79 protein-coding genes (1 of these 79 running past the window's edge) are annotated in these 97167 nt (G+C 43.4%); 67 read left to right on the forward strand and 12 right to left on the reverse strand.

Translation table 11 applies throughout. From position 1 onward, the window contains the following. The 10 genes from flgK to C1T21_RS04940 all read left to right on the forward strand — a co-directional run. Positions 1–1433, forward strand: partial view of a flagellar hook-associated protein FlgK gene (flgK, locus tag C1T21_RS04895; RefSeq protein ID WP_103047431.1) — the 3' portion only. The gene continues 148 nt to the left of window position 1, outside the view; the window shows 1433 of its 1581 coding nt (coding positions 149–1581); its start codon lies off the left edge, out of view; the stop codon is at positions 1431–1433. A 23-nt stretch (positions 1434–1456) separates the two neighbouring features. Then, complete coding sequence (gene flgL / locus C1T21_RS04900) at positions 1457–2365, forward strand: flagellar hook-associated protein FlgL (protein ID WP_103047432.1); 909 nt, start codon at positions 1457–1459, stop codon at positions 2363–2365. An 83-nt stretch (positions 2366–2448) separates the two neighbouring features. After that, a complete protein-coding gene (locus C1T21_RS04905; protein ID WP_103047433.1) occupies positions 2449–2898 on the forward strand; it encodes a flagellar assembly protein FliW in 450 nt (149 codons plus the stop codon). Next, complete coding sequence (csrA, locus tag C1T21_RS04910) at positions 2898–3134, forward strand: carbon storage regulator CsrA (protein WP_023990670.1); 237 nt, start codon at positions 2898–2900, stop codon at positions 3132–3134. The genes C1T21_RS04905 and csrA overlap by 1 nt, the downstream gene beginning before the upstream one ends. Positions 3135–3321: 187 nt before the next feature. After that, the gene (locus C1T21_RS04915; protein ID WP_023990669.1) at positions 3322–4092 is read left to right on the forward strand and encodes a flagellin N-terminal helical domain-containing protein; all 771 of its coding nucleotides are present in this window, start codon (positions 3322–3324) and stop codon (positions 4090–4092) included. Between the two features lie 148 nt (positions 4093–4240). After that, the gene (locus C1T21_RS04920; RefSeq protein ID WP_023990668.1) at positions 4241–4603 is read left to right on the forward strand and encodes a flagellar protein FlaG; all 363 of its coding nucleotides are present in this window, start codon (positions 4241–4243) and stop codon (positions 4601–4603) included. A gap of 18 nt (positions 4604–4621) precedes the next feature. Beyond that, positions 4622–6100, forward strand: a complete 1479-nt coding sequence (fliD, locus tag C1T21_RS04925; protein ID WP_103047435.1) for a flagellar filament capping protein FliD — start codon at positions 4622–4624, stop codon at positions 6098–6100. A gap of 34 nt (positions 6101–6134) precedes the next feature. Next, the gene (gene fliS / locus C1T21_RS04930) at positions 6135–6521 is read left to right on the forward strand and encodes a flagellar export chaperone FliS (RefSeq protein ID WP_023990666.1); all 387 of its coding nucleotides are present in this window, start codon (positions 6135–6137) and stop codon (positions 6519–6521) included. Continuing rightward, positions 6521–6859, forward strand: a complete 339-nt coding sequence (locus C1T21_RS04935; protein WP_103047436.1) for a hypothetical protein — start codon at positions 6521–6523, stop codon at positions 6857–6859. Before fliS ends, C1T21_RS04935 begins: the two co-directional genes overlap by 1 nt. A 20-nt stretch (positions 6860–6879) precedes the next feature. After that, the gene (locus C1T21_RS04940) at positions 6880–8832 is read left to right on the forward strand and encodes a glycosyltransferase (protein ID WP_103047437.1); all 1953 of its coding nucleotides are present in this window, start codon (positions 6880–6882) and stop codon (positions 8830–8832) included. Between the two features lie 69 nt (positions 8833–8901). On the opposite strand, the gene tagD is transcribed toward C1T21_RS04940, so the two are convergent. Both tagD and C1T21_RS04950 read right to left on the reverse strand, forming a co-directional pair. Beyond that, positions 8902–9294, reverse strand: coding sequence for a glycerol-3-phosphate cytidylyltransferase (gene tagD / locus C1T21_RS04945; protein ID WP_023990663.1), 393 nt, complete (start codon positions 9292–9294; stop codon positions 8902–8904). Between the two features lie 13 nt (positions 9295–9307). Beyond that, positions 9308–10801: a CDP-glycerol glycerophosphotransferase family protein gene (locus tag C1T21_RS04950; RefSeq protein ID WP_258012361.1), complete on the reverse strand. Its 1494-nt coding sequence runs from the start codon at positions 10799–10801 to the stop codon at positions 9308–9310. A 250-nt stretch (positions 10802–11051) separates the two neighbouring features. Here C1T21_RS04950 and C1T21_RS04955 point away from each other — a divergent pair, with 250 nt between their 5' ends. The 13 genes from C1T21_RS04955 to C1T21_RS05015 all read left to right on the forward strand — a co-directional run bounded on the left by C1T21_RS04955 (position 11052) and on the right by C1T21_RS05015 (position 24667). Continuing rightward, complete coding sequence (locus C1T21_RS04955) at positions 11052–13118, forward strand: glycosyltransferase (RefSeq protein ID WP_103047439.1); 2067 nt, start codon at positions 11052–11054, stop codon at positions 13116–13118. Next, a complete protein-coding gene (locus C1T21_RS04960) occupies positions 13105–14682 on the forward strand; it encodes a glycosyltransferase (protein WP_180984548.1) in 1578 nt (525 codons plus the stop codon). The genes C1T21_RS04955 and C1T21_RS04960 overlap by 14 nt, the downstream gene beginning before the upstream one ends. Before the next feature lie 16 nt (positions 14683–14698). Continuing rightward, a complete protein-coding gene (locus C1T21_RS04965; RefSeq protein WP_103047441.1) occupies positions 14699–15850 on the forward strand; it encodes a DegT/DnrJ/EryC1/StrS family aminotransferase in 1152 nt (383 codons plus the stop codon). After that, positions 15840–16886, forward strand: coding sequence for a glycosyltransferase (locus tag C1T21_RS04970; protein ID WP_103047442.1), 1047 nt, complete (start codon positions 15840–15842; stop codon positions 16884–16886). Before C1T21_RS04965 ends, C1T21_RS04970 begins: the two co-directional genes overlap by 11 nt. A gap of 19 nt (positions 16887–16905) precedes the next feature. Beyond that, entirely contained in the window at positions 16906–17928 is a 1023-nt protein-coding gene (locus tag C1T21_RS04975; protein WP_103047443.1) for a 3-oxoacyl-ACP synthase III family protein, read from the forward strand. Beyond that, a complete protein-coding gene (locus tag C1T21_RS04980; protein WP_103047444.1) occupies positions 17921–18160 on the forward strand; it encodes a hypothetical protein in 240 nt (79 codons plus the stop codon). Before C1T21_RS04975 ends, C1T21_RS04980 begins: the two co-directional genes overlap by 8 nt. 256 nt (positions 18161–18416) lie before the next feature. Beyond that, the gene (locus C1T21_RS28405; protein ID WP_374703715.1) at positions 18417–18542 is read left to right on the forward strand and encodes a hypothetical protein; all 126 of its coding nucleotides are present in this window, start codon (positions 18417–18419) and stop codon (positions 18540–18542) included. A gap of 165 nt (positions 18543–18707) precedes the next feature. After that, on the forward strand, positions 18708–19019 hold the full coding sequence (locus tag C1T21_RS04990) for a 3-oxoacyl-[acyl-carrier-protein] synthase III C-terminal domain-containing protein (protein ID WP_103047446.1): 312 nt from the start codon (positions 18708–18710) through the stop codon (positions 19017–19019). A gap of 50 nt (positions 19020–19069) precedes the next feature. Beyond that, positions 19070–19837 carry an SDR family NAD(P)-dependent oxidoreductase gene (locus C1T21_RS04995; protein WP_180984550.1) on the forward strand — a complete coding sequence of 256 codons (768 nt, stop codon included), beginning with the start codon at positions 19070–19072 and terminating at the stop codon, positions 19835–19837. Then, complete coding sequence (locus C1T21_RS05000; RefSeq protein WP_103047448.1) at positions 19828–20481, forward strand: LbetaH domain-containing protein; 654 nt, start codon at positions 19828–19830, stop codon at positions 20479–20481. Before C1T21_RS04995 ends, C1T21_RS05000 begins: the two co-directional genes overlap by 10 nt. A 629-nt stretch (positions 20482–21110) precedes the next feature. Next, entirely contained in the window at positions 21111–22898 is a 1788-nt protein-coding gene (locus C1T21_RS05005) for a glycosyltransferase (RefSeq protein WP_103047449.1), read from the forward strand. 9 nt (positions 22899–22907) lie between these two features. Next, complete coding sequence (locus C1T21_RS05010; protein WP_258012362.1) at positions 22908–23972, forward strand: tetratricopeptide repeat-containing glycosyltransferase family 2 protein; 1065 nt, start codon at positions 22908–22910, stop codon at positions 23970–23972. A 497-nt stretch (positions 23973–24469) separates the two neighbouring features. Beyond that, positions 24470–24667 carry a cold shock domain-containing protein gene (locus tag C1T21_RS05015; RefSeq protein WP_013312263.1) on the forward strand — a complete coding sequence of 66 codons (198 nt, stop codon included), beginning with the start codon at positions 24470–24472 and terminating at the stop codon, positions 24665–24667. Positions 24668–24826: 159 nt separating this feature from the next. On the opposite strand, the gene C1T21_RS05020 is transcribed toward C1T21_RS05015, so the two are convergent. Further along, a complete protein-coding gene (locus tag C1T21_RS05020) occupies positions 24827–26341 on the reverse strand; it encodes a COG1361 S-layer family protein (protein WP_258012363.1) in 1515 nt (504 codons plus the stop codon). A 77-nt stretch (positions 26342–26418) separates the two neighbouring features. After that, on the reverse strand, positions 26419–27258 hold the full coding sequence (locus C1T21_RS27745) for a hypothetical protein (protein WP_258012364.1): 840 nt from the start codon (positions 27256–27258) through the stop codon (positions 26419–26421). Between the two features lie 433 nt (positions 27259–27691). Here C1T21_RS27745 and hpf point away from each other — a divergent pair, with 433 nt between their 5' ends. The 5 genes from hpf (at position 27692) to C1T21_RS05040 (ending at position 33738) form a co-directional block, all read left to right on the forward strand. After that, a complete protein-coding gene (gene hpf, locus C1T21_RS05025) occupies positions 27692–28252 on the forward strand; it encodes a ribosome hibernation-promoting factor, HPF/YfiA family (RefSeq protein ID WP_013312261.1) in 561 nt (186 codons plus the stop codon). 412 nt (positions 28253–28664) lie between these two features. Next, entirely contained in the window at positions 28665–31115 is a 2451-nt protein-coding gene (gene secA / locus C1T21_RS05030; protein WP_069290528.1) for a preprotein translocase subunit SecA, read from the forward strand. 226 nt (positions 31116–31341) lie between these two features. Then, a complete protein-coding gene (locus C1T21_RS27750; protein ID WP_258012365.1) occupies positions 31342–31476 on the forward strand; it encodes a hypothetical protein in 135 nt (44 codons plus the stop codon). 151 nt (positions 31477–31627) lie between these two features. Then, positions 31628–32741, forward strand: a protein-coding gene (gene prfB, locus C1T21_RS05035) for a peptide chain release factor 2 (RefSeq protein ID WP_103047450.1) whose coding sequence is annotated in 2 segments (ribosomal slippage) — positions 31628–31699 and positions 31701–32741 — 1113 coding nt in all. Because the reading frame shifts where the segments join, the coding sequence is not laid out codon by codon here. A gap of 97 nt (positions 32742–32838) precedes the next feature. Next, a complete protein-coding gene (locus tag C1T21_RS05040) occupies positions 32839–33738 on the forward strand; it encodes a YitT family protein (protein ID WP_023990638.1) in 900 nt (299 codons plus the stop codon). 108 nt (positions 33739–33846) lie between these two features. Here the strand turns inward: C1T21_RS05040 and C1T21_RS05045 are convergent, their stop codons facing one another. Next, positions 33847–34752, reverse strand: coding sequence for an SMP-30/gluconolactonase/LRE family protein (locus C1T21_RS05045; RefSeq protein WP_103047451.1), 906 nt, complete (start codon positions 34750–34752; stop codon positions 33847–33849). Positions 34753–35169: 417 nt separating this feature from the next. Here C1T21_RS05045 and argC point away from each other — a divergent pair, with 417 nt between their 5' ends. The 13 genes from argC (at position 35170) to C1T21_RS05110 (ending at position 51530) form a co-directional block, all read left to right on the forward strand. Further along, complete coding sequence (gene argC / locus C1T21_RS05050; RefSeq protein WP_069290524.1) at positions 35170–36219, forward strand: N-acetyl-gamma-glutamyl-phosphate reductase; 1050 nt, start codon at positions 35170–35172, stop codon at positions 36217–36219. A 103-nt stretch (positions 36220–36322) separates the two neighbouring features. Next, positions 36323–37549, forward strand: coding sequence for a bifunctional glutamate N-acetyltransferase/amino-acid acetyltransferase ArgJ (gene argJ, locus C1T21_RS05055; RefSeq protein ID WP_103047452.1), 1227 nt, complete (start codon positions 36323–36325; stop codon positions 37547–37549). A 118-nt stretch (positions 37550–37667) separates the two neighbouring features. Beyond that, positions 37668–38507, forward strand: coding sequence for an acetylglutamate kinase (argB, locus tag C1T21_RS05060; protein ID WP_103047453.1), 840 nt, complete (start codon positions 37668–37670; stop codon positions 38505–38507). A 53-nt stretch (positions 38508–38560) separates the two neighbouring features. Then, the gene (locus tag C1T21_RS05065; protein ID WP_023990633.1) at positions 38561–39823 is read left to right on the forward strand and encodes an acetylornithine transaminase; all 1263 of its coding nucleotides are present in this window, start codon (positions 38561–38563) and stop codon (positions 39821–39823) included. Between the two features lie 52 nt (positions 39824–39875). Beyond that, entirely contained in the window at positions 39876–40832 is a 957-nt protein-coding gene (gene argF / locus C1T21_RS05070; protein WP_103047454.1) for an ornithine carbamoyltransferase, read from the forward strand. A gap of 63 nt (positions 40833–40895) precedes the next feature. Next, positions 40896–42131, forward strand: a complete 1236-nt coding sequence (locus C1T21_RS05075) for an argininosuccinate synthase (protein ID WP_103047455.1) — start codon at positions 40896–40898, stop codon at positions 42129–42131. Positions 42132–42217: 86 nt separating this feature from the next. Continuing rightward, on the forward strand, positions 42218–43630 hold the full coding sequence (argH, locus tag C1T21_RS05080) for an argininosuccinate lyase (protein ID WP_103047456.1): 1413 nt from the start codon (positions 42218–42220) through the stop codon (positions 43628–43630). 447 nt (positions 43631–44077) lie between these two features. Then, entirely contained in the window at positions 44078–44329 is a 252-nt protein-coding gene (locus C1T21_RS05085) for a hypothetical protein (protein ID WP_069292030.1), read from the forward strand. Beyond that, on the forward strand, positions 44322–46781 hold the full coding sequence (locus tag C1T21_RS05090) for a cyclic di-GMP-binding domain-containing protein, MshE-related (protein ID WP_103047457.1): 2460 nt from the start codon (positions 44322–44324) through the stop codon (positions 46779–46781). Before C1T21_RS05085 ends, C1T21_RS05090 begins: the two co-directional genes overlap by 8 nt. Before the next feature lie 23 nt (positions 46782–46804). Next, complete coding sequence (locus C1T21_RS05095) at positions 46805–47812, forward strand: glycosyltransferase family 2 protein (RefSeq protein ID WP_025721702.1); 1008 nt, start codon at positions 46805–46807, stop codon at positions 47810–47812. Next, positions 47775–48194, forward strand: coding sequence for a GtrA family protein (locus tag C1T21_RS05100; protein WP_025721701.1), 420 nt, complete (start codon positions 47775–47777; stop codon positions 48192–48194). Before C1T21_RS05095 ends, C1T21_RS05100 begins: the two co-directional genes overlap by 38 nt. Continuing rightward, a complete protein-coding gene (locus C1T21_RS05105) occupies positions 48191–49792 on the forward strand; it encodes an ArnT family glycosyltransferase (RefSeq protein ID WP_103047458.1) in 1602 nt (533 codons plus the stop codon). Before C1T21_RS05100 ends, C1T21_RS05105 begins: the two co-directional genes overlap by 4 nt. Before the next feature lie 103 nt (positions 49793–49895). Next, positions 49896–51530, forward strand: coding sequence for a glycosyltransferase family protein (locus tag C1T21_RS05110; RefSeq protein WP_103047459.1), 1635 nt, complete (start codon positions 49896–49898; stop codon positions 51528–51530). Positions 51531–51606: 76 nt separating this feature from the next. Here C1T21_RS05110 and C1T21_RS05115 read toward each other — a convergent pair whose 3' ends face one another. Further along, positions 51607–52395: an alpha/beta hydrolase gene (locus tag C1T21_RS05115; RefSeq protein WP_103047460.1), complete on the reverse strand. Its 789-nt coding sequence runs from the start codon at positions 52393–52395 to the stop codon at positions 51607–51609. Positions 52396–52661: 266 nt separating this feature from the next. On the opposite strand from C1T21_RS05115, the gene C1T21_RS05120 reads away from it, so the two are divergent. Beyond that, positions 52662–53828, forward strand: coding sequence for an S-layer homology domain-containing protein (locus tag C1T21_RS05120; protein ID WP_103047461.1), 1167 nt, complete (start codon positions 52662–52664; stop codon positions 53826–53828). A gap of 71 nt (positions 53829–53899) precedes the next feature. On the opposite strand, the gene C1T21_RS05125 is transcribed toward C1T21_RS05120, so the two are convergent. Beyond that, positions 53900–55318, reverse strand: coding sequence for a VanW family protein (locus tag C1T21_RS05125; protein WP_103047462.1), 1419 nt, complete (start codon positions 55316–55318; stop codon positions 53900–53902). A gap of 224 nt (positions 55319–55542) precedes the next feature. Here C1T21_RS05125 and ftsE point away from each other — a divergent pair, with 224 nt between their 5' ends. From ftsE to C1T21_RS05165, 8 genes are all read left to right on the forward strand, one after another. Beyond that, entirely contained in the window at positions 55543–56229 is a 687-nt protein-coding gene (gene ftsE, locus C1T21_RS05130; RefSeq protein WP_023990620.1) for a cell division ATP-binding protein FtsE, read from the forward strand. Continuing rightward, a complete protein-coding gene (ftsX, locus tag C1T21_RS05135; RefSeq protein WP_103047463.1) occupies positions 56219–57136 on the forward strand; it encodes a permease-like cell division protein FtsX in 918 nt (305 codons plus the stop codon). Before ftsE ends, ftsX begins: the two co-directional genes overlap by 11 nt. 86 nt (positions 57137–57222) lie before the next feature. After that, positions 57223–58506: a M23 family metallopeptidase gene (locus C1T21_RS05140; protein ID WP_023990619.1), complete on the forward strand. Its 1284-nt coding sequence runs from the start codon at positions 57223–57225 to the stop codon at positions 58504–58506. A 205-nt stretch (positions 58507–58711) separates the two neighbouring features. Beyond that, a complete protein-coding gene (locus C1T21_RS05145) occupies positions 58712–60178 on the forward strand; it encodes a S41 family peptidase (RefSeq protein WP_103047464.1) in 1467 nt (488 codons plus the stop codon). Between the two features lie 164 nt (positions 60179–60342). After that, positions 60343–61659, forward strand: a complete 1317-nt coding sequence (locus C1T21_RS05150) for a PDZ domain-containing protein (protein WP_103047465.1) — start codon at positions 60343–60345, stop codon at positions 61657–61659. A gap of 177 nt (positions 61660–61836) precedes the next feature. Next, positions 61837–62394 carry a class I SAM-dependent methyltransferase gene (locus C1T21_RS05155; protein ID WP_103047466.1) on the forward strand — a complete coding sequence of 186 codons (558 nt, stop codon included), beginning with the start codon at positions 61837–61839 and terminating at the stop codon, positions 62392–62394. Positions 62395–62666: 272 nt separating this feature from the next. After that, positions 62667–63050 carry a hypothetical protein gene (locus C1T21_RS05160; RefSeq protein WP_029514546.1) on the forward strand — a complete coding sequence of 128 codons (384 nt, stop codon included), beginning with the start codon at positions 62667–62669 and terminating at the stop codon, positions 63048–63050. Positions 63051–63353: 303 nt separating this feature from the next. After that, the gene (locus C1T21_RS05165) at positions 63354–67418 is read left to right on the forward strand and encodes a glycosyl hydrolase (protein ID WP_103047467.1); all 4065 of its coding nucleotides are present in this window, start codon (positions 63354–63356) and stop codon (positions 67416–67418) included. Between the two features lie 762 nt (positions 67419–68180). Here C1T21_RS05165 and C1T21_RS05175 read toward each other — a convergent pair. Further along, complete coding sequence (locus C1T21_RS05175; RefSeq protein ID WP_103047468.1) at positions 68181–68561, reverse strand: helix-turn-helix domain-containing protein; 381 nt, start codon at positions 68559–68561, stop codon at positions 68181–68183. Between the two features lie 258 nt (positions 68562–68819). Between C1T21_RS05175 and C1T21_RS05180 the strand changes: the two genes are divergently transcribed. Together C1T21_RS05180 and C1T21_RS05185 are read left to right on the forward strand one after the other, a co-directional pair. Continuing rightward, positions 68820–70202: a DNA-binding protein gene (locus tag C1T21_RS05180; RefSeq protein WP_103047469.1), complete on the forward strand. Its 1383-nt coding sequence runs from the start codon at positions 68820–68822 to the stop codon at positions 70200–70202. A 233-nt stretch (positions 70203–70435) separates the two neighbouring features. Continuing rightward, positions 70436–70663, forward strand: a complete 228-nt coding sequence (locus tag C1T21_RS05185; protein WP_103047470.1) for an aspartyl-phosphate phosphatase Spo0E family protein — start codon at positions 70436–70438, stop codon at positions 70661–70663. A gap of 234 nt (positions 70664–70897) precedes the next feature. Here C1T21_RS05185 and C1T21_RS05190 read toward each other — a convergent pair whose 3' ends face one another. Beyond that, entirely contained in the window at positions 70898–71713 is an 816-nt protein-coding gene (locus C1T21_RS05190) for a flagellar motor protein MotB (protein ID WP_013312222.1), read from the reverse strand. Next, complete coding sequence (locus tag C1T21_RS05195; protein ID WP_013312221.1) at positions 71697–72524, reverse strand: flagellar motor protein; 828 nt, start codon at positions 72522–72524, stop codon at positions 71697–71699. Before C1T21_RS05195 ends, C1T21_RS05190 begins: the two co-directional genes overlap by 17 nt. A 208-nt stretch (positions 72525–72732) precedes the next feature. Here C1T21_RS05195 and uvrB point away from each other — a divergent pair, with 208 nt between their 5' ends. The 3 genes from uvrB (at position 72733) to C1T21_RS05210 (ending at position 79380) form a co-directional block, all read left to right on the forward strand. Beyond that, the gene (gene uvrB, locus C1T21_RS05200; RefSeq protein WP_103047471.1) at positions 72733–74724 is read left to right on the forward strand and encodes an excinuclease ABC subunit UvrB; all 1992 of its coding nucleotides are present in this window, start codon (positions 72733–72735) and stop codon (positions 74722–74724) included. A gap of 172 nt (positions 74725–74896) precedes the next feature. Next, on the forward strand, positions 74897–77758 hold the full coding sequence (uvrA, locus tag C1T21_RS05205) for an excinuclease ABC subunit UvrA (RefSeq protein WP_103047472.1): 2862 nt from the start codon (positions 74897–74899) through the stop codon (positions 77756–77758). A 410-nt stretch (positions 77759–78168) separates the two neighbouring features. Beyond that, positions 78169–79380, forward strand: coding sequence for a hypothetical protein (locus tag C1T21_RS05210; RefSeq protein WP_103047473.1), 1212 nt, complete (start codon positions 78169–78171; stop codon positions 79378–79380). 112 nt (positions 79381–79492) lie between these two features. Here the strand turns inward: C1T21_RS05210 and C1T21_RS05215 are convergent, their stop codons facing one another. Next, on the reverse strand, positions 79493–81118 hold the full coding sequence (locus tag C1T21_RS05215) for a nitrite/sulfite reductase (RefSeq protein WP_103047474.1): 1626 nt from the start codon (positions 81116–81118) through the stop codon (positions 79493–79495). A gap of 359 nt (positions 81119–81477) precedes the next feature. On the opposite strand from C1T21_RS05215, the gene C1T21_RS05220 reads away from it, so the two are divergent. The 5 genes from C1T21_RS05220 (at position 81478) to galU (ending at position 89400) form a co-directional block, all read left to right on the forward strand. Further along, a complete protein-coding gene (locus C1T21_RS05220) occupies positions 81478–82722 on the forward strand; it encodes a S1C family serine protease (RefSeq protein ID WP_103047475.1) in 1245 nt (414 codons plus the stop codon). A gap of 49 nt (positions 82723–82771) precedes the next feature. Further along, positions 82772–84685 carry a stalk domain-containing protein gene (locus tag C1T21_RS05225; RefSeq protein ID WP_103047476.1) on the forward strand — a complete coding sequence of 638 codons (1914 nt, stop codon included), beginning with the start codon at positions 82772–82774 and terminating at the stop codon, positions 84683–84685. Between the two features lie 261 nt (positions 84686–84946). Further along, positions 84947–85387, forward strand: coding sequence for a GNAT family N-acetyltransferase (locus C1T21_RS05230; RefSeq protein WP_103047477.1), 441 nt, complete (start codon positions 84947–84949; stop codon positions 85385–85387). 423 nt (positions 85388–85810) lie between these two features. Beyond that, positions 85811–88321: a U32 family peptidase gene (locus tag C1T21_RS05235; protein WP_069290501.1), complete on the forward strand. Its 2511-nt coding sequence runs from the start codon at positions 85811–85813 to the stop codon at positions 88319–88321. Between the two features lie 197 nt (positions 88322–88518). Beyond that, positions 88519–89400, forward strand: a complete 882-nt coding sequence (gene galU, locus C1T21_RS05240; protein ID WP_103047478.1) for a UTP--glucose-1-phosphate uridylyltransferase GalU — start codon at positions 88519–88521, stop codon at positions 89398–89400. A gap of 83 nt (positions 89401–89483) precedes the next feature. Here the strand turns inward: galU and C1T21_RS05245 are convergent, their stop codons facing one another. Further along, a complete protein-coding gene (locus C1T21_RS05245) occupies positions 89484–91940 on the reverse strand; it encodes an O-antigen ligase family protein (RefSeq protein WP_103047479.1) in 2457 nt (818 codons plus the stop codon). Between the two features lie 335 nt (positions 91941–92275). On the opposite strand from C1T21_RS05245, the gene C1T21_RS05250 reads away from it, so the two are divergent. The 7 genes from C1T21_RS05250 to C1T21_RS05280 all read left to right on the forward strand — a co-directional run. Then, a complete protein-coding gene (locus C1T21_RS05250) occupies positions 92276–92701 on the forward strand; it encodes a hypothetical protein (protein WP_103047480.1) in 426 nt (141 codons plus the stop codon). 53 nt (positions 92702–92754) lie between these two features. Next, a complete protein-coding gene (locus tag C1T21_RS05255; RefSeq protein ID WP_103047481.1) occupies positions 92755–93234 on the forward strand; it encodes a hypothetical protein in 480 nt (159 codons plus the stop codon). Between the two features lie 354 nt (positions 93235–93588). Then, entirely contained in the window at positions 93589–94524 is a 936-nt protein-coding gene (locus C1T21_RS05260; RefSeq protein WP_103047482.1) for an NAD-dependent epimerase/dehydratase family protein, read from the forward strand. Between the two features lie 14 nt (positions 94525–94538). Then, positions 94539–95315 carry an ABC transporter permease gene (locus C1T21_RS05265; protein WP_103047483.1) on the forward strand — a complete coding sequence of 259 codons (777 nt, stop codon included), beginning with the start codon at positions 94539–94541 and terminating at the stop codon, positions 95313–95315. Positions 95316–95330: 15 nt separating this feature from the next. Then, entirely contained in the window at positions 95331–96062 is a 732-nt protein-coding gene (locus C1T21_RS05270) for an ABC transporter ATP-binding protein (RefSeq protein WP_103047484.1), read from the forward strand. A 33-nt stretch (positions 96063–96095) separates the two neighbouring features. Continuing rightward, positions 96096–96932, forward strand: coding sequence for a glycosyltransferase (locus C1T21_RS05275; RefSeq protein WP_103047485.1), 837 nt, complete (start codon positions 96096–96098; stop codon positions 96930–96932). Between the two features lie 34 nt (positions 96933–96966). Beyond that, positions 96967–97167 (forward strand): glycosyltransferase family 2 protein (locus C1T21_RS05280; protein ID WP_146032475.1); only part of this gene is annotated, 201 nt, incomplete at its 3' end.

Consider the following 97167-nt stretch of genomic DNA (forward strand, 5'->3'; position numbering starts at 1 on the left):
TGGAAGCCTACGGTTTAAATCGTTCCGTTGTACGAGGTCAAATGGGTACAGGGGTTGAATTCACTGCTATTGAGCGCGTCCGTCAGACGTTTCTAGATGACCAGTATCGTAATGAGAACTCCTCTTTAGGTGGATGGAGTATCCGCTACGACACTTTGAATAAGCTCGAAACGATTATGAATGAGCCTTCTGACACAGGTATGCGCAAAGTAATGGATAATTTCTGGAATGCTTGGTCGGATCTAAGTCAAGATCCTCAGGACGTAACTAACCGTAAAATTGTAAAAGAGACTACGTTGGCTCTGACGGATGCGTTGAATCAGACAAGCAAGCAGCTTGACGCGCTAGATTCCGATTTAACCAATAATATTACTTTGAAGACAACAGAGATGAATTCCCTATTACAATCTGTAGCTGATTTAAACGGGAACATTACCAAGTTGGAATCATTGGGAGATAATCCAAATGATTTGAGAGATCAGCGAGATTATGCGATTGATAAATTGTCTAAACTGGCTAATGTGCAGGTTACTCAACTAGATGAGGGATATCAGGTAACAGTAGCGGGACAAATAGCTGTAACTGGTACCGCGGTTACACCATTAACCGCAGATGGTCTTCAGGCTGCTTTCGCAGGAGGCACCTTGACTGGCGGTGAAGTTTACGGAATGGTATTATCACGTGACAGATATGTAACGGATTATAAAAATCAGATAAACCAATTGGCAAACACATTGGCCAACGGAAATATTGAAGTTACCCTTCCTAAAGGAACTGTGCTTCCAGAAGGAACGGTATTGAATACGGGACCGAATAATACAGCGGTTACCTACTCTAATGCTAATAATAACCGGACTTTAACAAACGATTTGAAAGTTACTGTCCAAGGTATCAATGGACTTCATCAGTTGGGCTATACAATTAGTGGGACAACTCCTACCAAAGGTGATACCTTTTTTACCTCTAAAGACGGTGCCGCGATTACAGCTGGAAATATTACATTAAATCCTGATATACAAAGTGATCCTAATAAAATTGCGACCTCATTACGGGTAGATGGGACAGGAACGACAGATGAGAAAGTAGTGCTCGGTAATAATGCGTTAGCTATGGCTATGGCTAACTTAAAAAATGTGAAATTCGATTTTGGGACTGCTCTATCAACTCCGACGTCGGTGGATGATTATTTTAGCTCTATTGTTGGACAACTTGGAGTACAGACTCAGGAGGCGGAACGTCAGTCACAGAACGCACAACTTTTGACAGAACAGGTGGATTTAAGTAGACAGTCTGTCAGCGGGGTGTCCCTGGATGAAGAGATGTCCAGCATGATCAAGTTTCAGCATGCTTATAGTGCGGCTTCTCGTTTTATGACGACATTCGATCAATTGCTGGACAAGCTGATTAATAGTACAGGCCGTGTAGGGCTCTAATTTAGATTAGTAGGAGGTAGTGTATGGCGATTCGAGTAACCTCGGGGATGATGAGTATGCAGACGCTCAGTAACCTGAATCGTAATTATAACAATATGAGTAAAATGGAAAATCAGATTACAACTGGTCGCAAACTCAATAAACCCTCAGATGATCCAGTGGGTGTGACTTATGCCCTTCGCTACAGAGCTGAGTTGGCTTCTAATGAGCAGTATTCCAGTAATGCTGATGCGGCCGTAAGCTGGTTAGATTTTACAGACTCTACTATGCAGCAGGCTGGAGATGTCATGAAGCGGTTAAAAGAGCTGACGGTTCAAGCTTCAAGTGAAACTGTCCCCCAATCCGGATTGGATGCAATTAAGTTGGAAGTGGATCAGCTTAAGGAACAAATGACCAATATCGGAAATAGCCAAATTCGTGGCAAATATATCTTTAACGGTCAAAAATATGACCAGGCCCCTTACGAGCTGTCCGGTACTGTGACAAGTTATGATCAAATTGATGCGGATCAAGGAGCTGTGAATTATGCAATTGGAGATCAATCTACATTTCGGGTGAATACTTCTGGAAGTGAGTTTTTTGGAGCGTCAACGGATACGGATAACGTTTTTAAAATTATGGATAACTTGAGTGCGGCCTTGGCTAGTGGTAGTTATAGTGCTATTGCAGCTCAGTCCACAAATGTTGAATCTCGTTTCATAAAAATGCAGGCTAGTCAGTCTGAAGTTGGGGCGCGCACAAACCGTGTAGAACTGGTTCAATCCCGTCTTGACGACCGGAATCTAAATTTGACGACCCTGCAATCCAAAACTGAGGATGCTGATATTGCAAGCTTGATGATTCAGGCTACCTCTGCCCAAACTATTTATGAGGCAGCCTTGAAATCATCTGCTCAGATCATGCAACCTTCTTTAATGGATTTTATGCGTTAATCTTTAGAATCTTTGACATTTGTATTGTAGAGCTATGGATGGAAATCCGTAGCTCTTTTGTTGATTTTTAAGGAGGATAAAAAATGACCCCGAAATCTGAATTAGATAAAAAAAGATGGCTTAATGAAGAATTAGTTTTTGCTTTTCCTAAGGGACTACCTGGTTTTGAGCATTTACGCGAATATAAGCTACAAGAGCATAATGAGTTATTCAGTATTTTGAGCGCTGTAGAAGAGGAGACGGTCACCTTTATTACGGTCAATCCATTTGATTTTGTACCTGATTATGAGTTTGAACTATCCAGTGATGCGCTTGCAGATATCGGTATAATAGATCGAGAGCAGATTGCAGTTCGCTGTATTGTGACTTGGCATAGTAATAAGGAGAAGATAACAGTCAATTTACTAGCACCTTTAATTTTCAATGTGGAGAAGTCTATTGGCAAACAGATTGTTTTACAAAATACCGATTATACTACAAGAAGTACATTGTGGCAGAAGTTAAGACATAAAGAGCAGGGTGGTGAATCCTGATGCTTGTTTTATCCCGAAAAAAAGGTGAGTCTGTTGTTATCCATAATGATATTGTAATAACCGTGCTTTCCGTTGAAGGTGATAACGTAAAAATAGGCATATCAGCACCCAAAGACATAGATATATATCGTAAAGAGATTTTTGATGCAATCCAGGATAACAATCAAAACGCAGTTATGGACCTTGAAGCTCTTAAGAATGCCATGTTAGAGATGGGAGAGGGAAGCAATACTTAGTAAAGAAATGAATATGGGCTGCTGATATTGGAAGAATACTAAAGAAAATTTTTAGAATGCTATAAACAATTTTGTGTGAAAGGTCGATATATAATATAGAACGGTAATTCTTCAGGGCGGCCGACCTGTGAAGACGTTCATACCACAAGGATGTGGGCATTAAACCATTTCAGGGAGGAAATTTACAATGATTATTAACCACAATATTCCGGCATTGAATACACACCGCAACATGGGTCTTAACACAAGTGCAACAAGTAAAAATATGGAGAAACTGTCTTCCGGTCTGCGCATTAACCGTGCTGCTGATGACGCTGCTGGCTTGTCCATCTCCGAATCCATGCGCGGTCAAATCCGTGGTCTGGAGCAAGCTCAACGTAACGCTCAAGATGGTATCTCCTTCGTACAAACTGCTGAGGGTGCAATGAACGAAGTATCCTCCATGCTGACTCGTATGAAAGAACTGAATGTTCAAAAATCGAGTGGTACTTACAGCTCCGCTGACAAAACAAACATCAACCAAGAGCTGGAGCAATTGGGTGACCAAATCGATGAAATTATGACTAAAACAACATTTAACGGTATTAGCATCACTAAAGGTGCAAATATTACTGTGAATGACAAAGCTACAAGTACAATTGCTATCGGAAGCATCAGTACTACTGGATTCAGTACGCTTGGTTCCAACACAACACTCGCTCAAGTTGAAACTGCTATTAAAAATGTTTCCTCCGAGCGCGCTAAATTGGGTGCTGTCCAAAACCGTCTGGAGTACACATCCAATAACATTGGTACTACTGTAGAAAACCTGACTGCTGCTGAATCCCGTATCCGTGATACAGATATGGCTAAAGAAATGGTTGCTTTGTCCAAAAACAACATCTTGCTGCAAGCTTCCCAATCGATGCTGGCACAAGCAAACTCTGCTCCACAAGGTATTTTGTCTGTACTTCGTTAATCTATACTTTTTCATTAGAAGAGACCTTGATTTCCAAGGTCTCTTTTTTGTTATTCCCTTCATAAATAACTCTTAATTTCCGATATAAACAGTATAAGAAACTATAAAATGCTCTTGATGATGTTTCAGCACGTAGGGAGGGTAAATTGTGGATAATAGTATTTCGGGTTTTGGTCCAGTTCCAGAACAAGCGAAATTTATTTCGCCCAAGGTTAGCTCTGATGAATCATCAATTACAGCCATAAATCAGCAAAACGTCAACCAATCAATTGAAAGACTGTCTGGAGAAGAGGAAAAAGCTCTCCAGCAGTTAGAAAAGGCGATTAGAGCTGTGCAGGGGCCGGAAAAGAAGTTTGAGATTTCCATTCACAAGGAGACTCACGCAATTATGATTAAAGTATTCGACAAACAGACAGGCGATCTAATTCGAGAAGTCCCACGTGAAAAGCTTCTTGATGTAGCAGCGAACTTCATGGAAATGAACGGACTTATTATTGATAAAAAAGCTTAATAACTTAGGAGGATTAGTATGACATTAAGAATTGGCGGCTTGGCTTCTGGTATGGATATTGATTCAATGGTCAAAAAGTTAATGACTACAGAAAATATTCCATTAAATAAGTTGAATCAGCAAAAGCAACAGACAGAGTGGAAGCGTGACGGATATCGTCAAGTAAGCACAAAGTTAGTGAGTTTTAATGAAAAATTAACAAATTTCAGCTTAAGCAGCGCTATTGATTCAAAGAAAGCTACTGTCACAGGTGCTTCTAATGTTCTAACTGCAACAGCTACAGGTGCATCTGCAAACTCTGTATTAAATGTTAAGGTAACAAATTTAGCATCTGCATCTAATGTTGTATCTTCTGGAGGGACGGTAAGTGCCACTCCAGGTTCAACAAAGTTATCAGATATATACACGGGTGCAGAGACCAGTATTATCGTTGGGTCTGATACCATAAGTTTTACATCTGATGACACTATTGATTCGTTGGTGTCCAAAATTAATAAAAGTACAAAAGCGGGAGTTACAGCTGTATATGATGCTTCCTCGGGGAAAATTTCCTTGACCAACAAAGAAACTGGAAATAAAGACATTATATTAGGAGGAGAACTGCTTGAACAAAGCTTTGGTTTGAAGTCGGCTAACGTAGTGAAAGGTAAAAATGCAGTTGTTGAAATTAATGGACTAGTAACAGAGCAGACATCAAACCGTTTCACAGTTAATGGTGTCGAGATCAGTTTGAATGGGACTACTCCGACAGGTCAGTCGACACAAATTGAAGTTTCACAGGATGTTGACACGCTTGTGAATACGATTAAGTCTTTTGTGGAGGCCTATAATGATACTTTGTCTACACTTAATCAAAAGACAAGTGAAGAGCGGTATCGTAAATTTTTACCTTTAACCACAGATCAAAAGAAAGATATGAGCGATGATGAAGTGAAGCTCTGGGAAAGCAAAGCCCAAAGTGGAATGTTAAAAAATGATTCCATTGTAGATAAAACAATTAGTGATATGAGATCGGCGATCATATCAGATGTGGTTCTTCCAAACGGAGAAAAGGTGAATTTAGCTCAGTTTGGTATTACAACTGGTGGATATAGTGAGAAAGGGAAGCTGTATGTGGATGAGAAAAAGCTACGCACAGCTCTTGAAACTACGCCAGAGAAAGTGACCGCATTATTTGGACAAGTTGATACGTCTTCTACCAAAAATTATACGTCAACAGACGGCATTTTCAGTCGGTTAAAGAAAACGGATCAAGTATCTCTGCAAAGCTTGGCAGATAAAGCGGGAACATCCAAAATTAGCAGCGATCTGTCTGCTGCGTTTCAACCAAAAAGTGAAATGGGCGATCAATTAACAGCTTATGAAAAGCGAATTGATGCCTTACAAGACAGATTGACGATGATTGAAAACCGCTATTATCAACAGTTCACAGCTATGGAGACGGCCATGAATAAATACAATAGTACCTCGTCAAGTCTTTCAAGTATGTTATCTTAATGAATTAATTCTTATTTAAAGGAGAGATCAAGCTTTGATTAATTCACCTTATCAAAAATATCAACAAACCCAATTGCAAACGGCTTCTCCGGCTCAATTACTATTGATGCTTTATGATGGTGCTATTCGTTTTGTTCGTATGGGGATATCTGGTATTGAGGAATCGAATTACGAAAAATCAAATATAAATTTGTGTAAAGCACAAGCTGTTATTAATGAACTGATTGCTGCTCTTAACTATGATTATCAAATTGCTAAGACACTTTTTCAGGTGTATGAATACATGCTACACCGATTGATTAACGCCAATTTAAAGAAGGATAAGGCGCCAGCCAACGAAGTTTTGTCCTATTTGTTAGAGTTAAGAGGGGCTTGGGAAGAAGCTGGTAAATCACTTAATCTTGGCATGGAGCAGGCTTAATGAACACTATTCATCGCGAAATACAAGAATTAGAATCTAGTGTTTTAGAAATAGTGGATAAAATTGATCAGTTACAATATGAAGAGTTGGTTGCTTTTACTGATAAAAGAGAAAGATTGGTTGAGAATATTATGAAGTTCAAAAATGTCCTTACCCAGGAAGAAAAAGAAAAGTTAAGGGAATTAGGCAAGTTTGATGCAGGTATTCTAAAGAAAATGAACCGACTGAAAGTAGAAGCAAGCCAATGGCTTCTTAAGCAAGGGACTATTCAAGAACAGAAATCAGCATACAATGCAAGTTATACGCCGGACAGCTTGTTTTTTGATCGTAAGAATTAACAAATAAGGTTGGTAGAGTAATGAAGAGACTTAGTGTATGTATGATTGTTAAGGATGAAGAGGTCTTGCTGGCACGTTGTTTAGATAGTATAAAGTCTATTGCTGATGAGATTGTCATCGTCGATACAGGCTCTACAGACAGAACAAAAAAGGTTGCACAAGAATATACTCATCTAATCTTTGATTATAAATGGTCCAATGATTTTGCTGCAGCACGGAATGAATCCATCCGGCATGCCACTGGGAAATGGATTTTAGTGATGGACGCGGATGAATATCTATCGTTAGATGACTATAATGAATGGAATCATTTTCTTGATAGAGAGATACCTGTGGAAAATTTGGCATATACGCTACCTATTATCAATTTTACGGGGGAAAAAGAGTTTCAGGATGAAATAACGACCTCCCCCGTAACACGGTTGTTTCCTAATTATAAAGGCATATTTTTTGAAAGGCCGATCCACGAGCAGTTGACTAGGGGCTCATCAAAAGAGTTATTTCATAAAAAGTTGGAATTAAATATATATCATACAGGCTATCAGGAACAACGAGTTGTTGAAAAGAATAAACATGAACGTAATATGTCCATTTTTAATGAAATGAAGAAGCACCAAAACATGAGTGAATATGACTGGTTTACATTGGGAAACCAATATCGTTACGCTAAAAATGAAGTTGAAGCTACGGATTGCTACGAGCGTGCTCTTAAAGGAACTAGTTCTAAAGTAGCTTGGTATCCGCATTGTTTAATTGGGCTTATAAGTTTGTATTATAAACAGGATAGGCTCCATTTATCGTGGAAATGGACTGAAGATAAGTTATCCTTATTCGAGGACTATTCGGAGTACTATGCAATTAAAGGAATCCATTATGAAACCTTGGGTTTTTTTGAACAAGCGATCTCCTGTTATTTAAAAGCGATAAGTATAGCTGAAGAAAGAGCTGCTAACCAAAAAGAGTTTTGGTTGGTGGATCCGATGTATAGTTTTGAAACCCCAGTTCAGCAATTGATATCTTTATATTTCCGTTTAAATGATAATCAGCAGGCAATCTACTGGCTTTCCATACTTTTGAATAAAAATAATAAACATCCTAGGGTTCTACTGCGTTTAATCGAATGGCTTTGTCAAAATGAAAGTGAGAACACAATCATTGAATTTCTTAATCAGCACTTCAATGTAGAAAAAAGATCAGATATTACACTAATCTACAAAGTTTCGCTGGCATTAGGACAGGACCAAATGGCATCCTACTATCTTAGTTTTTTGAAAGACGATGACTCCCTAACCAATTCAGATCACATACGAATCGCTGTGATGAAGCAGGATAAAAAAAGCTGGGAAGAAGCCTGCTCTGCTGTGAAAAAGGTAACTGAGGGAGATAAGCAACAATTATGGATACAGACTGTACTTGGTTCCTTAATATGGAGTGATATTAGATTCCTAAATAGTAACTATTTTGGTGAGGATGAAGATATCCAGAGTGTGAATGTATTGATTTCTCAGATTATTAAGGGAGAGCAAATTGATGATTCACAAATGCTAATAGAATATTCGGGCTCGTTATTTTTGGTAGCTAAACAGCTCTTTCTTATAAAGAATTATGAACTTTTTGATAACTTTGTACAGGCTGTAAAAAGCGCAGAGCTTATCAATATGTTGGCTAATTATTTTTATGGTTTAAATTTGATTGAAATGGCTATGAACTATTACTCAGTCCTATTAGTGGAACGACAATTAGATGCCACAAGCTTGGAAAATTTGGCTTTTTATCATCTCAATCATGGTCATTATGATGAAGCCAAAGAATTTCTTGAAGAGCTTGTAGAATTGCAACCTAAAGCTAGACATCTGTACTACTTCTTGATTCGTAGCGCAGGACAGCACGAGAAGAGGTTGTATATTGATAAATTTATCTCTGAATTTCCTGATTTTTCGAGTATTTCTTTTGTTAGAAAATTCATAAATTAAGAAATTAAACAGACAGCGCGTACCTATTCTTCATAGGTACGCGCTGTCTGTTTAAAGAGTGAACTGATACTAAATGGAGTTTTGCAGACTGTCTTTGATTGAAGTCGTAGAAATATCGGGTGTACGTGCTAAATAAATAACTTCGCAATAAGCTTTTAAATCATCAAATTTTCCCTTCCAATCATCGCCCATTACAAAAGTATGGATATGAAGGTTTGAAATATCAGATGCTTTTTGCTCCCAACAGTGTTCCGGGATAACAGCATCTACATACTTGATAGCTTCAAGCATCATTTTTCGTTTATGATAAGGAAAATAAGCTGCCTTTCCTTTAATTGTATTAAATTCATCTGTAGAAAGGGCTACGGTGAGGTGATCACCAAGGGCGCGGGCTCTTTGAAATAAAAGAATGTGACCATAGTGAAGTAGATCGAACGTTCCATATGTGATTACTTTTTTCAAGGTTACCCCCCCTTTATGAACCAGAAGATAGTGTCGAAAGTTTCTCAAGAAGTAATGAAGTCAACTTGGGTTGAGTACTTTGATCTAATGCCTTTTGATAATGAGTTAGAGCAGAAGTCTTATCTCCTATCCACTCATATACATATCCCATATTATAAATCAGATCCTCGTCCCATGGAAACGCCCGATGCCCTATCTCGAAAGTTTCTATTGCCTCTTGTGGGTTGTTATTTAACAAGTGGAGCATACCATTCATCGCATAGATTTCTGAGTCTGCAGCATTGTCTTCGAGATACTGCTGTATAGCTTGATTGGCTTGTGCAATTTGTCCAAGTTCAATCATTTCGTTAATTTTGGCTTTAATTTGACTCTGTAACTGTTTATGTTTATAAAAGATTTCTCTGTTTTGTTGAATGACATCACGATGCTCCTCAATATATTGATCAACGAGCTCCCATATACGTGATGCCGAATGATGATCTTGGTATTTGTGGCACAATGTCAAGATGGTGCTTCTTTCTTGCTTGTACCAGTCTGGTTCGACCAGGAAACGACTTATAGTATCCTGTAATTCATGCTGGGTAGTTGCTTTTGGTCCTGGAGTCCAAAAATCGTAAGGTTCAAATAGGAAACCTCGATTTCCTTTGTATTCCTCCAAATCGGTTGGTAAGAACAAAATCGGACGCTCCAGCAAGAGATAGTCAATATAGACAGAAGAATAATCAGTAATGAGTATATCGGCAGAGCCTAGAATATCATAGAGGTCCATACCATTTTTTGATAGCAGGTTGTCATTCAAAATAATGATATGCTCCGATGACAGAGCATTTAATTCTTCTGTAAAATATTTTTCCTCAAAAGGATGCAGCTTTACAACAAGTGTTATATCGTTTTCTTCTAAAAACTCTATAAAATTTTGTTGATGCATCTCAGAAAAACCAAAAATATTACTGAAATTTTTCCCCCCTTCGAGTTTATCAGGAGTCACAAAGGATTTGCGAAATGTCGGCATGAAAAATATGACAGAACCTGTGTCCATATTGATTTTAGGGAAAAGATTTTCTAAATTTTTTTTAGAGTGGGGGGAGAACAAGGCGTCATTTCTAGGTAGTCCCGTGATTCGATATTGGCTGATGTTCCCTCCATTACAAGCGTTCATGGCTGTATTATAGAGAGAAGAGTAGGACATAATCATATCCATTTTGGCCCAATGCTCATGAATATGTGTGTCTGAAATTTCTTCTTGTTTGTCCATTTTAGCCATACCCTTTAGTGGAAATCCATGCCACATGTCTATGTTGATCTTATCGTAATTTGAAGAATACTCACCATGTGTTGTAATATACACGTCACTATGGTCAATATATCGGTTATATAATGCCTGTCTATCTGTTAAAAGTTCAATTTCATATTTGGCAAGCAGTTCTTTTGTAGCGGCATGATAAAGATAATAGTTATTAGAACCTGAGGATGACAGGTGAAACATAGTAATTTTAATTTTATCCATATAAATATTGGGTCCCTTCTTATGGCGATTTTTAGACCTTTATATTATTTATCGGTTAGAAAGTGGTGTACATAAAGCTATTATATTGGAAAAACATTCATTTTACATATTTGTTAAGAAGCCTCTTGAAGTGAGAAGAAAAAACCGATAATAAGGATAGAAGATTAATAGTGGGATTCTAATAACTAATATTAATTGATCATATGGGAAATAGAGATTTATGATTTCCCTCAAGGATTAGGGAGGTCTCATGATTAATACAAGCATTATTATGTCGAGCGTTTCAGAACGTTTGGAATACCTACAAGACTCAATTCGAAGCATAGAGAAATTCACCAAAAGAGGAACATACGAAATAATTATTCTTGATGCCGGAAGTTGTTTGGAAATTAGGGAATGGTTGGCAGGTCAAACTAATTTGCGAGTGTTGTTTTTTAATAATGAACTTACTATGCCACAGGCATGGAACCAAGGGATACGTATGGCTGTGGGAGAATCATTTTTACTTTTAAAAAATGATGCATTAGTAACAGAAAATTGGTTGGAATTATTACATCAATCACTGGATTATGACAATAAAATTGGTGTAGTGGGACCAACTACTAACCTGGATGAAAATGGGCACTCAACCCCTATGGAATTTATCACCGATGAAAGAATGCACATTAATGCAAGTGGGATTAATCAAGAAATAAACATTGAAAGCAAACTGACAATATCAAGTTTTTGCTTACTAGCTAGAAACAGTTTAATTGATATTGTAGGTTATTTTGATGAGCAATTAGATGGGGAGATAGCAGTAATTGATTTTTGTTTGCGTGTAAATCAAGCTGGTTGGAAAACAGCTGTATGTAGGAATGTTTTTGTGTATCAGCATGGAATACATTTGGAGAAAAACGATAATAATTCAAAACGTAATTTTGGAATCAAGTGGGGATTTGATGTTGAGAAAACAAGGGTACAATCGAATATTCTTCAACTAATAAATCAATCTTGTGAAGATATATTTAAAATTTTAATAATAGGCTCGGGTTGTGGGGCTACTGTTCTAAAGCTGAAACAGATATTTCCCAATGCTGAGATATACGGTTATGACGCGAATTTTAACGAAGAGCAATTTAATACCTATGCTCACTTATATACGTCTTTAAAAACTTTGAGTATACAAAACAATAAATTCAATTATATTATTTTAGCTTCTTTAGAAAACTTTGAGGAGACACTTTCTAAATCAATAACCTTGCTTGAAAATCATGGTCAACTTATCGTGGAAATGTTAAATATAAACAGTTTTAGGATTGTTGAAAAATTGATTTTAGGAAAAGGCTTAGAGGCAGATAAAAGTTTTTGGAGTTTAACAGAAATAGGTACTATGTTTGAAAATGCAGGTTTTGAAGAATTAGATGTTAACTATGTCATCAGTAACGATAAAAAAGAGTATAATTCTTTTTCTGAAAAAATTACCCATGAAGTTCAGTTTCCTCAGGAATTTGAAGCATCAAGCTTTTTGGTTAAAGCATGGAAAAATAAAAAACATAAAATTTTACAGCTGCAATTCAGTGAATTAGAAAATAATTTAGATAAAGTTAATACATCTATTTTATTTCAATATTCTACAGAACAAATTTTAAGCTCGATTGAAAGTTATAAGGGATCTGTAATACCATTACTGAATCATTTAGGGATTTCCAACTTTGAAAGAAGAAAATTGGATGATGTTCTACCTTATTTAGTTAGAGCATACGAATTGGAGCCATCTAATTCGATGACATTGCTTAATTTAGCAACGGTTATGTACTCAATTGGTGATGATGAATCAACGCTGTGCTGGCTTAAAAAAATCCCGCATCATAATGAACAAATAAGTAAATGGATTGTTAAAATCCAACAGGATATTTATAGAAAAAGAATGGTTGATAGTAAGGCTAAGTTTCTACTTCGTCGAATTGAAAACGATGTGAAGCGTGAAGAGGCTAGTAATGAGTTAGCTCAGTTATTAGGAAATGGATTGATTTCTATTCAAGACATTTTTGACTCTGTTTCATTCGATATCATAGACAAAAATGGCACATTAAATAAAATTGCGGTCACATGCTTTAATATGGGGGAACAAGAGTTTGTAATTCCCTTGTTAGAAAGGTCATATGTTCTGAATTCAGCTGATGAGAACACTCTGTATAATTTGGGCTACATTTTGTATAAATACGGAGAACTTAATGAAGCTTTGGGATTTCTTGCGCAAATCATCGAACCGGATTCAGATGTTTTTAGCCTACAAGAAGAGATTGAGAGGCATATTAATTATGGAAGAGAATAAAGTTTGTTTTATTATTATTTATAATAATGAGTTTTTGTGTGAAGAGTGTATTTCGTACATTAATTCCCTTTCAAAACCAGATGGCTTTGAGGTGGAAATTATACCTATTTATAGTACTGAAAATGTTGCTTCAGTGTATAACAAAGCTATGAAACAATCTTCTGCTAAATATAAAGTATATTTAAAACAAGATTCATTTATTATTAATAAAACATTCATGGAAGAATGTCTCGGGATTTTTAAGAGAAATCATAAAATAGGTATGATTGGTGTCATTGGGGCAGAGTCTTTACCTCCTAGCTGCTTTTGGGAAGATGCAAATGACGAGAAGAAATATGGCTCTTTATATTGTTACAATCAAAATGGTGTAGACATCGCAACTGGAGCCAATAACAGGAATGTATCGGGAGAAATAAATCATGATTGCGTTCAGGTTATTGATGGGCGCATTATGATTACTCAGTATGATTTAATTTGGCGTGATGATTTATTTTCTAATAGCTATTATGATATAGCCCAGTGCTTTGAATTTAGCGATGCAGGATACAGCGTAGCTGTCCCTAGACAACACAAGCCTTGGATAATTTCTGACAGTGAGAGCGAGGATAGGAAATGCCCTGAAGGAAGGAAGGTGTTTTTAAAACATTATGGAACTAAATTTTTGCCAAAAGTAAGTGTATTAATTCCAGCATACAACAGGCCTTTTTATTTGGAACTAGCCTTGCAAAGTGCACTTTATCAGTCATATCAAAATATAGAGATTATTATTGGTGATGACAGTACTAATAATGAGGTTGAAAAAGCAATAGAACCTTATTTACTAGAATATAATAATGTTAGTTACTACAAAAATGAGACAAATTTAGGACTGGAGAACTGGTATAAAATATATGATATGGCGAATGGAGAGTATATTAACTTTTTAATGGATGATGATTTATTTCATTTTGAAAAAATAGAAAAAATGGTAAATAAATTACATTCGCATGATGATGTATCATTGGTCACCTCTTTCAGGGAATTAATTGACGAATCAGGGGAGGTATTATCTAGTAAGCCGTCTACTAGATTGTTTTTTCAAGAAAATACTATAATAAATGGAAAAACTTTTGGTTCCTTTATGTTGTCTCAAACTTGGAATATTATTGGAGAGCCGACCACAGCAATGTTTCGTAAGAAGGATGTAAAACGATTCGGGTTTTATCATGAACATAAATTTAATGTTATTAATGATTTTGCTACATGGCTTTCATTAATGGAGAAGGGAGATGTTGTCTATCTTACAGAACCATTAAGTTATTTTAGACAGCATAGTGGTCAAAATCAGGCAAATCCTAAATATAAAGTATTAGGCATAGATGAATGGTTATGTATTATTAATGAAGCGCGAAAAAATGGCTTTTTTGAGAATGATCTTACTTTTAAAGAAACTATAATAAATTATATAAAATCTTCATTAGATATTATATTTTTTTATCAAAAGCTTAAATTAGATGAAACACTAGAAGTACATTTAGTTAAAGAAAAGTTAGTCAGTGCGTTGGATGAACTATTAGTAAAGTGATCTGTGAGGTGAAAAAATGATGCGTATTCCTTTTATGAAACCAAATTTGGTTAAAAATAAAGAATATATTAGTTACTTAAATCAAATAGACGATTCTAGAATTTACAGTAATTATGGAAAACTGAACACAGTATTTGAAGAAAAAATATTATCCCAGTTTTATAATGGGGTTGGTTACGTAACAACAGTTAATAATGCAACAATAGGTTTAATGACTTCAATAATGCTCAGTAAAAAGGATTCGGGTCGCTATGCAATTATGCCTAGCTTTACTTTTTCAGCGACTGCTCAGGCCGCCTTATGGTGCGGTCTTGAACCATATTTTGTTGATATCAGGGAAGAAGATTGGTGTTTAAATGAGAAATTACTTGCAAAACATATTGAAAAACTAGGTGAGGAAGTAGCAATCATAGTTCCCTATGCTACTTTTGGTACTGTTGTTGATTTATCATATTACCAGAATCTCATTGATAATGGATTGCCTGTTGTAATTGATGCTGCAGCGAGTTTTGGGTCTTCTTATAAGGGAGAAGGAATTGAGAGCACATTTAGTGGACCAATAGTCTATAGTTTCCATGCTACTAAATCATTTGGCATTGGAGAAGGCGGATTAGTTTATAGCAAAAATAAATCTTTTATAAAAAAAGTTAGGCAAGCAGGGAATTTTGGGTTTGATACCACAAGGGAGACAGTCCAAATAGGATTAAATAGCAAAATGTCAGAGTATTCTGCAGCCATTGGCTTGGCTACTTTAAGCGTATTTCCAGAGAAAAAGATAATAAGGCAATATATAAAGGAAAAATATATTGTAAAGATGAAGAAATGTGGATTGTTAGATAATGGATGGAAGGTTCATCAAACGAGGGGAGAAGTAGCTCACCAAAATGTTTCCGTACTTTGTCCCAAAGGATGCAGCGGTGCTGTTATTGTTGATTTATTGAACCAATTAGGCGTTGAAGCGAGGACGTATTTTTCACCAGCTTGTCATCAGCAGAGTTTTTTCTCAAAGCATCCATCCTCAGACCTGTATGTTACTGAGGATGTAGCATCGCGAGTTGTTAACTTGCCGCTTTGGGAAGAGCTACAAGAAGAAGATATTGATTATGTTGTTCATGCACTAAGTAATGTTGACCGCAAGGTAAAGGAATTATCAATATATGGAGCGTAAACGACGTCTTGCTGTTATAGACACTAAATTTCCTTGGATGCTTAGTGGATTTCGTTACTGGGAAAATTTTTATATTGCCAAGGAAAGACCAGATACTGTGTTTTTTGCTGTGGAGCCTCATACTGACCCTTTTCCATCCAAAGTATACTCAATAGAAAATCTTGAGGATATTATTAAAAGTCATGGAATAACTGATATATATTGTGTCTTCCTAAACTTAACGCTAAGCCTTTTGGGGGAAAACGTTTCCCCTAAAGGGAGTGTAGCTGGCTCAAATTCATCTTGGTCAATTAAAGAGGCTATAAATAAGTACAATCTTGAATTGCATACAACTTTGTATCCAGGAGGGGGATTAGACCCAAATACACCAAAGGAATTTATAGAAGTTGCGGGAAAAAAATGCAAAACGATATTTACGAATATAAACGAGGTTAGCAATGTTCTTTCTGAGAGCGTGTATATACCGGGTATAATTAATACTCAGTTTTACAAGTTGGAAAAAAAACCAGTAAAACTTCCTTTACAAATTGTGTTTTGCGCCGACAGAGCCGTTAGGAAAGATTTCCCGACATTAGCACAGGCATTTAATATGTTAGATGAAAATTTTCATCTACATATAGTAGGAAACTGGGGTGAAGAATTGAACACCCTGAAAAATGACAACTATACCTTTCATGGTACTTTAAATCCACTCCAATTAAGACAACTCTATAAAAAATGCAATATTTTCGTTAGCTGTAGTACTCAAGACACTTTTGCATGGGATGGTTTCCCTACTACAGCAGCGGCAGAGGCTATTGCGACAGGATGTATTCTAGTGAGCACTAATTCAAGAAATGATGAAAGAATATTAGAGGCTGGAGAGGACTACTTCAAAATTGATGAAGCAAACCCAGACATGTTAGTCCAAACTTTAAATATGATTAGAAATGAGTTCCCCTTAATTCAGGAGAAGGGATATAAAACTGCTATTAAAACGAAAAATTTATTGGACGCTCAAGGAAACGTAAGGAAAAAGCTCAATATAATATTTTGAAATTTAATGGGGGGATACCATGAGACGTGCTTATATAGAGAAGATAGAGTATTATGTCCCAGAAAACTATGAGGCGAACGCTCCAGAGGATACTATAACTGCTAAGATCGGTATTGCTAAAAGGCATATAGCTAAAGCTAATGAGTATGCATCAGATTTAGGAGTAAAAGCTGCAAATAAACTTTTTAATGCTAATGATATTGAGAGAAATCAGATAGATATGCTTATTTACTGTACTCAATCACCAGATTATATACTTCCAACTACAGCTTGTTTATTGCATGAAAGTCTAAACTTACCTAAAGAATGTGCTGCGTTTGATATAAATTTAGGTTGCTCTGGTTATGTTTATGGGCTATCAATTGCGAAATCTTTTATTGAATCTGGTATTGTAAATAATGTTTTATTTATAACTTCTGACACGTATAGTAAATACATTAATAATAGAGATAGGAGCGTCAAAGTTCTTTTCGGTGATGGAGCTAGCGCTACACTTGTTTCTTGTATGGATTCAGACCAAGAGTTAATAGGGCCTTTTGTATTCGGCACTGATGGAACTGGTAAGGATAACTTAATTATTAAATCCGGGGGGCTGAGAGACCCAATAACAAGCAAATCCAATATTGAAGAAAGAGATTCGTTCGGTAACTATAGATCAGGCAGAAATCTATTTATGAATGGACCGGATGTATTCAATTTCTCTTTAAGAGAAGTACCGTCTACCATTAGAAGTCTTTTGGATAAATCAGGGAATACATTAGAAGATTACGATCATTTTGTTTTTCATCAAGCAAATAGATTTATGCTTGAGAAATTAAGAAAAGTAATAAAAATACCTTTAGAAAAATTTTCATATAACTTAGAAAACATAGGCAATACAGTCTCATCAAGCATTCCTATCTCTATATACGAAGATTTTTCTAACGGGAAAATAAAAGTTGGCGACCAATTAATGCTAGTCGGTTTTGGTGTTGGTTATTCTTGGGCGGCATGTAATATAATTATGGTTGATTATATAAGAGAGGATGTTGAAAATGACTAAAATAGAATTTTTAAAACAATTAGAAGAACAAGTTATAATGCCTGATGATGAGGGGAGTCTTTCTACGGAAACAACATTAGATCAACTTGATGAATGGGATTCGTTAGCGAAAGTTGCTTTTTTAGCATTTTCCGTTAGGGAACTTGCAATTAACTTGAATCCTGCTCAAGTAGATAATTGTGTTACTGTTCAAGATTTAATGAACCTAGTTGCAGAGAAGATAGAGGCATAGCAATTTGGCCATTCACGGGTTTGTACTGCTGTACCGACAATAAAGTTGATTTAACTGGAGGTTCTCAGTAATTCAGCCTCAAGGAAATACACAAAATACTGACTATGTACTTTTTGATTTACACAGACCCCAGATTATTTATTGCCTGTTATAGCTTGTGTTTTTCAAAATAAACTTGGTCTCTTAAGAAGATGTATTACTTTTGACGTTTCACTAGGTTATTCCGGTTATGTAAATGGTTTTTTTTAGTTTCATAATGATTCAATCTGGAAGTGTCAAGAGAGCACTACTTTTGGTTGGAGTTACTATATCCAAAGTGATTTCTCCCTACGACCATTCAGTCTCTCTTTTATTCGGAGATGCTGGATCGGCAACTGCTTAGAATTCAATGGTTATAAGGCAATACATCATGTTTTGTACTAGAAACAGATGGACGAGGAACCGCTGGAGGATCCAGAAATAAATCTGATAAAATCACTAGGCAACGTGTAGTTCAACAAGACGGTAATTTAAGATCACTTGAAGAATTATATATGAATGGTCAGAAATGTTTAATTTTACTGCAAAGGTAGTACCAGATTTGCTTAGTGAAGTACTTAATCGTCAAGGATGGCACGATGATGACGTTGATTTCTATTTAATGCACCAAGAAAATAGGTTTATGCTAGATTTTCTGAGAAATAAAATCGGTATCAAATCAGAAAAAATGCTAATGAATATTGAAAGATTCGGAAATACCTCTTCGGCATCTATTCCTTTACTCTTGAGTGAATTCGGTGATCTTTTTATTTTAAAACAGAGAAAAAACTTTTACTATGTGGTTTTGGTGTTGGATTTTCATGAGGAGCATCTGCTTTGACTGTGGCAAATATGAAAACGTCTATAATTTATGTGTGAGCGGTGATGAATTTGAGTTATAATCCATATTCTTTAAATGGGAAAATTATTTTAGTAACTGGGGCATCTTCTGGAATTGGTAGTAAAACTGCTGAGATACTTGACCAACTAGGAGCTAGGCTGATATTAGTTGGAAGAAACCAAGAGCTTTTGGAACAAAGAAAATTAAAACTAAGTTCTGATAAAAATCATATCATCGCACCATTTGATTTAAATTGCACCGACAAAATTAAAGATTGGTTAACCGATTTGGTATCTACAAATTCGATCAAGCTGGATGGTGCTGTTCATGCTGCTGGTATCCAAAAAGTTATACCTCTTCGGATGCATCAGTTAGATCATTATGAGGAAATCATGCGTATTAACTTTTATTCTGGAGTTGCTATTCTACAATCTATGGTAAGTAAAAAGGTATCCAATAGTTCTTTCTCCTATGTTTTTATTAGTTCAGTTATGGGTTCGGTTGGACAGTCTGGTGTATCAGGGTATTCTTCTTCAAAGGGGGCAGTAAACTCGTTTGTTAAATCAGCTGCTCTTGAAATGTCTAGGAATAATGCTCGAGTAAATGCGGTTGCTCCTGGATTTGTTGTGTCGGAAATGTCGGATAAGCTATTCTCCTTATTATCAGAAGAACAGCAAAAAAATATCATAAATTATCATCCTCTGGGTGTTGGGACCTCAAAGGATGTAGCATATGGCGTTGCTTATTTACTTTCTGATGCAGCAAAGTGGATAACAGGGACTGTACTTACTATTGATGGGGGCTATACATGTCATTGAAAAAAAGGCTTGTGATTGCAGGGGCAGGAAGTTTTGGGAGAGAAGTATGGCAATGGGCAAAGGATATACATCCAGAACAGAGGGACTGGGAATCTGTTGTATTCATTAATGATGAATTGACGGTATCATTGGAAAACATAATTAAGTGCGGAATCAGTTCTCCAATTATATCCACAATAGACGATTATATTCCTGAACATAATGATCTTTGCGTGTGTGCAGTTGCAGATCCTAAAGGGAAGCTTTCCGTAGTGGATCGCCTGATCAAGAAAAATGTGGTTTTTACCAATATAATTCATCCAACTTGTAAGGTTGGTATAGGATGTAAAGTTGGTACGGGGATCATATTATGTCCTTACTCTGTATTAACTGTGAACGTAAAAGTTGGTAACTACGTTATAATCAATATTGGATCTTCTATTGGTCATGATGCACAAATTGGAGATGGGGTTACCATTAGTGCACATTGTGATATTACTGGATTCTCTAAATTGGATAAAGGGTGTTTTATTGGATCCGGAGCAAGGACCCTTCCTAAAAGCAGGATAGGAGAATTTGCAACTGTAGGAGCAGGTAGCGTGGTTCTTAAGAAAGTACAAGCCAATCGAGCAGTATTTGGAAATCCAGCATATTATATTAAATGATCCTTGATTTGTTGGGGGAAAAGGAATTTAAGTTAACCTTTACTTTCCCTAAAGTATTTTAAACTTATAAATATATTATAAATATCAGTAAGAGAAAAGGTAGATACCACTTGCAAATGCAGGAGATCTGTTTTGGATGTCTCCTACAATTATTTAAGGGTTGAAGAACAGTTTCCTTTGCAAAAATTACATTTTATAGTTCTATGTTATGAAGATAGTTAGTGGGAACGGTGGATGAGGTGCGTAAATCTGAGCAGATAGAAAGTGCCAAAACTTTAGACAAGCTAATTTTTTGGAGTTCAAAAAAGCCTAGATGAAACCGCATATATTGCGGACGTTAATTTACAGGATGAGTGGGTGAGCTAGATCCTCTCAGTTGAATGTCATAGATGAGATTCTAGCCAGACCGTGAAACAAAACGAAGAGATATTCTTTATTTGTTTCATATCTTGATGACGAATGGCCTACTTAAGGCATGTAGGCCCTAAACTAGTTTCCACCCTGTCTTGTATACCATTTTGTAACTGAACTCGACGTTCTTATGGATCTGGTTTGATGCGATGATAACCACCCTTAGAGCAAAGGACTATTTTAAAAAATAAAGGATTACAAATGAAAGGTGTAAATCAATGCAGAGTTATAAAACAACTATTATTATTTTGACTTATAATAAACTTGAGTATACAAAAGCTTGTATAGATAGTATTCGTCAATACACCCCTAAAAAAAATTATCAACTTGTAGTTGTTGATAATCTATCAACGGATGGTACACGCGAATGGCTAGCTGAGCAAAAAGATATACTTACTATCTTTAATGAAGAAAATGTAGGATTTCCAAAAGGATGTAATCAAGGAATTGAACTTGCAACAGGAGATAGCATTCTTCTCCTAAACAATGATGTAATAGTTACGGAAAATTGGTTAACACTAATGATAAATTGTTTATACAGTTCAGAAGACGTGGGGGCTGTAGGTCCAGTTACGAATAGTGCATACGGTGATCAAGAAATACTAACCTCATACTCAACATTAGATGAGATGTGGGAATTCGGTAACTCTTACAATTACACAGCAAAACAGGATTGGGAACAGAAATTGAAGCTAATTGGCTTCTGCATGTTAATGAAGAGGGAAGTTGTTGATCAAGTTGGTCTTTTAGATGAAGCTTTTAGTCCGGGTATGTGTGAGGATAGTGATTATTCTTTTCGGATTATGAAGGCTGGTTATAAACTACTGGTGTGTCGTAATGTATTTGTTCATCATTTCGGCTCTACTTCCTTCGGTGATATGCCTGAACAAAGACAACAACTATGGAATTTAAATAGGGAGAAATTTGAGAGGAAATGGGGGTTTCATACAGCTTATCATACACAGTCGAGAGAAGACCTTGTACAACTTATCGATGATCCTAATTATCTTAATAATATAAAAATATTAGATGTAGGATGCGCCTGTGGGGCTACACTATTGAGAGCGAAATATAAATATCCAAACGCCTCATTATATGGAATAGAAAAAAATAAAGAAGCTGCGTCTATAGCTAAAGCTATAGCTAATGTAACTGTTGCTAACGTTGAGAATGAAATGTTTGAGCCAGATAGCTTCGATTATATAATTCTTGGAGATATTTTGCAAGAACTTGATAACCCCTGGAAACTTGTTTCTTCATTAAGAAATGCCCTGAAACCAACTGGTAAAATTCTGGTGAGTATCCCTAATGCAGCTCACTATAGTATTATTTATTCTTTACTGAATGGAAAACTTTTATATAGTGAAAATAATCTTCTGGATAAAGCGTATAAGAGATTTTTCACCTTGGTTGAGACTAAAGAACTTTTTATTAAAGCTAGGTTTGGACAAATCGAATACATGGCTGTTAATGATATTAATATTTCTGATGCGGGGCATGCTTTTATAAATGAATTAACTAATATATCTAATAATCATAGCTCAGAAGATCTTAAAACAATGAGATATTTATTCAGGGTCTCCAAGTATGACTTATTCCGCCAGAGATTGAATGACTTATTGAATAGGTTAAGTCAAGGAGATGATCATTCGGAAATTACCATGCAGATTGTAGTTGATCTTAAAAACAAAATAGTTGATACTGAGAGTATTGTAGAATCTGTAACTAGAATGGATACAAATAGACAGCATATTTTAAATGTACTGGCTAGGTGTTTTTTTGAAAATGAGCTTTATGATGATGTAATTCCTCTTTTAAATGCTTCATTAACGATCAATCCTAAACATCATGATACTTTATACAATTATTCTTTAATTCTCCATATGATTGGAGCTGATAAACAAGCGCTTGATTACCTAATGTTAATTGATGAGAAGGATTCTGAAGTTTCCCGATTGCAACAAAGTATTATTAAGAATCTTGGAGACAAAACAAGCAACAGTTGAGGTAAATATATGAAAAAAACCATTTCACTTGTAATGATTGTTAAAAACGAGTCTAAAACGCTGGGGCGTTGTTTGGATAGTGTCGCAAATTTAGTAGATGAGATTATTATTGTTGATACCGGATCAACTGATAGTACCAAACGAATAGCTTCGGAGTTTAATGCGAAAATTTTTGATTATGAATGGACAGATGATTTTGCAGCAGCTCGAAATTTCGCTTTAGAAAAGTCAACAGGTGATTGGAATTTAGTATTGGATGCGGATGAATATATATCTAACGAATGCGGGGAAGCGATACACAATTTTATTATGTCAAGTTCAGCAATTGGAAAAATAAAAAGAATTGATATGTTTTTAAATGATGAAGAACTTAATTTCGAACAAATTTATATTTCAAGGTTGTTTCCGTCTACTTGCAGATATACGGGCAGAATTCATGAACAAATTAGTTCTAACCTACCTCGTGTTATTATTGATGTTGAAATCAAACATGATGGTTACGTCGATCAGACTAAAAGTGATAGAAACATACCTATATTGCTGCAAATAATAGATGATAATCCAAATGATCCTTACTATCAATATCAAATTGCTAAGGAATATCGTGGCTTAAAGAATCATGAGCAGGCTTATATCTATTTAAGGCGTGCATATTCCTTAATGACTCGAAATGAAAACTACGCTCCAAGTATAGTAGTAAATTTTTTGTATGCAATTATTGCCTCTGGGCACTTAATGGAAGGCCTGCATATTATTGAAAAAGAACAGAATTTTCTTTGGGATTATCCCGATTTCCATTTTGTTTCTGCACTTTTTCTATTAGAGTTAATCTCTGAAGAACCCAGAGATTACATGCATTTGATTCCATTCATTGAAAAATTCTATTTAAGAGCCTTAGATATTGGAGAAACGGGTGCAGAAGGAAGTGTAATTGGGACTGGAAGTTTTGCTGCACACCATAATTTAGGTGTTTTTTATGAAACCACGGGAGATATTACAAGAGCAAGAAAGCACTATCTAGAGGCCGCGGAATATAACTACCCTCCTTCTTTATTTCGTCTAAAGAACATTTAATAGGGAAATTGTTCCTAAAACCAAAAATAGAGATTAAACTAGAATTAAAAAGATAAGGTAAGTTTATTGGTTTCCCTAGCATACAACAGTCCGCAAATCGGGTCTACGTTTCCGAACAAGAGGTTGCTCTAGTGGATCAATGCCATAGTTGAAGAACGCCTACTCGTATAAAAGTTTAGATTGAGTCATAATTTAAACTAAATTCTGGTTTTTGAAAAATGGTTGATCTAACTTGATTTGAAAAACATATGTTGAGAATTCGTATACAAAAAATATTTTCCTGCTTCATTATAAAAGAAACAGGTTAATTAAACAGTAACAAGTGAATTGTGTTTTGAATACAAGGAACTACTCAATGCTTATCCACTTTTACTATATGGAATAACTATACATGAAAACATTATCAATTCCAATTGACAATGGATAACTTTGGGTGGTATAGTCGGAAATGTGGGCGAGAGCTTCACTTCATTTGATGACGAAGGGAATGTTAGTGCATGCAAGGTAAAGTAAAATGGTTTAACGCAGAAAAAGGTTATGGTTTCATTGAAACATCTGACGGCGGCGACGTATTTGTACATTTTTCCGCAATTCAAACAGAAGGCTTCAAAACACTTGAAGAAGGACAAGACGTGGAGTTCGACATTGTCGAAGGCGCACGTGGACCACAAGCCGCTAACGTAACCAAATTATAATCATCCCCGGCATAGCCGACCTACATAATTGGTAAGATGGTTAGCAATGGATAACGCGCTAGCAACTGCCCTGGAATATATTCCAGGGCTTTTTTATGTTTTCTAATTACATAAAAAAGCCCCTTACCCAGTGGTAAGGAGCTTAACACAATAGAACATTTATTCTAGAGAACCGTCAAAGTCAGCCATTTCCACAAAAATGGTATTGGAGGAGGCAGATTGTTTCTCTACGCTTCCGTCTGGATAGCGGAATTGATAGCGCAGGATGACCTGGGCGATCAGATACGCGCGGAGCGCAGATTCGATGTCGAAAGAGAATACGATGACTGCCTTGTGGTTTGGATCAAGCCGACCTAACGGAATACCTTGGAGCAGGTTAGGATGCGGAAGTGGCACAGAATTCACGGTGACCGTTCGTAGCAAAATGAAATCTTCGGCTGCAAATGGTGCAGTGAGCAAGAGCTCTTCCAGTGGGGTGTTTCCGATGTTTTCCACATGGACGGTAAAGGACAGGGTATCTTCTTGGCCGACACGCAAAGCGCTGGAGCTAAGCGTAAGTTTAGGGATGGCTGCAATAACGGTCACGCCGACGGTGTTGGTCTGGGAGGTTTCCTGAATGGTCTCTCCTCCACTACGACGTGAGGTATATTCGATGGTGGCCTGGTTGCTGAATGTTCCATCTGCAGGTGCTTCACGGATTTGTGCCTGTAATGTAAGGGTGAGCGTCTCCCCTGGTGCAATATCCGGGAGCGTGATACCTGCAGCGAGATTAGCGCCTGGCTGTGCTTTTTCTTGAATAGTCAGGCTATTGGGTACATAAATGAGTCCATGCGGCAACGGGTCTGTGAACAGCGGATACTGCGCTGTGATCCCCCCTTTGTTAGTAATCTGTATGGTGAAGGTGAGTGTGTCGCCTACAGAGGCATCCGTGGTACTCACCTTTTTAACTAATTCGAGCAGTGGGAATACAACTGGGATCGTAACGGTATTGGTATTCAATGTCCCCGATACGACTCTTCCTCCAGGTAACGTAAACGAGTAGGCAAAGGCAGCTTGATTTACGATGTAGCCGGATGGAGGCGTCTCTAATACGGTCACTTGATAAGTCAGTGTCAATGACTGTCCGGGTTCCACAGACCCAAGGCTAACACCGACAGCAGAATCGACTCCCGACAGTGACTGACCATTCAACTGTATGCTGTCAGGAATCAATAGAGTCCCGGCAGGAATGAAATGTTGCAGTGTAACTTCGGATGTTACGTTGCCAAAGTTGTTGAGCAGTACCGTATAAGTAAGGCTTTTTCCTGCGATGGCCTCCGTATTTTCCGTAGAGATACTTGCGGCAAGCTGTGGATCAAAAACAGTTATAGTCACGGTGTTGCTGGTAACCTCGCTCGCACCGTCACTGCCAGCATATTGAAGCCGTACGCTATTGTTTAGACGTCCTCCGAGAGGCAGAGACTGAACGTTCACGCTGTAGGATACATCCATTGTCTGTCCCGCCTGTAAGCTGCCGATAAATAATGGTTCCCCCGGCTTGCTAGCAGCAGGTGGAGAACCGTTAATTCTCAAGCTATTCGGGTTTATGATGGTTCCATTCGGTACGTAATCGGCTAATACTACATCGGTAATGACCGAGCCTCCATCGTTAACAAGAGTCAGCTGATAAGGCACAGCATTCCCCTAATGCGACAGTAGACACTGTTGTGCGTAGCACGGCTGACAAGGCTCCTTTAGCAGTAGGGGCTACTTTAATCGAGACAGAAGGTGAAGCAGTTACCAGATTCGTGCTTCGTCCGTCGGGCAGCTGGTAGGAGTAAGCCAGCGAAGCTTGATTCACTAGTGTGCCAGACTCGGAGGCACGAACGACAAGCGCGGAGAAGACCAGTGATGTCCACGTCACCCTCTTGGGCGCTAATCAGTGCCCTGCCGCGCAAAGTCCCCTGTACGGGCGTGGCAAAGCCACTCACCACCACATTGACCGAGCCTGTAGCGGTACTGACCCCTTCACCACCAACGCGTAGCGACAGGTTACGGAAGGGCAGAGATGGGTTATTGTACACCACAGCCAGCGTCCAGCCGGCATGGTTGGTGTTGGTGGAATCGGGAGCCGTGATGGTGCCCGTCACATTTCCGACCGTGTATGCCCCTGCACCGCCTTGAATGACCAGATTTGTGACATTCGCTGTTCTCACATAGGTACTGAGACAGGTGACGTTGACTGATGTTGCAGATTCAGGACTTACCGTAGTAGATAAAGCAGGTGTCTGAAATGTGACCGGGTTGCTGGCGCTGGACAATACATTGGTACTGCCGTTGGCATAACTCCCTCCCCAAATAAGCTCAGCGTACAGCACCGTACTGCCCGCAGGAAGCACAAGGAATGCTGTCGATGAGTTACTGGTAAAGGCAGAAGTTGTGCCGAATGGATACGTGCCGAAGCGAGAGGCTGTATTGGTTGTAATGAACGCGCCAATGCTGGTTGCTGTTCCCGGCACTCCTACTGAATTAGAGCGTGCCAGCCCAAGTGTATTCCCTATAAAGGTGACAGCCCCCGTCTGGTTCGTTACGTAACGCTGAATAAAAGCCATGGATTAGCTTCCTACTTTCTATCTCTTCCAAATCCGTTATCTTGGGATCTCCGTGTAGGAAGAGCCAGCTAGGCTGGGTGTAATAATCCTTTCGTATAAATTGCCTGCGTTGTAACCAGGCCTTGCATACCGTACAAGTCCATGTACCTGTCCAGCGGGAAAGGGGCACCCCCTTTTTCGATAAAAATCGCTTAGCATGAAGCCCAAAATAGTTGTTTGTCATGACGTCAGCGGAGCAATATTCGTATATGCACTCATTATTCACATATGTATGCAAGTCGATTTTAAACAGACCTGTTTTCAAAGAATGACGTTATCGGAAGCGTTTTATCGAAAAAAGAAGAACTTTGTAAAATAGCTTCGAAATGTTGGGCTCTTTTTTACTTGGCGTTAACATATGTGCTATAATGAAGGGGCAAAGGAGGCGTGCCCTATGAACTTAACAGTACGAGGTCAACAGATCGAGGTTACCGACGCTTTGAAGGACTACGTTGATAAGAAATTCAGCAGACTTGAAAAGTATTTCGATGCACCCCCGACGTCTGATGGAAGTGTAACGTTAAGCACAACCAGAGATTTGCACACTGTAGAAGTAACCATTCCTTTGCCGGGGCTTGTACTCCGTGCCGAAGACGAGAGCGATGACATGTATGCATCCATTGATGCCGTGGTAGACAAGCTTGAACGGCAAATTCGCAAGCATAAAACCAAGCTAAACCGAAAATTCCGTCAGGAAGGCAGTTTGAAAACCCTTTTTGTGGAAGATCCGGCAGGTGGCGTGGCTGTTGCTGAAGATGAGGATGTAGAACTGGATGAGCTGGAAGTCGTCCGCACCAAGCGTTTCTTATTGAAACCTATGGATGTGGAAGAAGCTATTCTTCAAATGAACATGGTTGGACATAATTTCTTTGTATTTTCCAATATTGACAACGAAGAAGTTAACGTAGTTTACAAGCGCAATGATGGTAAATACGGTCTGATCGAACGGGAATAGCCTGTGAAGTAGGGACTTTTCACATTTTAAAATGAATAGAACGATTTCGATTGAAGCATGCTTCATGGATATTAGGAAAATGAAAACAACACGAGCCTTATCCTTGCGAACCTGGCGGGATAGGGCTCTTTTATATGTTTTTTTGTAAATGTAAGGAAAATTAAACTTGGATAAGTGTAACCAAGTTGTGTATTTCGTGCGTCAATTGTTTTGGTATCTTTAACCGGATGCAAATCTGGAGGCTGCTTGTGTTGCGGCATGTCCTACAAACTGTTACAATTTATGCAAAGAACATCGCACGATGGGCTGGTACAGCCGGGCCTGTCAAACATATCGGGAATCAATTTCATCATGGACCCTTTCTTATTGTGAAATTGATTCTATTAATTGTTTTGCGTGAAAGGGGTAAACCATGCTAGGAATTGTTAAGAAAATCTTCGGAGATACCAATGAACGTGATGTCAAGCGTTTAATGAAGACGGTTGAACTGATCAATAAGATAGAGCCGGATTTCGAAAAGCTCTCGGATGAGGAGTTGCAAGCGAAGACGGAGGAATTTAAAGCTCGGGTCGAACAAGGGACTACGGCTGAAGAAATTTTGCCGGAAGCTTTTGCAACTGTTCGTGAAGCGTCCAAACGGGTGCTGGGTAAACGTCATTATGACGTACAGTTGCTCGGCGGTATTGCGCTGCATGAAGGTAAAATTGCCGAAATGAAAACCGGTGAAGGTAAAACACTGGTAGGGACACTGCCGGTTTATTTGAATGCTCTGTTGGGCAAAGGCGTGCACGTGGTTACGGTCAATGACTATTTGGCGCAACGTGACAGCGGAGAAATGGGACAGATTTATAACTTCCTGGGAATGTCCGTAGGGCTGAATTTGGCCAATATGGATCATGCCGCCAAGCAGGAAGCGTATGCTTGTGACATCACGTACGGTACAAACAATGAGTTCGGGTTCGATTATCTGCGCGATAATATGGTGCTTTACAAAGAACAGATGGTACAACGTCCGTTGTACTTCTGTATCATTGATGAGGTCGATTCCATTCTCGTCGATGAAGCTCGTACACCATTGATTATTTCAGGACAAGCTCAGAAATCGACAGAGCTGTATTTCGCGGCCGACCGTTTTGTGAAGAGCCTGAATGTTGAAGAAGATTACACGCTGGATATTAAGGTGAAGTCGGTTGCTTTGACCGAAAACGGCGTATCCAAAGCTGAAAATTTCTTTGGTCTCGAAAACCTGTACGACCAGGAAAGTGTTACAATCAATCACCACATTGTACAGGCATTGAAGGCTAACGCTATTATGCGTTTGGATGTGGATTATGTCGTAGCTGACGGTGAGGTTCTGATTGTCGATGAGTTTACAGGTCGTCTGATGGCTGGACGCCGTTATAGTGATGGTTTGCATCAAGCCATTGAAGCGAAGGAAAACATCATTGTACAAAATGAAAGCATGACGCTAGCGACGATTACATTCCAAAACTATTTCCGTATGTACCGCAAATTGGCGGGTATGACGGGTACAGCGAAAACAGAAGAAGAAGAATTCAAAAAAATATATGGTCTGGAAGTGCTCCAAATTCCGACGAATCGCCCCAACCAGCGTGTGGATATGCCTGACGTAGTGTACAAGAGCGTGAAAGGTAAATTCCATGCAGTGGTAGATGAAATCCTGGAGCGTAACAAAAAGAACCAGCCGATATTAGTAGGTACGGTTTCTATTGAAAACTCGGAGCTTCTTTCTGAAATGCTGAAACGCAAAGGCGTTCGTCATAAAGTGCTTAACGCTAAGTATCATGCTGAGGAAGCTGAGATTATTTCCCGTGCAGGTGAAGCTGGCGCAGTAACCATCGCTACCAACATGGCTGGACGCGGTACTGACATCGTATTGGGCGAAGGCGTATCAGAACTTGGTGGTTTGCACATTATCGGTACAGAACGTCATGAATCCCGTCGTATTGATAATCAGCTTCGCGGACGTGCAGGACGTCAGGGTGATCCAGGCTCCACGCAGTTTTACTTATCGCTGGGCGATGAGTTAATGAAGCGTTTTGGTGCGGACAACGTACTGAATATGATGGAGCGCTTGGGCTTCGAGGAAGACCAACCCATCGAAAGTCGCATGATTACACGTGCTATCGAATCAGCTCAAAAACGCGTCGAAGGCAACAACTTTGATCAGCGTAAAGTTGTTCTCCAGTATGATGATGTAATGAACCAACAGCGTGCTATTATTTACAAACAACGCCGTGAGGTGCTGGAATCAGAGAACATCAAGGAAATTGTGTTTGACATGATCAAGCCTGTCATTGAGCGTGTGGTGGAAGCTCATTGCGGTGATGACATTCCTGAAAACTGGGAGCTTGAAGAAGTAGCAGAGTATGTGAATAACAACCTGCTTGAGGAAAATACACTTACGCGTGACGACCTGTGGGGCAAGGAAAAAGAGGAGATCGTGGATATGATCTTCGAAAAAGTTACCAACAGATACCACAGCCGTGAAGAAATGATTGGCGAAGATATGGTACGCGAGTTCGAGAAAGTTATCGTACTGCGTGCAGTCGATAGCAAATGGATGGACCATATTGATGCTATGGATCAATTGCGTCAAGGTATTCACTTGCGTGCTTACGGCGGTACCGATCCGCTGCGCGAATATCAATTTGAAGGCTTCGAAATGTTCCATGCTATGATTGCTAGCATCCAAGAGGAAGTAGCGACATACATCATGAAAGCACAAATTGAATCCAATCAAGAGCGTCAGGCTGTCATCGACGAAGACAAAATCTCGACGAGTGGCGAACCTGCGGCTCCTAAAAAGAAATCCGCTCCTTCGCGTCCGCGTAGAAAATAACGGATTAAAATTAAGGGAGAGATCTTGAGCTACACTATTCCCTGCAGTGCATATAATGGCAGGCGGCAGTTCAACCACTGACCGTCGGCCATTTTGTGCCATACAGGGGTGAGACTGATGTGTTCAACTTATAGTTCTTCTGTCTGAGGGTCAGTTTGAATATTTTTTTCTTGATAAGATTGTCCCTGTTTCTATAATTATGACAAACAAGCGGGTCTTAGCTTGCTTGTCAGTTAATTCAGCTCTTGACTCGGCTCACATACCTGAGCCGATTATCTATAAGTCGTTTGACTTTACGGCGGTTGGTAGCGAAGCGGAGGATTTGAATCTGGAGAAGCGTCAGCGTTCGCCTTTGCAGTGAGATGCCCACCTTTGAATGTGTTATTCCAATCAAGGGCATCTCGCTGCAACAGCGATCGTAAGATCAAATCATTCGCGCAGCGCCTACCCACCAGCCGTAACTCACAACGCTTTTACTCCCCCTAACCATATATTAAAAGGAGAATGACATCATGATTGATCCAAGTGTAAAGCATGATTTGCGAGAAATAGGCAAGAAACTAACAAACCTTAGGGGGTCTCTTTGACTTAGATCTCAAACAGGAAATGATCGCAAACTTTGAAGTAAAGATGGCTGCACCTGACTTTTGGGATGATAATGATAAGGCTCAAGGTGTAATTGCAGAAATGAACGCTGTTAAGTCATCAGTAGACAGCTATGAACAGCTTCGTCAGGAATATGAAGACGCTGGTATGATGGCTGAGCTGGCTGATGAGGAGGGCGATGAAACACTGGCTGGAGAGATCGAGAACAGTGTCACTTCTCTGCTGAGCAAGCTTCAGGAGTTTGAATTGCAATTGCTTTTGAATCAGCCGTATGACAAACTTAATGCCATTCTGGAGTTGCATCCGGGAGCAGGCGGAACGGAGTCCCAAGACTGGGGACAAATGTTGCTACGGATGTATACACGCTGGGCTGAAAAACGGGGCTTTAAGGTAGAGACCCTGGATTATCTAGCGGGTGATGAAGCAGGGATTAAGAGCGTAACCCTATTGATCAAAGGTTATAATGCGTACGGTTATCTGAAAGCGGAGAAAGGCGTGCATCGGCTTGTTCGTATCTCTCCATTTGATTCCTCCGGCCGTCGGCATACATCGTTCGTATCCTGTGATGTGGTGCCTGAAATTGCAGATGATGTGGACGTTGAGATCCGCACGGAAGATCTTAAAATTGATACGTACCGGGCCAGTGGTGCGGGCGGTCAGCATATTAATACGACCGATTCAGCCGTTCGGATTACGCATTTACCTTCCGGTATTGTCGTGACCTGTCAAAATGAACGTTCCCAGATCAAGAACCGAGAGCGTGCCATGACGATGCTCCGTTCCAAGCTCTATGAGCGTAAGATCGAAGAGCAGCGTCAGCATTTGGACGAAATCCGCGGAGAACAGTCTGATATTGCATGGGGCAGCCAAATTCGCTCCTACGTGTTCCATCCATACAGCATGGTTAAGGATCACCGTACTAGCGTGGAGACTGGCAACGTAGGAGCTGTCATGGATGGCGATCTCGATCCATTCATCGATGGTTACCTGCGCAGCCAAATTAAGCTGGACGCAGAATAATAGCCTGTACGTTTTCCTACAGTCCGCAGACCATGTGCCTGCGGACTGTAGGAATTTTTGTGTAACGGTATTTTTTAACTAAAGGAGAACACGAATGATGTCTCAATTGAATCCTCCCGCTGCCCGCCGAAGACGACGCAAGCCTCTGATTGCCGCCAGCGGACCCGCACGCAACGTGACCGATATTTTGCTGATTATACTCGGCTCTTTCATTACAGCGCTGACCTTTAACATGTTCTTGCTCCCAAACCGGATTGCATCCGGGGGGGTATCGGGCTTGTCAATCTTGGGCGAGGACCTGTTTGGTCTGGAACCCGCCTATACGCAGTGGGGAATGAATATTCCGTTATTTATCGCAGGGGTACTGCTGTTAGGGAAAAAATACGGTTTGCGTTCTCTGCTGGGAAGTATTATGCTTCCGCTGTTCGTTTATGTGACGAAGGACTGGGCAGTACCGACAACAAATCCGTTGCTGGCTTCGCTATATGGTGGAATCGGAGTAGGGTTGGGTTTGGGTACCGTGTTTCGGGGCAGGGGCTCGACGGGTGGACTGGCTATTTTGGCGCAGATTATTCAAAAGTATACGGGTTTTAGTCTTTCTCTCTGTGTCATGTTGATGGATGGCACGGTGATTACACTGGCTGGCTTCGCCCTCTCGCCGGAACGGGCGCTGTATGCATTGATCGGCTTGTTTGTAACAGGCAAGGTCATTGATGCCGTGGAAATGGGACTGAGCTACTCCAAAGTGGCTTACATCATATCCAATCAGAAAGAAACGATCACGCAGGCTATTTTGCAGGATTTGGACCGGGGATTGACAGAGCTGGCGGGACGGGGCGGTTACACGAACGAAGAACGTCCTGTGCTTATGGTTGTGGTCGGACAAAACGAGGTAACTCGCCTTAAAACGCTCGTCCGTTTGGTAGACCCAGAAGCCTTTGTGATTATTAGTAATACTCGTGAGGTATTGGGAGAAGGGTTTAAGAAGGAAAGCTGAAACAAAGAGGGCCTTCTGGAGGCATGCTCTTAACTGAATCCATGCAGGAGAGCCCACTAATATAGTGGGCTCCTCTCTCTTCAGAATGGCTTTACTAGATTCCTTTTACTAATCGTCAAGCCAATTTGCCGTTTGTCCTTGATTAAAATACGAGGTTGGCGTCCCTTTTACGCCTGTTTTCACCATGAATAGACCGCCTGCTAATGGTTGATCGGCACTATCATCATCTTGAGCAGTCGTAATATATAACTCATCCAGATGTTCACCGCCAAAAGCGCACGAAGTCACACAATTGACGGGGAGTGACACCTCAGCAATCACTTCTCCATGAGTAGGATGGATACGGGAGACACGTTTACCGCCCCATCTCGCGATCCACAACATGCCCTCTGCATCGATTGTCATGCCATCTGGATACCCTTCACTTTCATCCAATCTAGCCACCAGTTGCTTATTCCTAATCGTGCCTTGTGCCACATCGTAATCGAAGGAGACGACCTCCAATGTTGGAGTATCAATGTAATACATTGTACGATGATCTGCGCTCCAGGCTAATCCATTAGATATGGAAGCTTTATCAACCAGTAAGGAGACATGGCCTTTAGTGCTCAGACTATACAATGCTCCTTGCGCCTGTTCGCCATTTAGGCTCATTGTTCCTGCTAAAAAACGTCCTGCAGGATCGCATTTTCCATCATTAAAACGATTACCTAGTCTGCTCTCCTCAGGATCATGGATCAATACTTTGGCCCCTGTCTCAATATCCAAACAATATAGACCACTAATCAGCGCTACGATCACTTTATTTTTGAGATAAGGTACAACTGCACCAATATGTTCACCAACCTCTATTGTACGATCTGTGCACGTAGAAGGATCGTAGATATGCAATTGAAAGCCTTCAATATCGACCCAAAACAAACGTTGAAACCGCTGATCCCAGCTGGGACCCTCGCCTAACTTTGCTTTTGCATCTATAACGATATTCGCTGTATATGTTTCGATGTGTAGCACTCCTAACGTTTTGGTTTATTTTCGACCCCAATTATCCGCTTCAGCGGCTCCTCTGCGCAGATTCACTAGATGCAGCCCATGTGATTTGCTCTTGTGTGTAGTGCTACGTGTACTCCCTTCATGTTCAACAAGTTCATAAAGTGTAGCAAATGACCAATCGAGATGAATACCAATATGTGAAATAATTTAAAGGGAATATCACCCTTTTCTTTATGCAAAACGGCAGACTGTATTCAAGAGGCCCTCTGTCTATTTTTTTATTTCCTTTATTATAGCCTGTACAGCCTACCCGTCAAAAGAATAGGTAAGAGCGCATATTTTAAATTTGGAGGAATAACATGACATGAGGTGTTGTATTTATATGAATAGAGTCGTATAATAATACATATTTCATAGGAACGGAATGGAGGAAGGTCTGTGAGCAGCAAGTTAAAAGTGGCAATTGTCGGTTCCACCGGGTATGGCGGGGTGGAGCTGATTCGTTTTTTGGTTCATCATCCGCAAGTAGAGATTGTATCTGTTATTTCTTCATCCAGCGCGGGTGTCCCAATCAGTGACGGGTTTCCACATCTGACGGACATTGTGGTGCAGGATTTGGACGGTGTCGAAGTCCACGAAATTGCTGCCAAGGCCGATCTGGTTTTCACTGCTACGCCATCGGGCGTTAGTACCAAGTTAGTGCCGCAGCTTCTTGATGCCGGACTGAAGGTCATTGACCTTTCCGGGGACTTCAGGCTTCGAAGCGGGGAAACGTATGAAGCATGGTATAAAAAGCCTGCGGCTTCACCCGAGTATCTTAAGCAAGCGGTATACGGACTCAGTGAGGTGTATGCAGAAAAGCTGGCGGGCGTTTCTTTTATTTCTAATCCAGGCTGTTATCCGACCGCAACATTGCTGGGTATTATTCCTGCGCTGAAAGCGGATTGGATTGACCATCGGTCGCTGATTGTAGATGCCAAATCCGGGGTATCCGGCTCGGGTAGGGGAACAAGCCTCGTTTCGCATTATGCGGAAATGAACGAAAATTTTAAGGCTTATAAGGTGAATAAGCACCAGCATATCCCTGAGATCGAACAGGTACTGGGTGATATTGCGGGCGAGGACGTTACGATTACGTTTACGACACAACTTGTTCCCATGACCCGAGGAATTATGAGTACAATTTATGTCACGCTGAAGGGTGACCATACAGATCAGGATCTTATCGGGTTATACCGGGATTATTATAAAGGGCATCCCTTTGTCCGTGTACGTGGCGAAGGTATATGGCCAGCAACGAAGGAAGTATTGGGTTCGAATTACTGCGACATCGGTTTTGCAGCAGATGCTCGAACCGGGCGCCTTACGATTATTTCTGTCATTGATAATGTTGTGAAGGGTGCCGCTGGACAGGCGATTCAGAATTTAAATTTGATGATGGGATGGGAGGAGAACCTCGGGCTGGGCTTCATACCGGTATATCCGTAAGTAGCAAGTAACCGCAACAAGATGCAGGAAACGTCAGCGAGCGGAATTTCGAATACAGGCAGCTGTCATTTATCGGATATGTTGCGAACGAGGGCATATAATTATGGGCAAAGTAGAGTTTACAGTAGTAAACGGAGGCAACATCGTAACTCCGCGTGGCTTTACAGCCGGGGGATTACACTGCGGACTGAAAAATTCGAACCGCAACGATATGGGCGCGATTCGTTGCGAGGTAGAAGCGACAGCTGCTGCGGTGTACACCACCAATGTGTTTCAAGCTGCACCGCTGAAGGTGACCCGCGAGAGCTTGGCAGATGGTCGATTGCAGGCAGTAGTGGTGAACAGCGGGAACGCCAATGCCTGCACGGGACAACAAGGAGAGCAGGATGCCTACGCTATGCGTTCGGCTGCGGCTCGTGAGCTGGGTGTTGCTGAGAGCAATGTAGCCGTCGCCTCGACGGGCGTGATCGGCGAGCCTTTGAAAATGGATCGTGTGCTTGAAGGTATATCCTCCTTACCTGACCGTATGAACGGGGCAAACGATGGAGCGGAGCAATTTACGCAAGCCATTCTGACAACGGATTTAGTTAAAAAGGAAGCGTGTGTGGCGGTTGAAGTGGACGGTGTGACCGTACACATAGCCGGGGCGGCCAAGGGATCGGGCATGATACATCCGAATATGGCAACAATGCTCGCTTTTATGACCTGTGATGCAGCGATCGGACAGACGGCGCTTCATCAACTATTAAAGCAGGCAACGGATACCAGCTTTAATATGATTACGGTGGATGGGGATACGAGCACGAACGATATGCTAATCGCCATGGCGAGCGGACTGGCTGGCAACCGTGAACTGCACGTAGGGCATCCCGATTGGGACGCTTTTGCCGAGGCGTTCACCTATATCTGCCGAGAGCTGGCGAAGGCAATTGCTCGCGATGGAGAGGGTGCTACGAAGCTGGTAGAGGTGTCTGTAAGCGGAGCGGTAAGCGATGCGTCCGCTCAAGCGATAGCTAAGACGGTGGTTGGGTCCAGTCTGGTCAAGTCAGCCGTCTTCGGAGCAGATGCGAATTGGGGACGGATTATTGCGGCCGTAGGGCGTGCTGGAGAGCCAGTTAATCCAGATACGGTAGATATTCGCTTGGGTGATATTGTTGTGCTAAGCCAATCGAGTCCGGTCGCTTTTGACGAAGAAGAGGCGCTAGCCTATTTGCGGGGAGATACGGTGCAAATTATTGTTGATTTGCATCACGGGAACGGAACCGCTACAGCATGGGGCTGTGACCTAACCTATGATTATGTGCGGATTAACGCTGCTTATCGAACATAGATACCAGAATAAAATACGGATTGAATAAGGATAGTAGATAATAGAAGCAACGAACGGATGGAAGTCCAGCATCATTTGAAAATTGCACGGATATGCAGAGAAGAAAAGGAGAGATGATATGCAATCGGCAGTGGAACACGCGGATCAAGCGAATCATGCGGGAGTGGCACGTCGTAATTTTGTGATGAAATGCGGAGGAAGTACGCTGGCTGCGTTACCTGATTCCTTTTTTGAAGATTTGGCGCGTTTGCAGTCGGAAGGTCTTCAACCTGTCATTGTACATGGCGGTGGCCCTGCGATTTCCGACAACTTGGCGAAGCTGGGGATCGAAACAGAGTTTATTCATGGATTACGCAAAACGACCGAACCTGTGCTGGATGTCGTGGAAATGGTACTGGCAGGCAGCATTAACAAGCAGATTGTACGTAGAATAGGGATGCATGGGGGCCGAGCGTTGGGGTTGTCAGGCAGTGATGGCTATTTAATCGAAGCCAAGCCTGTGTCCAATGCCGCAGAGGTCGGTTGGGTCGGAGAGGTAACATCCGTTCAAGCCTCGATTATTACAGGTGTACTGGATATGGACTATATGCCTGTTATTGCACCCATCGGGATTGATCGATCTGGTCAGCGTTTCAACATTAATGCGGATACAGCGGCGGGTTCGGTAGCCTCTCATCTGGGGGTCAGTCGGATGATCGTCGTTACAGATGTACCAGGCATATTGAAGAAGTATGGCGGAGAAAAGAAAGTGTTGGACTCTATCACCGTACAGGAGATTGAGGATATGATCAGCACAGGTGAAATATACGGTGGTATGATCCCGAAAGTGAGAGCGGCTATTGCCTGTATCCATGGCAAAGTGAAGGAAGTCGTCATTGTGAACGGTAGCGAACCGCAGGTACTAAGCCGTGTGCTGGGCGGAGAATCGATTGGAACACGCATCGTGCGTATGCAGTAATTGCAATATATAGCTCGACCTATATAACCAAACGATAAAGGAGCGTGAACATAATGAGTAAGGAACCGAATACGCTGGTGAGCGAGGAAATGCCAAGCACGGATGGGAGCGGAGTGCAAACGGAAAAGGTGTCGGCAAAAGCGCAGACAGAAAGCTCCCTTTTTCCAACCTACGCAAGATACCCGCTTACACTGGTGAAAGGACAAGGAAGCTGGCTGTGGGACGATCAGGGCAAGCGTTATCTGGATTTCATGTCAGGCATTGCCGTTACCAATCTCGGCCATGCGCCTCAAGCAGTAGCTGAACGATTGAAAAAACAAATCGATGAATTGTGGCATGTATCCAATTTGTTTCATATTCCGGGGCAAGAACGGGCTGCTGCCTTGCTGACAGCCAATAGCAGCGCAGATGCCGTGTTTTTCTGCAACAGCGGGGCCGAAGCGAACGAAGCTGCAATTAAGCTGGCGCGTCGTTACCACCAGAAGGTAAAGCAGACCGGTCGCTATGAAATCATTACGTTCACGCAATCCTTTCACGGACGGACGCTGGCAACCTTGACCGCTACGGGTCAGGACAAAGTTAAAGAGGGATTTTTACCGCTTCCTGCCGGGTTCAAAAGTGTTCCGCTTCATGATCAGACGGCGCTTGAAGCAGCCATCAGTGAGCATACGGCGGCAATTATGCTGGAAATGGTGCAGGCCGAAGGTGGTATGTATCCGGTAGACCCTGCTTTCGTAGATGTGATTACAAAGCTGTGCCGCGAGCATGGTTTGCTGCTGATCATTGACGAGGTGCAAACAGGTATGGGACGGACGGGCAAGCTGTTTTCCTTTGAGCATTATGGTATAGAGCCGGATATCTTTACATTGGCGAAAGGACTGGGCAGTGGTTTCTCTGTGGGTGCGATGCTAGGCAAAGGATATTTGCGTGAAGCGTTCACAGCGGGCAGTCATGGTTCTACCTTTGGAGGTACGCCACTTGCTATGGCAGCGGTTCAAGCTACTATTGAAACGATTATTGATGACAAGCTGCCAGAACGTGCAGCTGAGATGGGAGATTACCTTTTCCATAGTCTGCAAAAGCAGCTTGGGGATAGTCCGTTTGTAAAGGATATCCGTGGAAAAGGTCTGATGGTCGGTATTGAGTGTGCGGAACCGGTAGCGGAGCTTGTTTTGGCAGGACAGAAGAAGGGCATTCTGTTCATTACAGCAGGACCGAACGTGATTCGTCTGTTGCCTAACTTGTATGTAACGAAAGACGAAATAGATCAGGCTGTAACATTGATTGCTGAATTGATTCGGGAGCATGTGGCTTAGTGTAAAGGCCAAATCATCCTTCCTAGACTAGAGTGTAAAAGGAGACGATAGCATGAGCCAGAGCGGCGCACTGCAGCAGATGAATTTGAAAGGACGGGACTTCCTGGAGCTGGACGATTACTCTCCAGAGGAAATCCAGTATTTAATTGATCTCGCCATTGAAATTAAGCGTAAGCACAAAAACGGGGAAACCTATCAGCCGCTAAAAGGGAAAACGCTCGGACTGATTTTCGAAAAATCCTCTACACGTACACGGGTATCTTTCGAAGTCGGTATGTATCAATTGGGCGGGCATGCCCTTTTCCTCAGCAAAAATGACATTCAACTGGGACGCGGCGAACCGATTAGCGACATGGCTCAAGTCATGTCACGTTATCTGGATGGCATTATGATTCGTACCTTTGGGCACGATAATGTGGTAGAGTTGGCACGTTATGCGTCCGTTCCTGTGATAAATGGATTGAGTGATTTGGCGCATCCATGCCAAGTACTAGCCGATTATCAAACCTTGTATGAGCAAAAGGGTAAGCTAAAAGGGCTCAAATTAGCTTACATCGGAGACGGTAACAATATGGCTCATTCCCTCTTGATTGGGGGAGCAAAGCTTGGAGTGCATGTGTCCATTGCAAGTCCAGTTGGATACGAGCCGGACCCGAGTGTGGTCGCAGCTTCCCGTGAAATTGCCAAACAGACAGGTAGTGAGATCGTTATAACCCAAAGTCCGCAGGAAGCAGTACAAGATGCGGATGCGATCTACACAGATGTGTGGGCGAGCATGGGGTTTGAGGAAGAGCAGAAGGAGCGGGAGCTTGCTTTTGCCGATTTCCAGGTGAATGAGGAGCTGGTCAAGCTGGCGAAGCCGGATTATTTATTCCTGCATTGTCTTCCTGCGCATCGTGGGGAAGAAGTGAGCGCAGGCGTAATCGATGGTCCGAATTCGGTCATCTTTGATGAAGCGGAGAATCGTCTGCATGCGCAAAAAGCGCTGTTAGTTGCTTTAATGGCATAAGGTTGATAGGTATTGATAGGTAAAAAAGATAAAGGCTAGAAGCATTCGGGGAGGACTTCAACAATGGCAAAAGAAAAAATCGTACTCGCATATTCCGGCGGTCTGGATACGTCGGTCATTCTGAAATGGCTCAAAGAAACTTATGATGCTGAAATCATCGCATTCACCGCAGATATCGGTCAAAAGGAAGAACTGGACGGTTTGGAGGAAAAGGCACTCGCTACGGGCGCTTCCAAAGTGTACATTGATGATCTGCGTGATGAATTCGCCAAGGATTTTATCTATCCGATGTTTCAGGCGGGTGCTTTATATGAAGGACAATATTTGCTCGGAACGAGTATTGCACGTCCATTGATCGCTAAGCGGATGGTCGATATTGCGATTGCCGAGGGAGCAACAGCAATCGCTCACGGCGCAACAGGCAAAGGTAACGATCAGGTGCGCTTCGAGCTGAACGCGGCGGCGTTAACGCCGGATATCAAGGTGATCGCACCTTGGCGGCTGGAAGAGTTCCGCAATCAGTTTCCGGGCCGGGCAGAAATGATTGCCTATGCGGAAAAACACGACATTCCGGTAACCGCTTCTGCAGCCAAGCCATACTCCATGGACCGTAATCTGCTGCATATCAGCTATGAAAGCGGCGTGCTGGAGGACCCTTGGTTTGATCCGAGCGCTCCTGAAAATAAAGAAATGTTCTTGCTCAGCAACGCGCCTGAGGACGCTCCTGATGAAGCAGAATATTTGGAGTTGGAGTTTGAAGCAGGTAACTGCGTTGCTTTGAACGGAGAACAGCTAACTCCGCTGCAAGTGATGGAAAAACTGAATGAACTGGGCGGCAAGCATGGTATCGGACGTGTAGATATGGTGGAAAACCGTTTTGTTGGCATGAAGAGTCGTGGAGTCTATGAGACGCCGGGCGGTACGATCCTGTTCACAGCTCACCGCAAAATGGAATCTATCACGATGGACCGCGAGGTTATGAATCTGCGCGATAGTCTGATTACCCGTTATGCTACCTTGGTTTACAACGGTTTCTGGTTCGCGCCAGAACGTGTTGCTTTGCAGGCTCTGGTTCATGAGAGTCAGAAAAATGTCAGTGGTACCGTACGCGTGAAGCTGTACAAAGGCAATATTATCGGCGCAGGCGTTAAAAGTCCGGTTAGCTTGTACAACCCGGACATTGCGACTATGGAAGCCGATCCGACACAAGCCTACGATCAAGGCGATGCAACAGGCTTTATCCGCTTGAATGCTCTGCGTTTGAAGGTCAATGCGGGCGTAACACAAAATCATAAATAATGATGTAACCTAAAAAATGTACGGGATGCGGGCCGTTCTTGTCCAAACGACGAGGGCGGCTTGTAATGCAGAGAGGGGATCATGCAATGAGTAAGCTATGGGGCGGACGGTTTACGAAGCAAACGAACAAGCTGGTAGAGGAATATACGGCTTCTATCGGGTTTGATCAGGCGTTGGCGGAAGAAGATATTCAAGGCAGTTTGGCTCATGTGGCCATGCTGGGGAAATGCGGAATTATTCCGCAGGAGGATGCACACACGATCAAGGAAGGGCTGCACACGGTCCTGGAGCGTATCCGCCGTGGGGAAATTGAATTTTCCGTTTCGGATGAGGATATTCATATGAATATCGAAAAAAATCTAATTGAGGCCATTGGTCCGGTCGGGGGTAAGCTGCACACTGGACGCAGCCGTAACGATCAGGTAGCAACGGATATGCACTTGTATTTGCGCGGACGTGTGGTATCGCTGGTGGGTATGCTGCATGATGTACAAGCTGCATTAATCGGCCAGGCAAAGGATAATCTGGACACGATTGTACCTGGATACACACATTTGCAGCGTGCGCAGCCTATTTTATTTGCACATCATCTGCTGGCGTATGTGTCTATGCTGGAGCGTGATATTGACCGACTCAAAGACAGCTACAAGCGGATTAACGTGTTGCCGCTCGGTGCTGGCGCTTTGGCCGGGACCACTTTTCCGATCGACCGTCACTTTGTAGCCGAGCAGCTGGGATTTGATGGTGTATATGAAAATAGCCTCGATGCCGTCAGCGACCGGGATTTTATCGTAGAGTTCCTGGCTGGCGCCTCGCTGATTATGACGCATTTGTCTCGTCTGAGCGAAGAATTGGTGCTATGGAGCAGCACGGAGTTTGGTTTTGTCGAGCTGGATGATGCTTTTTGCACAGGCAGCAGCATTATGCCGCAGAAGAAAAACCCGGACGTACCAGAGCTGGTACGTGGTAAAACCGGACGTGTCTATGGAAACCTCGTGGGCTTGTTGACCGTACTGAAATCCTTGCCGCTGGCGTACAACAAGGATATGCAGGAGGACAAGGAAGGGATGTTCGATACCGTTGCCACGCTGGAAGGAGCCTTGCAACTGTTCGCACCGATGATCGCCACGATGAAGGTGAACAAGGATCGTATGCGTCAAGCGGTCAACCAGGATTTTTCCAACGCAACGGATATTGCGGACTTCCTGGTCGGCAAAGGGCTTCCGTTCCGTCAGGCGCATGAGGTCATTGGCAAAACCGTACTGTATTGCATCCAGCATGGAAAATACTTGCTTGATCTGACACTGGACGAATTCCAGAAGTTTTCGGATCTGTTTGACGAGCGTATCTATGAGGTACTTCAACCAGAAGCGGTGGTTAATGCACGGAATGTATATGGCGGAACCGCTACCGGGCAGGTACAGGCAGCTATTGGGCGCAGTGAACAGCTCCTGGCGAATACATCAACATGGTTTGAAGGGCACAAGTCGAAAAATTAATCAGTAAAGAAAGATATTATTCTCTTGCATAGCAGCGGGATGCTGTGTAAAATCAAATTTTAAGGAATTAGCAATCTAAGTTTCAGAGGCACCGTTCGCGGTGTCTTTTGTGTTTTTGGGGGCATTAATTCATAGTTCCAAATACCTATTAATACACTGGTGTGAAAGTTTCTAGAATTTACATTTTTGTATACTACACCTATGATGATTATGGTAGAATAGCACTAAGTTTTTCATCGAATTACCAATTCAATAGGACAAGAACTATATTCAATAAATAAATGTCAAGTTACTAGGGGCTCTTTTGATCAGGGGAATTTCATAAATGTGTAAATGAAGGGCTTGAATGAGAACATAGGTATGTCCTGGTTTTGGGAGAACGGTAAGTAAAAGCTCTAAAGTAGCGACGTAGCTGAAGGCAGAGTCGGGATGATCCAGGGAGGTATTATGAGAACTAAAAGGACGGCGCGTCAGTTAAAGAGCGCTTGGATCGGTTATCGCGCTTCCGAAGCCGATCAACTGATATCTTCATTGCATGAGGAACGGGTGCAAGCGGAGGAGTTACTGCGTGAGGAGCGGGAACTTTTTCACGCGGCGCTGGAGCGGAAAAAGCAGCGGGATGCGGAGTTAAAGCAGCTGCTTGCAGATGCGCTTGCGGAAGAGCGGCGCTGGATTGAAAGGGCGGGAATTCATGGGTGACAAGCTTAGGTGGCAGGTTGGAGGAGTTTCAATTCGCCAAACCAAGAGAAGAATAAAAGAAGAGCGTCAGCGAATCGAACAACTGCAACAACAGCTAGAGGCTCAGCGGTCAGAGCAGGCCCCGGTGCTGTACAAGCTTGATTTTCATATCGAAGAGTTGGAACGGCGACTTCAGGATACAGAACTTCGTATCCAGGCGATACAGAACGCCAATGATACAGCAGCAGCTGTGGAACAATTGCTGGATGAAGGGTTACAGGATGGACAGGTGCAGGAGGCTCAAGTCCAATATGCATCTGGGCAGGAACAGGTAGCGGCAGGAACGGCTATGGGCGCTGCTTCCAGTATCCCTGGTACGGAAGGCGAAGAGGCAGCAAGAGGAACGCAGAGCGGACGAAACGGCAAGGCCCGTCTGGGGGATCAACTGGTGGAGAACGGGATGATCACCCGCGATCAGCTGACAGATGCCATCCGCAACCAGAAGCGCTACGGTGGCAGGCTGGGCGATATTCTTGTAGAGATGGGCTTCATTACAGCTGAGCAGCTCCAGGAACAGGTTGGCGGCGACGAGTCCAAAGAGCGCCTAGGCGATATGCTGGTTCGTTCCGGCTATATATTGCCGGAACAACTGGAGCGTGCACTGGAGTTCCAGGCGAAGAGCGGTGGGCTGCTTGGTGACATCCTGCTCTCATTGCAAATGCTGGAACCTGCGGATTTGTACCGCGCGATTGCTACACAGAACCGAATCGGGCGTATTGGTGAGGAGCTCGCGCTGGATGCGGCGTACAAACTACCCGAGCAAGTGGCAATGGCTTATGGCGTGGTCGTCATCCATCAATATATGAACCGTTATATTGTGGCGGTCAGCGATCCACTGCCAGAAGAGCGACGCTTGAAGCTGGAAGAAATTTTGGGTATGCCGGTAGAGCAGGTGCTTGCTACGAAGGAAGAGATGGAGCAGCTCTGGGGTAAAATCTACGGTGAAGAAATGATGCAGGAGAGCACGACCGGGCTGTTGGAAAAAGAGCCGCACAATTCGGCGCGGACGACTTTTACAAAGGGACAACTTTGGGTGTTCGCGGCCATGGGTATGATTACACTGCTCGGTCTCTTATGGAACAGTTGGAAAACGGTGTTGATCATCAATATGATGATTCAGCTGTTTTATTTTGCGATGACGCTATTTAAGTTTGGCATTATTTATCTCGGTTCCCGGCGTGGGGCGCAGCTTCGTTTTACGAAGGAAGAAGTTGACGCCATGGATGAAAAGAAACTGCCGATCTATACCATTCTGGTACCTATGTATAAGGAAGCGGGCGTACTTCCGATGTTGTTGCGGAATTTGGAGCAGCTGGATTATCCAAAGTCCAAGCTGGATGTGCGGCTGCTGATTGAAGAGGATGACATTGAGACGATCGAGCTACTTCGGGAAATGAAGCTGCCGGCCTATTACACGACACTGGTCGTTCCAGACGGTTTGCCGAAAACCAAGCCGAAGGCATGTAATTATGGACTGATTCGGGCACGTGGCGAATTTGTCGTGATTTACGATGCTGAAGATCGTCCCGACGCTGATCAGCTTAAAAAGGTCATTGCAGCGTTCGATTCACTCCCTGAGCATTATGCGTGTATTCAAGCGAAGCTTAACTACTTTAATAGTACACAAAATTTGCTGACCCGCTGGTTCACTCAAGAATACAGTATGTGGTTCGAGCTACTGCTACCAGGTATTATGCAGTTAGATACCCCAATTCCTTTAGGCGGCACATCCAATCATTTTCGGGTATCTGTATTAAAAGATATTAATGCGTGGGACCCCTATAATGTAACCGAGGATGCCGATCTGGGCATACGTCTGTATAAAGGCGGCTACAAAACTGCTATTGTTGATTCCCGCACATGGGAGGAAGCTAACAGCCGCGTGGGCAACTGGATTCGTCAGCGGTCACGCTGGATCAAGGGGTATATGCAGACATGGCTGGTTCATATGCGAAATCCGGTTAAGCTGGTGCGCGAAGTGGGCTGGAAAGGCTTTTTCGGCTTCCAGGTGATGATTCTGGCAACTCCGATGTTGCCATTGCTGAATCCGATTTTTTGGGGGTTGCTTATTTTATGGTTTGGCTGGGAGTTGTCCTTTATTCCCAAGCTATTCCCGGGTTATGTGTATTACCTGGCCAGCGCGGAGTTTTATATCGGTAACTTTCTGTTCGTATTCAGTAATGTGGCCGGAATGTATTGGGTCATCGGGGAACTGGAAGAGCGCGGTGAACGAACATTTTCATACGCGATGGTCAAATACGGGCTACTCTCGCCGTTATATTGGGTACTTATGAGTATAGCTGCGGTGAAAGCCGCTTGGCAGCTCATTACCAAGCCGTTCTATTGGGAGAAGACCACCCATGGTCTGACCGATATGCACGATTTGGATGATACTCCGGCACAGTCCTCCTGAATATGAAGAAAGAAGGAGCAAGAATGGAGACAAAAACACCTTTTTTATCCGTCGTCATTCCCATGTACAATGAAAGCTCGCATCTCGAGCGTTCACTTAAGGTAATTGATGGGGTACTGTCTGTTGTCACCTCACGCTATGAGCTCATCATTGTAGATGATGGTTCCAAAGACGATACGTGGCTCAAGCTGTCCGAGTTGTCCCGTCGTATGCCCTCTTTGCTCGCGCTCCGGCTGAGTCGGAATTTCGGCAAGGAGCTGGCGCTGTGTGCAGGTCTGGAAAATGCCTCTGGCGATGCAATCATTGTCATGGACGGTGATTTGCAGCATCCTCCTGAAATGATTGGAGAAATGGTACGTTTATGGCAAAATGAAGGTTATGATTTGGTCGAATGTGTGAAAGAATTTCGGGGAGAAGAGTCGGTGGGCAAAAAGCTCGGAGCTTCTTTGTTCTACGCGACCCTGAACCGCTTGACGGGCTTTAATCTCAAGGATGCCTCCGATTATAAGCTACTGGATCGACGAGTGGTGGATGCCTGGATGGCGATGCCAGAACGGATGCCATTTTTCCGTGGGATGACGGCCTGGCTAGGTTTCCGCAAAACCCAGATTTCATTCCGGGTGGCTCCACGCGAAGAGGGGCCAAGCCGCTGGAGTCCGTTAGGGCTGATTCGACTGGCAGCAGAAGCGATCGTTTCGTTTTCGACAGTACCGTTGCGGGTAGTAAGTCTGATGGGCCTCATTTTTATGCTGATTTCAGTCGTATTGGGGATTCAGACCTTAATGCGCAAATTAACGGGTGACGCTGTGACCGGTTTTACCACTGTCATTTTGCTGCTCTTGATTATTGGCAGTGTACTCATGCTGTCGATTGGAGTGGTAGGAGAATATATTGCCGCCATATATCACGAAGTCAAAGCTAGGCCTCGCTATCTGATAGCAGATAAACGGGCGAATGCTGACCGATTGTGGGTGGACAGGGAGTTTAATCAACATGATCAGACGTTCATATCTAAAGTATCCAATCATTAAATACGGTATTGTGGGGTTGCTGGGTACAGGTATCCATGTTGGTGTGCTTGTGCTGCTGGTGGAGTTGTTTACGGTACCAGCAGTAACGGCTACTACAATCGGATTCGTGGTTACATTGCTCGTTTCGTATGTGCTGAACCGAAACTGGACGTTCGAGCCTACCGGCGAGGGAAGCCGCACCCAGTTTCTTAAATATTTATTGGTCTGTACCTGTGGCTTGCTCTTAAATGCCGCTCTGATGTACGTGACCATTCACTGGATCGGTTGGTCGTATCTGATCGGTGAAGTACTAACCACCATCATCGTGCCTGTTCATAATTATTTCTGGAACCGCTACTGGATCTTCTCCGTTCCGCAACAGCGTCAGAAAGAGGTTTCATGATTTTAAGAAAACACGGAAAATTTCTATCGTTGTTTGCTTGTATTACTGCTCTTGAACTGGCCGTGGGTGTGTATTTTGCATTGTATCTTGGTTATATGCATACCGATGCGCTCAGTCGAGTGGCTAACGCATTTTATGTGCTATACAGTCGTGACCCACATTTGGGTGCTATCGGGTTTGTATGGAATCCGCTGCCCAGTTTGATGGAACTGATCGTGCTGTTGTTTTATCCTTTATTTCCAGTACTCGCTTCCCACGGGCTGGCGGCAGTGATTGTGAGCAGCCTGTTTGCAGGGGCGAGCGCGGCATTATTGTATGCGACGGGCAAACAGTTGGGGCTTCACGGTGCAACTAGCTTGCTGATTGCGCTGTTATTTTCACTGAATCCATTTATGTTTCTGTTTGGCTTCAACGGCTTAAGTGACTCGCCATATATCTTTTTCATCCTGTTGACAGTGAGTCGATTTTGTATGTGGTTGAAGGATCGCAAGGCGGCGAATTTGATCGTATCCGGTTTTGCGCTTGCACTAGCATTTTGGGTACGCTATGAAGCGGTCCCGCTTGGCGTTGCGATGGCTTTGGGTGTATTGCTGACGATCTTTTTTCTGCATCGGTGGCGTACAAACAGAGAGAGGGTTAGAACGGAATTGTCTTTAAAAGAGCGCCTCTACAAGGTGGAAGCGACATGGCTTCTATTGTTGTTGCCACTGGTCTTTTCCGGTCTGCTGTGGCTCTTTTTTAACTGGATTATCATGGGTGATCCGCTTTACTTTTTACGCTCGCAATATTCCAATTCCACACAATCAGCGGCTTTGTTGGAGGATCAACGCTTTGTGGCCATGTTTGCCCACCCTGTGCTGATGCTAAAGTTTATTGGGCAACGAACCTTATGGTATGCTGCTCCGCTGATTGCCATTTTGCTCATACGACTATTGGACAAACGTCTGTTGAGCTGGACTACGTTAACGCTACTGGCCATTTTTTTATCGGTGCCAGGACTTCAGCTTTTACTGATGCTCAAGCAGTCTTCTTTTGGCTGGTTCCGATATTTTATGTATGTATTCCCGATTACGGTTGCCTGGTTGCCGTATGAGCTAAGTTTATTGAAGGGAAAAATGAGGGGGATCGGAATCTCTCTGGTAACAGCAGGAATGTTGGTAACAGCAGGCTTGTTATCCTACGCACTGACGAACCCCGCGATTGCAGCAGATGAACATAGCTATTTGACGCATAGTGGTAATGAAAGCTACGAGCGTCAAATTATTGAGCGGAAAATAGCGCCGTGGCTGGATGAGCATTATGGTACATCTCTCATTTTGACAGATTCTTATGCCGCCTATCCGATCATTTTGAGCAGCAAAATTCCGAAGAAGTTTATGATTACGAGTGATTTTGATTTTGGAGAATCTTTGATGGATCTGCCTGCTTCCAAGGTGGATTATGTCTTGGTCACGCGCTTGGTGGATGGGGTACCGCTGGATCAGGTAAACCGGAGCTATCCTGATTTATTCGAAAAGGGAGCGTCGTGGGCCTCACTGGTACATGACTTTGACGGGCAGTGGCGATTGTACAAAATAGAGCATGAAGAATCGAAATAATTATTATATTTTAGTGCAGCGTAGCGGAGGGAAGAATACAGCTGTAGGGTGTGAGTGGGCTACAGCTGTATCACCGCAAGAAGTTTGAGGGGGAACGAGAGGAATGTCCTTTCGCAAATGGTCTGCAAGCAGATGGATGGCTATAGGTCTGTTTGTATTTATACTTGCATTGGAGCTGTCTGCGGGCATCTATTTCAGCTATGTTCTGGGATATATGCACACAGACGCGCTCAGTCGCGTAGCTAATGCATTTTATGTGTTGTACAGCCGTGACCCGCATCTGGGTGCAATCGGATTTATCTGGAATCCACTACCCAGTCTTCTGGAGATGGTGATTCTACTGCTGTATCCAATCTTTCCGGCATTAGCCACCTATGGATTGGCTGCTGTCATTCTTAGTGCTACCTTTGCCGCTTTGACCGCTATGTTGCTGTATCGGGCGGGGGTCAGAACAGGGCTTAGCTCAGGGATGAGTATCATGCTGGCACTGTTGTATGCACTGAATCCGTTTATTTTACTGTTTGGTGCCAATGGGCTGAGCGATTCGCTATACATATACTTCATTATGATGACGGTGATTGAGTTTGCATTGTGGCTCAAGGATCGCATGACGGCAAGTCTGATTGTTTCTGGATTAGCGCTTGCCATGGCGTTCTGGACTCGCTATGAAGCGGTTCCTTTGGGCGTGGCAATGGCGGGTGGCGTGGTATTGGCGATCATGTTTCTTCATCGAAACATGGGCAGACGTGAACTGGCCTTGCGAGAAAAACTGCACAAGGTCGAGGCAACTTGGTTACTGCTTCTGCTCCCTGTGGTCTTTTCCGGGCTGTTGTGGATTTTCTTTAACTATCTCATTATGGGGAATGCTTTTTACTTCCTGAATTCGGAGTATTCGAACACAGCCCAATCGGCAGAGCTGCTGAATGATGATAAGTTTGTAGAGATTTTCTCCAATCCGCTGGTGGCCTTGAAATTTATCGCTTCCAAAACACTCTGGTATTCGGTGCCGTTGTTTGCTATTCTGTTCATTCGTCTGTTGGGTGGACGCTTGTTCCGATGGGGAACACTGATTATTTTACTGCTGTTCCTGTCAGTGCCGGGGTTGCAGTTTTTACTCATGATGAAGCAATCTTCGTACGGGTGGTTTCGTTATTTTATGTACGTGTTCCCAATTACCGTAGCTTGGTTGCCCTATGAGCTGAGCCAGCTTCAGGGACGATGGCGGAGGGCAGCCTTTGGCCTGGTGTCCGTCAGTCTGCTGCTTACCGCTGGATTACTTTCCTATGCGTTGACTCGCCCGGATATTGCACCGGATGAGAACAGCTTTCTCACACGAACGGGTAATGTGAACTATGTGAGACAGGAGTCAGATCGTAAGATTGCCGTCTGGTTGGATGAGCATCTGCCGAAGTCTACCATTATGACCGATTCGGCTTCAGCCTACACGATGATTGTCTACAGCCAATATCCCAAACGCTTTCTGATTACCAGTGATTATTCGTTCAATAAGGCATTAAGTTATCCGCAGGATAACCATGTGGATTATATCCTGGTACCTAAGATCATGTCAGGTATGCCACTGAGTAAAATCAATATGGTATATCCGAATTTATATGAGAAAGGCGCTCCTTGGGTCCAGCTTGAACGTGAGTTTAACGGTGAGTGGCGCTTGTACAAGGTGCTACCCAAGTCACTAACTAAAGGATCTCCATTAACAGAGACCACGACAAATCCCTAATGGGCATAATAAATCCCCGAGCCTATCCCTTCGCCATGGTGCCATGAGGGAAGCTGCGGGGATTTTTTTAACCTGTTTAGTGCTCTTTGAGCGGTAGCCACGTCAGTACATCCTGAATTTTTGCGTCCCAGTATCCCCATTCATGAGCTCCAGGACCTTCTTCGTAGGTCAGCGGGACTCCGGCAGTATTACATGTTTCACGAAAAGCCTGATTTCCCTTATATAGGAAATCCTCCGTGCCGCAGCATTGGTAAAGCCGGGGAAGCGAGGTCCCCAAGGCCGCATGACGTTGTAACAGTTCCAGCAAGTCGTGATCCGTTCCACGTATTTCATCTGGACCAAAAATGTTAAGCCATTCCGCTGGACTCATCGCATTTTGCATAGGATCGGTGCGTGATGCGTGTAAATCCATGACTCCCGAAAGGCTGGCAGCGGCTGCAAAACGCTCTGGATGCTGTAGTGCCAGTTTGAAAGCACCATATCCACCCATAGAAAGCCCGGCTACAAAATTGTCTTCACGCTTGTCGGACAGAGGAAAGAATGAACGTGCCAAAGACGGCAATTCTTCACTGATAAAGGTCCAATAAGCCGCTCCTTGCTCCATATTCGTATAGAAACTTCGATGTACCTGGGGCATGACGACAGCTAGGCCCAATGAGGCGACATAGCGTTCAATGGAGGTTCGACGCAACCAGGTTGAATCATCGTCCGACAGGCCATGCAGCAAATATAGCGTCGGATGTGGCCCAGTTCCTTGCTTGCCCTCAAGTCCAATTTGCGAACGGGTTGCCTGAGGAAGAATAGCATGCATGGATGTGCTCAGGCCAAGAACTTCCGAATAAAACTGACATTGAATAAGAGCCATAAGAAGACCTCTTTTCCTAGGGTTTTGTGACCTCATTGCGGTGTTCCAGCATATGACCGAGTATTCATTCAGTATACCTTAGCCTGTCTAAATATACATATCCAAGTGGATGACTAGGCATTAAGTCCCGTATCTTGTTTATCCTACAATAGGAGGGCTTGTGGTTATATGGGACGATTTTTTTAATTTGGGGGTTATTTGGGTTTGATTTCTGGTAAAGTGTTTAAAAAAGAATGATGAATCCAATCAGAGGAGGAATTTATAGCATGGGGAAAAAGTTAAGAAACACAGTTACAGGTGTATTAAGTACAGGTCTTATTCTTAGCGCATTCAGCGCAGCGGCAGCGGCTCCGCAAACTACAAATGGCCATTGGGCAGGAGATCAGGTGGAACGCTGGACGGCTACAGGACAATTGAATGCAGCTGTGAAACCGGATGCGGCAATCACACGTGCAGAATTTATTGTTCTTCTGAACCGCAGCTTGGGTACGTTCACGCAGGATACTCCAGCTGTGACAGACGTAACGTATGCGGACAGTGTAAAAGTAAACGGTAATGGAGGCAGGAAGTTCACAGATGTACCAGCTTCTCACTGGGCATACAACGAGCTGACAAGTGCCGTGAATGCAGGTTACATAAGCGGCTATGCAGATAACAAGCTCAAACCAAATGGTAAGGTAACACGTCAAGAGGCTGCGGCTATCGTAGGCAAAGCTATTGGACTCACTGCGGGTAACGCAGCAGATGTTACTAAATTTATTGACTCCGACAAAATTGGATCTTGGGCAAAGAAAAGTGTAGCGGCAGCTGCGGAGCAAAAAATCATCAACGGTTATCCGGATGGTAAATTTCAGCCACTGAAGTCGCTGACTCGTGCAGAGGCAATTGCTATTCTGGACGCTGCTTCCGGCTACAACCTGAGCCCTGTTGATAATCTGACGACGACTCCTGGTGGAACGGTAACGGATTCCACATACAGCAACGTGACAGATTCCACTTATGGTAACACGTCGACTACTTCTGGCAGCGGAACAGAAGATAGCAGCACAAGTACAAGCACAGACAACACGACTACTACGGATAACTCTACAACAACAGAGACAAGCACAGAGACAACTACAAATACCGATACAACTACAGATAGCACTACAGACACAGCTACTGACGCAGTTGCAACTACGGAAGCACTGAAAGTCAACAATGTGTATGATGGAGAAGGTACAATTACGGGGACAGCTAAAGCAGGTTCCACAGTAACCGCCTATTCCAACGAACTGCCTATCGGCAGTGCAGTAGCCAAAGATGACGGCACATTTAGTATCAGTGTGCTTACTCAAAAAGCAACGGTTAAACTGGTAATCAAAGCTAAAGATGCAGACGGCAATGAAAGTGAGCCTGTAGAAATTTCTGTTTTGGGTAAACGCAGCGAGTAATTTATAGCTAAAATCCCCCTTTCACTCTGTCTGGAACAAGTCCAGCCGACAGTGGAAGGGGGATTTTTCGTTTATTCGCTTATACCGTCCTCGACAATAGACTTCTCGGGTTCACGTGTTTGTGGCTCAGACGATGTGCCACCGCCATAACTAGCTATAATGCGTTGCTGCGCTCGGTACGTATCGCGGCTGATTCGGGTGCGCTCGACGGCTTTCCCATCTACCTTTTTCACTCGAAATGTTTCTACCACATACCCTTCTTTGCCCTGCCGAAGTACTTGATAGAAGCCGGGGGAAAGTGAGTCATTACGGAGTCTTTTCTCCGGTATGGGAAGTACGCGAACCGTATGGGATTCCAGTTCATACGAAATATTGGACGGAAATGTACCGAAAAATTTAACAGTAAGCGTTCGGTTTTGGACAGCCGCACGAAGTAGTAAATGCTTGCCTGTATTGTTTCTAAAACGAAAATTAATGGACCCTGTAGCAAAAGTCGCATCCTGACCTTTGGGCAGGTAGCTGACTGGCAAAGAATGGTTGCGGCGCTCGACAATGTCCAAACCGACTCTCAGTGCTGCATTATACACCGTGCTGGATACCTGACAAATCCCGCCGCCTATGCCGGACTCCAACCGACCGTTCACGATCACTGGAGCTTCACGAAAGCCATGAGTGCGCTCAGCCTTGGTAATCAATTGGCCGTAGTCAAAAATGTCACCCGGCTTGAGAATTAAACCATCAACGGTGCTTGCCGCTGAATTAACGTTATAGACGCGTCCTTCCGAGCTGCTGCCGAGACTGGTGGAGAACTGGACAATTTTGCGCTCAATCCCTTCGTTACGTAGACTGTCCACCGAAATTTTCGGTTCCAGCTGACGGAACGGTAATTCCACTCGTACTGGCTCTTCCGAAGCGGTAAAATCCTTGGGCAGCGCCTTATCTAGTGCGGCGTCCAATCTGGGCCAATCTAGGCGTCGGGCAGAGCGCCCCGGAATATAACGAACCTGATCATTCCCGTCAATCTGTCGCACAGCATTGATAGGCATGCCGTATCGTTGCTCCTCCCAATCGGCTCCGAATTGGGCCCTTAATATCTCCTCCTGTCGGAAAGATGTGATAGACCATTCCTTCTCGAAGCTAAAACGTGTCTGTACACGAGTCCATAGATGCTCCGAGCTGAGCGCCTTCACGGCATTCCGAAATGCCTCCGCTTTATAATGAATCCCTGCTTCCCCGAGTGTAAGTTTTATATCCTGTGCACTGCTGTCACTGTCCGTCAGAAGCAGTGGACGTTGCTTCAATTCATCCAATTTTTTATCCACCAGCCGAAGAGCGGCTGTGTGATCCATGCTTCCTACGTTAATTCCTCCGACCCTCACTCCCTCCGGCAGCGTTTGTCTGTCTGCGTACAGATGAAGTCCTCCCCACAACATGGCCAGCGCCAGAACACCAGACCATATCCAAATGACAGATAAATGAATTTTTTTCATAATGCAGATGTCTCCTGTCTGATAAGCTTGATAGCGTACTCGTGTGCCATAATATTCATATATATGTGCCAAAAGCAGAAAACTTTCGGTACTATTTAGGTAACAAATTTGTTACAATGATAAACGGTATGATGAAATAGAGAAGTTTTTAAAGGAAATGCATGGAATATGTCGAATGGTTATTAGGTTATGCGTAATATGATTAAGCAGCGGGAAGTGATCGAGTGATTGAAATGCAGGATGTGTGGAAGACCTATACTAACGGAACCCACGCACTTCAAGGAGTATCGGTCAGAATTGACCGTAATGAATTTGTATACGTAGTCGGCCCGTCTGGAGCGGGGAAATCGACTTTTATGAAGCTTATTTATAGAGAAGAAGTACCTACCAAGGGGCAAATTTCAGTCAATGGTTTTAATATCGGGAAGCTCAAGCAGCGTAAAATTCCCTACGTTCGTCGTAACATCGGAGTCATTTTTCAGGATTTCCGGCTTTTGCCGCGTTTGACGGCTTATGAGAATGTGGCTTTTGCTATGGAAGTTATTGAAGCTCCCAAGAAGCTGATTCGCAAACGGGTACCAGAAGTGCTTGAACTGGTTGGCTTGAAAACAAAAATGAATCGTGAGCCTGCCCAGCTTTCCGGTGGGGAGCAACAGCGTGTAGCGATTGCACGGGCCATCGTAAACAATCCTTCCGTGATCATTGCCGATGAACCTACGGGAAATCTGGACCCCGAAACATCGTGGGAGATCATGCAGTTGCTGGACGAAATTAATTTTCGGGGTACGACCATTGTGATGGCGACCCACAATAAGGACATCGTGAACTCCATGCGTAAACGCGTAATTGCCATTGAGAATGGCAACATCGTAAGGGATCAGGTAAGAGGGGAGTACGGATATGACTTTTAACACCTTCTTACGTCATGTGCGGGAAGGTTTCAAAAACATATTCCGCAATGGCTGGATGTCCGTGGCATCCGTCACCTCGATTATTGTGTCATTACTTATATTGGGCGTATTTATCATGCTGGTGCTCAACGTCAATTCCCTGGCTGATCAGGCAGATAGTCAGGTGGAGGTTAACGTATTTCTGGAGCTAAATGTAGAGCAGAATATGCGTGAAACGCTGCAAAAGGAAATTGCGGGGATGCCGGAAATCAGCAAAACGACCTTTGTGACTAAAGCTCAGGGTTTGGAGGAGCTGCGCAAAGATTTGGGAGACAGCGGCAAGGAGCTGCTGGAGGGTTTTGACAAGGACAGCAATCCACTCCCAGACAAAATTGTGGTAGAGGTTATTGAACCAACAACGGTTCCATTTGTGGCCGAAAAGATTGAAAAGCTGAATACGTTGCATCCAGAGAAGCCGATTTTAAAGGTTCGTTATGGAAAAGGCACCGTAGAGACGCTCTTTACGATTACGAAGCTCATTCGTAATGTAGGCTTTATATTCGTCGCCGGACTCGCGATCATGTCCATGTTCCTCATCTCGAATACGATTCGCGTGACCATATTGGCACGACGCAGAGAGATTGGCATTATGAAGCTGGTCGGTGCGACCAACTTTTTTATACGCTGGCCGTTTTTTATCGAAGGCGCGCTTATTGGTCTTATTGGTTCCCTTATTACTGTAGGTATTTTATTTACTGGCTATCAGCGTTTGCTGACCGCCGTTCAGGGCGATATAGCTCTGAATATGTTGAAGCTTATGCCACTTGAAGGCATTTGGATTCAGTTGAGTGCATTGCTGATTATTTTGGGGATGCTGGTCGGAATTGTTGGCAGTACCCTGTCCATGCGCAAGTTCTTAAAAGTATAAAGAAGCGTTGGCTGGACGTCGTGGTCGATATCAATTAGAACGGGGAAGCCCGGTGTTATTTTGCGATAAAGGATGGGGAGTGCAAGTTGAAAAAAACAGGATCTGTGTTGGCCGCTACCTTGGTAGCCGCATTGCTAATCCAGCCTTCTGACGGATATGCCAAAAGCATGAGTGAAATCAATTCGCAGCTGAACCAATTGGAAAAGCAGGCCCAATCTGCCAAGCAACAACAGGAAAAGGCTGCTCAAGATAAACAGTATGCTCAACATTACAAAAATAAAACCGTGCAAAACCTGAAAATTGTGCTTGCTCAGATTAACAGCGTCAGTGATCAGCTGACTCGTGTTGCGGTACAGATTGATCAAACGGAAGATAATCTGCGTGCGACCAAAAAAGATTTAGCTGAGGCCATTGATCGTATCCAGTCACGGGAAAAAATGCTGGAAACTCGTGTGCGCTTGATGTATACGGATGGAACCGTCTCATATATGGACGTGCTTATGTCTTCGTCCAGTTTTAGTGACTTTCTCAGCCGGGTAGATTCCCTGAAAACGATCGTGGAGCAGGATCAAATCCTGTTGGACGAGCATAAAAAGGACAAGGCACTGGTCGTAAGCAAGAAGAAACAGCTGGACACGGAATATAAAAATGCCAAGAAGCTGTATGCGCTCAAGCAGGACGCCAAAGCAGAACTGAATTCGAAAGAGAAAGAGAAGCAAAGACTGATTTCCAATTATGATCATGATATAGCTGAGTCAGATGAAATCAGCGAAGAGCAAAATGACATGCTGGTAGCACTCGCTAACAAACGTGTGGGTCTGGTGCAGGAGAAGAACAAGCTCAGAGCGGAGCAGGCTGCCAAGGCCGCACGCGCTAGAGCGGCTGCACGTGCGGCTGAGGCCAAACGATATGCGTCTTCATCCTCAGGCGCCGCCTCGAATTCCAGCCATGCGGCAGCCAGTACGTATACAGGCGGAACGGGCACATTGGCTTCGCCTGTATCCCATTACCGACTTTCATCTACTTTTGGCATGCGGGTACATCCGATTACTGGCAAGCTTAAAGGCCACACAGGTGTTGATATGGCGGCTCCGCAGGGAACCGATATTCATGCAGCCGAAGATGGTGTTGTCATTGTTGCCGAATGGTGGAGTGGCTATGGAAACACAGTTGTGATTGACCATGGAGACGGGCTATGGACCCTATACGGACACATTCGCAATGGCGGTACGGTGGTTCATACCGGGCAGACTGTGAAACGGGGTCAAAAAATTGCAGAAGTTGGTTCGACGGGCAATTCCACAGGACCTCACTGTCATTTTGAGGTGCGCGAAAATAACAAACCTGTAAATCCGATGAACTATTTATAGTAGATAAGGTAGCCCTATTTATAGCCATTACGGTTGTAGATAGGGCTTTGCTGTAATGGTTAATATCCGATGAAGAACATGTGCATTGAGACACGGAGTAGGATACAATTAACATATTCCGTACAAGCTAGACGTATACTTCGTGGATGGACATGCGTTGTAAGGTAATAGGATACAAGATAATGAGAAGGCGGTGGACGATTAGATGTTGAAAAAAAGTACAGCGATACTCTTGATGGTGATCGGGCTGCTTGGCGGCAGTCTGCTCACTTTTGCCTATACTGGAACGACTACAGTAGGGAACAGCGCTCTGGGCGAAGGACTGCTGGCGAGTGTGACAGGTAGCAGTTCTACCTCCAGAAGTGATATCCGCAAAATCGAGACGGCGATGGACCTGATTCAGGGACAATATTATCAGGATGTGGATCGTACCAAGCTGGTGGATGGCGCCATCAATGGTATGATGGAGTCGCTTGGCGATCCGTACTCCTCTTATATGGGTAAAGAAACTGCACAACAGTTCGAGCAATCCATTGAAGGTTCTTTTACCGGGATCGGAGCCGAAGTAGCTGCCGAAAACGGGAAAGTAGTTGTAGTCACGCCAATTAAAGGCTCCCCGGCAGAGAAGGCAGGGTTGCGCTCTAAGGATATTATTTTGTCTGTTAATGGTGAAACACTGGACGGATTGGATCTAAACAAGGCCGTTTCCAAAATCCGTGGACCTAAAGGCAGTCAGGCGAAAGTCAAAATTCAGCGCAGTGGCTCTCCTGATCCGCTCGAATACACGATTACCCGTGACAACATTGATATGGAAACTGTAACGGCTCATATGGAAAGCGACGGTGTAGGCGTCATCACGATCACCCAGTTCTCCTTGAATACAGCAGAACGTTTCAAGGAAGAGTTAGCGAAGCTCGAAAAGCAAGGGCTTAAAGGGCTCGTCATTGACGTGCGTAATAACCCGGGCGGCGTGCTTTCCGTCGTCATTGATATTGCACAGCAATTTGTACCTTCCGGCAAAACGATTGTACAGGTGGAAGACAAGAATCAGAAGCGTGAAGAAGAGAAATCCAAAGGTTCACGCAAAAATTACCCTGTGACTTTGCTAATGAATAAAGGTAGCGCAAGTGCGTCCGAAATTCTGGCAGGTGCTCTCCAGCAATCAGCGGGTGCCGTGTTGATTGGGGAAAATTCCTTTGGTAAAGGTACTGTACAAACCAGCTATGACAAGCAAATGGGTGACGGTAGCCTGCTCAAAATCACGATTGCCAAATGGTTAACGCCAAATGGAACGTGGATTCATAAAAAAGGGATTAAGCCGAATATCGCGGTGGAACAGCCTGAATACTTCACAGCAGCACCGTTGAACAAGGAAAAGTCCCTGAAATACAATATGAATAGCAGTGATGTGAAAAATGCACAAATCATTCTGCAAGGCTTGGGTTACAACCCAGGTCGCGAGGATGGCTATTTTGACAAAGTAACTGAAAGCTCTGTTATTGCTTTTCAAAAACAAGCGAAGCTGACGGCTAGCGGCATCATTGATGCGAAGACAGCAGCAGCGATGGAAGCCAAGCTGATTGAGAAAATTCGTGATCCGAAAAATGATAATCAACTCAAGCAGGGGATTGAAGAGATTCGGAAGGAAATGAAGACAAGCGCAGCGAAATAATAGTGAGGCTACAACAAGGGGGCTGGAAACAGCCTCCTTTTATATTGGAATTTATTTGAAGACTGTCGGTTTGTCTTCCCTACGTTGGCAATTTCATATAGAATGAATGGATATGAAATGTACGTGATCCGCTATACAGCGGGCCAGGGGCATAAGGAGTGTGAATGGACTTGGAATGGGCATTACAATGGGGATGGAGCGTCTTAAATGCTTGCTTGTACCTGCTTTTGCAGCCGTTTTATTATATCTCGATACTCATTGTCGCACTTGGTTATCGTCGGCAAATGCTGCTGGAGCGCAAGCTATTTCATACCAAAATGCATAGCTGGGCTGCAGAGACTTGGCGTGTCGTATGGAGTGGTTTGCTTGCTGGAATGGCGCTATCTGCTCTGGGAATGTTCGTCAGTGTGCATCTGAACTCGGCTTCCATCGTGTGCCTGTGGGTAGCGACATTACTGCTCATGCTGGTACGCGTCCGTTACCTGTGTCTCGCTTATTCGGTAGGTCTGCTAGGTGTGGTTCAATTTTCCCTAAACGTGGCCAGTGGCTGGCAACCTGGGGGAGCGCTCGGAACATCAGTAGCAGCCATCCGCGGATTGGATATTCCAGCACTGTTGGTGTTGGTCGCCGTGCTGCATGTGGCTGAGGCGCTGTTGGTTCGCTGGCAAGGGGGGAAGGCGGCCACTCCGCTGTTTGTCGAGGGCAAACGGGGAAGATTGGTTGGCGGTTATCGTATGGAAGACCTCTGGCCCATTCCGTTGTTGTTGCTGGTACCGACTCAGGGAGGATTCACGCTTCCCTGGACACCTTTGTTCGGCGGCGATGCCGGAACTGGGTATATGCTGGCAGCCTTGCCAGTCCTGATGGGCTTCAGCAGCGTGACGCTAGGCCAGCTACCACGACAGAAGGCGGTACTTACTTCGAACCGTTTGCTCATGTACAGTGTGGCTTTACTTCTGCTGAGTTTGCTGGCTGCATGGTGGAGTCCGCTGATATTGTTAGCAGCGTTATTCTCCTTTCTGGCTCATGAGGCGCTGATCTGGTATGGTAATATAGAGGAAAGTCGCCTTAGCCCGATGTTTGTCCATCCAGAGCAAGGGATGCGTGTTCTCGCTGTGCTGCCAGACAGTCCGGCGACAGCCATGGGCATACTGCCGGGCGAGGCCATTTACCGCGTGAATGGGATTGTTGTGAATACCCGTGCCGAGTTACATCAGGCCTTGCGGATCAACTCTGCTTTTTGCAAGCTGGAGGTACGCAATCTGCAGGGCGAGAGCAAGTTTGTGCAGCGAGGCATGTACGATGGCGATCATCACCAGCTAGGGGTCGTGCTTGCACCGGATGCAGACGCGAGCTGGGCCGTATCCATACAGCCAGCCTCCATCTATCGGATTGTTGCCATGCATATAGGCGCACGACGACGTAAAGCTGGACAGGCATCGCAGGCAGAGAAGGCACATTTGGATACCATGGACAAATAGATGTTACAATAAGAGGGTAGTCATTATTTGATTAGAGTCGAATAAGGCTACGCTCTTTTTATATGCCGACAGTAGCCTGCTTGAAATCAATATTCTGATCGGTATACAATGAATATGTAATAAGAAGTGTTGATGAACCGAATGCCTATCATGTGTGTCAAGCAGGGAGAGGAAAAGATGAACGCGATCCACTTTATTCGAGAGTACATCAGGCATCCACGCAGCGTAGGCGCTGTTATACCCAGCTCAAGACAGTTGGCCAGACAAATTGCCACACCGATTTACTTTGACAAAGCATCGTGCATTATTGAATATGGTGCAGGGACCGGTGTGTTTACGCAAGAGCTTATTTTGAACAAGCGTCCAGAAACGCTACTTTTAGTGATTGAAGCTAATGAATCGTTTTACAAAACGCTACAAAGCAAGTACGGACACTTGGAGAGGGTACACATTATTCATGGATCGGCTGAGCATGTAGCGCAGTATATACGACAGTATGAGGTCCCAAAAGTGGATTATGTCGTGTCAGGGCTCCCTTTCACCAGCTTGCCCGCTGCATTATCCAGCCTCATTTTGGGACAAACGGCTGAGGTTTTGGGCCAGGAAGGCAAATTTATTACGTTCCAGTACAGCAAGGTCAAACACAATTTTTTTCGCACCTTTTTTGCTGACATTCAGATTAAAAAGGTAAACTGCAATGTCCCGCCCGCTTATGTGTTCACTTGCAGCCTGTAACCTTGCAGCTATGTAGAGGATTAGAATAAATACGATGTGTATATACGGATGGTTATGAGAAGACTTGGTCAGCGTCATTGAGATGCTGAAACGGTCTTTTTTTGTTGTGCACTTTTATGGATATATAAGGAGGGGATATGTTAAAAAGCAAAATTCATTTAAGGAATCATATTTTAAAATGGGGCTTAACCTATATATTACATAAGATGGAACCTGCTAGATTTTTGTAAGATTCATGATAAATCTGAACTTTTGTTAAAGGAGATTTATATATGGTAAAACCGCTGATATTCATGCGTTGGTGTGAGTACTATAAGTTAAGTGACCGTGAGACGGATTTTGTATCTTTTTTTATGATGAATTTCTCGGCTGCCCGTTCAGGCAATCAACCGAAGCTTAGGGAGCAGTTTGTTGAAATTCAGAAAAAAACCTTTCCTGAATACCCGTTTGATATTACCCCGGAAGAACTGGATTACTCCAAATTCGAAGGCTTGATGAAGCAAGTGTTGAAAATTCATTTTGACACGGCCGAGCTGCTATACTCCTTCTATCTCCAAAAACTGTGCGCACCTTTGGCAGAATACATTTTATCCACTGGAGAGTCAGAGCCTGCACGCATCTATTATAAGCTTATTCAAAAGGATAAAGTGCGCTAGGGAAGACGAGTGTGGATGAGCAAGAGCTATTGGGATACCTCAAACTATATGGTTATTTAAGAAATTAATACTAGTTAATTAAAATAATAGTTAAAAATGTCAATATACCTTTGTGTTAAGGTAATATTATAAATCCAGTTTCAAAGAAAGAGGGTGTTGTTTTCGGCTGGAACATTTCAAGCACGGATATGACGCTGCAACGGAACGATAAGCACGTTTGGGGACAGGGAAGGGGCCTTAAAGCCTCAAGGAGGGGCATTCGTATGGGTGCCGCTCTTTTTAAATTGAAGGGAGGAAAACGGCATGAAGGCGAAAAATAGTAGTAGTATTTGGTCCAAACGTTCCAAATGGCTGCCTGTCGTCATGGCATGCACGATTATAGTAGGGGGGGCTCTACCGACTCCAACTGTAGTTCACGGTCAAACGGCAAAGACCGTTACCATTAAAGTTGATACATCCAAGGATCGTAAGCCTATTAGCCCTTATATTTACGGTACGAATCAGGAGTTGGCAGGCGATGAGAATCTGACTGCCAGACGACTTGGTGGCAATCGAATGACCGGATATAACTGGGAAAACAATATGTCCAATGCAGGAAGCGACTGGATGCAGTCCAGCGATAGCTATTTATGCGACAACGCCGGATTGACAAAAGCCGAATGTGAAAAGCCAGGTGCGGTGGCAACCTCGTTTCACGATCAATCGCTGAAGCAGGGCACATATTCTTTAGTCACACTGCCGATGGCCGGTTATGTGGCCAAGGATGGAAACGGAAGTGTGCAGGAAAGCGAAAAGGCTCCTTCCGCTCGGTGGAATGAGGTCGTAAACGCTAAAAATGCGCCGTTTCAATTGCAGCCTGATCTGAAAGACAATCAGGTTTATGCGGATGAATTCGTCAACTTTTTAGTGAAAAAGTATGGCTCTGCTTCAACAAAAACAGGTGTGAAAGGATACTCGCTCGACAATGAACCCGCTCTCTGGTCGCATACGCATCCGCGCATTCATGGTGAAAAGGTCGGAGCGAAAGAGTTGGTAGACCGGTCGGTAAGTTTATCCAAAGCTGTTAAAGCAATTGACGCGGGTGCGGAAATTTTTGGACCCGTTCTTTACGGTTTTGGCGCCTATAAAGATCTTCAAACTGCACCTGATTGGAACTCTGTAAAAGGCAACTACAGCTGGTTCGTGGACTATTACCTCGATCAAATGCGCCTCAGCTCGCAAGCCGAAGGCAAGAGATTGCTGGATGTCTTTGATGTACACTGGTATCCTGAAGCGATGGGCGGAGGCATACGAATTACAAATGAGGTAGGCAACGACGAGACGAAGAAGGCCAGAATGCAGGCGCCTCGTACCTTGTGGGACCCGACCTACAAGGAAGATAGCTGGATCGCTCAATGGAACAGTGAATTCTTGCCTTTACTGCCTCGATTAAAGCAGTCGGTGGATCAGTATTACCCGGGAACCAAGCTAGCTTTGACTGAGTATAGCTATGGCGGCGAAAATGATATTTCCGGCGGTATCGCTATGGCCGATGTGCTGGGCATCTTGGGCAAAAACGACGTTTATATGTCAAACTACTGGAAGTTAAAGGATGGTGCCAACAACTACGTTAGTGCCGCTTACAAGCTTTACCGCAATTATGACGGAAAAAGCTCTACTTTCGGTGATATCAGCGTTCATGCGCAAACGTCGGATATTGTTAATAGCTCGGTGCATGCTTCCGTAACGGATGCATCCTACAAAGAACTGCACCTCGTTGTCATGAATAAAAGCATGGACAGTGCATTCGACGCCCAATTTGATCTTTCCGGCGAGACGACTTACGGTTCCGGTAAAGTATGGGGCTTCGACAAAAATAGCTCGCAAATTAAGGAAGCATCGCCAATCACGCAAATTTCAGGCAACCGCTTTACCTATACAGTACCGCCTTTGACGGCTTATCACATCGTGTTGACTGCTGGCAATGATACGACTGTGCCACCTGTGGAAGGTCCTGAAAGCTTTGCGCTGAGGGCTGAGGCTGGCGATGGGAAAGTCGATTTGTCCTGGGACGCTTCCAGCGAAGTTGTAAGTTACAGTGTACAGCGGGCAACGTATGAAAACGGTCCTTTTACTGCTGTAGCATCCAACTTGGTCGAAACGTCTTATACGGATACTAACGTAACGAACGGCACTTCTTATTATTATAAAATAACCGCAAAAACAAAGGCGGGAACGAGCGAATCCAATGTTTTGAAAGCGGTTCCTCGAACGCCTGTAGACGGACAAGATCGCTATGAAGCCGAAGATGGCACGCTGAAGGGAACCATTGTGGAATCCAGCGGGACCGGCTTCTCCGGTACTGGTTATGTAACTAATTTCCACAATGCAGGGGATTCCCTGACGATGACGATTCAGGCAGAGGCGGCAGGCTTGTACAATCTTACAATCGGCTACCGTTCTCCTTATGATGACAAACGTACGAATTTCTCTTTAAACGGCAAAGCGTTTGGCGAGCTGATACTTTCGAAATCGGCTGATTTTAAAGAAACTTCCGGAGGCAAGCTTCTGTTGAATGCAGGGGCGAATACGATCGATTTTGAAACAGGCTGGGGCTGGTATGATATCGACTATGTCAAGCTGGAGCCAGCTGCTGACCGTCCACCGCATGCGGTAACCAAAACGCTCATCAATCCGAATGCGACGGTAGAAGCAAAAGCATTGATGAACTACCTGGTTGATCAATACGGCAAGAATATGCTCTCCGGTCAAGAGGATATGCCCGAAATTGATTGGCTTCAAGCAAATGTAGGTAAAAAGCCGGCTATTGCAGCGCTTGACCTAATCGACTACTCGCCAAGCAGAGCGGAACACGGTCTTAGTTCCACAGAGACGGAAAAGGCGATTGAATGGGATAAGCAAGGGGGCATCGTTACCTTTGCGTGGCACTGGAACGCGCCGAAAGGTCTGATCGATACGCAGGGAAAAGAATGGTGGAGAGGCTTCTATGCCGATTCGACTACATTCGATATCGAATATGCGATGAATCATCCAGAGTCCGAAGATTATAAATTGCTTATTCGCGACATCGATGTGATTGCAGGGCAATTGAAGAAGTTGCAGGATGCGAAAGTTCCTGTCCTGTTCCGTCCTTTGCACGAAGCGGAAGGCAAATGGTTCTGGTGGGGCGCCAAAGGCCCTGAGCCTGTTAAAAAATTGTATATTTTAATGCATGACCGTTTGACTAAAGTGCACAAATTGAACAATCTGATCTGGGTCTGGAACTCTGTTGCTCCCGACTGGTATCCGGGAGATGAGTATGTGGATATTTTGAGCTTTGACTCTTATCCGCAAGCAGGCGACTACAGCCCGCAGATTGCAAAATACGAAGACCTTGTTACATTGGGCAAGGACAAAAAGTTAGTTGCCATGAGCGAAAACGGACCTATTCCAGATCCTGATCTGATGAAGGCGTATCAAGCCCATTGGAGCTGGTTCGCTACATGGTATGGGGATTTCCTGAGAGACGGCAAACAAAACAGTCTTGAGCATCTGAAAAAAGTGTATAATCATCCGAACGTCATTACGCTTGATAAGCTCCCGACTAACTTAAAAACGTATGGCATTACCGAGCAACCATCAGTACCGGGCAGCTTCACGCTGAACGCAGCGGGCGAAACGGCGAAAGTAAAGCTGAGCTGGACAGCATCGGCGAATGCGGCAAGCTATGAAGTGAAGCGTTCGACGGCTGAAAACGGTACGTTCGCCACAGTAGCGAGCGATGTATACGGAAGTAGCTACATCGACACAGCCGTAACGGCAGACACGATGTACTATTACCAAGTCGTAGCGAAGAACGATGCAGGTCAAACGGTTTCGAACACTGCTAGCGCAGCGCCGAAAGCGGATACTCAGCAGCCAACAACGGGACTGGTGCTCCAGTATCGCACAGCGGATACAAATGTGAACGACAATCACTTGAACCCGCATTTCCAAATTTTAAACAAAGGTACAACCTCCGTACCGATCAACGAGTTGAAAATTCGCTACTACTACACGATCGACGGCGACCGCGCGCAGACATTCAACTGCGACTATGCGACGCTGAGCTGCTCGAAGCTGAATGGTAAGTTGGTTAAAATGGATAAAGCTGCAACCGGTGCTGATTATTATTTGGAAGTCAGCTTCAACTCGGATGCAGGCGTGTTAGCACCTGGAGGAAGCACGGGCGGAATTCAAACCCGTATTCATAAAGCAGACTGGTCGAACTATAACGAAAGTGACGATTACTCGTATAAAGCCACGCAAACTTCATATGCCGATCATACGAAAGCTACGTTGTATCATAATGGCGTACTTGTTTGGGGAACCGAACCGACAGCTAGTTAAGGAGGATTTTACGAGAATCCGCGAGAGCATCTCTCTTACAAGTGTGGAGAAGGAAACGCGGTGCGTAGAGCAGTTGTAGCGAGCAGCCAGTCGCTGGAAATCCACCAGTGACTGGTTATTTAGTTTCGCTTGAATCCCAATTAAATTGAGTTACAGTAAGTGATATAATCTCGAACTGTCTATACAACGATTGTGTCGTTTACACATGAGATTTTCGAGATAGAACGTTTCAGACTTTAATTTGAAATGAAACGAATTCGATGGGGGATGATCAGTGGGCACTCCTTTACGGGACATGCTCATGGTAATGCCTTTTCCCTTTCCTACAGCTGGGTATACCTGAGATGTATATGCGCTGTCTTGACCACTGTGGAGCAGCACACTTACTTATTCGGGAAGTTGACTCAGTGTATCTAAAACAAAGGACGTATCTTGCTTACCCGCTATACTGTAAGCCACAATTTCCCCGTTGTACAGATCTAGATTACTGGAGAGCACTGCATTTTACCGCCAATAGGTAATAGGTGATGCCCGTGACGAGTTTACACAGGGACGCCCTGCATGAAATTGCCGCTTTCATCTTTATTTCTAAGGGGTAACTCACTCCAGTAGTCAACGCAAAGCACCTCCAAGGTTATCCCCCAAGCTTACGACAGGGTTGCATTCTCTTGAAAGTGTTTTTATGTATCTCACGCTATAGGGGCAATCCTCCCCAGTCCCAAGTAGAGATTTTACTTTAGGTACATAGCAAATTGGGACAAATTAAAATTTCCCATATTCACCTGACTTATCTGAGTTGTTGTCTAAAAGCTCACTCTCTGACGAGAAAAGTTCCTTTAAAATCCGATAAGCTTTATTTTGATCCGCTTCACTCTGCTGGGAAAGGATATGAATGCATTCCCATATCCAGGGCTGACTTTTGAGTTCTTTAAAAGGATTAAAATCAAAAAATGCAAATACATTGGTGTCTAGCGCTTCGGCTATTTTCTCCAAAGTTTTAATTTGTACATTGACCTCACCGCGCTCCAACTTGCCGATATAGGAACCTGTTGAATCGGATGCTTCTGCTAACTGTTCTTGTGTAATACCCCGCAATTTTCGAAATTGACGGATTTTCGTTCCTAATAGTTTCGTTGTTTCCATAGACACCCACACTCCTATAGTAAGAGTGTAGACAAAGCTAGATTAAGCGTGGAGGTAATTAAATTACCTTAATTATTCGATATTTAGTTCTTGTAAGAACTATTTTAATAAACATCAAATTCCATAATATAATAAAACAGTGTAGAAAAGGGGTTGACCGTCATCCAATTTATTCATATAATTTCTAGTATATTGTAATTGATTGTCGAGGAGGGTGATTTTTTTTAAAATCCTCTGAATACGCCGGGGGTGTTTTTATTGGAAAATGCAACCACGATCCGTTCGGAAATTGAGAAAGAATTAAAACTAGGTGGCTACACTTTTAATAGTTTTGGACAAGCTACGGGGCTTAACCGGGGCATATTTAGTGCTATGCTTAACGGCAATCCGCCTAAACCTATCTCGGTAAGACAAATGGACTTGATTACCAAAGCGTTTAATTATCCAGAAGGCTGGTTGTACGACCTGTATGTGGATGAATGTTTTTATGATGGAAGACCACATTGGAAAAGGGTCAAGCCGTTCCTGATTCGTTGTGTTGAAGTAGGAAATCTGCGATGCGTGGAGAAAGTGCTCTCACGCTTAATGGAAGATCTTAACCACATTCCAACAATCTTTGCTTTGGCAGAGGAGCTTTATGAAGAAGGAAAGTTAAAAGAGGCAATTCCTTTCTATGAATGTGTCATTGAAAATGAGAAATACCAACATTCAGAGAGGTTGGCAATTAGTCATTATAGAATTTTTTCAATCTCTGTTAGTGAAAGTATGGAAAGAAATTTGGAGGCCGCACTAAGATTTGTACCCTTTAGAAATCGGGTACCCTTAGAATATCATTTAGATGGTTTGCTTAAACTGTTAAATCTTTATCACAATTTGCATCAATGGAAAGAAGCAGAGCGTTATGCGGATGAATTAAGAGCGCTTACAACTATTGTATGTAAAAGTAGAGAAACTAATAAAAAGAGTTTTACATTGAAAACTGAAAGACATTTAGTTGTCTACTATGGTCAAGGTTATTTGATGAAGGGAATTGCATTGGAAAAACAAGAAAGATATGAGGAGGCCATGAAGTATATTTCTGGCTATGCTGATTTGAGTTGGTTTGAAGATTTAGGGGAAATTGGACAAAAAGAAGTACAAAAGTTCACCCTTTGGGCAAATGCTAATCAACTTAGCTTGAAAATTCTTATGGGCGATACAAGTAGTTTACCAATGTATATTCAATTTCTGAAAAATAACCCACCCGAGATTTTGTTGGGTTTATTAACGATAGTAGAGTCGGCTAACAAGCACGGTTTTTTAATTGAACATATTCTCCAACAGTTTTCTCATGAATTGGCCTCATTTAATAATGAATTATCTATGAAAGCCAGCTACTATAAACAGTCGTTTAGTTACGACACATATGCTGATTTATGTTTTCAACTGGCTATCTATATGTTTAATAACCTTTCCCATGAAAAAGGCATCTATTATGTTTTAAAAAGCTTGAAGAAATGTCTGGAAATCAGCAGTAAAGAAAAGTTTATGATTTGTACAGCATTATTTGAAAGGTTTAGAAACAAAGCAACAAAAGACCAAAAATCAGAATATGAAGGTATCATGGAGGAGGTTTTAATCAATGCGAGTAAAAAACCTTAAATACATGCTGATTATGGGTTTTTTTAGCTTTTTAGCATTCTCTCATAACATTGTTGTTTTTGGACATGGTGCAGGAGGTTAATAGTTATCAAAAAAGCCAATTCAAAAGAATTGGCTTTTTTGATTCATCCCGTTAAAGGGATGAATTGGGTTTTATTATATTTTTAACCTGTAGGGAAGGTATCAGCTTGTAAACTAATGTAAATACCACACCGAACAGGAGGTTTATTGATGTGAAATGGAAACAATTGGAGGAATGCATCGAAGAAAAGCGGAAGGAACTAAATGATTTGGCGAATGAGGTGGGATTGAAGGATCGGCGGGTGTTAATCAAGTCCATGGAATTGGATCGACTCCTTAATAAATACACCGACTGGAAATATAGCTATCGTAGACAACAGAGCATACCCCAAAGTTCACAAATACAAGAGAAGCAACACGAGCTTGTCCTATCTTATTAATCTTCAAGTATCATGACAAGATAAAACCTAACTTCACCAGGGCTTCTAATACATAGTGGGATATAGAATAAACAAAATAATCTCTATTGCATCTCGTACGCCGCTCTTATACACGTTGTTCGTACGGTTTATTGTTCTGCGTCTACATCAGAGCGGAAGCCATGTATTAATGATGAATATGTATAAAAAACCTCCCGATTCACGTTATTGCGTGACTCAGGAGGTTTTTGGGGTTTACTGTTGAAGCTGGCGCAGCACAGTAATTTCGACACGGCGGTTTTTTTGTCGTCCAGCTTCGGTGCTATTGTCACCAACCGGCCGGGTATCTGCATACCCCGCATACTGAAATCCTGAGGGTGAAAGTTGTTCTCTGTCGAGAAAGAATCGGAGTACAGATAGTGCCCGTGCGCCGGAAAGCTCCCAGTTATCCTTATACGTCGATGAGTTCGAGGAGCGCGTGAACGGAATGTTGTCTGTATGGCCCTCAATGCTAATCGGTGTTTTCAAATCTCGAAACAGACTGGCCAACTTGGATAGCGTGTTGGCAGAGCCTTGCTTGAGTGCAGCTCTACCTTGATCGAATAAAAAGCGGTCATTTAGCGTAATGACAATACCACGCGGCTGATCTGACACAAAAATCTGGTTTTCCAGTTTGTTGTCCGTAATATATTCTTGAATGACACCCATTAAATTTTGCAACTCTTTTTCCTGCGTGCGGAATGCTTGTTCACGTTCGGTGAGCTTTGTCGATCCAGCTTCTTTTTTATCGGCTGCTGGTTGCTTGGTCGTGGGTGGATTCTTGCTGGTGTAACGATCGGCAGTACCTGTAATGCCCGAGCCTTGCTCCAAAATAGAATCTCCCTTGTGGAACGTATCCTGGAGGGATTGAACAACGACATCGTATTTTTTAGCATCCAGACTACTCATGGCATACATCACAACGAAAAATATGAGCAGCAGGGTGATCAGATCGGCATAGGTAATCATCCAGCGGTCACGATGGTCTCCGCCGCCTCCTTGACCCCCACGGCGCTTACCGCGCGCTCTCATGGAAGTCCTCCTTTGGAGAAGCGTCCTCTGTGCGTGAGCGACGAGGCGGTTTGCGATCTATATTTTGCTCTGAGCGGATAAAGAACTCCAACTTTTTGCGTACAAGCTTTGGATTCTCTCCGTTTTGGATAGCCAGAATACCTTGCAGCAGCAAATCCATCGTGATAATTTCACTCTCACTGGCAGCTCTTATTTTGGACGCGATGGGCAGGAAGATCAGATTGGCGCTAGCAACGCCGTATAGTGTTGCGATAAAAGCAACAGCAATGGACGGACCAAGCGCAGTAGGCTCGGTCAGGCTGCCCAGTACATGGATCAGGCCCATGACAGTACCGATAATTCCCATCGTAGGGGCATAACCGCCTGCGGATTCAAATATTTTGGCGTACCCTTCATGTTTGTGTTCAATGGCATCTAACTCAAGCTCTAAAATCTGTTTGATCTGCTCCTGCTCGGTGCCGTCGATGACCAACTGAAGACCTTCACGCAAAAATGCATTCGGATGCTCTGATGAAGTACGCTCTAGCGCAAGCACACCGGATCGGCGTGAGGTGGCCGCCATGGAAACCAAATCTTCTATATATTGCTTCGTAGGATTGTCCTCACGGCTAAATGCCATCCGTAGAGCGGTGGGGATCGTCTTCAGCTTGGAAGCTGGGTAGCTGATCACAACTGCGGCGAAAGTTCCCCCAAATACAATTAGAGCCGATGTACCTTGAAGCAGCCCTGTAAATTCGCCGCCTTCCCATAAGAAGCCACCGATTAATGCAATGATTCCTGCGATGATGCCCAATACGATGGTGATATCCAAAATTTAATTCACTCCTATTCAAGACTTATCGTTTGCATCCACGGTAAGAAAGAGGTATAATACGGGAACAAACATTCTTATCCAACCATATTTCCCAAGTATCATTGCTCGGGAAATATCGACATAGAGTTACAGGTAAAGACGTTAAAGCTCGACTGGTGTAAAATCATGATGTTTCCATTTTAGACGATAAGGGTGATGCAGGGCAATGAGTGATATCGTTGTTAGCGATAAGACTTTTGAAATTCAGTCGGAATTCCAACCTCAAGGCGATCAGCCCCAGGCCATTTTTGAATTGGTAGAGGGAATTGCAGAAGGAAAGAAGCATCAAACGCTATTGGGTGCTACGGGAACAGGTAAGACGTTTACCATCGCACAGACCATTGCCAAGCTGAATCGGCCTACGCTGGTTATTGCACATAATAAGACTTTGGCTGCTCAACTGGCGAGTGAGTTTAAAGAGTTCTTTCCGAATAACTCCGTCGATTATTTTGTCAGCTACTATGATTACTATCAACCGGAAGCATACATCCCGTCTTCCGATACGTATATTGAGAAGGATTCCAGCATTAATGAGGAGATTGATAAACTGCGCCACTCAGCGACAAGCTCTCTGTTTGAGCGTCGTGACGTTATTATTGTAGCGAGTGTCTCCTGCATTTATGGTCTGGGTTCCCCGAAAGAATATTCAAGCCTGCTGCTTTCGCTTAGAGTCGGCATGGAGAAACCCCGCAATCAGATTTTGTCCCGCTTGGTCGATATTCAATATCAGCGGAACGATATCAACTTCGTGCGGGGTACTTTCCGTGTACGGGGGGATGTTGTAGAAATATTCCCGGCTTCCCATGGGGAACACGCTATACGTGTAGAACTGTTCGGGGATGAAATTGAACGAATTACCGAGATTAATGTGCTTACGGGTGAATTGATCGGTGAACGTGATCATATTGCCATTTTCCCGGCATCTCACTTTGTTACTCATGAGGATACGATGAAGGTAGCATTGGTCAACATTGAACGTGAGCTTGAAGAGCGGTTAGCGGAGTTGAAGGAGCAAGGGAAGCTATTAGAGGCGCAACGTTTGGAGCAACGTACCCGCTATGATATCGAGATGATGAAAGAGGTTGGCTTTTGTTCCGGCGTCGAGAATTATTCAGGTCCACTGACATTCCGTGAGCGAGGAGCGACACCATATACGCTGATGGATTATTTCCCGGATGATATGTTGATCGTCATTGACGAGTCCCATGTTACATTACCGCAGATTCGTGCCATGTATAATGGTGACCAAGCACGTAAGAATGTACTGGTGGAACATGGTTTTCGTTTGCCATCTGCATTGGATAATCGTCCGTTGAAGTTTGAAGAGTTCGAGGACAAGGTAAGTCAGATCATCTATGTATCGGCTACTCCAGGACCCTACGAGATGGAGAAATGTGAAACGATGGTACAGCAGATTATTCGTCCTACCGGGCTTCTTGATCCAATTATTGAGGTGCGTCCGAGCAAGGGGCAGATTGACGATCTCATTAATGAGATACGGCTTCGCATGGAACGTGAGGAACGGGTACTGGTGACCACACTTACGAAGAAGATGTCTGAAGATTTGACTGACTATTTAAAAGAAGTAGGCATCAAGGTTCGGTATATGCACTCCGAGATTAAGACGTTGGAGCGGATGGCTATTTTGCGGGATCTTCGTCTGGGGACCTTCGACGTGCTAATCGGGATCAACCTGTTGCGGGAAGGTCTTGATTTGCCGGAAGTATCGCTGGTTGCAATTTTGGATGCGGACAAAGAAGGCTTCCTGCGTTCTGAGCGCTCTCTGATTCAGACGATCGGACGGGCAGCACGGAACAGTGACGGTCGTGTTATTATGTACGGCGATAAGATTACCGATTCTATGGATAAAGCGATAAAGGAAACGGAACGTCGTCGTGCGATCCAAATTCAGTATAATGAAGAACATGGGATTACCCCGCAAACCATCCGTAAAAAGATTCGTGATGTTATTGAAGCAACCAAGGTGGCAGAGTCTAAGAATGATTACCTTCCTAATGAGACGGGTAAACTTTCCAAGAAGGAGCGTCAATCACTCATTCAGCGTCTGGAAGCAGAGATGAAAGACGCCGCCAAGAACCTACAGTTCGAGCGGGCAGCCGAGCTACGTGATGCTTTGCTGGAGTTACGAGCTGATTAAACATTGAGAATAAGCTAGAAGCAAAACATATGAAAATAAAATGTTTGATTGCTTTGCTTTTAAAAATAGTGAGGGCGGCCTATGTGGTCGTTCTCTTTGCGATATATCACTTCCATGGGATAATCCAATGCGATATAGCATGACGTGAACTACGGCTAAGGAGATGAAACATTTGGCGAATGAAAGCATCATCATCAAAGGCGCACGCGCGCATAATCTCAAAAATATTGACGTGACGATTCCACGGGACAAGTTCGTCGTCCTGACAGGGCTTAGCGGCTCAGGTAAATCGTCACTGGCTTTCGATACGATATATGCGGAAGGGCAACGGCGGTATGTGGAATCTTTATCTGCGTATGCCCGTCAATTCCTCGGGCAAATGGAGAAACCAGACGTTGATTCGATTGATGGTCTGTCTCCTGCCATTTCCATTGACCAAAAAACAACAAGTCGGAATCCGCGTTCTACTGTCGGAACGGTTACCGAAATCTATGACTACCTGCGGTTGCTGTTTGCCCGGGTGGGTCATCCTCATTGTCCTGAACATGGCATTGAAATCACTTCACAGACGGTTGAACAGATGGTAGACCGCATTTTGCAGTATCCTGAAAAGACAAGACTTCAGATTCTGGCTCCATTGGTATCCGGCCGCAAAGGTGAGCATAAAACACTGTTCACTGATATAGCCAAGCAGGGCTTTGTACGGGTACGTGTGAATGGCGAACTACGTGAATTGTCTGAGAAGATTGAGCTGGAAAAGAACAAGAAGCACTCGATTGAAGTGGTCGTAGACCGCATCGTAGTCAAGGAAGATGTGCGTGCGCGTCTGTCTGACTCTATTGAGACGGCACTGAATCTTTCAGGTGGGCAGTTGCTTGTAGACATTATGGGGCAAGAGGAGTTGCGGTTCAGCTCCAACTTTGCATGTCCTATTTGTGGATTCAGCATAGATGAACTGTCTCCAAGAATGTTTTCCTTTAATAGTCCGTTTGGCGCTTGTCCGGATTGTGATGGGTTAGGAGTTAAAATGGTAGTTGACCCTGATCTGCTCATTCCCGATCCTGAAAAAAGTGTGGAGGATGGAGCGTTTCAGGCATGGAGCGGGGGAACTTCCACTTATTATCCTCAATTTTTACAGTCAGTATGCGAGCACTACGGTATTCCGCAGGACATTCCTGTTAGTCAATTGACGACAGAACAAATGAACCTCATTTTACATGGAACGGGAGAGCAGAAGATCCGTTTCCGCTATGAGAATGATTTTGGACAACGTAAGGAAGCCTATGTGACCTTTGAGGGGATTATCCCCAATCTGGAGCGTCGTTATCGTGATACGGCTTCTGAAGGTATACGTGAATTTATTGAAGGCTTTATGAGTGCAAAGCCATGTAACACCTGTAAGGGACACCGACTGAAAAAAGAAAGTCTGTCGGTAACCATTCAAGAGCGTAATATAGCTTTTGTGACAGCTTTGTCTATCGGTGAAGCCTCAAACTTTTTCCATACACTGGAGCTGAGTGAGAAGGAGAAGTCGATTGCCAATCTCATTTTAAAAGAAATTAACAGCCGCCTGGGATTCCTCGTTAACGTTGGTCTGGAATACCTGACATTAAGTCGTGCGGCAGGCACGTTGTCAGGCGGTGAGGCACAGCGTATCCGATTGGCGACACAGATCGGGTCCAGTCTGATGGGTGTGCTTTATATTTTGGACGAGCCTAGTATCGGGCTGCATCAGCGAGATAATGACCGTCTGATTAGTGCTTTGGAGCATATGCGGAATCTTGGCAATACGTTGATTGTGGTGGAGCATGACGAAGATACGATGATGGCGGCGGACTATATCATTGATATCGGGCCAGGAGCTGGAATTCATGGTGGGATGATCATGTCGCAGGGGACCCCGCAGGAAGTTATGGAAGACCCGAATTCCTTAACCGGGCAGTATTTGAGCGGACGCAAGTTCATTCCGGTCAATACCGAGCGGCGCAAGCCTGCTGATAAATGGCTGGAGATTCGCGGAGCCAAGGAGAACAATCTCAAAAATGTGAATGTCAAAATTCCGTTGGGTGTTTTCTCGGCTGTTACTGGTGTATCGGGCTCTGGAAAATCGACGCTGGTCAATGAAATTTTGTACAAAACGTTAGCGCGTGATCTAAACCGGGCGAGAGTACGTCCAGGGCAGCATAAAGAAATTCGCGGACTAGAACATATCGAAAAGGTTGTTGAGATCGATCAATCGCCAATTGGCCGTACACCGCGTTCCAATCCTGCAACGTATACGGGTGTATTTGATGATATCCGTGACTTATTCTCGCAGACGAACGAGGCCAAAGTACGAGGCTACAAGAAAGGCCGCTTTAGCTTTAACGTTAAGGGAGGTCGTTGTGAAGCTTGTAGAGGCGACGGCATCATCAAGATTGAGATGCATTTTCTGCCGGATGTGTATGTTCCATGCGAAGTGTGTAAAGGCAAGCGTTATAACCGGGAGACCCTAGAGGTTAAATACAAAGGGAAAAGTATTGCCGATGTGCTGGAGATGACGGTAGAGGATGCAACGGAGTTTTTTGTAAATATTCCTAAGATTCATCGCAAGATCCAGACACTGATGGATGTAGGTTTGGGGTATATCAAGCTGGGTCAGCCTGCGACTACCTTGTCTGGCGGTGAAGCACAGCGTGTGAAGCTGGCCTCCGAATTGTATCGTCGCAGTACGGGCAAAACCATCTATATTTTGGACGAGCCGACAACCGGCCTGCATGTTCACGATATTGCCCGATTATTGACGGTGCTGCATCGGTTGGTTGATTCAGGAGAGACGGTGCTGGTCATTGAGCATAATCTGGATGTGATTAAAACAGCCGATTATCTGATTGATTTAGGACCGGAAGGCGGAAGTGGCGGTGGAACGATCTTGGCTACCGGGACACCGGAGCAGCTCGTGAAAGTCGAAGAATCCTATACAGGTCGATACTTAAAGCCGATCCTTGAACGGGATACAGAGCGTAGTCAAGCGCTTCAGACAGTCGATCTATAGATACCGTTTAGCATAGTTTTAAAAGCCCTGCACAGGCAGGAAGGCAGAATACGAACTACTGTATTGATGCCTTCGCCTTGGCAGGGCTTTATTTTTTTTGTAAAAAAAGAAAACTTTTATCAAATTCCTGCGTTAAAGCATGTGACACATAGTTTACCAAGCGCTGGAATAATAAATCTATACGTATATTCATCGACAGAAAGTCTCTGAGTAGGCTCTAAATTTTGGAGTTTTGAATGTTTAGGCTCGGGCTTGAAGAGGTAAATATATAAATCATGATTATATAGCATCATACGAAGTTCCGTGCCCGCGTGACAACCATTACAAGTTGAAGCGAAACCGTCTGTAGTTTTATCACATCTAAGGTTCATACAACATCTCTGAGGAAGTCATGAAGGGAGCTGGAACGCTTGAAGGTTAAGCAAAGTAGAGTTTTACGTACACGTGTGTATACATGGGCAGCAGGAGCTGCTTTGGCGGCATGTTTGATGGGTTATAGTGCTGCACCGTCCTATGCCTCCGAGGTGTCCGAGGCGTTTGAGCCCAAACAAGCCGAAATCGAAACAAGTGCAGCAATTGGCAGTATTAAGGATTTAGAAAACGCTCATGATTACATTCAACCCGCAGCGAATGGTGGGTTTTTAATGCTGAACGTCGAGGACGATACAGAAGCAAGTGTAGTACACGTCACATATGGCAAGCTGGACAGTTCTGTGGAGGCTATATGGAAACATCAGCAGGACCTGAACGTACAACCCGGAACAAGCAGCAGGGGAGTCCAGCGGGAGACGTCGGATGGTGGCTTGCTGTTTCTGGTTGATTATACAAAACCGAACGGAATACGTGAGGTGCAGGCCTCACGATTGGACGAGGATGGAAACACTTTGTGGTCCAAAACATTACCCACAGATGGCTTGATATCTCATGGGCAAGATTCTCAGGTTGGTTTGGAGACACTGGAGGATGGCAGTTTCCTGGTCTCCTATCTGAACCTTGCGGAGCAGTCCTTCACTGTACTCAAATACACTGAAACTGGCGATCTACAATGGAATCGAACGACGGCCGGAGTGACCTCGGGTTGGCTGGTCGGCAGTCACAATGGATATTATGCGCTTTTGAACAGCTCAGATGGTCCCGTTGGGGTACAAGCAGATGTATATGGTCGCGATATTCGTGACATTCATTTGGACTTAGGATCAGGTAAAGAAATTGCCGCAGTACGTGAGTTGCCGAGCGGTCATATTGCTGTAACAGGGCTTAAAGGAAACAGCAAGCGTACACAGGTGCTAAGTAATGGTCTGCAATTATTTAGTAATACAGAGGACTATGCGGCTGACCGGGTGTATCTGCCTGAGGAGCAGTTGTATGTCCAGTTCAGTGATCAATATGATCCACTGGGTAAAACCACGAAGATGCATGGCATCACCATTACAGGCCTGAAAGGAAACGGTACGAAGGTGTGGGAAACGAGGACTCATTATAAGGAGGATAATTCCTTCGGCATCCGATACGATACGGGATTGATATACAAGATACCTTCAGGCTACGTGGTGGTGACATCTACAACAGGTGCTCATAAGCCAACAGTACTGGATTTTGCGAAAATATTGATACCGGAGTAATCCGGTGTCTTTTTTTGTGAAATTGAGGGAAACGATATTGCGAGGTTGTATGACGATAAGAAACAGCCTGCTTGTATATGTGATACAAGCAGGCTGTTAATAGACTCTATATTTAGGATGCAACGTGGCTGGACTGTAAAATGGCAGACAGCTTTTCCTGGAAAGTCGGAATACCTACACGCTGTACATATGCGTAAAAGCTTTCGCCAGCGCTCCTGTTTTCTTTGTAGAACAGAATGAGCTCTGCCAGTACAGGTCCAACCTGATCCCCGCGTACGCGGCCTTTGAGCGCCTTGTTAAACTGGGCGCCTGCTCCAAGCGCTCCGCCAACAGCGATATCGAACGCGTCGACCAAGCCCTCCGGTGTCTTTATGAGCGAGCCTTGCAGACCAATGTCCGCAATATGCTTTTGACCGCAGGAATTCGGGCAACCGATAAAATGAATGCGCACCTTTTCATCCAATTGTACGTGCTGATCCAAATACTCGGCAACGTCAACCGCCCGTTTTTTGGTTTCCACTATCGCCAGATTGCAAAACTCATTTCCTGTGCACGATACTGTACGGCTCATAAAATGCTTGGGTCGTGGTGTCAGGCGTTGCAGCACGGGGGCTTCCAATAGTTCATCCACTTGCTCATCCGGCACGCCGCTCAGCAAAATGTTTTGCGACATCGTGGTACGAATCTGACCATCGCCATAGCGGTCAGCCAGGTCGGCCAGTTCATGTAACTCGTCAGCACTAAGGCGACCGACAGGCACGTTCAGACCGACATAGTTCAGACCTTTTTGGGCTTGAGGATGCACACCGTCAAAATAGGCGGCTTGCCAGCCAATCGTTTTGTCCTCGCCTCGTCCGGGCATTTCACCGATGTACTCGGTGAGCTTAGCCAGAAATTTGTCTGGGCCCCAATCGGCAACGAGGAATTTCAAGCGGGCATGGTGCCGCTTTTCCCGATAGCCGTAATCACGGAAAATGGTGGTGACAGCAATAGCAACCTTCAGTACTTCCTCAGGGCGAACAAACAAATCCAGAGACTGTGCCATATGCGGCTTGGCGGACAAACCTCCACCAACCATCACATGGAAGCCAATCACTTCTTTTCCGTCGAGGATCTTGGTGGCCGGAGTGAAGGACAGGTCGTTAATTTCAGCCTGTGCATTGTTGTACGTATTACCGGAAATAGACATTTTGTACTTGCGCGGCAGATTGGAGAAGTCTCGATTTAATAAGAAAAAGCGGTTTACTTCATCTACAATCTCCTGGGTATCCACCAATTCATTGGGATCGATGCCAGCCAGCGGATTACCGACAATGGTACGCGGGCAGTCTCCACAGGCTTCAAAGGAATACAAATTGACTTTCTCCAGTCTTTCGAAAATATCGGGCAAGCTTTCGACCGTCAGCCAGTGAAATTGAATCGCCTGGCGAGTGGTAACATCCACAAGACCGCGTCCGTATAGCGCGGATATGTCTGCCAATGCATGTGCCTGTGCTGAAGTCATGATCCCTGTGTTGATGCGGACCCGCATCATGAAATGACCATCCTTGGGCTTTTGCTGGTATACCCCAGCCCATTTGAAACGGTCCATATCGTCCGCAGAGATCGAGTCATAGCCTTCGTTGGCATAGTTTTCGATAATGGTACGGATTACGTCGAGACCGTCCTTTTCCAGCTTGACTAACTCGAATTTGTTAAGCTTATCGGGATGAGCGTTCCAGATTGGTTCGTAGGCCATTCTTTTAACCTCCTGTAAGTGCTTATTTATACTTTAGTGTTTTGGATAGAGGGCTCATGATTTTATTCTTTATTTCCGACAATAAAACTAAGATATAATGTGATGGTATCATAGTTGGTTATGCCCGTAAACGAAGGAATGACCTAAACGGTATAACGATTATTTATCGTTTTTGCTTATTTTTTTGATATAAGGATTTGGAAAATTTATAATATAAATAGCATGAGAGGACAGGGATGTAGCAAACGGAGTCTTTTAGAAAAAGATAGGGCTTAAAGCGATTGTATACGTGTCCCCTCTATGGTAGATTTGGACTAACTGATAGAACAGGGTCATGTAAGAGAGGAAATGGTGAGTATATGCGTAAGATGGGGAAAAGGGCAGTTGTTCTGGCTTTAGGCAGCGCTCTATGTGTTTCTGGAGCGGCAGGTGCAGCCAGCAGTGGAACTGCGTTAAAGGCCAAAGTCATTAATGGTGGGGTCTATGTTAACGTAAGCGATATGAATAAAGCATTAGGAACCAGCGGCGCATATAACAGCGCAAATGGTACATATACGTTATCGGCCGATCGTGTGCCGCAGGTTGTTAAAAATGTATCTCCTTCTGTGGTCGGTATCATTGGCCGTTCAGCCACGGGAGAGACCGTAGCGGGAGGAGATCGCTACAATCTGGCTCACGGCACGGGTGTCATCATTCGTACCGATGGATGGATTGTGACGAATGCGCATGTTATCGAAGGATTAGGTGATGCCGTGATCGTAACCTCGGACGGAAAATCTTACGGAATTACCGACAGCTACAGCGATCCGATCAGTGATTTGGCATTAGTCAAAATCAAGGCAAGCGGCCTCAAACCCGCTACCTTGGCAGCTTCAACGAACAGTCTACAGGTAGGTGAGCAGGTAGTGGCTATTGGTACGCCTATATCCTTTTCACTTCGCAATTCGGCAACCTCAGGTGTTGTTAGCGGGCTGAACCGTGGTGTCAACGCTGCTTATCGTTTGATCCAAAGTGATACCGCGATCAATCCTGGTAACAGCGGCGGTCCACTGGTCAATCTCAAGGGTGAGGTCATCGGGATTAATACGATGAAATTCTCGGCGGTCGGCATTGAAAATATGGGCTTTTCGATTCCGTCGGATACGGTGAAATATGTCATCGGCCAATTTTTCAAATACGGAGAGGTTCGGCGCGCCAGTCTTGGTCTGGGTTTGGAAGAGAGCTGGTCAGCTATCGTTGGATTACCTACCGAGGATCCTTTGAAAGTTACGAAAATTACTTCAGCCAATGCCGTTCAGGCCAAAATCAAGGAAGGCGATGAGCTGTATAGTATTAACGGTAAGCGTGTAGCTTCGGCCATTGACGTCAATGAGCTGCTTAAAAACTATCAACCGGGTCAAACGGTGAGTGTACTTATGCAGTCGGACGGTGATATTGTGAAGCGCAAGCTAGTACTGACACAGGATAATGGTGAAATCTATGAGTCCATTCAGTCTGGAGAAGATGGTGAGGATTCGAACGGTTCGGAAGCCGCTGAAGATGGCGGCATAGCGCTTCCTAAGGAAACATCGGAGCCAGCTCAAGGGGCAACTACTGGAAAGTGAACAATAACGGCTCTTGAATCTATAAAATAAAGCTAAAGGGAGATTTACTGTGAAGCATATTCAAAGAAAAATGATGCGTAAGCTGGGGGTCGGCGCTGTCGCATTGTCCCTTCTGCTTTCCGCTTTGCCAGCAGTTGCAGCAGATCATGATAAAACCATGCTGGAATTGCGGTTGCAAAGCGGCAGCAATACAGCCATCGTGAACGGCCATAATGCCAATATTACGAAGCCATATTCAAAAAGTGGTGCACTGATGGTTCCAGCTGGTATTTTTAAAAAGGCATTTAACAGCAAAATTCGATTGGCTGAAGATAATGTGGTTAAAATCACTAGCGGAACTCATGTTGTATCGCTGACCATTGGTAGCCGTACAGCTTGGGTGAGAGGTCACAAGGTGACACTTCCAGCTCCACCGGAAATGTCATCAGGTATTCTCATGGTGCCTCTGCGTCAAGTAGCAGAAGGGCTTGGCGGTAAGTTGGAGAAGAACGGCGCCGGAATCATTATTCGGATGGAAGCACAAGAAGAGGCGGGCACGGTAGCTGAAGAGACACCGAATATTGATAATGATGAGGGCAAGACGCAGATCGGGAACAGTTACTATGGCTGGTCTATGAACTATCCAACAGGTCTCGTCATCGGTCAGGGAGGTGGAGATGAGAGTATCTCCACTTTTATGGACGAGAACAGTGCGTACTATATGGAAGTGCACACAGCGTCACAGCCGGTTCCACTGAATGCGGACGATCTGTTGCAACAATTAGTGCAGGCAGCCAAGGAAACAGGAGAAACTGTGATCGATCGAAAATCCTTCCCGAAAGCGAAGGTACCTTATGCTCGTGTCATTACGAAGGATGGGGACGGCGTACTGTGGGAAAATCGTCAGTACTATGACAACGGGCGATTGTATGTAGTTTATTTTTCCGATGCTAAAGCAACGAATTATAAAGATCTGGCCCAGTATGCAGGACTTTTAAATTCCTTCAAGACCTCTTTTAATGCGCAGGATAAAAGTATTAAAGACTTGTCCACTGTCGTAGGAGGCACACGCGAGGCCGGGAATCCAGACTACGGTGTGTCACTCAGCATACCCGCAGGCTGGAAAATGGACGATCAACGGATGCAATATGAAAGTAATGATGGATCGAGCTTCCGCATGAAAATAACCTCGGCTCCAGCGGATGGAAAGTTGGAGAACTGGGGCCAGCAACTGCAAAAATGGCTGAGCGATTCATTTGTGTCTACGGCTTATGAGGCACAGAAGACGTATCCGCTGGAGGTTGCAGGCGTTCAAGGGTTAGTACAGGAGTACCGCTATAATTTTGGCGATGGATGGGTCAAAGAGTACAATGTGCTGATTCAGCAAAATGGATACCGCTATTTGGCTGAATACGCAGTGCCTGAAAAGGTAAGCAAAGGAAATGATCAGTTCAACGCGCTCATCTCCTCGCTTCAAATCGATTTTCAAACCGTAGCAAGTAACTTTGGACAGTTGGAAGAAGACGACTATTTGACAGACAAAACGAAAACGGTCAAAAAGACATCAAAAGCCTATGAGTATACGGTGAATATCCCACGATATTGGACCGCGATTAGCGATCAATTTGAATTGGGTGATGTAGAGTACCAGTTTACCGGAGGACGTTTTTCCATCAAAATCGACAACGACCAATCATTTGAACTAACGGTATCCCAGCTCAAGGACTTCTATGATAAGCAAGCAAAGAACTACAAAAACCTCAAAGTTGAGGAAGTTAAGGACGTAACGTTTGCTGGTGTTCCGGCAGTGTCCTTTACATTCCATCGTATAGAGGAAGGCATTGGCTACACAGGCCACCAATTGGTTTTGGAACGTGACGGAAAAACGTATACTGTGACAACAACATTAAATGATGCGAACAACACGGCTGTACAGTCTAACGCACTGGATTCGACGTTAAATTCGTTTAATTTTGTGAAGTAGAAGATGTAGGTAAAAGATTAGCGAGGTTGTGGGGGAAGCGCTACGCGTGCCATTTTATCCTACGATCGCTGTTGACCCGGGATTCTTGGATTGTTTAAGTGATTTATATGTAAGAATCCCAGGTCAAAGGCGAGCGCTGACGCTTCTTCGGATTCAAATGGCCTGCTTCGCTGGCGCCCGCCAAATACCATCAATCTTATAATGAGTGAAGTAAGCACTAGGGAAGTCTATACGGATTTCCCCGTGTAGGAGGAATCCAAAATGATTACGCTAAAAGCAGTCGACAAACATAATTGGGAAGCATGTGCCGAACTTAAACCGACATCTGAGCAAAAAAGATTTATGGTATCTAACCTTTTTTCGATTGCGGAGTGTCAGTTTTTAGATGGATTTTTATCTAAAGCAATTTATAATGATGACGAATTAATTGGTTTTACAATGTATGGTTTAGACCCGGATGACGGAAATTACTGGGTTTACCGATTTATGATTGACGAAAGATTTCAAGGTCAAGGTTATGGCTACAATGCGATGTTGCTGGTTATCGACGAAATAAGGAAAGCCAGTGATAGGACGGATGTTATCATGATTGGGTATAAACCAGACAATGAACTAGCTAGAAAGCTATATAGTAAATCAGGCTTCAGGGAGAAGGGGATATCACCCTGGGGAGAAATGCTTGCGAAGTATAGGTTTGCCTAGTTAATGATAGGATGACTCACCTCCAAAGCACCGCTTGACGGGACTGGAGGTGTTTTTAGTATTATTTTTTAAAGGAATCGCTTGGAAAGTGTAGAAGCTTAGGTCGCAGTCTGGTACACTAGATTAGTTACAAGATAAGAATGATTCTGCCGCAGATGTTTGTGATGCGGATTTTTTGAGTTGGATGTAATTCACGCGAGGAACCGATGGTTCAGTGTGTGGATGATCGGACAAGATGATAGAGACGGATAGGATTTAAAATATGATTCTTAGTAGGCTTCCATTCCCCTGACTAAACATGATCAGCTTTGGAATGAGTCTATGGAACATCCATGAGATTACCAAGTAAGCAGCATAGCTGCCCTGAAAACAACGATTATTCCTCGGGGGATCATTCGTTTTCAGCATATGGGGAGGGCAATAATGAAATCAGCAGTACGAAGAGAAGATGTTGAGCTTCTGGCACCAGCCGGTGACTGGGATTGTATGCGTGCGGCGGTGGCAAATGGGGCTGATGCGATCTTTTTCGGGGTGGAAAAGTTCAATGCACGAGCACGGGCGAATAATTTCCGCATGGAGGAACTGCCTGAAATTATGGCGTTTTTGCATAGCTATGGAGTTAAAGGTTTTTTAACATTCAATATATTGGTATTTGAAAACGAGTTGGAGGACGCTAAGGAGCTGGTCGATGCCTGTATTGATGCTGGAGTCGATGCCTTAATTGTCCAGGATATGGGCCTGGTGAAAATGATCCGCGACATTTCACCGGATTTTCCAATTCATGGTTCTACCCAAATGACGATTACCTCGCCGGAAGCGGTAGAGTTTACAAAGCCGTACAATATGGAACGGGTCGTGCTTGGACGCGAAAACAACCTGAAACAGATCCAAAAAATAGGCGATCAGGCGAGACTTCCAATGGAGGTATTCGTACATGGAGCGTTATGCGTATCTTATTCTGGCCAATGCCTGACTTCAGAAATGTGGGGCGGCCGCTCTGCTAACCGTGGTGAGTGTGCACAGGCATGTCGTTTACCTTACGATCTGATGGTGGACGGAGAGCAGAAACCAATGGCAGATGTGACGTATCTGCTGTCACCTAAGGATCTGGCAGCGATTGACTTGATGCCTGAACTGATCGACGCGGGTGTTGTTTCTTTTAAAATTGAAGGGCGACTGAAAACACCTGAATATGTGGCGAATGTGGTCAGCAAGTACCGCAAGGCCATTGATAAGTATTTTGATGGCGATACGTCCAAGACCAGCAAAGAAGATATCCGCGAGCTGCAACAGAGCTTTTCACGCGGCTTTACGCACGGTTTTCTCGAAGGGACCAATAACAAGAAGCTGGTTGACGGTACGTTCCCGAAAAGCCGGGGGGTGTATCTGGGCCGAGTGGAACAAATCCTTCGTGATGGTGTAGTGTGCCGTATTGATGCCCCACTCAAGCGTGGCGATGGGATTGTATTCGATGCGGGAGATCCCACGCAAAAGGAAGAAGGCGGACGCGTATACGATATCCGTCGCAAGGGCGTGAAGATTGAAGGCGAAGCCGGAGAAGGCTGGATCATTGACATCGTAGCGGGACGCAACGATGTGGATCTGCGCCGTGTGCACGTGGGCGACCGCATTTGGAAGACCAACGACCCAGCGCTGGATAAACGTCTGCGCCAGTCGTACGACACGGACAAGCCGTACCGGGTCTTCCCGGTACATGTGCGAGTCAGCGGCTCCCCAGGGCAACCGCTGTCGACGTGGTGGACCGATGTGCAAAAGGGCACAACGGTCCGCGTGGACTCCGAGCTGGAACTCGAAATTGCCCAGAAGCGTCCGATGACGCACGAACTGCTCGAAGAGCAGTTCGGCCGACTGGGCGGAACGGTGTTCCAGCTGGAAGAACTGGACGTCCATCTGCATGGGGACGTCATCGTGCCGATGCGCGAGCTGAACGGTATCCGCCGTCAGGCGGTGGAACTGCTCGCGGGTGAGCGCCCCAAACCGCCCGTGTACACGAAGCGGGCGGTCGAGGTGTATGACGATGCATCGACTCCGGCATCGTCTGTGGCACGCGGTCAGGCAGAGCTGACCGCGTTGTGCCGCAGCCTCCCTCAGGTGGAGGCTGCGCTTGAGGCCGGCGTGGAATTCATTTACGCCGACTTCGAGTTCATCAAGCAATTCCCGGCAGCCGTAGAGGCTGTGCACGCTGCAGGCCGCCGAATTGCGCTGGCGACCCCGCGTATTCACATGCCGGGTGAAAATGGCTACCACAACAATATCCTGCGCTTGAAGCCGGATGCTGTGTTGGTGCGCAATCCAGGGGCACTGTATTTCTACTTGCGACATCGGTTGGAGAACCCGGACGCACATCACCCGCAATTGATTGGTGACTTCTCGCTGAACATAGCCAACCATAAAGCGGCTGATCTGTTCCTAGATTCCGGCTGCGACCTGGTTACGCCTTCGTACGATCTGAACATTCAGCAAATGGTCGATATGCTCAGACGTACGCGTACCGATAAGCTGGAGATTGTGATTCAGCAGCATATGCCCATGTTCCATACTGAACATTGCGTATACTGTACCTTTATGAGTGAAGGCACCGACTACACTAACTGTGGACGTCCGTGTGAGGACCATCGCGCATCCCTGCGCGATCGAATTGGTATGTCTCATCCAGTCCGTGTGGACGAAGGCTGCCGCAACACGGTATACAACGCGATTGAGCAATCCGGCGCCGAATACCTGTCCAACTTCCTGGAGCTGGGCGTGTCCCGTTACCGCGTGGAATTTTTGGAGGAGACACCGGAGCAAGTGCATGAGGTTATTGATCTCTATAACCGTGCCCTGCGCGGAGAAATCAGCGGAACACAAGTATGGAAAACGCTGAAAGCGACGAATCAGTTGGGTGTTACACGTGGGCAGCTGGTGAAGTAAATAACAGTATATTTGTTCGGGAGCCAGAAAGATTCCGGCAGCATAATATATTCATATAGAAAGCAAGTGATTAGAAGACATGTTCTCTTTGAGGGAAGATGTCTTCTTCTTTAACCTATCAAATTCATCTATCTTCCTGTTATAATCATAGACAGTATATCTATCCGTTATATTGAAGACAAAAGGAGTTTTAACCTATGAAAATCCGTAAAGCGATTATTCCTGCTGCGGGATTAGGAACCCGGTTCCTTCCTGCTACAAAAGCGATGCCTAAAGAGATGCTTCCCATTGTAGACAAACCAACAATTCAATATATTATTGAAGAGGCTGTTGCATCTGGTATAGAGGATATCATTATCGTTACTGGTAAAGGCAAAAGGGCGATTGAGGATCATTTTGACTACTCTTTTGAGCTGGAGCATAATTTGACTGCGAAGGAAAAATGGGACCTGCTCAATGAAGTACGTAAACCATCAGAGATGGCAGATATCCACTATATTCGTCAAAAGGAACCCAAAGGGTTGGGGCATGCCATCTGGTGTGCACGTAAGTTTATCGGTGACGAACCTTTTGCCGTCCTTTTAGGGGATGACATCGTTGAGTCTGAGAATCCGTGTCTCAAACAGATGATTGACGTGTTCGATGAGTATCAGCGTTCTGTAGTAGGTGTAAAACAAGTGGATTGGAACGAGGTACATCGTTACGGCATAGTTGAGGGTCATGCACTCACTTCCAAAATCTCTGAGGCGGAACGATTGGTAGAAAAGCCAAAGAAGGAAGAAGCAACCTCCAACTTGGCGATTATGGGACGTTATATCTTGACGCCTGATATTTTTGATATCCTGGGTCAGCAATCTGCGGGAGTAGGCGGGGAGATTCAGTTGACGGATGCATTGTCCAAACTGGGAGAAAAGAATCCGATCCTGGCCTACGAATTTGACGGGAATCGCCATGACGTTGGCGAGAAATTGGGATTCATTGAAACAACGATCCATTATGCTCTACAGCATAATGAGATTAAGGATGAAGTACTGGCTTATATGAGACAGGTTATTGAAAAGATTGACCAACAAATATAGACACCTCACCCAACCTCACTTTATCAAAATAAAAAAGAGACTACCGGATGATATAACATCATCTGGTAGTCTCTTTTTCTTAACTATTTCTCCGATTTTAACTGCTCAATCTGCTCCTTCTCCTTCGGATCAGCTTTAATCAGCTTATCGTACAATGCTTTGTCATCCTGTCCCTGCTGTTGCAGAGCGGCGATATAGTAGCGGGCGACCTCACGATTCGTAGCATCACTCAAATCGTCCTTCAGACCGTTTTTCAGGATGCTGGCAGCCTCTGCAGGTTTGCCTGACATGAATTCAATTTTGCCAGTGCTGAGCGCAATACCTGGAGTTACCTCAAAAGTACGTGTCAATTGAATTTCAGGTGGAACCGTCTTAATATGAGCTACCCCATCCAGAACCTGTTGGTAAGCAGCAAGGCCTGCTTGGAAATATTTCTGCTCCTTGGCGGTGTCCTTCTGTTCACGTGCCTTATCACCAATAGTGTAAGCTTGGGTAATCAACATATTGTACCAGTCATTGTCCCATTTGAAGTTGGAAATGTTATTTTCCAAAATACTGAAGGCTTGCTCATGCTCACCTTTTGCTTTTAAAAGGTTAACTTTGGAGTTATACATGATTTTATTATACGGTTCTGCCTTCAGGCCCGTATTAAGTACCTCTATTGCAGCATTATAAAATTCCTCTTTTTTCGTTTGATCATACACATTCTTGTACAGTGCAGCCAATCTTATAAGCGAATCTGGGTGCGTAGGACGAAGTTCAAGATCCTTATTAATGGCACTTTGGATTTCCTCAAAAGATGTGCTGACCGCCATGATCTGTTTGGCAGATGTGGCAGCATTGGCCGATTGCACGAAGCGGAGACCTGCAAAAAGCACCACAATGCTTAGAATGCCGATGACTGTACTATACATGATTCGGAAACCAGAAGCACCCATAGACAAGCGTTTAAGAGGCTTGCTGTCCATAGCAGCGGCCATACCACCAAGACTCATAAATATCAGTATGCCCATGAACACGTAGCTCAGATTAAAGTCCAGCAAGCTATGAAGTAAGATCGAGAGTGCCAAAATGAGATACAGAAAGTGAGAATCCCGTTCTTCATCATTTTGTCTAATATAGTTACGGATATATTTGTAGAAAATAAATAAGATGAATGACATGAAAATTACAAAACCGAGAATACCAACTTCAACCAGATACTGCATGAAGAAGTTATGGGCCTGACGGCTTGTGTAAGGATAGTCTTGGTATTTCTCATATAAAGTAGCCCAACCGCCGCCGCCGGTGCCAATAACAGGATGATCTTTAATCGATTTGGCAGCATCCTGATAGAATACAAGTCGTTCCAGTACACTATGCTGCCGGAAATTGATATTTTCAAACCGGACCTGGACGTTTTCTGGTAGTACGCTGCGCAGGCCAGTTCCAATAAACAGAAAAGCCAGCAAGCCAATCACCACAACTGATCCGACAGGCAGCCATAGGTTGGATAACTTACGGGAAGTCCAGCCTGTGAGGGCACTTTCCAACTTCGGTGCCAAATAACGTTCAACAAGCCACAGTACGACAGCTACAGCCAGGGAGACACCAATAAGTACCCCCCAAGCCTTGGCAGCCTCACCGCCGTTGTAGGCCTTATTGAGTTGTAATCCCATATTTGTAATTGGCGCCAAGATAGATATTGACGCTACACCAGCAATGGCGCAATGCAAAATCCATATAATTTGGCGTGCAGGTTTAAGGAAAAGCAAGAGCAGCACGAAAACGACTGGCAACATAACCAGACCGCCCCGTGACAAGGTCAGGAACAGCGAGACCAAAATGGGCACCAACATGAAACCATGAGTAGCCTTGCCATACCATGATTTTGATTTCATCAGACAAAAAACGGCAGCGAATAGGAAAGCCATTAGAAAGGCGGCATATGTATTCGCATATTGAAACACTGATGTCAGCCGGAGCCCGTTCGTATCTGTCATGACTGCATTGATATAACGGTCTTGATACACATATTGGCTAAGCCAGCCTACCAGCTTGCCGGCAAGCACCCACTGTCCGAACCAGTTAATGAAGCCAAAGCCTACAATGACATAAGCAATAGTCATAATCAGATTGTGAATAATCTTATTGCCTAAGCGATCCTGGAGTAGATAAATTGAGATGATAAACAGGGCTGCATATATGCACTGTACCACCACCATATTCATGGCCAGGTAATGTGAAGCTGCTGATGTCAGTGAAAGCACATAAGTCAAGGGAAGCAGTAGTACTAATACAGCCAGCCAATCCCTTTGCTCTTCCAGCTTGAATTTTTTATAATAGGTTACGATTCCTAAAATCAATAGAATCGAGGCGATGATAACAGCCCAATAGAGAGGCTTTTCAAAATCGAGCATTTGCCCATTAAAAAGTGCAGCCTGGAAGGGAGCCCAAGCTAAAAACAGAATCATGCCAACAATTAACACCCAAAACATAGCCGGCCTTTTATCGTCACGGGTCGACGTTTTGGCCTGTTTCCCGTATACTGGATTCGACAAGGTTTACAATCTCCTTTTCTTGTAGATACGTCAACATTTTAGCATAAAAATTTGCTTCTACATAGCTCTGCTCCTAGAGAGTGTAGATAATGTCAGAGCTTGGGGACAGTTGTGTCCCCCTATACTAAACTTAATGTTTTATTATTAAAGGTAGACCTGTTCCAATAACGAGGATATTATACCTAAAAATTGTATTGAAAAATAAAGCTCTGCTTGGAGTTGGGGTTGACCTTATGTTGAAAAAATAGCAAAAAATTCCATAATTAAACAAGATAGTTGATGAGAGAAATAGATATGCTCTTGATAGCGAAAAGAAATATGAGAAGATTTTAGAATTGGAACGTATTAACGCAGACTTAGTGTCTAGAATTGCATTGGATAGGAGCTTCAAAGATGACTTGTTGAAGCAAAATGAAATTGTTAACTGGAAGTGTAAAAAGAACAGGCTTGAAAATCAAATTTCAAGCTATTTAGACGGAGACGGGAGTATCATAGATTATTCCTTTATTAGACTTGCAGAAGATCAACATGTTGTTGCGTTCATTCCAGTTGAGCTACTTTTCACGGAAGACAAAATTACGGCATATTCCAAAGTGGATCAAATAACGGCGGATTGGGAGGATCAAAACACAGTTTGGGAAAATATTAATTTGGTTAGATTAAAACCTCATCGGGACCTGATGAATTTTTTAAAGGCCTTGAAAAGAGCCCTGCTGCCTATATTAAATGGTTTGAAAACTTATTTTCTTCAAGAGGGCTAATTTCGGAATCTTCAATAGCTGTAATAGATAGACGTCATAGAGAATTTCAATGCATGAGCAAGGAACTAAATAAAGGAATTGATTTTTTTATGGATAATCCAATAGAAGTCAGATGGAACCCTAGCGGTTATTGTAATATAATCGATGGTCACCATCGCGCAATGTTTCTTTACTGTTCTGGAATGAAGATGATTCCAGCAAAAGTTAGCGTCCAAGAATTTATAAATTGGAGAAATAAAGAAAAAGCTTTGGAATGTCTTGCATTAATTAATGAACAGGTAAGAAGCGAATTTTATACACCTATTTGTAATCCATATTTTTATGATAGGCCTGCTTATCGTGATAATTCGTATAAATCAAGATTAGACCATATACTTGAATTTTTCAATTCGCAGAGGTTTAGTAATTATAAGATCTTAGATATTGGTTCAAATCTAGGTTATTATTCACAATTTTTTAGCAGAGAAGGAGCAAAAGTTACTGCTTTGGAACCTGACAAACAACACTATGATTTGGCAAAATTATTAACGTAGCTTACACATACAAATATGTAGGTTACTTCAAGATAAAATTGAAGAGTATGAAACGAGCGAAACTTACGATGTTGCAATATTTTTAACTGTTTTTTATCATTTTTTCGAAGATAAAAGAGAGCTTATTATCCAGAATCTTGATAAGTTGATCACTTCATTTATTATCTGGGAATCTGGCGATAATCCTCAAATGGAGATCGATTACATTACCCAAAACTCTAAATTTACTTATTACAAACAGATTGGCGACACATATGGGACGGATAAAATTAGGGAGTTAGGTGTTTTTTTCGTGAATCCTTTTTGAGTAATAATGAGCGCATAAAGTACAATTTTGTTATGGAGTGATTGATAATGAAGATATTAATATCTGGTGGGGCAGGATTTATAGGGTCAAATGTTGCTGAACAATTGCTAAATTTAGGGCATCATGTTTTTGTAATTGATAATTTATCCACTGGAAAAATAAGCAATTTAGATGACAGAGCTGTTTTCTTTGAAGCTGACATTACATCTGAACAACTGGATAAATTATTCAATCAGATTAAGCCTGATCAAGTATTACATTTTGCGGCCCAAGTAAATGTGAATAGATCAATTGAGGACCCTTTGTTAGATGAGGAGACTAATATTAAAGGAACAGTTAACATATTGGAAAACTGCAAGAAGCATGGTGTTAAAAAAATTATATATGCTTCTTCTGCGGCGGTTTATGGTGTGCCTCAAAACTTACCTATTGCTGAGAGTCACGCTATAGACCCCATTTCTTTTTATGGTATATCCAAATTTGTACCTGAACAGTATATTAAAACTTATGCTGCTCTTTACGGACTTAAATATACGATTTTAAGGTATTCTAACGTTTTTGGACCTAAACAAGATCATGTTGGTGAAGGAGGAGTAGTCTCTATTTTCATAAACAAGATGTTGAAAAACGAATCCCTTACTGTTTATGGTAATGGAGAGCAGACAAGAGATTTCATTTACGTCCAAGATGTTGTTAGTGCCAATATCGCAGCTATTGATAGCGAGATTAATGGAGTATTTAATGTGAGTACAAATACTACAATTAGTTTGAATGAACTTGTGAGAATTATGTCTGAGTTTAATTCCCAAAAAGTAGAATTGACATATCAAGAAAGTAGAGTAGGGGATATTATCCATAGCTGTCTTGATAACAGTTCCGCTATTTCACATCTTAACTGGAAGCCTAAGTACTCTTTAGAAGAAGCATTGAAAGATACTTTTGATTATTACAGAAGAGAAACAATTAATAACGAGTTTATATGATGAGAGGACTTTTAATGAAAACTTATTGGCAAAATTTCACTAAATATAGATTTCTTTTACGTGAATTAGTCGTTAATGATATCAAGTTAAGATATCGGAAATCAGTTTTGGGTATTATTTGGAGTGTGCTTCATCCGCTAATGATGATGTTTGTTCTTACAATGGTTTTTTCTAATTTGTTCAAAAGTGATGTTCCGTATTTTCCAGTATACGTTTTTACGGGTAGGATTATATGGGATATGTACTCACAATGCACGAGCATGTCTATGAATTCAATTGTAGGAAATGCATCACTAATAAAGAAAGTATATATTCCTAAATATATTTTCCCTCTTGCTAAATGTCTATCAACATTGGTCAATTCAGGATTCTCTCTAATAGCTTTATTGGTTGTTATGTTATTTGTAGGTGTGAAAATAACTCCTGTGCTTCTATTGGTCCCGTTAGCTATATTTTACGTTTTCTTATTCGCAACCGGAGTAGGCTTATTGTTATCTGCCTACACAGTGTTTTTCAGAGATATTAGTTATTTGTACGAAGTTATACTGACGGCTTGGATGTATTTCACTCCATTATTTTATCCTGCGTCTGTACTTCCTGAGAAATATCAGTTTATTTTTTATATAAATCCGTTATACTATATGGTTGATTTTTTTAGACAGATTGTAATGTACCGAACTTTTCCGAGCATTTTTGAAAATGCGATCTGTTTTTCAATAGGGTTTTTAACATTCGTTGTTGGTTTTTACGTTTTTTATAAGAAGCAAGATAAGTTTATCTTACATGTTTAAGTAAGGAGCAAATTAATGAAGGAATCTATTATAGAGGTCGAGAATGTTTCCATGTTGTTTAATTTAAGCTCAGAAAAAATTGATAACTTCAAAGAATACTTTGTAAAGTTGCTTAAAAGACAATTATTTTATAATGAGTTTATTGCTCTTAAAGATGTGTCATTTAAAGTGGAGAAAGGTGATATTCTAGGTCTTGTTGGTCTAAATGGAGCTGGCAAAAGTACACTCTTAAAAATCATTGCAGGTGTGCTTAAACCCACAACAGGAAACGTTTCTGTTAAAGGAAGCATGGCTCCATTAATAGAGTTAGGAGCAGGATTTAATCTTGATCTTTCTGCAGAAGAAAATATTTATCTTAATGGGGCTGTATTGGGATACTCTAGAGACTTTATGAAACAGAAATATAATGAAATTGTTGACTTTTCTGAGTTACATGAATTTATGAACGTTCCTATTAAAAATTTTTCTTCAGGTATGATTGCCAGGCTGGCTTTTTCAATCGCAACTATAATTGAGCCAGATATACTTATAGTAGATGAAGTTTTAGCCGTCGGTGACTATAAGTTTCAGGAGAAATGTAAAATCAAAATTAACAGCTTACTTAGTAAAGGGACAACTGTATTATTCGTTTCACATTCTTCTGCACAGGTAAAAGAGATTTGTAATAAAGCAATCTGGATTGAAAAGGGGAAAATTATAATGGCAGGCACAGCTGACGAGGTAGTTGATCAATACTCAATGGTCTAATGTCAGAGAATTGCTTTTAGAGAGGTGCATTGAGTGGAAGCTAAAGTAGCCATCATTATGAGAACAAAAAACAGACTTATTTTATTAAATCGAGCAATTCAGAGTGTTATAAGTCAAACCTATGATAATTGGGAGATTCAATTGATTAATAATGGTGGTGATATCGTTCAACTTCAACACCTTTTAAAGCAATATGGCTCTGATGTTCTTGAAAAAATAAAAGTAACTCATACTAAGAGTGATTTATATATGGAAGTTGCTACTAATATTGGTTTGGCCAATAGTAAAGCTGAGTATATTACTTTATTAGATGACGATGACACCTGGAGTCCTGACTTTTTAAGGGTTTGTATAGAAAGTCTAGAAGAAAACAAAGAATTTGATGGAGTTGTGACTTTAACTTATCTAATTCATGAAGAGATATTTAATGGAAACATTACTCAGAAGTTTAAAACTATATTCAATCCAAAACTAAAGAGAGTTTCACTGTTGAAAATTGCAAAAGGCAACTTGTTTACCACAAATTCTTTTGTATATAGAAGAAAGGCTTTGGGTTTGACTGGAGAATACAGAGAAGATCTACCGGTTTTGGGTGATTGGGAATTTAACATTAGATTTATTTTTAATTGTAATGTTGGTGTAATAACTGAACCTCTATCTAATTATCATAAAAGGATTGTTTATGATAATTCAAGTTATAATAATTCAAATATACAGCAACATATTCAATATGATTATAAATTAAGAATGGAATACTTCCGTAAGATTTTTAAAGGTGGATATTTTATTTTAGGTTTTACAATGTTATCGTTTGGATTTGTTAATTCATTTAAGAGATTAGTGAAAAAAATAATCAAAAGATTTAACTAGATTGCGAATTTAAATAGTAAGTAGGCGGTATTTGATGAATGGAAAGGTGATAATATCAGTTATAGTACCGGTATATAACGTAGAGAAATACTTGCGAAAATGCCTAGAGTCTCTGGTCAACCAGACGATGGAGAACATTGAAATTATTGTAGTTGACGATGGAAGCACGGATCAATCATCCGAAATTATCAAAGAATATAAAGAGGCACATCCTGATAAGATTGTTTCCCTGACA

Origin of the sequence: Paenibacillus sp. F4, assembly GCF_002894905.1 — a bacterium.
GTDB lineage: Bacteria > Bacillota > Bacilli > Paenibacillales > Paenibacillaceae > Paenibacillus > Paenibacillus polymyxa_B.

Excerpts from the sequence above, each read along its gene's own strand:
- flgL (WP_103047432.1), top strand. The coding sequence starts at position 1,457 with ATGGCGATTCGAGTAACCTCGGGGATGATGAGTATGCAGACGCTCAGT.
- C1T21_RS04905 (WP_103047433.1), top strand. The coding sequence starts at position 2,449 with ATGACCCCGAAATCTGAATTAGATAAAAAAAGATGGCTTAATGAAGAA.
- csrA (WP_023990670.1), top strand. The coding sequence starts at position 2,898 with ATGCTTGTTTTATCCCGAAAAAAAGGTGAGTCTGTTGTTATCCATAAT.
- C1T21_RS04915 (WP_023990669.1), top strand. The coding sequence starts at position 3,322 with ATGATTATTAACCACAATATTCCGGCATTGAATACACACCGCAACATG.
- fliD (WP_103047435.1), top strand. The coding sequence starts at position 4,622 with ATGACATTAAGAATTGGCGGCTTGGCTTCTGGTATGGATATTGATTCA.
- C1T21_RS04935 (WP_103047436.1), top strand. The coding sequence starts at position 6,521 with ATGAACACTATTCATCGCGAAATACAAGAATTAGAATCTAGTGTTTTA.
- C1T21_RS04940 (WP_103047437.1), top strand. The coding sequence starts at position 6,880 with ATGAAGAGACTTAGTGTATGTATGATTGTTAAGGATGAAGAGGTCTTG.
- C1T21_RS04950 (WP_258012361.1), bottom strand. The coding sequence starts at position 10,801 with ATGGATAAAATTAAAATTACTATGTTTCACCTGTCATCCTCAGGTTCT.
- C1T21_RS04955 (WP_103047439.1), top strand. The coding sequence starts at position 11,052 with ATGATTAATACAAGCATTATTATGTCGAGCGTTTCAGAACGTTTGGAA.
- C1T21_RS04960 (WP_180984548.1), top strand. The coding sequence starts at position 13,105 with ATGGAAGAGAATAAAGTTTGTTTTATTATTATTTATAATAATGAGTTT.
- C1T21_RS04965 (WP_103047441.1), top strand. The coding sequence starts at position 14,699 with ATGATGCGTATTCCTTTTATGAAACCAAATTTGGTTAAAAATAAAGAA.
- C1T21_RS04970 (WP_103047442.1), top strand. The coding sequence starts at position 15,840 with ATGGAGCGTAAACGACGTCTTGCTGTTATAGACACTAAATTTCCTTGG.
- C1T21_RS04975 (WP_103047443.1), top strand. The coding sequence starts at position 16,906 with ATGAGACGTGCTTATATAGAGAAGATAGAGTATTATGTCCCAGAAAAC.
- C1T21_RS04980 (WP_103047444.1), top strand. The coding sequence starts at position 17,921 with ATGACTAAAATAGAATTTTTAAAACAATTAGAAGAACAAGTTATAATG.
- C1T21_RS28405 (WP_374703715.1), top strand. The coding sequence starts at position 18,417 with ATGATTCAATCTGGAAGTGTCAAGAGAGCACTACTTTTGGTTGGAGTT.
- C1T21_RS04990 (WP_103047446.1), top strand. The coding sequence starts at position 18,708 with ATGTTTAATTTTACTGCAAAGGTAGTACCAGATTTGCTTAGTGAAGTA.
- C1T21_RS05000 (WP_103047448.1), top strand. The coding sequence starts at position 19,828 with ATGTCATTGAAAAAAAGGCTTGTGATTGCAGGGGCAGGAAGTTTTGGG.
- C1T21_RS05005 (WP_103047449.1), top strand. The coding sequence starts at position 21,111 with ATGCAGAGTTATAAAACAACTATTATTATTTTGACTTATAATAAACTT.
- C1T21_RS05010 (WP_258012362.1), top strand. The coding sequence starts at position 22,908 with ATGAAAAAAACCATTTCACTTGTAATGATTGTTAAAAACGAGTCTAAA.
- C1T21_RS05015 (WP_013312263.1), top strand. The coding sequence starts at position 24,470 with ATGCAAGGTAAAGTAAAATGGTTTAACGCAGAAAAAGGTTATGGTTTC.
- C1T21_RS27745 (WP_258012364.1), bottom strand. The coding sequence starts at position 27,258 with ATGGCTTTTATTCAGCGTTACGTAACGAACCAGACGGGGGCTGTCACC.
- hpf (WP_013312261.1), top strand. The coding sequence starts at position 27,692 with ATGAACTTAACAGTACGAGGTCAACAGATCGAGGTTACCGACGCTTTG.
- secA (WP_069290528.1), top strand. The coding sequence starts at position 28,665 with ATGCTAGGAATTGTTAAGAAAATCTTCGGAGATACCAATGAACGTGAT.
- C1T21_RS05040 (WP_023990638.1), top strand. The coding sequence starts at position 32,839 with ATGTCTCAATTGAATCCTCCCGCTGCCCGCCGAAGACGACGCAAGCCT.
- argJ (WP_103047452.1), top strand. The coding sequence starts at position 36,323 with ATGGGCAAAGTAGAGTTTACAGTAGTAAACGGAGGCAACATCGTAACT.
- argB (WP_103047453.1), top strand. The coding sequence starts at position 37,668 with ATGCAATCGGCAGTGGAACACGCGGATCAAGCGAATCATGCGGGAGTG.
- C1T21_RS05065 (WP_023990633.1), top strand. The coding sequence starts at position 38,561 with ATGAGTAAGGAACCGAATACGCTGGTGAGCGAGGAAATGCCAAGCACG.
- argF (WP_103047454.1), top strand. The coding sequence starts at position 39,876 with ATGAGCCAGAGCGGCGCACTGCAGCAGATGAATTTGAAAGGACGGGAC.
- C1T21_RS05075 (WP_103047455.1), top strand. The coding sequence starts at position 40,896 with ATGGCAAAAGAAAAAATCGTACTCGCATATTCCGGCGGTCTGGATACG.
- argH (WP_103047456.1), top strand. The coding sequence starts at position 42,218 with ATGAGTAAGCTATGGGGCGGACGGTTTACGAAGCAAACGAACAAGCTG.
- C1T21_RS05085 (WP_069292030.1), top strand. The coding sequence starts at position 44,078 with ATGAGAACTAAAAGGACGGCGCGTCAGTTAAAGAGCGCTTGGATCGGT.
- C1T21_RS05090 (WP_103047457.1), top strand. The coding sequence starts at position 44,322 with ATGGGTGACAAGCTTAGGTGGCAGGTTGGAGGAGTTTCAATTCGCCAA.
- C1T21_RS05095 (WP_025721702.1), top strand. The coding sequence starts at position 46,805 with ATGGAGACAAAAACACCTTTTTTATCCGTCGTCATTCCCATGTACAAT.
- C1T21_RS05100 (WP_025721701.1), top strand. The coding sequence starts at position 47,775 with ATGATCAGACGTTCATATCTAAAGTATCCAATCATTAAATACGGTATT.
- C1T21_RS05105 (WP_103047458.1), top strand. The coding sequence starts at position 48,191 with ATGATTTTAAGAAAACACGGAAAATTTCTATCGTTGTTTGCTTGTATT.
- C1T21_RS05110 (WP_103047459.1), top strand. The coding sequence starts at position 49,896 with ATGTCCTTTCGCAAATGGTCTGCAAGCAGATGGATGGCTATAGGTCTG.
- C1T21_RS05115 (WP_103047460.1), bottom strand. The coding sequence starts at position 52,395 with ATGGCTCTTATTCAATGTCAGTTTTATTCGGAAGTTCTTGGCCTGAGC.
- C1T21_RS05120 (WP_103047461.1), top strand. The coding sequence starts at position 52,662 with ATGGGGAAAAAGTTAAGAAACACAGTTACAGGTGTATTAAGTACAGGT.
- C1T21_RS05125 (WP_103047462.1), bottom strand. The coding sequence starts at position 55,318 with ATGAAAAAAATTCATTTATCTGTCATTTGGATATGGTCTGGTGTTCTG.
- ftsX (WP_103047463.1), top strand. The coding sequence starts at position 56,219 with ATGACTTTTAACACCTTCTTACGTCATGTGCGGGAAGGTTTCAAAAAC.
- C1T21_RS05145 (WP_103047464.1), top strand. The coding sequence starts at position 58,712 with ATGTTGAAAAAAAGTACAGCGATACTCTTGATGGTGATCGGGCTGCTT.
- C1T21_RS05150 (WP_103047465.1), top strand. The coding sequence starts at position 60,343 with ATGGACTTGGAATGGGCATTACAATGGGGATGGAGCGTCTTAAATGCT.
- C1T21_RS05155 (WP_103047466.1), top strand. The coding sequence starts at position 61,837 with ATGAACGCGATCCACTTTATTCGAGAGTACATCAGGCATCCACGCAGC.
- C1T21_RS05160 (WP_029514546.1), top strand. The coding sequence starts at position 62,667 with ATGGTAAAACCGCTGATATTCATGCGTTGGTGTGAGTACTATAAGTTA.
- C1T21_RS05165 (WP_103047467.1), top strand. The coding sequence starts at position 63,354 with ATGAAGGCGAAAAATAGTAGTAGTATTTGGTCCAAACGTTCCAAATGG.
- C1T21_RS05175 (WP_103047468.1), bottom strand. The coding sequence starts at position 68,561 with ATGGAAACAACGAAACTATTAGGAACGAAAATCCGTCAATTTCGAAAA.
- C1T21_RS05190 (WP_013312222.1), bottom strand. The coding sequence starts at position 71,713 with ATGAGAGCGCGCGGTAAGCGCCGTGGGGGTCAAGGAGGCGGCGGAGAC.
- uvrB (WP_103047471.1), top strand. The coding sequence starts at position 72,733 with ATGAGTGATATCGTTGTTAGCGATAAGACTTTTGAAATTCAGTCGGAA.
- C1T21_RS05215 (WP_103047474.1), bottom strand. The coding sequence starts at position 81,118 with ATGGCCTACGAACCAATCTGGAACGCTCATCCCGATAAGCTTAACAAA.
- C1T21_RS05220 (WP_103047475.1), top strand. The coding sequence starts at position 81,478 with ATGCGTAAGATGGGGAAAAGGGCAGTTGTTCTGGCTTTAGGCAGCGCT.
- C1T21_RS05230 (WP_103047477.1), top strand. The coding sequence starts at position 84,947 with ATGATTACGCTAAAAGCAGTCGACAAACATAATTGGGAAGCATGTGCC.
- C1T21_RS05235 (WP_069290501.1), top strand. The coding sequence starts at position 85,811 with ATGAAATCAGCAGTACGAAGAGAAGATGTTGAGCTTCTGGCACCAGCC.
- galU (WP_103047478.1), top strand. The coding sequence starts at position 88,519 with ATGAAAATCCGTAAAGCGATTATTCCTGCTGCGGGATTAGGAACCCGG.
- C1T21_RS05255 (WP_103047481.1), top strand. The coding sequence starts at position 92,755 with ATGAGCAAGGAACTAAATAAAGGAATTGATTTTTTTATGGATAATCCA.
- C1T21_RS05260 (WP_103047482.1), top strand. The coding sequence starts at position 93,589 with ATGAAGATATTAATATCTGGTGGGGCAGGATTTATAGGGTCAAATGTT.
- C1T21_RS05265 (WP_103047483.1), top strand. The coding sequence starts at position 94,539 with ATGAAAACTTATTGGCAAAATTTCACTAAATATAGATTTCTTTTACGT.
- C1T21_RS05270 (WP_103047484.1), top strand. The coding sequence starts at position 95,331 with ATGAAGGAATCTATTATAGAGGTCGAGAATGTTTCCATGTTGTTTAAT.